This is a genomic window from Nocardioides sp. NPDC051685 (genome assembly GCF_044453405.1).
Lineage (GTDB): Bacteria > Actinomycetota > Actinomycetes > Propionibacteriales > Nocardioidaceae > Nocardioides.
On record NZ_JBITCR010000003.1, the window covers coordinates 339,716 to 449,882 of the forward strand.

Genomic DNA, 110,167 nt, shown 5'->3' on the forward strand with positions numbered 1-110,167 from the left:
CTGTTCAGCAACACCGTCGTGAACGGCAAGTTCGCCGAGCTCGACACCTACGCGATCGACGAGGGCCACGACCTGGCGTACGCGGTCGGGTTCGGCGACCTGACGGTGCACGAGGTGGCGACCCACCCGCAGGCCGCGGAGAAGTCGTACCTGTCCTACTACTCGGGTGGGCTTCGGGCCCTGGAGATTCAGGGCACCGAGCTGGTCGAGGTCGGTGGCTACCTCGACGAGAACGGCAACAACTTCTGGGGCGTCGAGGTGTTCGTGCGTGACGGCCGGACGATCATCCTGGGAAGCGACCGCGACAGCGGCCTGTGGATCTTCGAGGACGTTGGCTAGGGGTGAGGATTCTCGCTCTGGATCCTGACCCCTGAGGGTCGGTGCCGGAGCCGGCAACCACCATCAGTGGCGGGTGGAAGCGGCGATGGGGAGGCGGGAGGCGGCCCACTCGGGGTAGCCGTCTTCGAGCCTGAGGGCCTCGCGGCCCTCGGCCCGGAGGGTGCGGACGGCGTCGTCGGCGTAGACGCAGTAGGGGCCGCGGCAGTAGGCGACGACGGCGGTGCCGTCTGGCAGCTCGGCCAGGCGGCTGCGGAGCTCGGTGGTCGGGATCGAGATCGCGCCACGGATATGGCCGGCGTCGTACTCGGGACGCGGACGTACATCGAGGACGACGACATCGCCCGCGCGAAGGCGCTTTCGCAGGTCGTCGCGGGTGATGGTGCTGAGCTCGTCGCGGTTGCCGAGGTAGGCGCCGGCGACGCGGTCGAGCTCCTCGACGTGCTGGGCGGCGGTCTCGCGCAGCGTCTGCCACAGCGTGAGGACCGTGGGGCCGGCGAGGGCGTAGAAGATCCGGTTCCCGTCGCGGCGAGTGGTCACGAGCCCGGAGCGCAGCAGGCGCTGCAGGTGCTGGGAGGTGTTGGCGACCGACTGGCCGATCTCGGCGGCCAGATCCTCGACCGGGCGCTCGCCTTGCGCCAGGACGTCGACGAGCTCGGCGCGGCGCCCGTTGGCGAGCGCCTTGGCCGCCTCGGCGAGCGTGTCGTAGAGCGCGTCCTTGGCCTTGCGGTCGCCCATGCTCGCCTCCTGGTCGATGTGCGCCAGACAAGTATTCAAGACTTTTCTTGACAAGCCAAGGGTGTCAGGAGTTCTCTGGTATTCAAGGGAATTCTTGAACGGGAGGTGGTCGGCATGACCGTCGACACCCACGAGCTGGAGACCAAGGTCCAGCAGATGTATCGGGAGGTCGCGCTGCACCCCGACGCGGGCTTCCACTTCGAGCTCGGACGAGCGCTGGCCGAGTCGGTCGGCTACGACCCGGCTCGCTTGGATCTCGTGCCCGCCGAGGCGGTCGAGTCCTTCGCCGGCGTCGGCCACTTCTTCGACCTCGCCGCTCCACAACCGGGTGAGACCCTCCTCGACCTCGGCAGCGGGTCCGGCATGGACGTCTTCTACGCCGCCACCCTGGTCGGCGCGACCGGACACGTGATCGGCGTCGACTTCACGCCCGAGCAGCTGGCCAAGGCACGCCGCCTCGGCGGCCCCGCCGGCGCGACCGTCGAGTTCCGGGAGGGACGTCTCGATCGTCTCCCGGTCGAGGACGCCACGGCAGACTGCGTGATCTCCAACGGTGTGATCAACCTCTGCCCCGACAAGGCCGTGGTCTTCGCCGAGGCCGCCCGCGTGCTCCGCCCGGGCGGACGGCTGGCGCTCGCCGACATCGTGACCGACGTACCGCTCGCGGAAGGCATCGTGTGCAACGCCGACCTCTGGGCGGCCTGCATCGGTGGTGCCGCCCAGGTCGACGACTACGTCGCCGCGATCGAGAAAGCCGGCCTCGTCGTCGAGCTGATGCGCCGCAACCGCTACGCCTTCCTGTCGGCAGGCGCCCAGGGTGCGGCGACGACGTACGGCGTCAAGAGCGTCTCCCTGCTGGCTCGCAAACCGGCGTGGTCATGACCCCTGACCTGGTGACCGCCGTGCCCGACCGCGGGCTCGGCAACAACGCCTACCTGGTCGACCTCGGTGACGGCGCCGCCCTCGCCGTCGACGCCAGCCGTGACCTCCGTACGCTGCGAGCCGAGGCCGCGCGGCGCGGGCTGCGGATCACCCACGCCGCCGACACCCACCTGCATGCCGACTTCCTCTCCGGGGCCGTCCAGCTCGCCGCCAACGAGGGCGCCGAGGTGCTCGCATCGCGGGCCGGCGGACGCGCGTTCGCGCACACCGCGCTCGAGGACGAGCAGGAGGTCGCCTTGAACGGCGGGTTGGTCCTGCGGGCGCTCGCCACGCCGGGACACACCGACGAGCACCTGTCCTTCGCCCTCCTCGACGGCGACCGGACGCTCGGGGTGTTCAGCGGCGGCTCGCTCATCGTCGGATCGGCCGCCCGTGTCGACCTGGTCGACCCCGCGCGCACCGAGAGCCTGGCGCGGGCGCAGTTCCGTTCCGTACGTCGTCTCGCCTCCCTCGGCGACGACGTGATGCTCTGGCCCACCCACGGCGGCGGCTCGTTCTGCTCGGCCGCGGCCACGGGCACCTCGACCAGCACCGTCGGGAGGGAACGGGCCAGCAACCCCTTGCTCGACCTCGACGAGGACGGGTTCGTGCACGCGCTGCTCGACTCGCACGGCACCTACCCGACGTACTTCCGGCGCCTCGGCGAGCACAACCGCCGCGGGCCGGACGTCCTCGGTGGACGGCCGGCCCTCGAGGCGCTTCCTCCGCGGGTGGTCGCCGGCCTCCAGGCCGACGGAGCGGTGCTCGTCGACGTACGCCCGATCGCGGCCTTCGCGGCCGCGCATCCCAGGGATGCTCTGTCGATTCCCCTGCGCGGCGCCTTCGCCAGCTGGCTGGGCTGGCTCGCACCGCACGACCGGCCGATCGTCGTGCTGCGGGACGAGGACCAGGACCCCGACGAGATCCTCTGGCAGGCGCTGAAGATCGGCTACGAGAACCTCGCCGGTGAGGTCTCCGGCGGACTCGCGGCGTGGGTGGCTGCCGGGCTTCCCATCGCCACGCTCGCGATGACCGACGGTGCCCGCGCGAGCGAGAAGCGTGTGCTCGACGTCCGTCAGGAACGCGAGTACGCCGCCGGACATGTGGCCGGAGCCCTGCACCTCGAGCTCGGGGCAGTCGAAGCGGCGGCCGCCACGCTCGCGGACGTGCCCACCCTGGTGATGTGCGGTCACGGCGAGCGGGCGATGAGCGCGGCCAGCATCCTGCAGCGGCACGGCTTGACCCGGATCACCGTCCTGGACGGTGGTCCCGACTCGGTCGTGACGGAGACTGCCGAGTGACCAGCGATGTGGGCACGTCACCACGGCTCGGACTGCGCGCCAACCTGGCCCAGTTCTCCCTGCTGGTCGTCGTCAACGCGCTTGTCGGCGGCATGCTCGGCCAGGAACGTACGGTCCTCCCGCTGCTGGCCGAGGACGTCTTCGGGCTCGCCTCCTACACGGCCGCGCTGACCTACATCCTCGCGTTCGGCCTGGCCAAGGCGGCCACCAACTACCTGGCGGGCATCTGGTCGGAGCGGCACGGCCGCAAGCCGGTCCTCGTCGCGGGGTGGCTGGTCGCGTTACCCGTGCCGCTCCTGCTCATCTGGGCGCCGAGCTGGTGGATCGTGGTCGTGGCCAACGTGCTCCTCGGCATCAGCCAAGGGCTCACCTGGTCGACCACCGTGATCATGAAGATCGACCTCGTCGGCCCTCGCCGACGGGGCCTCGCCCTGGGGATCAACGAGTCCGCCGGATACCTCGCGGTCGCGGCGACCGCCCTGCTGACCGGCTGGATCGCCGCCGAGGCGGGGCTTCGCCCCGAGCCGTTCCTGGTCGGCATCGCATACGCCGCCCTCGGGCTCGGACTCTCGACGCTGCTGGTGCGCGAGACCCGTGGGCACGCCGACCACGAGTCCGCTCAGACGGACGGCCCGGTCAGCCGGACGAGCGACCGCGAGGTGTTCGTCCGTACGTCGCTGCGCGACCCCGCCCTGTCCTCGGCCAGCCAGGCGGGACTGGTCAACAACCTCAACGACGGCCTCGCCTGGGGTCTGTTCGCGGTCCTGTTCGCCTCGGCCGGCCTCAGCATCGGTCATGTCGGTCTCCTCGTCGCGGCCTACCCGGCGGTGTGGGGCATCGGCCAGCTCGCCACCGGCGCCCTCTCGGACCGCTGGGGTCGCAAGCCGCTGATCGTCGGAGGAATGCTGCTCCAGGCCGTCGCGCTCGGGCTGGTCGCGGCGGTCGGGTCGGCGGCGTGGTGGCTGCTCGCGGCGGTGCTGCTCGGCCTCGGCACGGCCATGGTCTACCCGACCCTGCTGGCGGTCATCGGCGATGTCGCGCATCCCTCGTGGCGCGCGCGAGCGGTGGGGGTCTACCGGCTCTGGCGGGATCTCGGGTTCGCGGTCGGAGCGCTGATGGCCGGAGCCCTGGCCGACCTGTGGGGTGTACGAGGCGCGATCTGGGCCGTCGCTGCGGTCACGGCCGCGTCGGGGCTGGTGGTTGTGCTGCGGATGCCGGAGACGCACCGGTCCGCCGGCCCCGGCGTCCACGTGGGTGGTCCAGCGGCTCAGGGCTGACGGCTGCGGGACATGCTGCTCGTCGCGATGCTGGCACCGTTGCGGCACAGCGCGCTGATGGCCCACATCGGTGAGCGGATGCCCGTCGGGATGATGGTCATCCTCGCCGTCTACACCCTCCGCGACACCGACCCGGTCGGCCTCGCGTCCGCCGGCCCCGCCGTCCTGGCTCTCGCGCTCACCATCGGCCTGCACCTGTGGCGGGGCAGCATGACGCTGAGCATCTTCGCCGGCACCGCCGCGTACGTCCTGGTCACCTCGGTCGTCGCGGCCTGAGCCGAGGCTCGGAACGTACGCTTCCTGGTGTCCGAGATGTCCGTGGAGGAGTGCACACATGACAGAGCAGACGATCCCTGAGCCGGTCGCGGCGTTCATCGAGGCCGTCAACCGGCACGACGAGCCCGCGGTGCTCGATGCGTTCACCGAGAGCGGGGCGGTCGACGACTGGGGCCGCATCTTCACCGGTCGTGAGCAGATCAAGGGGTGGAGCGACAACGAGTTCATCGGCGCCAAGGGCACCCTCGCCGTCGAGGAGGTCGAGGCCACCGGCCGCACGGTGACCGTCATCGGCGACTGGCGCTCCAACCACGCCAACGGCCGCTCGAAGTTCGTCTTCGACGTCGACGGCGACCATCTCACCAGGATGACCATTCGCGAAGGCTGAGACCGTGGGCCGGGCGGGGGCTACCGTGACGGCATGACGGTAGAGAACAAGGCCCGGAAGTCGCGTCAGCGAGGCGACGGGCGCAACGGGTTCGAGCGCTTCGTCGAGGTGGTCACCTCCGTGGTGAGTCATGCGCCCTTCTTCTACGTGATCGTGGGCGTCCTGCTGGTGTGGGCGGCCAGCTTCCCCTTCTGGTCCTCGGGCACCAAGTGGGAGCTGGCCATCCACACGGGCTCATCTGTGCTCTCGCTGTTGTTGCTGGTGCTGCTCCAGAATGCCGGGCGACGCTCGGAGGAGGCTTCGCACGAGAAGCTCAACGTCATCGCCTCGGCGCTCTCCGACCTGATGGAGTCTCGGGCCCGCGACGACGAGGACCTCGCCGAGTCGGTGCGCATCCTGCGCGAGGCCGTCGGACTGGAGGAGCGGCACTGAACCGAGCTAGTTGATGATCTCGGCGTCGTCGCCCATGGCGGCGAGCCGGTCGCGCCACGTCTGGAGCGCCTCGGGCGTCAGCCGGGTCCAGTCGAGGACCTCGGCAACGACCCGGAGCGGGTCGGTGCTCCGATAGGAGCGCGTCGGGTTGCCGGGGAACTTCTTGTCGGTGACGTTGGGGTCGTTCTCGAACTCCCCGATCGGCTCGACGAGATACACCCGGGGCTCCTGGTCGCCGGCGGCGAGCTCGGCGGCGAGGCCGGCCCCGTCCCGCAGCGCGGTGAAGTAGATGTGGTTCATCACCACCTCGGGCCGGTAGTTCGACCGGAACCCCGCGGTGAGGTGATCTCCGACCCGCAGGTCGGCCTTCGTGCCGTGGTAGAACGGTCCCTCGTCCAACGGCTCAGTCATGCCCGCAGGCTAACAATCGATGCGTCACCTGGAGGCCGGATACGGTTCGAAGGTGCCCTCGTCGATGCGCCGGATGAACTCCTCGACCGAGATGTCGAGGAGGTCGGCCTCGTGCCATCCTGCTGCGGCGATGTCGGTGACCACGACGCCGCGATCGAGGTCGCGGAGGTCGACGCAGAGGATCAGGCGCGATCCGTCGGTGCCCAGCCAGTAGAAGCCGGGATGACGGTCGAGGGCTTCAGCCCAGGACTCCATCAGGGACTGCGCCTCGCGGGGCGGTTCCAGGGTCACGAACGCCCCTGATCGCAGCCAGCCGTGCCGGAGCCACTGATCACGCTGCAGATAGCCCTTCCACGCGGACGGGATCGGCGCGGACAGCCAGGTCTCGACGGTGACGATCTCGCTGTCAGGGATCGGAGAACCCCAGATCGCAGGTTCGATCGTCTCGTCGATGCCGGCTGATGTCACCGCTGTCTCCAGATCCGTCGGGGTCGGGGCGACCGTACACCCCGCCGATCAGGCGCTGTGCAGGATCTCCACGCCGAGAGCCGAGAGCTGCTTGACGACCTCGTCGGTCGGGTCGGCGTCGGTGATGACACCGGCGACCTGGCCCCAGGGGAGCACCCGGTAGGGGGAGGCGGTGCCGATCTTCTCGGAGGAGGCGAGGACGTACGTCTCCGCAGCGCGCCCCGCCAGGGCGCGTTTCATCGCGGCGTCCTCCGCGTCCCCAGTGGTGAGGCCGGCCTCCGGGTGGACGCCGGTGACGCCGATGAGGCAGAGGTCGGCGGAGACGTTCTGGGCGGCCTCGACGGCCGCGGCGCCGCAGGCGACGGCGGAGTGCTTGAAGACCCGGCCGCCGAGGAGGAACAGGTCGGCGCTCGGGTGCTGGAGCAGGGCCGAGGCGACCGTCGGGCTGTTGGTGATGACGGTGCACTCCAGGTCCGCCGGGAGTGCCTGGGCGACGGCGAGCGCGGTGGTGCCGCCGTCGAGGATGAGCGTGCTGCCGGGACGTACGAGGCGGGCGGCGGTGGCGGCGACGGCGCGCTTTCCGTCGGGCTCGACGGCGTGGCGGGCGGTGTACTCGACGACCGCCGGGGAGATGGGAAGCGCGCCGCCGTAGACGCGCTGGCACCGTCCCTCCGCGGCCAGATCGCGCAGATCCCGACGGATGCTGTCCTCGGAGATGCCCAGATCTGCGGCGACGTCCTTTGCCACGATCTTGCCCGTTTCGTCCAGGAGACGGAGAAGATGAGCCCGGCGTTGTCCAACCAGCATGCACGTTCCTTTCTGTTCTTGCACATTGTTGCATGTACGCTGCCGTCATGACGACAGCGAAGGCCGACGCGCGCCCAGGCATCGACGTCCCGGACCATCGCGGCCGCACCGGCCTCGACCTCGCCGGGCGGGAGCTGAGCCGCAACCCCGACGTCGTCGTCCGGGACGTCGAGCTGACCTCGCAGGGGTGGCACGTGCTCAGGCGCACCACCTTCGACTACCGCCGGCGGGACGGCCGCTGGGAGACGCAGCAGCGGGAGACGTACGACCGAGGGAACGGGGCGGTGCTTCTTCCCTACGACGTCGAGCGTGGCACGGTCCTGCTGACGCGGCAGTTCAGATACCCGGTCTACGTCAACGACCATCCCGACGGGCTCATGGTCGAAGCCGCCGCGGGACTTCTGGACGCCGATGACCCGGTCACCGCGATCCGGCGGGAGAGCGCCGAGGAGCTCGGCATCGTCCTCGCCGGCGTCGACCACGTCTTCGACGCGTACATGAGCCCGGGGTCGGTGACCGAACGGCTCCACTTCTTCGCGGCCGCCTACTCGCCGTCGAGCCGCATCGGTGACGGGGGAGGAGTGCCCGAAGAGGGCGAGGACATCGAGGTGCTCGAGCTCGACTTCGCCGAGGCGCTCGCGATGACCAGAGACGGCCGGATCATGGATGGCAAGACCATCATGCTCCTGCAGTGGGCCGCCCTCGAGGGCCCGTTCGCTAGGCCTGCGGGTCGGCCGGCTTGCGGGTGAAGGTGAGGTGGGTGACGCCGCTGGGCGAGGAGACGGCCTCGATGTCGTAGTCGTTCTCGGTGCCCTCGAGACCGTCCCAGATGCGTACGCCGCGACCCAGGACGATCGGAACCTGGACCAGGTGCATCAGGTCGACGAGCCCGGCGGCGACGAAGTCCCGCACCACGGTGGCGCCGCCGCCGATGCGTACGTCCTGGCCATCGGCCGCCTCGACCGCGACCGCCAGCGCCTCGGCCGGGGTCGCGTCGAGGAAGTGGAAGGTGGTCCCACCCTCCATCACCAGCGGCGGCCGCGGCCGATGGGTGAGGACGAAGGTCGGCGAGTGGAAGGGCGGGTCCTCGCCCCACCAGCCCTTCCACCCGGGGTCGTCCTGCCATCCGGGCGGCCCGAACTTGTTCGCGCCCATGATCTCGGCCCCGATGCCCTGGCTGTGGCGCTGGGCGAAGGCGTCGTCCACGCCCGCGGCGCCGGCCGGATCCCAGAAGCGGGTGGCGAACATCCACTCGTGCAGGCGTTCGCCGGCATGGCCGAACGGGGCCTCGGCCGACTGGGGCTCGCCGGTCGCGAAACCGTCGAGCGAGATCGAGAGATTGTGGACTCTGGTGAGTGGCATGGGCTCCTCCGTGGACCATGACGGCGCCGAGGTCAGCTCGTCGCCTCGTCGAGACTACTGCTGACCGGCCGGCCGCGGAGGTGGGCGAGCATGATGTCGACGGCCATCGTCCTGCCGAGGCGGCGCTCGCGCGATTCCATGATCAGGCCCGTCTCACCCGTCCCTTCCGCCGCTTCCTCGGCGTGATGCCGTCGACATCCGCCGCCTGGGCCGCGCCGTACGCTGGGTTGATGGCCGAGCGGTTCGAGCGGGAGAGAGTGGTCGCGTTCCGGCTGGCGTCACCTCGACGTCCGGCTGGGTGAGGGTGACCTCCTCACAGCTGCGGGACGGTGCGGCATCCAGGACTCGCCACCGGGGTCGGCCTTGCTGTCTTTGCATGCGCGGGTGGATGGCATCTCCGCCGGGATGGTCGCCCGAGCGATCGAGGACAGGAGCATGCTGCTGACCTGGAGCATGCGAGGTTCTCCGTACCTCGTCCCCGTCGCCGAGGCCAGCGTCTACACGACGGGGGTCCTTCCTCCCGCGGAGACGGCGTTACGGCACTTCGTGCAGGGTGTCGAGCGAGCCGTCGACCGACTCGGGCTGACCCTCACCGAGACGGCCGACATCGTCGCCGCAGCGACACGTGAGGTCCTGCCCGGGCGGCAGCTGGCGATCAACGAGCTCGGTGCCGAGGTGGCCGAGCTGATCACGCCCCGACTGACGGCACCGCAACGTGAGGTCTGGATCGAGGAGGGCGCCTACGCGGAGGGCCAGCCCATCGGGGAGGCCGTCGTGCACTTCTGTGTCCGTGTGCTCGCGCTGCGACGAATCGTCTGTTTCGCGGCGCGAGCAGAGAACAAGGCGCCGTTCGTCCTGACCGAGGAATGGCTCGGCCACCCGGTCGAGGAGGCGGACCCCGCGGTGGCGCGCGCCGAGCTGCTCCGGCGTTACCTGCGCTGCTACGGACCGTCGACCCGAGGCGACTTCGCGGCTTGGCTCGGGGTGCGGGCGGGCGACGTCGATCCCTGGTGGGGTCGCCTCGGGGAGGAGCTGGTGGAGGTCGATGTCGGCCGGACGTCGTGGATCCTGGCGGCCGACCTCGACTCTCTCCGAACCTCGACCATGCCCTTCGGGGTGCGGCTGCTCCCGCCGCGAGATCCCTACACGCAGCTGCGTGACCGGGAGACGATCGTCGACAAGGTGCATCACCGGGACAACTGGAGGACGACCGGGGACCCCGGAACCGTCCTCGTCGACGGCGAGATCATCGGCACCTGGCGCGCTCGCAAGAACGGGCGGAGGATGCGCGTCGAGATGAAGGCCTTCGAGGCGCTGAGCCGGCGCCATCAGGACGCCCTGGCTGCGGAGGCGGAGAGCATCGCGCTGCTGCGGGATGCGTCTTCCGTCTCGGTCGAGGTCACCACCTACTGACCACGAAGGTGCTGGAATGGGGCGATGCCTTCCTCTCCCCGCGTCGTCGTGTGCGGCCCCGCGTCCTGGAACCACCTGATCGCCCTCGACCATCTGCCCGAACCGGTGCCCCACATGCAGTTCGCGCGGCGGTCGTGGCACACGATCGGCGGCACCTCGGCGGGCAAGGCGCTGCACCTGGCCGGGCTCGGCGTCGACGTACGTCTGTGGGCTCCGGTCGGCGACGACGAGGACGGGGTGCGGCTGCGGGAGCGGCTCGCGCAGGCAGGTGTCGTCGTGGAGGCCACCGCGAGCGAGCAGACCGAGCGGCACGTCAATCTCATGGCCGACGGGGGCCGGGTCTCGCTGTACGTCTCGACCCCGTCGACCCCGTCCGCCGACGCGGTCGCGGCGGCCGCCAGCGCGGTCGCCGCGGCGGATCTCGCGGTCGTCGACCTGAGCGAGCTCGGCCGGCTGGTGCTCGAGAACATGCCGGCGCCGCGGACCCCGCTGTGGATGGACCTGCACGACTACGACGGCGCCAGCGCCTTCCACGAGCCCTTCCTGCGCGCGGCCGAGGGCGTGTTCATGAACGACGACGGCACCGAGGATCCCTGGGGGCTGATGGCCTCGTGTCTCGACCGTGGCCCCCGGCTCGCCGTGTGCACGCTCGGCGCGAAGGGAGCGATCGCGCTCGAGGCCGACGGGACCCGGCACGAGGTCGCCGCGACACCGGCCACCGTCGTCGACACCAACGGCGCCGGCGACGCCTTCATGGCCGGCTTCCTGGCCGCGCGGCTGCGTACGGAGGCGGTGGATGTCGCCCTTCGTGCCGCCGCCGAGCAGGCCCGGGTCGCGATCGAGACCGAGCATCTCCATCCGGCCCTCGCCTGAGGCTGTGAACCGGCTTGTCCGGGCTCAGAACGGGTAGCGCGCCGGCTCACCCCGCATGGTGATCCACCGGGTCTCGGTGAACGCCTCGACGTTCGCCGCGGCGCCGCCGAACCGGGACCCGGTGCCGGACGCGCGTACGCCACCGAACGGCGCGTTGGCCTCGTCGTTGACGGTCTGGTCGTTGATGTGGACGATGCCGGTCGGGATCTGCTCCGCGACCGCGAGGCCACGCATGACGTCCTTGGTGACGATGCCGAGGGACAGGCCGTACTCGCTGGCCCCCGCGAGCTCGATCGCGTCCTCGACGGACTCGATCCTGGTCACGGGTGCGACGGGGCCGAAGACCTCTTCCGCGTACGCCGGCGCGGTGAGCGGGACGTCCGCCAGGACGGTGGGCCGGTAGAAGAGATCCTCGTACGTGCCGCCGGCCGCGATGATGGCGCCGGCATCCGCCGACGCCGTGACCAGGCCATGGATCTTGTCGCGCTGGCCGGCATCGATGACGGGGCCGAGAGCGACCTGGTCGGTGGCGGGATTGCCGACCGGTAGATGGCCGGCCTTCTCGGCGAGGGCCTCGACGAAGTCGTCGTAGATGCCGGCAGCGACCAGGTGCCGGCCGGTCGTCATGCAGATCTGGCCCTGGTGGAAGAACGAGCCCCACGCTGCCAGGTTGACGGCGGCCTCGACGTCGGCGTCGTCGAGGACCAGCAGCGCGGAGTTGCCGCCGAGCTCGAGGTGGGCACGCTTGAGGTGCCTGCCGGCCAGCTCACCGATGCGGCGGCCGACCCCGGTCGAGCCGGTGAACGAGATGACCCGGACGTGGGGATCCGTGACCAGCGCCTCGCCCACGTCGCCGCCGCCGGGCAGCATCTGGAGCACTCCCGCGGGCAGGCCCGCCTCCTCGAAGATGCGCGCCATCAGCGTGCCGCCGGTCACGGCGGTGCGCGGGTCCGGCTTGAGGATGACGGCGTTGCCGAGGGCGAGGGCTGGGGCGACCGAGCGGATGCCGAGGATGATCGGCACGTTGAAGGGGGCGATGACGGTGACGACCCCGGCGGGCATGCGGCGTGCCATCGACAAACGCGGCTGTTCGGACGGGATGACCTCGCCGATCGGACGGCTCGGGAGGCCGGCGGCCTCGTAGCACTCCTCGGCCGCGACGTGGAGCGCGAACCCGGCCATGCCGGGCACGGCGCCGACCTCACGGACGTTCCACCCGGTGATCTCCTCGGCATGCTGGTGCCACAGGTCGCCGGCGCGACGCAGGACGGCGGCGCGTTCCGGGTGCGGAAGTGCGGCCCACTCGAGCTGGGCGTCGGCGGCCGCCTCGGCGGCTTCCGCCACGTCGGCCGCGGTGGCCAGACCCATCCTGCCCAGCTCGGCGCCGGTGGCCGGTTCGACGACGGCGTAGTCGCCTCCTCGCCCGGGTTGCCAGGCGCCGGCCTTGAGGATGTTGCCGGACCAGTCGACGGAGTCGAGAACGGACATGGTGTGCTCCTGAATGTTGGGGGTGGCTAGTTGCTGGGATGCGCAGGCACGGTCAGCAGGGCCAGCAGGGCGATCACAGCCGCGCCGGCGAAGGCGTAGAAGCCCCACGGATAGGCGATGCCGGCGGTGAGGAGTGCGCCGCCGAGGAACGGCCCGACGATGGCGCCGACCCTGCCGACGCCGGCGGACATGCCGAGCGCCGTGCCGCGGATCCGGGCGGGGTAGAGGTGGCTGACGAACGCGTAGACCAGCACCTGCGCGCTGAACACGAAGACTCCGGCGGCCAGCACCGCCCCGTAGACCAGGAGGGTGCTCTCCATCTTGATCGACAACAGGGCCAGCATCACCGCGGCGATCCCGAACCAGGTCACGACCGTCGGCTTGTTGCCCCTGGCATCGGAGATCAGGCCTGCCAGGACGAGTCCGATCACCGCCCCGACGTTCAGGGTGAGGAGCAGACCGAGACCGGCGTCGAGGGAGTAGCCGGCCTCGCCCATGATCGTCGGCAGCCAGGTGTTGAGGCCGTAGACCAGCAGCAGTCCGCAGAACGACGCCGCCCACAGGCCCAGGCTGACCCACAGCAGGCGGCCGCGTACGACCTCGGAGGGACGTACCTTCTCGGTCTCGACGGTCTCCAGGTAGGCCTTCGACTCCGGGAGCTTCGCCCACATGACCGGGACCGTCAGCAGGCCCGCGATGCCGCCGATCACGAACATCGCCTCCCAGCCCAGGTTCGGGATCACCCACAGCGCCAGCAGGGCGGTGAGCACGGCTCCCACGTGGTAGCCGGTCATCATCCGTGTCATGGCGGTGCCCGAGCGGCCCTGACGAGCGTGTTCGCTCATGAACGCCAGCGCCGTCGGCAAGCAGGCCCCGAGGCCCAGGCCCGCCAGGAAGCGCAGCGCGATGAACACCGTGGCGTTCGGCGCGAACGCGACCGCCAGCGTCAGCAGCGAGAACAGCGCGATGCTGCTGATCAACGTCCTGCGCCGGCCGAATCGGTCGGCGAGGGGGCCGATGGCCACGGCGCCGATGCCGACGCCGACGAGACCCACGGTGGCCGCGGTGGTCAGTGAAGCCTTGGTGAATCCGAGGTCGCCGGTCCCGGCCAAGGTGGGGATGACCGCGCCCAGCACGACGAGGTCGTACCCGTCGAGGGCCACTGCGAGCCAGCAGAGCACGACCGGCCAGAGGCTTCGGTTGTCGCGGCCGGCGACGGTGTGGGATGTGGTTGAGGACACATTCGTGGGAGGAACCTAAGGGGCGCCACCCGTGTGAGCATCGACACAGCTTCCGCTCAGTGGAAGCTCGGCGAGGATTTTTCTCAGAGTCGGCGTCCGATCGACTCTGCGGCGACGCGGAGAGCGCCGTACAACCGCTGTTCGCTCCCCTTGAGCGTGGAGACCACGAGGCCCAGGGAGGCGATCACCTCGTCGCGTCGGTGGATCGGGACGGCGATCGAGCAGGCGCCGAGACTCATCTCCTCGCGAGTGGTGGCATAGCCCTTGTCGAGCACCTGACGCAGCTGTCGCCGGAGGACACCGGGCTGGGTGATCGTGTAGGGGGTGATCCGCGGGAGGCTGCTCAGCACGGCGTCCTGGACCTCGTCGGGAGCGTGGGCGAGGAGGACCTTGCCGACCCCGGTGGCGTGCAGCGGCAGGCGTCCGCCGACCTTGCTCACCACCGGGACGGACTGGTTGCCGCGCAGCCGGTCGAGATAGACGACCTCCGTGCCCTCACGGACGGCGAGGTGCACGGTCGCGAGGGTCGCACCGTAGAGGTCGTGGAGGAACGGCTCGGCCACCTGGCGCAACCCGGTCTCGGCAGGAGCCAGGTGGCCGATGTCCCAGATCTTCCGGCCGATGACGTAGTCGCCGGAGGGCAGCCGCTCCAATGCACCCCAGCGGAAGAGCTCACCCAACAGCCGATGAGTCGTGGCGAGCGGAAGGTCCGCGCGGGTGGCGATCTCGCTGAGCGACAACGCCCGGTGCTGCTCGTCGAACGCGCTCAGGATCGCCAGCGCGCGGCTGGTCACGCTCATCCCGGCCTGTCGGCTGTTGCCCGCCATCGTCGTCTGCTCTCACCCCGTCGGATCCGACGCCATCATCCTCCGTCAGCGGATGGGGAAGGGTGCCGCCCCGACAGCGGGTGACGCGGCTCAGCCGCCGAAGGCGGGGTGGAGCGGCTTTCCGGTGCCCTGGGATCGCGTGGCCGCGCGGGCCTCGATCGGGTCGAAGGTCCACAGCGCGTACGCGCCCGGCCCGACGTGCAGCGTCGAGTTGCCGATGGTCTCGGTGCGGGGCTCCACGGCCGGCTCGTTGAGGGCGAAGATGACGTGGCGGAGGCCTGCCTCCTCGGCCGGAACGGGGAGCAGGCGGATCGTGGTCATGCCGTCGAAGGCGAGTACGCCGCCGTCCTTCAGGACCCGGATCGTGATCCCGGCGGCGCGCCACAGCGGCACCATCTTCTCGATGTCCTCCGCGGTCGTCGCGATCTGGATGCCGATCACGTCGCGCATCTGGTGGTCGAGATAGCGATCGCGGTTGTAGCGGTCGCGGCTGACGTCGCCCTCGTAGGCGGCCGGCGGGAAGGAGAGCCGCGGGTCGTCGAGGAACTCGTCGCGGTATTCCATCGCCCAGGAGAAGAAGGTGTCGTAGGTCGCGGTCGTGTAGGTGACGTCGAACCACGGGATCGGGTCGCCGTCGCCGAGGTCGGTCACCTGGGTGAACTCGACCGGGTCGGCGACGAGCTTGCGCAGGTTGTCGGTGGCGATGGCCAGATCGCCGTCCTTATCCGCGGAGACGGCGAGGCCGGTGTCACCGGCGACCGCGTCGGGGGCGTCGCCCGGCCCGAAGAACTCCAGGTAGGTCTCCTTGCCGAGCAGGTAACGACCGGTCCAGGTCGAGGTGCCGTCGTTGCCGGTGTTGATCCGGCGGTCGGCGAACTGCCCCAGGTATTCGGAGTGCTCGATCGCGTCAGCGGTCTCGCGGTCGAGCATCGCCCACGAGTGGTTGAAGGCCAGGAGCGGGTCCGGACGCTCCTCCTCCGCGGCGTGGGCAGGGGCCGCCGAGGTCCCGGTGGTGATGACGAGCGAGGCGATCGCGGCCGCGACGAGGCCCGAGAGTGGAGTCCGCATGGGTCCCAGTCTCGGCGACCGCGGCGTTCCTGTCCTCGGAATTCGGTGTCCGCTCCGTCGATCCGGTTCAGGCGCTGTGGGAGGCGGTGGCCATGGTCGCGCCGAGGCCGATCATGAGCACGCCACCGCCGGCGCCGAGGCTGTCGAGGCGCTTGGGCTTGCGGGCGAACCAGGCCTTGGCGCGGCTGGCGGCCAGGACCCAGCCGGAGTCGCAGACGAAGGCCATCGCCGAGAAGATCGCGCCGAGCAGGAGGATCTGCGGCACCGCCGGGGCGGAGGTGTCGATGAACTGGGGCAGGAAGGCCAGGTGGAAGACGATCGTCTTCGGGTTGGTCGCTCCGACGAACATCCCGGTGCGGATCGCGCCCCACGCGGTCGTCCGTCCCACGTCCTCGCCGTGGAGGGCGGCCCGGGCGTCGGCACGGTGGCGGATCGCCTGGATGCCGAGATAGACGACGTACGCAGCGCCGACCAGCTTCACGACCGTGAACGCGGTTGCCGAGGCTGCCACGAGCGCGCCGAGCCCGACGGCCACCGCCAGGACCTGGCCGAACTGCCCCAGCGCGTTGCCGCCGACGGCGAGCACCGCCTCGCTGCGGCCCGCGGTCAGGGCCCGGCCGAGGGCGAAGAGCACGCTCGGGCCGGGGATCAGGATGAAGACGATGGACGCGAGCGCGAAGGCTGCGAACTGGCTCAGGGTCGGCACGCTCACCATTGTCCGTCATCGGCGGGCCGGAGCGCCAAGGGTTTCAGCCGGCGTAGCGCTCCTAGTCGCTGCGGGCGGCCTGGAGCTGCTCGACGAGGATGTCGCCGTGCCCGGCGTGACGGGCCAGCTCCTGGATCATGTGCACGTAGATGAAGCGCAGCGTCACCTGGTTGCCGTGCCAGTCGAACTCCTCGTCGAGCTCATGGGTGGCGGCGACCTTGCGGGAGTGGTCGCAGGCGGCCTGGTAGGCAGCCCGAATCGACTCGACCGTGTCCTCCGCGTCGAGGACGAAGCTCTCGTCGACGGTGTCGGGCAGCCCGATCTCCTTGCGGGACACACCCGCGACCCGCGCATGGAACCACACCTTCTCCACGAAGGTCGCGTGCTTCACCAGCCCGAGCGGCGTGGTCAGCGACGGGACCAGCTTCCGCCGCGCCTCCTCGTCGTCGAGGTCCTCGAGGATGCCGCTGATCTGGTCACGCTGGATGTCGACCATCCCTTCGAGAAGTGCCCGCTCGTCCGCCTGTCCGATCTTCATGCGGGCAGGCTAGCGGGTGTTCCTCGGGACGATCGGCCGCGGCGGTCCGGAACCGGCTCGCACGGGGAATCTGGCTGCTCGGCGGCTAGAGAACGGCGAGCACGCCGTCCGCGTACTTCTCCAGCTTCGCCTCGCCGATCCCGCTGATCGTGCCGAGCTCGTCCCGGCTGGCCGGGAGCCGGGTGGCGATCTCGCGCAGGGTCGCATCGTGGAAGACGACGTAGGCCGGCACACCCTGCTCCTTGGCGACCTCGCCGCGCCACGCGCGCAGGCGCTCGAAGACCTCGGCGGCCTCGGGCGAGAGATCGGCGGCGGCCAGCTTCGGCTTCCGCTCGCCGGAGCCGCTGCGACGAGGCTGTCGTGGTGGCTCCTTGCGGAGCATCAGCTGCTGGTCGCCGCGGAGCACCGGGCCGGCGGCCTCGGCCACCGAAAAGACCCCGTAGCGGGTGTCGACCGCGAGCATCTCGCGGGCCAGCAGCTGCCGGATGACGGAGTGCCACTCGCTCTCGGCCAGGTCGGTGCCGATCCCGAAGACGGAGAGCTCGTCGTGGCGGAACTGGCGGACCTTCTCGGTCTCCTTGCCACGCAGGATGTCGACGATCTGGCCGGCGCCGAAGCGCTGGCCGTTGCGCTCGCGGTCGAGCCTTATCACCGTGGACAGGACCTTCTGGGCGGGCACGGTGCCGTCCCAGGACTCCGGCGCCGTCAGGCAGGTGTCGCAGTTGCCGCACGGCTCCGAGGCCTGCCCGAAGTAGCGCAGCAGCTGCACCCGCCGGCAGTCGACGGTCTCGCACAGCGCCAGCATCGCGTTGAGGTGCTGGCCGAGCCGGTGCTTGTGGGCCCGGTCGCCCTCGGAGGTCTCGATCATCTGCCGCTGCTGGACGACGTCGGCCAGCCCGTAGGCCAGCCACGCGGTCGAGGGCTGCCCGTCGCGCCCGGCGCGGCCGGTCTCCTGGTAGTAGCCCTCGACCGACTTGGGCAGGTCGAGGTGGGCCACGAAGCGTACGTCCGGCTTGTCGATCCCCATCCCGAACGCGATCGTGGCGACCATGACGATGCCGTCCTCGCGCAGGAAGCGGGACTGGTTCTGCGCGCGGGTCCGGGCGTCGAGGCCGGCGTGGTAGGGGAGGGCGTCGATCCCGGCGCCGACCAGGGAGGCCGCGGTGCGCTCGACCGAGGCGCGGGAGAGGCAGTAGACGATGCCGGCCTCGCCCGGGTGCTCGGTGCGGATCAGGTCGAGCAGCTGCTTGCCGGGCTTGTCCTTGGGGGCGATCCGGTACTGGATGTTGGGCCGGTCGAAGGAGGCCACGAAGTGGCGGGCGTCCTCCAGGTTGAGCCGGGAGGCGATCTCGCGGCGGGTCTCCGCGGTGGCGGTCGCGGTCAGCGCGATCCGCGGCACCTCCGGCCAGCGCTCGTGCAGATGGGAGAGCTGCAGGTAGTCGGGTCGGAAGTCGTGGCCCCACTGCGAGACGCAGTGGGCCTCGTCGATCGCGAACAGCGAAATCTTGGCCTGGTCGAGCAGCCGGCCGGTCTCGGGCACCCGCAGCCGCTCGGGGGCCAGATAGAGCAGGTCGAGCTCGCCCGCGAGCAGCGCCTGCTCAACCTGCTGCCGCTCGTGGGGCATCTGGGTGGAGTTGAGGAAGCCGGCGCGCACACCGAGCGCGGACAGGGCGTCGACCTGGTCCTGCATCAGCGCGATCAGCGGCGAGATGACCACCCCGGTCCCGGCTCTGACGAGGGACGGGATCTGGTAGCACAGCGACTTCCCACCACCGGTCGGCATGAGCACCAGGGCGTCACCGCCGGTCGCCACGTGCGCGACGATCTCGGCCTGGTCGCCGCGGAACTCGTCGTAGCCGAAGACGCGGCGCAGGGTATCCAGCTCCGGGGTCAGTTCGCTCACCCGGATGAGACTATCGGCCGGCACCGACAGCGCTCAGACGCCGACCTTCTCCCGCTTGACCGTGGCCTCGTCGACCTCGCCGGAGCCGTGGGCGCGCTCGAGGGCGGCGCCCTCGACATCCACGTTCGGGAGGATGCGGTCGAGCCACGCCGGCAGCCACCACGCCGAGTGCCCGAGCAGGTGCATCAGCGCCGGCATCAGCAGCATCCGGACGATGAACGCGTCCAGCAGCACCCCGAGCGCGAGCCCGAAGCCCATCGAGCGGATCATCACCGACTCGGCGAAGATGAACCCGCCGAAGACGGAGACCATGATCAGGCCGGCCGCGATCACGACCGAACGCCCGGCACGGAAGCCCTGGGCGACCGCGACGCGGGCCGGGGCGCCGTGGACGTACGCCTCGCGCATGCCGGAGGCGAGGAACAGCTGGTAGTCCATCGCCAGGCCGAAGAGGATTCCGACCAGCAGGATCGGCAGGAAGCTCAGGATGGGGCCGGTGCTGTCGATGCCGATCCACTCGGCGCCGATGCCCTTCTGGAAGACCGCCACCACGACCCCGTACGTCGCCAGCAGCGAGAGCACGAAGCCACCGGTCGCGATGAGCGGGACCAGGATCGAGCGGAAGACCAGGATCAGGATGAGCAGGGAGAGGCCGACGACGACGCCGAGATAGGGGAGGAGTACGTCGTTGAGCCCCTGTGACACGTCGATCGCGACCGCGGTGGCACCGGCGACGCCGAGCGTGATGTCGCCGTTGACCGGCGGCATGTCCCGGATCGCGTTGACCAGCTCGTTGGTCGAGACGCTGTTGGGACCCTCCTCGGGGACGACCTGGAAGGCCGCCGTGCGACCGTCCTCGGAGACCGCGGCGGGAGCCACGGCGCGTACGTCATCGAGGTCTGCCAGCGCCTTGGCGACCGTCAGCTGGGCCTGCTGGATGCCGGACTCGCTGAGTCCCTCGGGCAGGTCGGCGGCGACGAGGAGCGGGCCGTTGGCGCCGGCGCCGAAGCTGTCCTCGGTGATCGTGTAGGCGGTCCTGGCCAGCGAGCCCTCGGGCTCCGAGCCACCGTCGGGCAGACCGAGGCGCATGTCGAGGGCGGGGACCGCGAGGGCGAGCAGGGCCACCACGGACGCGACGACCGTGACCACCGCACGCCAGGTGGGCATCGGCTTGGCGTGGGCCTCGGCGGCGTCCTGCTTCGCCACCTTCTTCCGGGCGCGCTTGGAGACGATGCGGCCGCCGACCAGGCCGAGGATGGCCGGGGTCAGGGTGATCGCGACCAGCACGGCGATCGCGACGCAGGCGGCGCCGACCGAGCCCATCAGGCCGAGGAACGGGATGCCGGTCATGTTCAGGGCGACCAGGGCGACGATCACGGTCGAGCCGGCGAAGACGACGGCGGTGCCGGCGGTGCCGTTGGCGAGCGCGATCGACTCGGTGACGTCGGAGCCGTGGAGCAGCTGCTTGCGGTGCCGGTTGAGGATGAAGAGCGAGTAGTCGATGCCGACGGCGAGGCCGAGCATGAGGCCCAGGATCGGGGTCATCGAGGCCATCTGCACCACGCCGGAGAGGGAGAGCGCGCCGAGGGCGCCGATGCCGACGCCGGTCAGCGCGGTGACCAGGGGCACGCCGGCACCGATGATGGTGCCGAGCATGACCAGCAGGACGACCGCGGCGACGCCGACGCCGACGATCTCACCGGGTCCCATCGGGTTGGGAGCCTCCTGGGAGATGTCGGAGGAGACGCCGACCTCGACCCCGTCCACGGGCGAGTCGGTGAAGTGGTCGACCGTGGCCTTCTTGGTCTCCTCCGAGATCTCCAGCCGGCCGACGGAGTAGGCGACGTTGACCAGCGCGGCCGAGCCGTCGGCGGAGACCATCCGGATGCCGTCTGCGAGCTCGAGAAGCTCGGCGCCGTTCTCGGCCTTGGCGGTGTTGGCCTCGAGGTCGGCGGCGCTGTCGTCGACCTTCGCCTGCTGCTTGTCGAGGGCGGCCTGCTGGGTGTCGATCTGGGTGGTCGGCAACCCAGCAGCCTCCAGCTGGGTGCGGGCCTTGTCGAGGTCGGCCTGTGCCTTGTCGAGCCTGGCCTGGACGGTCTCGAGCCGGGCCTGCGCTGCCTCGAGCCTGGTCTGGCCGTCGGCGACCTTCTCGGCCTGCGCCTCGCGCTGGGCCTCGGTCTGGAAGGGGTCGGTGACCGCGGCGACGTCGGGGAGGTCCTCGGCGCTGGTGATCAGCGCCCGGATCTCCTTCTTCTGGGTCGCGCTCAGTGGGGTGCCGTCCTTCGTCCGGAAGACGATCGTGCCGGAGCCGCCGGCCAGATCGGGCAGCCCCTTCTGGAGCTCGTCGACGACCTCGGACGAGGGCAGCCCCGGGATGTCGAAGCTGGTGGTGAGCTCGCCGGACCACGCGACGTACGCCCCGGCGGCGCCGGACAGCGCCAGTACCCAGGCAAGGATCACAAGCCAGGCGCGGCGCGCGGCCGTCTTGCCCAGTCGATACAACAGCTCCGCCATGGCGGCATCCCTCCGGTAATTCGCAACGGTGCGTCCAGTTAATCACCTGATCGCCGCTGGACAAGGGTCGCTGTGCGAGTGATGGGTCACACCTGTGCCGTGGCCATGAGATGGCGCGGGCTCCTAGGATGCCCTTCATGCCAGCGTCAGCAGGAGTGCGCCGTCGAGGTGCCGTACGCAGCGAAGAGGCTCGCATAGCGGTCCTCGACGCGACCGGCCGGCTCTTCGCCACCCAGGGCTATGACCACCTCACCATCGAGGGCATCGCGGCCGAGGCCGGTGTCTCCAAGCAGACGATCTACCGCTGGTGGTCCTCGAAGAGCGCGGTCGTCGCCGACGCCCTGATCGAGGATCTGCTGCTGCCGGACCACCCGGTCGTGCCCGACACCGGGGACATCCGGGTCGACCTGATCGCCTGGATGCAGAGCCTCATCGACCTCGTCGCCCAGCCCGGCAACGATGGCCTCGTCCGCTCGCTCGTCGCGGCCGCCTGCGAGAACCCCGACATCGGCACCCGCCTCAACGACGCGCTCGGCATCACCGCCACCGTCTCCACCCGCATCGAGGCCGCGGTCGCGGCCGGCCAGCTCCCCGCCGACCTGCCGGTCAAGGAGTTCGTACGCGCCCTGGTCGGCGGGTTCGTGCTCCACTCCCTCGAGCGCACCGAGCCCGCTCCGAACGTCGCCGAGCGCCTGGTCCGCGCGCTGTTGCACTGATCGTCTCTTTACCCAAGAAAGAGGGGGTGCGGACCCTTCGGGGCCGGGTTACGGTGGAAGGCATGCCGAAGGTCCCGCCGCCCGTCTACGTCGCCGTGGGCCTGGCCGCCCAGCATCTGCTCGCTCGGGGGCGCCGACCGACGGTCGCGCGGTCCGTCGCGGCCGGTCTCCTTGCGGCCGGCTCGGTCTATGTCGCGGGCGGTGCCGCCCGGGCGTTCAAGCACAAGGACACCACGTTCAACCCGCTCGAGCCCGAGCGTTCGACCGCGGTCGTCACCGACGGGCCGTTCCGCTATACCCGCAACCCGATGTACGTCGGCATGGCCGGCCTCCTCACCGCCCACGCCGTCCTGCGCGGCGGCTGGCTTCCGCTCGTCCCCGTAGCGGCCTTCGTCGCCGTCATCGACCGCACCCAGATCCCCGCGGAGGAGCACGCCCTGTCGTGGAGCTTCGGCGAGGCGTACGACTCCTACCGGAGCACCACGCCCCGCTGGCTCGGCCCGCCCCGGGGCGCCCTGCGTGGCTGAGCTCCGCCACGCCGTCCTCTCGACAAGCTCGATACATCGCCTCGACACCACCGACGTACGCCGCCTCGCCGAGTTCTACCGCCAGCTCCTCGGCCTCGTCTATCGACCGGGCGGCGAGGAGCCCGGTGATGACGACTGGCCTCACCTGGCCCGACGGGCGTCGCGCTCTCGCGTTCAACCGGGTCGACGAGTCGGAGATGGCGCCGTCTGATTGGCCTGCTCCTGGGGCGGTCAAGCACATGCATCTCGACACTGTCGTACGTTCTGTTGCGGATCTCGACGCTGAGCATGCTCGTGCGCTCGGCTTGGGGCTTCGCTCCGGCTTGATCGGTCTGGCGATCCGGCGGGGCACGTCTTCTGCATCTTCGTAAGGTGAGTCCCGGTCGCGGAGCTTCCGCGGAGTTGATGGGGGCTGCCTCCGCTGCATGCTCCGGGTTCAACGGGGCCATTGACGTGAGAGAGATCACTCTCTATTCTCGCCTGAGGTCGTGTCTCGGGCTCCATCTCGGTCCACCGAACACGGATGAAAGGTTCAGTATCGTGGCTGAAAACGTCGAACTGCCCTCCCCAGCCTGGCGTGACCAGGCGATAGCAACGCCTGCGGACAATCCAGCCAAGGCTCGAAGAATCGCCCTGACCGCGGGTCTGGCGGCCAGCATCGAGTGGTACGACTTCTTCATCTACGGCACGGCCGCGGCCCTCGTCTTCGGCCCGATGTTCTTTCCGAGCGCGAACCCGGTGGCCGGCATCCTCGTCGCCTTCGCGACGTTCGGCGTCGGGTTCGTCGTCCGGCCCATCGGCGGGATCCTGTTCGGGCACTTCGGTGACAAGTTCGGTCGTAAACCGATGCTCGTCGTCGCGATGATAATGATGCCCGCGGCAACGACCCTGATCGGACTGCTGCCGACATATTCGAGCATCGGCATCGCCGCGCCAGTTCTCCTCGTCTTGTTCCGGATCTGCCAGGGCCTCGCCGTCGGTGGTCAGTGGGGCGGTGCGATGTTGATGGCGACCGAGAACGCTCCGGAAGGCAAGCGCGGCCTGTACGGCAGCTTTGTCCAGGTCGGCGTCCCCGTGGGGCTCGTGGCGGGTAACGCGGTGTTCCTCGTCATCGCGCGTGTGGTGTCACCGGAGCAGTTCATGTCGTGGGGTTGGCGGGTGCCGTTCCTGTTGAGCGCGGTCTTCCTTCTGCTTGCGCTCCACATTCATTTCCGTATCGAAGACACTCCGGAGTTCAGGCAGGCAGAGGCCAAGCTCGCTACGCTGTCGCAGCGGCGACGGCGCTCACCGGTCATCGACGTGCTCCGCCGGCACCCCCGACAGGTCCTCACTGCGACCGGTGCGCTGCTCGGCGGGAACGCGGCACTCTACGTTCTCGTCACGGGTACGCTCGACTATGCAACCCGAACGCTGGGAATCCCCAAGGACAAGATGCTGATCGCGGTGTTTGCCACGATGAGCACAGCGATCGTACTGATTCCGCTGTTCGCGTACCTGTCGGATCGCATCGGCAGGCGCCGCGTCTGCGCTGCGGGCTCGATTGTGATGGGAGTCTGGCCCTTCGCCGTCTTCCCGCTTGTCGAGACCACCAATCTTGTGTGGATCGTCCTCGCGCTCGAGGTCGCGATCATCGCGATCTCCGCGGGCTATGGACCCCTGGCCGCGCTGTTCGCCGAGTTGTTCCCGGCACATCTGCGCTACTCCGGTGTCTCGTTCGCGTACCAGTTCGCTTCCGTGTTCGGCGGCGGGGTCGCCCCGTTCATCATGGTGCTCCTGCTCGAATCGACGGGATCATCGGTCGCGGTGTCCGCCTACCTTTCGGTGCTCTCCGTGATCGCCCTGGTCTCACTTGCCCTCATGCGCTTCACGCCTGTCGAGCGATCCGCGCCCCGGTAGGGCAGGAGCGACGGTGACACCCCGCGTACGGCCTCTGCAACCTCGCCACAACTACACGCTCACCCACCAGAGCTACAGAATCGTCCGCCACAATCGCAGCCTCGGCGGGTGGGTGAGAATGGGGGCGTGAGCGAGATCGAGTACTTAGACAACCCGGCCAGGCATCGCTACGAGATCCGTGACGGAGAGACCGGTGCGGGGCTGGCGGCTTACCGGCTGCCCGACGACGAGCATGTGGACTTCGTGCACACGGAGGTCAAGGAGGCCTACAACGGGCAGGGACTCGCGTCGAAGCTGGTGGCGTTCGCGCTGGCCGATGTGAAGGCGAAGGGTAAGCGGATCATCCCGCATTGCCCGTACGTCGCGGGGTGGCTGAAGCGGCACGGCGAGGAGTACGCCGACATCACCGACTGGCCTGCCTGATCACGAGGCCTGATCAGGAGTCGGAAGGCTTCCGCGGTTCCAGGCCCAGCTTGGCCAGGGGCGTACGGGTCATGTGGGCCGAGGGCCAGGCCTGGCCCCGGGTCGAGGAGCCGCGGGAGTAGGGCCTGGCGCCCGACTGGTACGTCACGAAGAACTCGTCCCCGACCTCGGCCACGCCCTCTGCCAGGTTAGGGAGCCACTGCAGGGCGCGGGGCCGGATCGTGACCCGGTCCTGCACGATCAGCTGGCTGCGCCTGGCCGGGCCGCGGGAGACGCTGAAGACGTACTCCTCGTCCCGGACCACGACGCCCTGGGTGCCGACCGGGGTGCGTACGCCGATCGGGGTCTTGATCTGCCAGGAGCCGTCCTTGCGGATGTACTTGTAGAGGCGGTTGTTCGCGTGCGAGCCGACGTAGAGCAGGTCCTTGGACGCGGCGAGGTAGGAGCCGGCGGCGACCGCGACCAGCGGGGCGACCGTGGAGACGGTCGAGAGCGGTTCGGCGTGGACGATCTGGGTCAGCGAGTAGCGGTAGAGGCGGGGCGGGTTGCCCTCACGGCACACGTAGACCTCGTCGCCGATGACCGCGACCCCGCCGGCGTTGACGGGGCCGCTGACGCTGCCCTTCGGCCCGCCCAGGTAGACGGCGTTGATGAGCTCGCCCGAGGGCTTGTCGACCAGGGCGAGCGCCGAGCCGAGCTTGTCGCCGTAGTAGCCCTGCAGGAGGAGCTCGGCCTCGGGGGAGTAGGCCAGGCCCTGCGGGATCCAGCCGTGGTCCTCGTCCCCGGTGAGCACCATCGAGGTGGCGATGTGCGGGATCAGCGGGCCCAGGCTGCTGCCACTACGGCCCAGCCAGGCCTCGGTGCGGTCGATGCCGCGTTGGACCCACTTCTGCTGCCTCTTCGCGGTCACCTTGGGGTCGATCACGAGCAAAAAATCTATCCGCTCGGACAGCAATCGGCGGTCGCTTCGGGGTGCGAGTCCGACAACTGTCCACCAGACGGAACGGTCGGGCGACAGGTTCCATGTACCCGCCGGTATCGAAGGTGGCAGGATCTGCGGACATGACGAAGCACGCCGACGTGATCGTGGTAGGAGCCGGCCTCGCCGGCCTGGTGGCAGCGGCCGAGGCCGCCGATGCGGGAAAGAGCGTTCTCCTGGTCGACCAGGAGCCGGAGCAGTCCCTGGGCGGCCAGGCGTTCTGGAGCCTCGGCGGACTTTTCCTCGTCGACAGCCCCGAGCAGCGCCGGATGGGGATCAAGGACTCACCCGAGCTGGCGCTCCAGGACTGGATGGGATCGGCCCAGTTCGACCGTGACGAGGACCTGTGGCCGCGGCGCTGGGCCGAGGCGTACCTCGACTTCGCGGCGGGGGAGAAGCGGTCCTGGCTGCACCAGATGGGCCACCGGATCTTCCCGGTCGTCGGTTGGGCCGAGCGCGGCGACGGCCGTGCCGACGGCCACGGCAACTCGGTGCCGCGCTTCCACATCACCTGGGGGACCGGTCCGGGCGTGGTCGAGCCGTTCGAGCGGCGGGTGCGCGCCCACGCCGACACCGGCCGGATCACCTTCGCCTTCCGGCACCGCGTCGACCAGGTGCTGATCGAGGACGGCGCAGCCGTCGGCGTCAGCGGCAAGGTGCTCGAGCCCAGCGACATCGAGCGGGGACATGCCTCCTCCCGCGTCGAGGTCGAGGACTTCGAGCTCCGCGGACAGGCCGTGATCGTCACCTCCGGCGGCATCGGCGGTAACCACGACCTGGTCCGCAAGCACTGGCCCTCCCGCCTCGGCACCCCGCCGGCCTCGATGGTCTCCGGAGTGCCCGCGCACGTGGACGGCCGGATGCTCGAGATCACCGCGGCGACCGGCGCCAAGATCATCAACGACGACCGGATGTGGCACTACGTCGAGGGCATCCGCAACTGGGACCCGATCTGGGCCAACCACGGCATCCGGATCCTCCCCGGCCCCTCGAGCCTGTGGCTGGACGCGACCGGCAAGCGGCTCCCGGCGCCCTTCTTCCCCGGTTTCGACACCCTCGGCACGCTCAAGCACCTGCGCCAGACCGGCTACGACTACTCCTGGTTCGTGCTGACCGAGAAGATCATCAAGAAGGAATTCGCGCTCTCCGGCTCGGAGCAGAACCCCGATCTGACCGGCAAGGACATCAAGCTGCTCGCCGAGCGGGCACGCAAGGGACCCGGCCCGGTCAAGAGGTTCATGGAGCACGGCGAGGACTTCGTGGTCGCCGAGAACCTCACCGCGCTCGTCCACGGCATGAACGGCCTCGCCGAGAAGGACCCGACCGGCCCGCAGATCAAGGAGAGCGAGCTGCGCCGGATCATCGAGGCGCGCGACCGCCAGATCGCCAACAACTTCGCCAAGGACGCCCAGATCACCGCGCTGTACGCCGCCCGCCACTACCGCGGCGACAAGCTGCAGCGCACCGCCAAGCCCCACCGGATCCTCGACCCCGAGGCCGGACCGCTGATCGCGGTCAAGCTGCACATCCTCTCCCGCAAGACCCTCGGCGGCCTCGAGACCGACCTGTCGGGTCGCTGCCTGACCTCGGCCGGCACCCCGCTGCCCGGGCTCTACGCGGCCGGTGAGGTCTCCGGCTTCGGCGGCGGCGGGATGATGGGCTACAACGCGCTCGAGGGCACCTTCCTCGGCGGCTGCCTGTTCTCGGGACGTACGGCGGGGCGGGCGGCGACGGCCGCTCTGTGAACACAGTTTCCACGGAGGATGCGCTGTTCCTGGTCGCAATAGCTGCTGTGCCGCTGATCAGCGGAGTCTCGCTCTGGAAGTTCTGGCACGGGCCCGGATGGATCACCAGGCGGGCGGGGCTTCGAGAAGTGCTGACACATCGTGGCGGTGTCTATGTTTGGTACCCGTTCACCGCTGTTTTTGGCTCTTTGGCGATAGGTGGTTTGGTGCTCGTTCTCTTCGCCGAGGAGGGAACTCCGCTCAATGATCCCGTTGGATTCACCATGAGTGCTGCGATCGGCGTTTCGTTCTGTTGGTTCATCAAAGAGCTCTGCTACCCGACGATGCGACTGACCCCGCCGTGGGTCCTGGACGAACTGCGAAAGGACCGCTTCCTGGCCACTCTCGTTTTCGGTGAGCGCCGAGGCGAAGCGCTCGGACACCGGCTCAGTGGGCGCCGGAGAGGTTCAGCCCGACCACGCCGACGACGATCATCGCCAGGAAGCCGGCCTTGGCGGCGGTGAGGTGCTCGCCGAGGAACATCACGCCGATGCCCGCGACCAGGGCGGTGCCGAGGCCTGACCAGATGGCGTACGCCACCGAGACAGACATCCGCTCCACGACCACGGACAGCAGCCAGATCGAGACGCCGTAGCCGGCCACGACCGCGACCGACCAGGGCACGTTGCGGAACCCCTCGGTGCGGGGGAGCAGCGCGGTGCTGGCGACCTCGATCGCGATCGCTACGACGAGCAGGCTGGCGGCGTACATGTGCGGGGTCCTCCTGAGACGCGTGTAGCGACTGCTACATCTCCGAGAAATGTAGCAGTCGCTACAGGTTTGGGCATAATGCTTTCCATGGACCGCAAGGAGGAGCTCCTCGGGCAGGTGGTCGAGCACGTGCTCAAGCATGGGCTGATCGGGCTGACCCTGCGACCGCTGGCCGCTGCCATCGGCACCAGCGACCGGATGCTGATCTACCACTTCGGCGGCCGCGACGAGCTGGTCGCCGCGGTGGTGGCGCGCACCAACGAGCTCTCCGTCGCCGCGGTCGCGGCGCTGGAGCCGGCCGAGGACGTACGTGCCGGGGTGGAGGCGCTGTGGCGGGCCTACCGCTGCGACCCGCTGCACAGCTGCCTGCAGATCTACCTGCAGGCGGCCGCGACCGGGCTGATCGGGATGGAGCCCTACCGCTCGGTCGTCCGGGAGACCAACGAGCTCTGGTACGCCGCGCTGCGCGACTACGTCATCGCCTGTGGTGCGCCGCCCGAACGTGCGGGACGGATCGTCACGCTGGTCGACTCCTCGCTGTTCGGCTTCCACCTGGACCTGGCCACCGACCGTCCCGACGAGCTCGCCGCCGGCGTGGCCGACCTTGCCGCGGCCGCGGGAGCGATCGCCGAGGGGTGAGCCGCCTCCGGCACAATGCGCCGGGTGAGCGCCTCGGCCTGAGGCTCAGCTCGAGACCAGTCGCAGCCTCCGCTCCGCGCGGCGTACGACGACCTGCTGGCCCCACGACAGTGCGAGCGTGTCGGACTCGATGCCGTCGCCGAAGGCGACCAGGCGGTCGGACTCCACCTCGATCGTGAGGCAGTCACCTGGCTGACCGGCATCCGCCAGCGTGCCCTCGGTCTGGGTCGTCCCGGTCGCCGGCGAGGGCCACGCCTCCCGCACGAACCAGGCCAGCTCCGGCGCGGCCGGGGTGGGCAGCGTGAGCGTGCTGTGCCGCTCGACCCAGGCGGACTGCGCCCAGCCGGTGGTGCCCGTTCCGGTCGCGACGATCAGACCGGAGGAGGCCTGCGACTCCGTCCGGCCGGCCACGGTGAGCCGGTAGCGGGCGGTCTGGTGGGTGGCCTGGCCGACGTACACCTCGTTCAGTGCGACCAGCGACTGGCCGTCGTCGGCGACCGCCTCGACCATGGTCCGCTCCTCACGGGTGCCGGTCGAGCGGATCAGGTCGGCGGCGGCTCGAGGCGGGTAGCGGACGAGCACGCCGACGTTGCGGCCCGGCTCGGGGTCGATGCCGATCACCGGCTGCCCGTCGAGGTACTTCGCCACGTTGGCGACCAGGCCGTCCTGGCCGACCACGACCACGATGTCCTCGGGCGCGAAGAGGAACCGGTCGAGGTCGCCCCGCTCGACCGACCCCTGCCGCCAGTCGAGCGGGATCCCGGCGCCGACCTGCGCGATCGCCGCCTTCAGGGCTTCGTGGCGCCCCTGCACCTCGGCCAGGTCGCGGCCTCTGGTGGACAGGAAGAAGCCGACCTGGCCGAGGGTGCCGTGCCGGGCGACGAGCTCCTCCAGCTCGGTCGCCCGGTGGACCAGCACCACACGCGGGGCGACACTCATCCGTCGCTCCGGGCACCGAGCTTGGCGAGGACCGGCGCGAGCAGGTCCGGGGTGAGCGCCAGGTGCTCGATCTGGGGCAGGTTGGCGGCCAGCTCCTTGAGCGCGAGGCCGAGCAGGACCGCCTCCGGCAGGTCTCGGTAGGCGGCCAGGGCGGCGGCCTCGGCATCCGCCTTCGCCAGCCCGGTGGCCCGGGTGGCCTGGGCGTTCGCCTCGGCCAGCACCTGGGTGCGCTCGGCCTCGGCGGCGGTCGCGATCCGGGCCGCGGCGGCCTTCTCCTCCGCACTGCGCCGCGCGTTGGTGCCCTGCTGGCCGACCAGCTGCTCCTCGCGGCGAGCCAGCTCGATCTTGTTCTGCAGCTCGTTCTCCGAGATGGCCCGCTCGCGCTCGACCGCCGTCGCACGCCGTTCGTACGTCGCCTTGTCGGCGTCCGCCTGGACCCGCTCGCGGGTCGGGGTGAGGAGCGCCTTCTCCATCTCGGGCTCGGGTCGCAGCGCGACGACCCGCACGCCCAGGATGGCGAGCCCGGTGGCGGTCAGCCGCTCGTCGCCGCCCAGGCCGGCCGCGATCGCGTCGCGCACCGGCCCCACGCCGCCGGCGAGCACGTCGGCCAGGCTCCGGGCGGCGATGAGGTCGAGGGCGTACTGCTGAGCCGTCTCGGTCAGCAACCCGGCGACTTGGTCGAGCGGGCTGCCACGCCAGCGGCCGTTCTCGGGGTCGATCGAGAAGTCGATGCGGCCGGCGACCGCGGCCGGGTCGACGATCCGGAAGCTGACGGTGGCCTGCGTGGTCAGGTCCTGGAAGTCGGCGGTGCGGGCGTGGAAGAGCAGCGGCAGCTCGCGGTCGTCGACGGGCACCTCGGAGAGGACGGCGGAGAGCGGCCGGTACCAGAACGAGGCGCCGACGCCGCTGTGGCGCACGGTGCCGTTGTGCAGGTGCTGGACGTGGGTGGTGGTGCTCCCGCGCAGGTGGCGGAGGAAGGGGTAGCGGGCGATGTCGGCCATCTCAGACTCCCTGTCTGTTCTGTCGATTATTAGCGTCACAATGACGATAAGGCGTGGCGCGCTTGTCGTCAAGATGACGATTGGTGCAAGGTTGGCCTCATGGAGCACCCCCCAGGCCACGTGAGCAAAGTCGCCGTCACCGTCGACCTCGTCGTGCTCACCGTCCGCGACGAGGCGCTCTGCGCCCTGGTCGTTCGCCGCGGCATCGAGCCCTTTCGAGGCGCGTGGGCGCTTCCGGGCGGATTCGTCCTCGACGACGAGGGTCTCGAGGAGGCGGCGGCGCGCGAGCTCGCCGAGGAGACCGGCCTGCGACCGGGGAGCGTGCACGTCGAGCAGTTGGCGACGTACGGCTCTCCGGGGCGGGACCCGCGGACCCGGGTCGTGACGGTCGCCTATCTCGCGCTGGCGCCCGACCTCCCGGTGCCGGCGGCGGGGTCGGACGCGGCGGACGCCCAGTGGTGCCCCGTCGACACCCTGCTGGCCGGGGACGGGCTGGCCTTCGACCATGCCGCGATCCTCCGCGACGGCGTCGAGCGCGCCCGCGCCAAGCTGGAGTACTCACCGCTGGGCGCCGCGTTCTGCGCCGAGGAGTTCACCGTCGCCGAGCTGCGCCGGGTCTACGAGATCGTCTGGGGCACGCGGCTCGACCCGCGCAACTTCCATCGCAAGGTCACCAAGACCGAGGCGTTCCTGGAGCCGACAGGGGCCACGACGACGAGGGACGGGGGCCGGCCGGCGCAGCTCTTCCGCCGGGGCTCGGCCGAGCATCTGCACCCGCCGCTGCTGCGCCGCACGTCCTCGCTGGACGTCACCTCCGGCCCCTGATCTCCTTCGCCGGGGGAGCCGCATACTCGTTGTGCCGGCTGGTGCTCAGCCCGAGGCGTACCAGCTTCTCCACCTCCGCGGTGGCGGCCGCGACCCCGTCGACGACCGGGACGCCGAGCTCCGTGGAGAGCCGGGCGCACAGGTCGGCCATCCCGGCGCAGCCCAGGACGATCGCCTCGGAGCCGTCCTCGGCCAGCGCGCGCCGGCAGGCGGCCAGGATCGTCGCGTACGCCACCGGGTCGGTCTCCAGATCGACGACCGGGATCTGGCAGGCATGGATCCCGCCGACCAGGTCGGCGACGCCGTAGTCGCGCGCGATCGACCAGGTGTGCGCGATCACCCGCGGGAGCGTGGTGACCACCGAGAACCTCCGGGAGAGGTACGCCGCCGTCCGCATCGCCGCCTCCGCGATCCCGACCACGGGGCCGGCGAGGATCTCCCGGGCCGCGTGCAGCCCGGGGTCTCCGAAGCAGGCGATCACGAACCCGTCGTACGCCGCGCGTTCCCGCTCCAGGACGCCGAGCAGGTGGGGCACCGCGATCGCCTCGTCGTAGTGCGACTCCAGCGAGACCGGCCCGGCGCCCGGGTCGATCGCGTCGACGACCACGCCCGGGCCGACGCTCGCCCGGGCGCACTCGCCGATCAGTGTGGTCATCGACGCCGTGGTGTTCGGGTTGACGACCAGGATTCGCATCAGGCCGGCTCCGCGGCGGTCTCCGCGGTGGCCTCCGTGGTCGCCTCCGTGGTGGCGTCCGCAGCGACCTTCGCGGTGGCCTGGGTGAATGCGTAGTAGGCCACGAAGCCGATGCCGCAGCCGATGAACCAGGAGTAGTCGGGCAGCCAGGTGAGCACCCCGCCGAGCTTCGGGACGAGCACCGACGCGAAGGAGAAGGCCGCGGCCACCAGGAGCGCATAGACGGCGGTGGGGTTGGTGCCCCTGGTGTAGTAGTAGGCGCCCGACTCGGAGAGGGTGTAGAGGTCGTCGACGACGATCTTCTGGTCTCTGACCAGGTAGAAGTCTGCGATCAGGATGCCGAACAGGGGCCCGATCAGGGCGCCGAGGAGGCCGAGGGTCCAGAAGATCGCCTCGTCGTTGGCGTACCAGTTCCACGGGGTCAGCAGGACCGAGCCGCCGGCCGCGATCATGCCGCCCATCCGCCAGGAGATCCTCTGCGGCGAGACGTTGGAGAAGTCGAAAGCCGGCGAGATGAAGTTGGCGACGATGTTGATGCCGACGGTCGCGATCACGAAGGTCAGCCCGCCGAGCAGGACGGCGGTGTAGGTGTCGATCCGCTCGATGGTGGCCACCGGGTCGGTGATCAGCTCACCGAAGACGGGGATGGTCGCCGAGGCGGTGAGCACCGTGAGCAGCGAGAAGAACACGAAGTTGACCGGTAGGCCCCAGAAGTTGCCGGCCTTGACGGCCTCGAACGACTTCCCGTAGCGGGCGAAGTCGCCGAAGTTCAGCATCGGGCCGGAGAAGTAGGAGACCACCAGCGCGATCGCGCCGAGCATCGCCGTCACCTGCTGACCGACGCTCAGCTCCTTGTCGGAGAGGGAGAAGGAGACGTGCCAGTCGGCGCGGTAGAGCATGTAGACGCACAGCGCCAGCATCGCCACGTAGACCGCCGGGCCGCAGAAGTCGATGAACCTGCGGATCGACTCCATGCCGCGCCAGAACACCAGCGCCTGGGCGACCCACAGGATCGCGAAGCTCACGTAGCCGAGGTAGGAGAGGCCGAGGAAGGAGTGGTCGGCGGTGGCGTAGGGGGCCAGCGACGGGAAGAGCTTGAGGATCACGATGGTGAGCGACCCCGCGGCGAGGAAGGTCTGCACGCCGTACCAGGCGATCGCGATCGATCCGCGGATGATCGCGGGGATGTTGGCGCCGAGCACCCCGAAGGAGGCCCGCGAGACCACCGGGTAGGGCGTCCCGGTCTGCTGGCTCGGCTTGGCGACCAGGTTGCAGAAGATCTGCACCAGCACGATCCCGGCGATCAGGCAGACGAAGACCTGCCAGCCGGTCAGGCCGAGCGCGAAGAGGGCTCCGGCGGTGACGTACCCACCGACACTGTGCACGTCCGACATCCAGAAGGCGAAGATGTTGTACCAGCCCCACTTCTGCTCGGGCAGAGGGTCGAGGTCCTCGTTCGACAGTCGGGGATGGTAGGCGGGCGGTGCTGTCACCTCGGTCATCACGGTCTCCTTCGGGTGGGGGTTCACCCCATCGTGGAGACCGGGTGTTTCACCTGATCAGATGCCGTGTCAGAGCGATGTGACGCGAAAGATATACGACGTACGCGGCACCCGGCCGACGGCGCTCAGGGCTGCCGGAACACGTCCGGGTCGCCCCGGAAGACCTCGATGGCGGTCTTGAGATGCTCGTAGTGGACGGCCGACTCGGTGACGAGCCGGTCCGCGTCGCGCGCGCAGAAGGCGGCGACCATGGCGTCGTGGTCGCCGTGGAGGAGCGCCCGGTCGACCTCGGCGACGCGCGACATGGGCCGCGCCGGCTCGGTCATGTTCCAGGCGGAGTCGTACATGTGCAGCAGCCGTTGCATCCCGGCCGGTGCGATCAGTGCCCGGTGGAAACGGCGCGACTCGACGTGATAGCCGCGCTCGTCCCCTCGGGCGACGGCTGCTGCCATGGCGGAGTGGGCGCTGCGTACGAGCTCGTCGTCGGCCTCCGTGGCCGATCGGACGGCGACGCGCAGTGCGGAGCTCTCCAGGGCGGCGCGGACGTCGTAGAGCTCGCGGAACTCGGCGAAGGTCAGCTTCGCCACCGCATAGCCGACATGGGGTCGGTGCTCGACCAGCCCTTCGCCGGTGAGGACCTTGAGAGCCTCGCGCACCGGGATCTGGCTGACGCCGAAGAACGTCGCCACCGAGGCGATCGGGATGAGCGTTCCCGGTGGCTCCTCGCCGGACAGGATCGCCAGGCGGAGGTCCTCGATGACATGTGGCTGCTCACCGTCGCCGGCGGAGCTGACTAGGCGGGAGGCGAACACCGAGCGGCGCCGGGGTCCCTGCATCGGAGGTCCTCCTGCCGTCGTCCGTGCGTCCGGTCGGTCACCGAATGGTCTCGGCATGGTCACGAACCGATAACGGCGAATCCGGTGTGTCGGACGGCACATGAAATGCGGCGTACGCGCGTTGGGTAACTAGACAACAGCCACGGCATTCTTGTCCAGCCGACGCCGTGGCTCGGGATCGACCCTCGTCACCGACGGGCACGTTTGAAAGGGTCGTTACAACGCCGAAACGCTGGTGCCAGCACCTGAAACCTCCGCTCGCTACGGTCCCCGAGACCTGTGCGTGAAACTCCTCGAAGGGAACTCGTTTCGATGTCTACCCCCGCCTCTCGGACCTCGCGACGTACGTCTTTGCATCTCAGGGCCGGCGCGGCCCTCCTGGCCGTCGTGGCCGCCACGACCCTGGCCGCCTGCGGCTCCGACTCCGACAAGGGGAGCAGCGAGGAGGGCTTCGGCTCCATCTCGATGCAGTACTCCTGGATCAAGAACGAGGAGTTCGCCGGCGAGTACTACGCCGAGGACAAGGGCTACTACGAGGACGCCGGCTTCGACGCGGTCAACGGCATCTCCGGCCCCGACACCGGTGTCGCCAAGCTGCTCTCCGGCAAGGTCCAGGTCGCCATCAACGACGCCGCCTCGGTCGGCTCCGCGATCGCCGAGCAGGAGGCGCCGCTGAAGATCATCGGCGCGACCTTCCAGAAGAACCCGTTCACGATCCTGTCGCTGAAGGACGGCGGCAACATCGCAACGCCGGCCGACCTGAAGGGCAAGAAGATCGGCGTCCAGGACTCCAACGTCAACGTCTTCAAGGCGATCCTCGCGGCCAACGGCCTGGAGGAGAAGAAGGACGACATCACCGTCGTCCCGGTCGAGTTCGACCCGACGCCGCTGATGGAGGGCCAGGTCGACGGCTTCATGGCCTACCTGACCAACGAGGCCATCACGGTCGAGATGGCCGGTCACGAGATCACCAATCTTCCCTACGCCGAGAACGGCGTGCCGTACGTGGCCGAGACCTACACCGTCACCGACCAGTACCTCGCCGAGAATCGCGACCTCCTCAAGGCGCTGCTGACCGCCGAGATCAAGGGGTGGAGCGAGACCTTCAAGAACCCCTCCGACGAGGTGGTCAAGGTCATCACCAAGCACTACAACGAGGCCGCCAGCGACTCCGACGGTCTCGAGGCCAGCTTCGGCGAGCTCGACCCGGTCAAGACCAAGCGTGGTCTCGAGGAGTCGCAGAAGCTGATCTCGACGCCGGAGACCGAGAAGAACGGCCTGTTCACCATCTCCGAGGAGCTCCAGCAGCAGACCGTCGACTCGCTCGCCGCCGCCGGCTGGAAGGTCACGGCCGAGGACCTCTTCGACACCTCGATCATCGACGAGATCTACGAGGAGAACCCCGAGCTGAAGGCCTACCAGAAGTAGTCATGGCCGACGACAAGCTCATGGATGCCGGTGCTCCCGCGGCGGAGACCGCCGGCGGCACCGGCATCCACATCTCCGGAATCAGCAAGGTCTTCGGCTCCGGGTCGAAGGCTGTCACCGCGCTCAAGGACACCGAGCTGCACACCGACCAGGGCTCGTTCCTGGCCCTGCTGGGGCCCTCCGGCTGCGGCAAGTCGACGATCCTGAGGATCCTCGCCGGCCTGGAGACCCCGACCAGCGGAGCGGCGTACGTCGACGGCAAGGCCCCCGCGGACCTGCGGCGTGACTCCGAGCTGGGGATCGCGTTCCAGGACCACGCGCTGCTGCCGTGGCGCTCGGTGGTCGGCAACATCAAGCTCGTCTTCGAGGTCGCCAGGCGGCGTCCCGACATGGACTACATCCACGAGCTGATCAAGCTCGTCGGGCTGGACGGCTTCGAGAAGGCCCGCCCCGCGCAGCTCTCCGGCGGGATGCGGCAGCGGGTCTCGATCGCCCGGGCGCTCGCCCTGAAGCCCTCCGTGCTCCTGCTCGACGAGCCGTTCGGCGCGCTCGACGACATGACCCGGCAGAACCTCAACCTGGAGCTGCTGCGGATCTGGACCGAGAAGCCGGCGACCACCCTGCTGGTCACCCACGGCGTGAACGAGGCGATCTTCCTCTCCGACCGGGTGGCGGTGATGTCGCCGCGACCGGGCCGGATCAAGGAGATCATCGAGGTCGACCTTCCCCGGCCGCGTACGCCCGACATGATGCGTACCCCGGAGTTCCACGCGCTCGCCGACCGGGCCTCCGAGCTGCTCTTCGGTGACGACGGGCGTGCCGAGGCGGAGTCTTGAACATGAAGAGCCTGATGCGGATGCCAGGTTGGCTCGCCGGGATCATCGGCGTGGTCACCCTCTTCGTGCTGTGGGCGCTCGTGGCCGTGGTCGGGTTCCCGCCCGACGCCGGCAGCGGGTTCACGCCGGTGCCGCCGCCGTGGACGGTGCTCTCGGAGATGGCTGCGGCGGGTCCGTCGGCGTTCTGGGGCGGCGTGCTCCGGGAGACGCTGATGGAGGCGTCGATCGGGTTCCTGTGGGGCAACCTGATCGCCCTGCTGCTGGCCTCGCTGGTGCTGCTGGTGCCGTGGCTGGAGCCGGTGATCATGCAGATCGCGGTGACGACGTACTGCCTGCCTGTGGTCGCCGTCGGCGGCATCTCGATCGTCGTCCTCGGCGGCGCCGAGCAGCCGGGGGACCCGTCGAAGACGTCGATCTTCCTGGCCGCGCTGATGGTCTTCTTCACGACCGTCGTCGGGGCCGTGCTCGGCTTCAAGTCCGCCGACCGCGCCTCGCTCGACGTGGTGCGCGTCTACGGCGGATCGGTGTGGACGCAGCTGGTGAAGGTGCGCCTGGTCGCGGCCGTGCCGGCGATCCTCAACGCGCTCCAGATCGCGGTGCCGACCGCGATCCTCGGTGCCGTCCTGGGTGAGTATCTCGGCTCCACCGACCGTGGCGTCGGGCGCACGCTGATCGTGCTGCAGGGCAAGCCCGACCCGGAGCGGCTGTGGGCCGTCTTCCTGGTCTGTGCCCTGGTCGCCCTGGCCGGCTATCTGCTGCTGGGGCTGGTGTCGCGGCTGGTGACGCCGTGGGTGGCTGGGAGGTCCGGATGAGGTCGGGTGCTGGTTCCCTGGTGCGGGCGGTCCTCGGACCGGTCCTGCACACCGTCGCCGCGTTGGCGATCGTGGCCGTGCTGTGGCAGGCGTTCGTGTCGTTCTCCAGCGTCTCGGAGTTCGTCGCGAAGGGTCCGCTGGACGTGGTCGATCACCTCTTCACGGGTCCCGACGCGGCCGCTCATCGGGCGGAGCTGCTCCCGCTGACGTGGGTGACCCTGAAGGACTCCGGGCTCGGTTTCCTCGCCGGGATGGCTCTCGCGATCGTGGCGGCGGTGCTGTTCAACCTGTCGCGTACGGTCGAGGCCGGCGTGATGCCGCTGGCCCTGCTGCTCCGCTCGATCCCGCTGGTCGCGATCGCCCCGGTGGTGATGCTGATCACCGGACGCGCCTCGACCGCCTCGGTCGTGGTGCTCGGGATCATCGTGGTGCTGTTCCCGGCGCTGGCCGCGGTCCTGTTCGGGCTCTCGCAGGCCTCGCCGCAGTCGCTGGATCTCGTGGCCGTCTACGGCGGCTCGCGGCTCACCGCCATCCGCAAGGTCTCGCTGCCCGGCGCGCTCCCGTCGATCTTCGCCGCCGCCCGGGTCTCCGTGCCCGGTGCGGTGACCGGGGCGCTGCTCGCCGAGTGGCTCTCGACCGGCAAGGGCATCGGCGGCAACATCCAGAAGTTCCCCGCCGCCGCCCGCTTCGACGACCTGTGGGCCGCCGTCGCGATCATCACCGTGATCACGCTGGTGCTCTACAACCTCGTCCAACTCCTGGAGTCCGTCGCGCTGGAGCGGATGGGGATGACGACCCGGTAGCGCCGAGGCGTCACGTACGTCGCGCGAAGCGTCGCTCCCGTCGGTCGAGTGGGCAATCCGGTGCCAACTCGGCCGACGGGGGTGACGTCTCGTCAGTAGTCGGTGCGGTCCTGTTTCGCCAGCCAGGCGTCGAAGGGGTCGTACGCCTGCGGGATCCGCAGCTCGTCGACCTGGGTCGGCCAGTCGTGGTGCTCGTTGGCGCGGCCGGTGCCGAACAGGTCGTAGAAGGCGCGGTCGTCGAACCCGCCCTTGGCCGCGTCGTCACGGTCGGCCGCGTAGACGACCCGGTCCAGGCGTGCCCACAGCGCGGTCGCCAGGCACATCGGGCAGGGCTCGCACGAGGTGTAGAGGGTGCAGCCGGCCAGCGAGAAGCTGTCGGCCTCCCGGCACGCGGAGCGGATCGCGACGATCTCGGCGTGGGCGCTGGGATCCAGGTCGCGGGTGACCCGGTTCTGGCCGGTGCCGAGCAGGATGCCGTCGCGAAGGATGATGGCGCCGAACGGGCCGCCACCGTTGTTGACGTTGCGGACCGCCAGCGCGACCGCCTGCTCCAACCACATGGTGTCGGTCATGCTGATTCCCCCTTGCACTGGCCCGAGAGTCGATGTCTCTACTGTCATTCTGCTCCCGACATCACTCGACCTCGTGGAGGCGATCGTAGGTGGCGCTGATGGCCGAGACGCGGTCGCGCCCGGGCCGCCCGCGCTCGTGCAGTACGCCGTCGGCGAGCACGCTCGCCAGCGACATCGGCGCCGCCAGGGAGTCGAAGGCGAGGCCGCCCTGGACCGGACACTCCAGCGCGATGTCGGCGCGGCCGAGGTGGACCGTCCCGGTCGGGTCGGCGATCACGATCACCGTGCCCCCGGAGGCCGCCGCCGCGTCGACGAACTCGCCGAAGCCGGGTGGCCGGCGCCGGAGCCCGACCGCGATCACCACCGATCCCTCGCCGAGCTCGGCGAGCTCCTCGCCGATGACCTGGCCGGGCGCCGGAGCGAGGGTGACCCGCTCGCGGGTCTGGGTGAGCTGCTGGCGCAGGTGGAGCGCGACCGGGTAGGAGTTGCGCCAGCCCGCGACCATCACGTCGCTGGCACCGGCGATGGCCTCGACGGCCTCGGTGACGGCTGCCTGGTCCAGGGCGCGCGCGATCGCGGCCGCCTCGCCCTCCGCGTGCGCGCTCAGGTCCGGCGCACCCTCGACGCGTCGCGGCTCGCCTGCCGTACGCAGCGCCCGCAGGTGGTCGCGTACGTCGTCGAACCCGTCGAATCCCAGTGACCGGAAGAGCCGGCTCATCGTCGCCTTGGAGACCTCCGCGAGCGAGGCCAGCTCGGCCGCGCGGTAGGTGGCCAGGTCGTCGAGATGCTCCAGGAGCGTGTCGGCGGCCTTGCGCTCCTGGGGTGAGAGCGTCTGATAGGTCGCGGCGATCCGCCGGTCGATCCGCTGGTCCATGCTCATGCGAAGCCTGGGACCGAGGCCCAGGCGTCCGGCTCGGTCGACCCGTCGCGCTGCAGCGTCGCCTCGATGAGCCCGTAGGGACGGTCGGCGGCGAAGAAGACCTCGTTCGGGTTCTCCAGGTCGAAGGGGGAGAGGTCGACGAGGAAGTGGTGCTTGTTGGGGCAGGAGATCTTGAACTCCGCGATCCCGTCGAAGGCCTCCATCACCGCCTTGCCCATCTCGTAGATGGTCTGCTGCAGCGCGAGCGAGTGCACCTGCGCGAAGGTGTCGAGCATGATCGTGCGGATCCGGTCGTAGGCCGCGTTCCAGTCCTCCGGGTGGGTCTCCCAGCGCCACCACGCGGTGACCTCGGTCGCCAGGATGCGGTCGGTCGTCTCGGCGAGGGTGGTGTAGCGGTCGCGCGGGAAGCCGTGGAACTCCGACCCAGTCGACTTCAGCACCACCAGGTCGCTCAGGCCGGACAGGACGAACGTCCGTCCCTCGAAGCGGTTGACCACCGCCGTCCGCGTCTCCTGCCCGCGCCGGGCGAACGAGAACTCATTCGCCGGGATGCGGTCCCAGGCGTAGGACTCCGCCTTCATCACCGACCCGGTGACCCACGGCTGGGCGGCCCAATGGGCGGTGAGGTCGAGCAGGAACCCCTCCGGCGAGGTGATGCCGAGCTCCTTGGCCTTCGCGTAGACCACGTTCTTCTGGGTGTCGGTGGCGTGCACGTGCACGTTGTCGCCCTCGGTGAAGGCCGTCGCGAAGTCGCCCCTGAGCTGGGTGGACACGTTCAGGTCGTGGATGGTGTGCAGGGTGCCGTCCCGGTCGACCTTGACCAGGCGTACCTCCGCCTTGCCGTGCTGGTTGGGGCCAAGAGTGATCGACATCAGCTTCCTCGATAGGTCGTGTAGGAGAACGGGCTGAGCAGGAGGGCGACATGGTGGTGCTCACCGGCGGTGACGGTGAACCCGATGCTCACCTCGGGAAAGAAGGTCTCGCGCCCCTGATCGGCGAACCAGGGCCCGGTCGTGAAGGTCAGCGTGTGCGGTCCGGGCGGCACCTCGCCCTCGAACCGCACCCGGCCGTCGGCGTCGGTCGTCGCGGTGCGCGCGCTGTCGTCGGGAAGGATGAGCAGCACCGCGAGCCCGGCGGCGGGCCGGCCGAGAGCGGCGTCGAGGACGTGCGTGGAGACGGTGGTCATACGACCAAGCCTCGCAGCCGGAGCAACGCGATCTCGGCGAGCTGGCCCTTGGTCACCGCGATTTCGGTAGCCGGGTCGTTCTCCAGCCGCTCCTCGAGGAGCGCGAGCATCTCCTCGGCGCTCCGCCCCGCGGCCCGGACCAGGTAGATCCGTCCGAACCGCTCCTCGTAGGCGGCGTTGCCCGCCCTCAGTCGGGCCTGCACCTCGACGTCGGCCGGGTCGACCCCGGCCTGCTCGCGGGCGGAGAGCGCCGCGCTCTCGCCGTCGCCGGCGTGCCGCTCCCCGATCCGAGGGTGGTCGGCCAGCGCCCCCTCGACCTCCTCGTCGGTCCAGGCCGCGGCCAGCCGCTCCGCGTTCGCGAGCAGATCGCCGATGTCCGCATAAGGACGCCCCTCGACCAGCCCCGCCGCCCACGAGGGGATCGCGACACACGGCGCGAGCAGCCCCTCCGCCTCGTCAGCGGGCAGGGAGTCGAACTGAGCGAGCGTCATCGTCACCAGCACAGCCTATGAAACAAACGTTTCGGCGCCCGAAACACAGGTTGCCGTTGTGTAACGCCCGCCGAGAAGTCAGTTCTTGACGCCGAGACGTCGATATCTGGGGTCGAATGGTCAGTTTTCTGACGGCGACACGTCAGTTTTTTGCGGTCGTCAGGAAGCGACCTCTCGCCGTCAGAAACTGACTACTCGCCGTCAGGAAGTGACTACTCGGCGAGGTGTTGGGCGAGGGCTAGGAGATCGCGGTCGCGGCCCGGCGCGGCGACCAGGCACAGGCCGGCGGGAAGGTTGGGCGGCGTGCGGACGGGGATCGAGACGGCGGGGAGGCCGGCGATACCGGCGATGCAGGTCAGGCGCAGCGTGTCGTCGCGTACCCCGGCCGCCTCGGCGGCGGTCGGCGCCACCGACGACGCGCTGGGGTAGGCGAGGACGCGGTCGCCGACGACGTCGAGGATCTCCGCCCGGGCCTCGGAGAGCACGGCCCGCGCCTCGGCGGCCTGCGTCCGGGTCACCGAACGTGCCATCTCGAAGCGCCCGCGCACCGCCTCGCCGAGCGTGTCCAACCGGGTCTCGAGCCAGGCTCCGTGGGCCTGCCACGCCTGGTAGGCCTGTCCGACGACGAAGGCCTGGCGCCAGTCGTCCAGCCTGGTCGGCTCCCAGGCCAGCGGTTTCGCCTCGGGCAGGGCCTCGCTCACTGCCTCCGAGGCGAGCCCGACCAGCGACGGCACCAGGTGGATGTCGTCCACGGCTGTGCGCACGTCGGGCGACGACGGGGGAGCCTGCGGCAGGAGTACGTCCCCCACCGCCTGCAGCAGGAACGCCGAACGCGTCATCCACCCGACGGTGTCGAAGGCCTTGGCGAGCGGAAGCATCCCCTCGCGAGAGACCGCGCCGTGGGACGTACGGATGCCGTAGAGGCCCTGGTAGGCGGCCGGCACCCGGATCGAGCCGCCGGTGTCGCTCCCGAGCCCGATCGAGGCGTGGCCGAGCGCGACCGCGGTCGCCGATCCCGACGAGGAGCCGCCGGGGATCCGGCCGGGCGCCTTCGGGTTCGGCGGTGCGCCGTAGTGTGCGTTGAGCCCCGAGAGCGAGTAGGCGAACTCCTCGGTGCGGGCGATCCCGCGGACCGACGCGCCGGCGTCCAGCAGCGCAGCGACCGCGGCGGCATGGGACGAGGAGACCGGCGCCTGCTCCAGCCACGCCGGGCTCCCGGCCCCGACCGCGAACCCGGCGACCGCGAAGAGGTCCTTGACCGCCACGGTCTCGCCGGAGAGCGCGCCGTCGGCGGTGTGCGAGGAGACCAGCGGGTCGCCGACGACCCGCCAGATCCGGGTGTCGAGGGCCGGAGCGGGGACCGAGACGTGGGCCGCGGTGACCTGCCAGCCGCCGTACTCGATCCGCACCGGGTCCCGCGCCCACAGCTGCGTCTGCAGCCCACGCCCGCCGCGGTCGAGCTCGGTGGCCGCCACGATCAGCGCGTGGTCCTCGTCGATGACCTGGACGTGGGTCTGCACGATGCGTCGTCCGGGCGCGCCGCCGCGTGACCCGTGGAAGGCCGCGATCTGCTCGTGCCCCACGCGCAGCCCGGCGGCATCGCCGCGCAGCGTGGTCGGTGAGTCGGCGAAGAGCGTGTCGAGAGCGGCGACGTCGTCGGACAGCAGCGCGCTCTCGTACGCCCGGAAGGCCTGCAGCAGCCCGTGCGGGACAGGCTTGAGCTCAGTCATGGGTGAAGTCTGCCCTGATCCGGTCAGAGCACCAGGGAGAACCCCAGCAACACACCGATCACCAACAGGGCTCCGGCGAGGACGAACCCGGCGGAGAAGGCGGGCAGCGGGCGTCGCTCCCGCATCGCGCGCTCGACCCGTGCCCAACGGATCATCGCGAAGACCGTGCACAGGATCGCGGTGAGCACCAGGAGGAGGATGACGCCGGTGCGTACGCCTTCCGCGGCCGGCACCCGGAACGAGTGCAGTGCGACCGCGCCGGCCAGCAGACCGAGGACGGTGCGCGCCCAGGCCAGGAACGTACGCTCGTTGGCCAGGGTGAACCGGGGATCCGGTTCGGTGCCGTGGTCGTAGACCCAGTGCGGGTGTCGAGGGTCGGTCATGCCCCCATCGTCCACCACATCGGGTGCCGATCTAGATTATTACCCATGGGTAATAGGGAACAGGCAGAGTTCGATCGTGACATCGCGGTCCGCAGGACCGACGAGAAGACGTACGCAGCCGAGCTCGCCCCCGGCTGGGTGGTCGGCGGCGGGATCAACGGGGGCTACCTGCTCGCGGTCATCGCCAACGCGCTGCGCGCGCACCTGCCGAACCACCCGGACCCGATCGTGCTGAGCGCGTTCTACGCCGGCGCCAGCACGCCCGGACCGGCCGAGGTCCGGATCGAGACCAAGCGCGACAAGGGCTCGCTGGCCATCGCGACCGCCGAGCTGTGGCAGGGCGAGGACCTGCGGATCACCACCACGGCGACGTACGCCGACCTCGACGGCCTCCACGCCAAGAGCAGCGGCTACGAGCGGGTCATCGCGACCGAGCCGGAGCTGCCGCCGCTCGATGAGTGCCTCTCCTCGACCACGGCACCCGAGGAGATGAAGAAATTCGTGCCGATGCTGGACCGCTACGAGCTCTGCGTGCCGAAGGAGCAGTTCGTCTGGGGAGGCGCGGCGCCGACCGGCGAGGCCGTCTTCACCGGCTGGTTCCGGCACCACGACCGCGAGCCCGACCCGCTCTCGCTGCTGCAGGTGCTCGACGCGCTCCCGCCGGTGACCTTCGGGCTCGAGCTGCCGGGCTGGGCGCCGACGCTGGAGCTCACCTGCCACATCCGCCACAAGCCGGCGCCGGGCTGGCTCAAGGTCACCCATTACTCGCGCAACCTCTCGGGCGGCATGTTCGAGGAGGACTGCGAGATCTGGGACTCCGCCGGTCGCCTGGTTGCGCAGGCACGGCAGCTCGCCCGGCTGCCGCGCGCCTGAGGGGGTCGGCACGGGGTCAGATTTGAGTGCCGAGTCGGCGCATCCGACCCCTCTGGCTCGCTTCGCTTCGCCAGGCACGGGGTCAGATCCGCCGACTCGGCGCCACGAAGGGTCACTTCGGGGCGCAGCGGTCCTTCCCGCCGTACGCGTCCCAGTGCCACGCCTCGGCGGAGTACTGCTTCAGCCCGACGCTCAGTGCCGTCTTGTCGAGGAACCTCCACACCGCGCTGCTGGGCTCCGAGGCGCGCGTCGCGCAGGTCTTGCCGCCGGTCACGCTGGGCTGCTCGAAGTCGATGGCGATACCGAGCTGGTGCGAGGAGTAGCCGGGCTGCGCGGTCAGCGTGTAGTCACCGGCCGGGCAGCCGCCGGTGACGTCCTTCTGGCACAGCGCCTTCTGCTTCTTCATCGTCCGGAACGAGCTGCTCGCGACCAGGTCGACGCCCTGCTTCTCGGCCTTCTTGACCAGCGCGGCCGCGGCCCCGGAGATGCGCACGTTGACGACGGCCAGGCCGTCGGCGCCGTCGATGTAGTAGGGGTCGCCCTTGGTGCTCTCGGTGCCGGTGTTGGGCAGTCCCTCGACCGCGCACAGCCGCACCGGGATCAGCTTGCCCTCGTCGTACCCCTCGCCCTCGCCGAGGTCCTTCGTCCCCGGAGCGCACACGAGCGCGGTCGAGTCGGCGCGTACGTCACCCACCGGCCTCGTCGGCGCCGCGACCTCGAGCAGCTTGCCGGTGGTGCCGGTCGACGAGCGTCGTTCGGAGGCCTTGACGGTCAGCTCGGCGAGGCTGGCGACGACGGCACCCGCCTCGGTCTCGGTCGAGGCGTCGGGTGCCGTCTTCGGGACGTTGTCAGGGCAGGCCGTGATGGACTCGCTGATCGGCGCCTTGGCCCCCTCGCCGAGGGTGATCTCCGCGCACACGACCGTGGTGTGGTCACGCCTGGCGTAGGTGTCCTGCCAGGTCCGGTAGCCGGCGACCGAGAAGCTGCCGCCCGTCTCGTCGGTCTGCAGCGTGCGAAGGGCGAGCCCGTCGCCGTACGCCCCCGGCTGCGCGAGCCAGGCCCCGACCTCCTTCGTGGTGATCTCCCAGCCGACGCTCCGCATCGAGGAGATCGCCACCGACAGGTCGCTGCCGACGCCGTTCAGGTCGTCGGTCGTGGTCTGCTCCCACTTCTGCATCTGCTCGTAGAAGTCGTATGCCCCGTAGCCGCCCACGCCGACCAGCGCGAGCACCAACAGGCCCACGAGCACCTTCGGCCACTTCCGCTTCTTCGGCGGTTCCGGGCCGAAGCGCCCGGGACCGAGACCCCGCGGGTACGCAGGTGGTTGCTGCCGTGCGTGGTGCAGGTCTGAATAGGGCTGTTCGGGGTAGGGCTGCTCGGGGTAGGGCCATTCCGGGTAGGGCTGCTCGGGCGGGTAGGGCTGCTGCCCGTAAGGCTGCTGCGGTGGGTAGGGACCCTGCTGCGCGGCCGGATAGGGCTGCTGCTGTCCCGGATACGGCCGCTGCTCCGGGTAGCGCTGCCCGCCCGGATAGGGCTGGTACTGCCCGGGACGGGGCTGCTGCTGGCCCGGGTGCGGCTGCTGTGGACCTGGATGCGGCTGTGGGCGCTGGGGCTGCCGCTGGCCTGGGTAGGGCTGCTGTCCCCGGTAAGGCGGACGAGGCTCACCGGGCTGCCGCGGCGGCCACTGCTGATCGCTCATGATCGGGCCCCGGACGGGGGCAGGCAGGCGATGAGCAGACGAGGGCGGGGCACGGCGTTGCAGCGTACCCAAGAGACCCCACTATCGGGGCTTCTAGGGAACAATCTCACACGTGAACAGCCCCAAGACCGTAGTGGCCGCGGCGATCCTGAGCGCCGACGGCAAGCAGGTGCTGGCCGCGAGGCGTACGTCCCCGCCCGAGGCCGCCGGACGCTGGGAGCTCCCCGGCGGCAAGGTCGAGGAGGGCGAGACGCCCGAGGCGGCCCTGATCCGGGAGGTCGGCGAGGAGCTCGGCTGCCTGATCGAGGTGCTCGACTGGATGCAGGGCGAGGCGCCCATCGGCGAAAGCCACCGGTTGATCGCGGCGACCGCCCGGGTGGTCGCGGGGGAGCCGCGGCCGCGTGAGCACGACCAGGTCCTCTGGCTGGCGGCCGAGGATCTCGACTCGGTCGACTGGCTGGAGCCCGACCGCCCGTTCCTCGATGCGCTCCGCCACGTACTCGGCATGCCCGAAGGGTCCACCGTGCGCGGCATCTTCTTCGAGGAGGAGGACGCCCGTTCGGCGGCGGCGACGCTCGAGCGTGAGGGCTGGACGGCCCGGGTCGGCCGGGAGCGCTACCAGGGGGAGGACGACGACGAGGACCACCCGTGGTCGGTGGAGACCGATGCCCCGGAGATGGTCCTGGAGCTGTTGGTGGACGAGTACGACGGCTGGCTCGACATCCCCGAGGAGGCCCCGGACGACTCGATCGCCCCCGAACCCGTCGAGCTCCCCGACAACCCGAAGCGCATTAAGCGTCCCGATCTAGGATCGGGTCGTGACTTCTGAGAAGAGCCTGCTGCTCGTCCACGCCCACCCCGACGACGAGACGATCGGGACGGGGGCGACGATGGCGAAGTATCTCGCCGAGGGTGCCCGCGTCACCCTGGTGACCTGCACGGCGGGGGAGATGGGCGAGATTCTGGTGCCCGGTCTGGCCCACCTCGCCGCCGACCGGGAAGACGCCCTGGGCGATCACCGCCGGGGCGAGATCGAGAACGCGATGGCGGCGCTGAAGGCGCCTGACGGCAGCGAGGTCGACCACCGCTGGCTGGGTGGCTTCGGCACCTACCGTGACTCCGGGATGACCTGGAGCGAGGACCGCACCCACGCGCTGCCCGACCCCGACGCCCGCGAGAACGCCTTCTGGTACGCCGACCTCACCGAGGCCGCCGACCACCTCGTCACGATCATCCGCGAGGTGCGTCCGCAGGTGCTGGTCACCTACGACGAGTTCGGCAACTACGGCCACCCCGACCACATCCAGGCCCACCGGGTCGCGACGTACGCCGCCCATCTCGCCGCCGTGCCGACCTACAAGAAGGAGCTCGGCGAGGCCCACGAGATCGACCGGATCTACTGGACGGCGATCGCGGAGAGCTGGCTCCGCGAGGGGCTGCGGGCGGCCCGGGCGGCCGGCGACGAGAACGCCCTCGGCGGGATGGACCCGGAGGGCCCGCTGCCGCCCATGGCCTCGCCCGACGTCGACATCGCGGCTGCGATCGACGGCACCCCGTACGCCGACCAGAAGGTCGCCGCGATGCGCGCCTATCCCACCCAGATGGACATGGAGCAGGGCATCTTCGCGATGACCAACAGCCTCGGCACGACCGCGTGGTCCCACGAGCACTTCCGGATCGCCAAGGGGCACGTCGAAGGGGCCACCCTGACCGATCTCTTCGCCGGGTTGTGAGACTGCTCGGCGGGGTGGTCGCCGGTCTTCTCCTCGGTCTCCCGGTCGGGGTCGCGGCGGTCGCCGTCCACCCGTGGTGGTGGGGCGTGCTGCTCGCCGTGGCCGCGTCCTCGGCGGTGTTGCTCGCGCTCCCGCGCGGAGCCGCGAGGATCGCGTACGCAGCGGCCTGGGCGATCGTGATCGCGCTGGCCGCGACGCCGAGGCCGACGGGTGGGTATGCCGTCGCCGGAGACGTCGAGGGATACCTGATGATCTCCTGGGCCGTGCTGATGATCGTGGTGGCCACCGCGACGGTGGCGAGGGTCACTTCACAAGCGGATAAGGCCCACCCCGGCGAGTGACGAACGTCCCAAGATGGGCTACGGGTTCGGCCTAGGGGGGTATAGGTCCTAGGCTCTCCCGCATGTCCACTGAGCCCGAGGCCTTCAAGGCCCCCGAGCCCGCGAAGCGAACCCACGCGGCCGGGTCCAACGCCGGCCACGCCGGCGCGGACGATGCTGCCATCGAGACGATCATGATCCCGCAGATCGAGATCGATGCCCGGGTCGCCGAGTCCGCGGGTGCCAAGCCGGTCGCGAACGTGCCCGATGACGAGCCTGCCGGTGAGACCCGGATCGTCGCTCCCGGCCAGAACCTCCTCGACGAGGACCTCGCCGAGGAGACCCTGCTGCGGAGCACGATGCTGCGCTCGGAGCTGCTGCCGAAGCGTGCGGAGCTGCCGAAGGAGGACAACTTCCTGTTCGTCTCGAAGAACCGGAAGTTCGCCCCCGAGCCCGACGCGGCCGACGCCGCCCAGGACGTGGCCCCGGACGTGGCCCCCGCGGCCAACGGCGCCGACACCGAGGTGGCGCTCTACCGCCCGGTCCAGGAGATGCCCGACTTCGATGACGAGCCGCTCGAGGCGACCGTCATGGGCGTCGGGCAGTTCGCCGTCGACGAGCCGGCCCCCGCCGACCACTCCTCCTTCGAGCCCGGTTACGAGCCCGGTTACGAGCCCCGCTACGAGCCCGGCTTCGAGCACCCCGACTACGCCCAGCCGGTCGCCGCTGAGGGCAAGCCGCTCGGCACCGGCACCAAGGTCGCCGTCGCGGTCGCGGGCGGCATCGCCATCCTGGCCTTCGCCGGCTGGGGCGCGGCGTACGCCGTTGCCGGGAACAAGATCGCCGACGGCACCAAGGTCGCCGGTGTGGACATCGGCGGCATGACGGCCGCCGAGGCGACGCCGCTGCTGGAGGAGAAGTTCGCCCCGGCCCACAGCCAGCCGATCAACGTGACCGCCGGCGAGAGCACGACCGAGGTCAACCCGGCCGACGCCGGCCTGAGCTTCGACGCCGAGGCGACGATCGAGAAGATCGACGCCGGACACAGCTGGAGCCCGGTCAAGCTGTGGAAGCACTTCACGGGTGGCGGCGAGGTCGCCCCCGTCATCAAGGCCGACGACAAGCTGATCGCCAAGGTCGCCGCCAAGGTGAACAAGCGCGCCGGCACCCCCTTCAAGGACGGCGACGTCGTCATCAAGAAGGGCAAGATCAAGACCACCCAGCCGGTCGCGGGCGAGGGCGTCAGCGATGACGCGCTCCGCACCGCGCTCGCCGGCCAGCTGCTGGTCGAGGGCGACCGCAAGGCCGACGTACCTCTCGAGGAGCTCACTCCGGACGTCGACGAGGCCGACGTCCGGGAGGCGGTCGAGAAGGTCGCCACCCCGGCGGTCTCCGGGCCGATCACGCTGAAGTTCGAGAAGACCCCGGTCGAGCTGTCCCCGAAGGAGTTCGGCGACGCGATCCGGTTCGACCCCAAGGACGGCGAGCTGCAGGCCGCGGTCGCGTCGAGCAAGCTCAAGAAGGTGCTCAAGAAGGCCCTCGCCGACGACGCCGCGAAGCCGGTCGACGCGACCGTCGAGATGGTCAACGGCGCTCCGAAGGTCATCCCGGCCAAGCCGGGCGTCACCTTCAACCAGAAGGACCTCGAGGCGGTCTTCCTCGACGTCGTGACGGCGCCCGCGGGTGACCGCGTCGTCGAGGTGAAGTCGAAGGTCGCCAAGCCGAAGGTGACCACCGAGGAGGCGAAGGCCTGGGGCATCAAGGAGATGGTCTCCACCTTCACCACCAACTTCCCCTACGCCGAATACCGCAACGTCAACATCGGTCGCGCCGCCGAGCTGGTCAACGGCACCGTGCTCGCACCGGGGGACACCTTCTCCCTCAACGGCATCGTCGGGGAGCGTACGGCCGCCAACGGCTTCACCAAGGGCTGGATGATCCAGAACGGGGTCTTCCGCGAGGACTACGGCGGCGGTGTCTCGCAGATGGCGACGACCACGTTCAACGCGATGTTCTTCGCCGGCCTCCAGGACGTCGAGCACAAGGCGCACTCGCTCTACATCGACCGCTACCCGATCGGCCGCGAGGCGACCGTCGCCTGGCCCTCGCTGGACCTGAAGTTCAAGAACAACACCAAGTACGGAGTCCTCATCCGCTCCTGGGTGAACCCCGCCAGCGCCAGCGGCCAGGGTTCGGTCACCGTCGAGATGTGGTCCACGAAGATCTGGGACATCAAGACCCGCACCGGCGAGCGCTACGACTTCAAGTCGCCGGGCAAGCAGAAGATCACCGACGGCAACTGCGAGAACACCGTCGGCGCCCCGGGCTTCTCGATCAACGTCTGGCGCGACTTCTACAACCCCGGGTCGGGCTCGAAGGTCAACACCCAGACCTTCAAGACCACCTACATTCCGCAGGACGAGGTCGAGTGCACCGACGAGTCCGAGAAGCCGCCGCCCCCCGCTGACCCCAACTGATCGGGGTTGTGAAGCTGAGGGTGACCTATAGGCCACCCTCAGCTTCACAACTGTGACGGTAGCTACGGCGTGAGCCGGTGCAGGTCGCGGGGGAACAGGGTGACCTCGCGGATGTTGTGCGCTTCCACCAGGCGTGCGACCCACCGCTCCAGGCCCAGCGCGAAGCCGCCGTGCGGCGGCATCCCGTGCGCGAAGGCCTGCAGATACGAGGCGTACGCCGCCGGCTCCTCGCCGCGGGCCCGGATCGCCTCCTCGTAGTCAGTGAGCCGGTGCAGACGCTGCCCGCCGGTCACCAGCTCCAGGCCGCGGAAGAGCAGGTCGAAGCTGTTGCTCCACCGCCCGTCACCCGGCTCCGGGTGGGTGTAGAACGGCCGCTTCCGCATCGGGTAGCCCTCCACGGCCAAGAAGTCGGAGCCGTACGCCTCCCGAGCCCACACCCCGAGCGCACGCTCGTGCTCGGGGGCGAGGTCAGGCTCGTCCGCAGGCGCCCCGACCAGCCTCAGCGCCTCGGCGAAGTGGATGACCGGGATCTCCTCGGGAACGACGGGCAGCTCCAAGCCGAGCCGCTCCACCGCCCCGGCGGCGTACGTCTCGATCCCTCTCCGCATCCCGGCGAGCACCTCACGCAGGACCGCCAGCACGTCGCGGTGGTCGCGGATGAAGCCGAGCTCGACGTCGAGGCTGACGTACTCGGCCAGGTGGCGCACCGTGTCGTGCGGCTCGGCCCGGAAGACCGGCCCGGCCTCGTAGACCCGTTCGAAGACGCCGACGAGCTGCTGCTTGTAGAACTGCGGTGACTGGGCGAGGTAGGCGGGCCGCCCGAAGTAGTCGAGCTCGAAGACGTTCGCCCCCGACTCGGTCGCCGACTCCACGATCTTGGGAGAGTGGACCTCGGTGAATCCGGCCGCGTCGAGGGTCGCGCGGAAACCCCGCAGCGACGCGGCGGCGAGCTCCCAGCGGGATCGAACCGCAGGATGGCGCCAGGCCACCGGCGCATGGTCGAGCAGCGTCGGCAGCCCGGCGGCGAGCTCGGGGCGCCACAGCTCGACGGGCGGGGTGAGCACGGGCTCGGAGAGCGCCGTGACGACCGGCGAGGTGATCTCGACACCTCCGGGAGCCTGCGGGTTGGCAGTGGCGACGCCGATCACCTCGACCGGTGTCTCCTCGGAGGGCGTCCGCTGCTCGTCGGCCGGCCTGAGCACCACCTGAGCCAGGCCGCTGCGGTCGCGCAGCACCAGGAAGGTCACGGCGGCGAGCTCGCGACGGCGGTGCACGTGGCCGCACAGTCGGACGGTCGTGCCGGGGGTGGCCGCGGTGAGATGGGCGGCGAGCGTACGGTCTATCGGTTTCATCGAATCCTCCAGGTGGCGAGGCCCTGGAGGTGTGGGCGGGGGCTAGGTCGCGGTGCCACCACACCTTCGCTGATGTGTCATCAGCCTCTCGTCGGTGCGCCGGACGCGCGGGCGCCGCTGTGCCGTGGTGGGCGGAGGGTCGTCACTCCTCGGCGGTGCCGCTGTCGAGCGTAGATGTCGGCGCGGGGTGCCTGCCAACGAGTTTCTGATCATGACGCGGATCACATTGGCTCGTTGACCGGTCATGCGCCCGTTCCTGCTGAGTCTGCTCGCTGCCGTCGCGCTCCTTCTCGTCCCGGTATCTGCCTCGGCTGCGGAGGGGCCGAGGCAGACCGGGATCCCGCTGCCGGGATCGCCCTACGGTGACCCTGCCGGGGCCAACGACTGGGCGTGCGTGCCCTCGGCGGAGCGCCCGACTCCCGTGATCCTGGTGCACGGTACGTTCGGTGACCGCCGGTCGCTGCTGGACCCGATCTCGCTGGCCATGAAGCGGGCCGGGTTCTGCGTCTACTCGCTCGACTACGGCAACCGAGCCACCCTCGACATCCGCGACTCGGCCGCTCAGCTGGGGGAGTTCATCGACCGCGTGCGCGAGGCCACCGACGCCGACAAGGTCTCCCTCGTCGGTCACTCCCAGGGCGGCATGATGCCGCGCTACTACATCAAGAACCTCGGCGGCGCCGCCTACGTCGAGGACCTCGTCGGCCTCGCCCCGTCCAACCACGGCACGGCGATCGTGGCCGACGGGACCGCCTTCGAGGCCACCGGCCTATGCCTGTCCTGCGCCCAGCAGGCTGCCGGCTCGCAGTTCCTCGCCGACCTGAACGCCGGCGACGAGACCCCGGGCGACATCTCCTACACCCAGATCATCACCGCCACCGACGAGGTCGTCGTGCCGTCCACCTCCGGCTTCCTCGCCGAGGGTCCGAACACCACCAACGTACGCATCCAGGACGCGTGCGCCCAAGACCTCTCCGAGCACCTGCTCATCCCCATGAGCTCCGCGGCCATCGCCCTAACCCTCGACGCACTGACCCGCGAAGGCCCCGCCTCCCCGAACCTGAAGACCTGCTGACCTCGAGAGGTCGATTCTTGACGCCGAGGCGTCGATTTCTGAGATCGAAGGGTCGTTTATCGACGTCGAGAGGTCGGTTGCGTATCTGATCCGCACCTCTCGGCGTCAAGAACTGACTTCTCGACGTCAATAGTTGACGCCTCGGCGAGGGGGCTACCAGATGGTGTGGATGGAGTCGTACGCCCGCAGCCTGCTGTCCTTGGTCACGAGAGGAAGGTTCTCGAGCATGCTCTGGGCGGCGAGCATGCGGTCGAACGGGTCGCGGTGGTCCCAGTCGAGCTCTCCGGCGAGGCGTGAATGGTTGAAGTCGATCGGCAGCCGCTCCAGGACGTGGAGGCGGGTGCGGTCCTCGAAGGTCGCCGCCAGGGTGCCTCCGCCGGGGAGCTTGCTGAGTCGAGTCTTGGTCGAGATCTCCCACAGGCTCGCCGCCGAGACGAAGACCTCGGTGTCGATGTCGATGACGGCCTCGTAGGCAGTCGGGCTGAGCCGGGCGGGGTCGCTCACCAGCCAGATGTAGGCATGGGTGTCGAGGAGGACCCGCTCATAGGTCTTCATCGAGCGAGCCCTCCCAGGCGGCGATCTCGTCGTCGGGGAGCGGGTCGAAGAACTCGTCGGGGACGCTCACGCGCAGGCCGCCTAGAACCCGTCTGGTCGGCCGATCGATCGGCACCAGGCGTGCGATGGCATGGTCGCCACGGGCGATGATGACCTGGCCCCCCGCCTCGACCTCGGTCAGCAGGCTCGACAGGTGTGTCTTCGCCTCCTGCACCTTCACCACGTGTGCTGCATCCATACATCCACGGTAGGTTGGTCAACCAGGTTGGTCAACCCGTTCCATGGCCCCGCTGAGGAGGACAGGATGCATCTGGATCTGGTGACGCTCGTCGTTCCGGACTACGACGAGGCGGTGGAGTTCTTCCGTGACGTTCTCGGCTTCGTGGTCGCCGAGGATGCCCCGGCGACCACGAACGACGGCCGCCCGAAGCGCTGGGTGGTCGTTCGCCCGCCTGGCGGCGGCACCGGCTTCCTGCTCGCCCGGGCCGATGGTCCGGCGCAGGTCGCGAGGGTCGGTGACCAGACCGGCGGCCGGGTCACGTTCTTCCTGCGTGTCGACGATTTCGGGGCGGCGTACGAGAGGCTGGTCGCCGCCGGGATCGAGCTCGTCGGGCCGGTGCGCGAGGAGCCCTACGGCACCCTCCAGGTGTTCCGCGATCCGTTCGGGAACCTGTGGGACCTGCTGGGTCCCTACGGGGTGGGCGAGGAGTAGTAGCGGCAGCGGTGGTGCTCGGTGAAGCCGAGGGACTCGTAGAGGGCGAGGCCGGGGTCGTTGGTGGTCTCCACGTGCAGCCAGGCGGCGCGGGCGCCGCGCTCGGCGCCCCACTCCAGCAGGGTGGCGAGGGCCTTGGTGGCGAGCCCCTGACGCCGGTGCGGCTCGGCGACTTCGAGGTCGTGGATGGCCAGCCAGTCACGTTCCATCGTGCCCATGATCCGGGCGGTGTCGCCGAAGGTGATCAGCACCTGCGCACCGTCGGTTCCGCCCATGATCTCGACCTGGGCGCCCTCGGCGGGCGGGGGCAGGATGCGCCGGGTGGCGGCGAGCCCGGCGAGCTGGAACTCGACGGTCACGTCCTCGATCCAGCCACGCGCGACCACGGCCTCCTCGGCCACGGAACCGACCTCGATCTTCACCCGAGGGCGCTTGTGGCGGCTCCGGTAGAAGGCCTCGACCCGGTCGATCGCCTCCTCGAGCCCGACCCCGGGATCGCCGATCGCCAGCGCCGAGTTGGGCCGCCGGCGCATCGAGACCTCGTGGTCGAAGAGCACCCACTCTCCCAAGGCCTCGGAGGAGGTGCCGGGGAAGATCGCGGCACTGAGCAGCTCGGCCTCGCGCACCCCGATCCGCAGACGTACGTTGGGCCGCGGCGGCACCGGTTTGCCGGAGACGATCTCGGCGACGGGCACGCTCACCCGCTCCCCGGACTCGCGCTCGATGACGGCGGTGCCGTCGGCCCAGGACGTACAGACTCCCAGGATGTCGGTGAAGGCGGGGCCGCCGGTGGGGCCGGTCTCGCCCGGGACGAGGCGGCGGATGACGATCCGCTTGCCGACGACATGTGGTCCCAGGAGGTGAGCAGGCACGTGGGGATACTAGGCTGTCCCTTGAAGGGCCAGTCGCGCCCCTCTGACTTTCGTGATACCCCGCTTGGAGGAGCCCCGAATGACGTACGTCATCGCCCAGCCCTGTGTTGACGTGAAGGACAAGGCTTGCGTCGACGAGTGTCCGGTGGACTGCATCTACGAGGGCAAGCGGATGCTCTACATCCACCCCGACGAGTGTGTCGACTGCGGCGCCTGCGAGCCGGTGTGCCCGCCCGAGGCGATCTTCTACGAGGACGACACCCCGGAGGAGTGGAAGGAGTACTACGACGCCAACGTGAAGTTCTTCGACGACCTCGGCTCGCCGGGCGGTGCCGCCCGCATGGGTGAGATCGACAAGGACCACCCGTTCGTCGCCGCTCTGCCCCCGCAGAACCAGGACTGATGCCCGCCTCGATGTCGGCCTCGATCCCGGTCTCGCAGCGTCTGCCTGACTTCCCCTGGGACAAGCTCGCGCCCTTCAAGGAGAAGGCGTCGGCGCACGCCGGTGGGCTGGTCGACCTCTCGATCGGCACGCCGGTCGACCCGACGCCCGCCGTGATCCAGAGGGCCCTTGCCGCGGCTGCCGACTCACCGGGCTACCCGACCACGATCGGCACTCCTGCGGTGCGGCAGGCCGCGATCGACTGGCTCGCGCGCAACCACGGGGTCTCGGGTCTGGGGTTGGACAACGTGCTGCCGGTGATCGGCTCCAAGGAGCTGATCGGCTCGCTGCCGCTGCACCTCGGCGTCGGACAGGGCGACCTGATCGCCTACCCGGAGCTGGCCTACCCGACCTACGAGGTCTCCGCGGCCCTGGTCGGCGCCGACACCGTCGCCACCGACTCGCTGGTCGCGCTGGGCCCGAAGGCGCCTCGCATCCTGTGGATCAACTCGCCGTCCAACCCGAGCGGCCGGGTGCTCCCGGTGGAACACCTGCGCAAGACCGTCGAGTGGGCCCGCGAGCGGGGCACGCTGCTGATCTCCGACGAGTGCTACATCGAGTGCGCCTGGGAGGCTGCGCCGGTTTCGGTGCTGCACCCGGACGTGTGCGGTGGTTCGTTCGACGGTCTTCTTGCCGTCCACTCGCTCTCGAAGCGGTCCAATCTCGCGGGCTACCGCGAGGCCTTCGTCGCCGGTGACGCCTCCGTCCTCGGCGAGCTCCTCGCGGTCCGCAAGAACCTCGGCCTGATGATGCCCGGCCCGCAGCAGGCCGCCATGGTGACGGCGCTCGCCGACGATCAGCACGCCAAGGAGCAGCACGCCCGCTACGCCGCGCGTCGCACCAAGCTCAAGGCGGCCCTGGAGTCCGCCGGGTTCCGCATCGACCACTCCGAGGCATCCCTCTACCTGTGGTCACGGCGCCCAGTTCCTGGGGGTGACGAGGACTGCTGGGCCACCGTCGAATGGCTCGCCGAGCGCGGCATCCTCGCTGCCCCCGGCGCCTTCTACGGCCGGGCCGGCAGCCAGCACGTGCGGATCGCCTTCACCGCCACCGACGAGCGCATCGACGCAGCCGTCGCCCGCCTGGCCGAGTGAGAGATCGCGCCGGGCGGGGTTTGCCCCGTACGTGAAGATTGGTGGCGTGAGCGCACAGCCGGGGACCCCGCCGGGCCCGCCGACCATCCCGCCCCCGGGTCCGCGGCCGCCAGCCTCCAGGATCCCGGAGCCGGCGCGCGAGGCGCTGCGGAAGTCCGCGAGGGAAGCCCGCAAGCAGCTGCGCCCGGTACGCAAGCACCTGGTCGTCCTCGGCATCGTGATCGCCGTCGCCCTGCTCTTCGCCGGCCTGCGGGTCCTCGGCGTCGGCGTCAGCGGCATCCCGGTCCTCTCCCGCGAGGCCTGCACGGTCACCGCCGAGGGCACGACCTACGACCTCTCCATCGAGGAGGCCGAGCGTGCCTCGACGATCGCCGCCCAGGCCGTACGCCGCGGGCTCCCCGCCCGCGCCGCCTCCGTCGTGCTGACGGTCGAGATCGCCGACCACTCGCTCGAACGGAACACGGCGAAGGCGAGCGCCCTCTACGACCGGCTCTCCGGGGTCGCCGACTACCGCCAGCAGTCCGTACCCGGTGTCGCCCAGCAGATCAGCGACGGCTCGCGCGACAGCTACCGCGACACCGAGCCCGAGGCACGGGCCCTCGCCTCGGCACTGACCGGCAACACCCCCGAGGCGTTCTCCTGCGTCGTCAAGGGCGGTGCCGAGGAGGTCTCGGACACGCTCAGTGGCGCCGGGCTCACCTCGCGTGCGGAGGCGCTGCGGGATGACGTACGTCAGGCTTTCGGGAGCCTTCCCGACGGCGGCTTCCAGCCCGGCGGGGTGACCACCGGTCACATGGTCGGCTCGGCCCACTACGAGGGCCGTGCGGTCGACTACTTCTTCCGGCCGATCAACGCCCGCAACAACATCAAGGGCTGGGCCCTGGCCCAGTATCTCGTCGCCAACGCCGACCGCCTCGACATCGCGACCGTCATCTACGACGACCGCATCTGGACCAAGCGCCGCTCCGCCGCCGGCTGGCGCGACTACGACGTCCCACCCCGCGGCGGCGACCAGGCCATCCTCGAGCACCGCGACCACGTCCACGTCGACGTAGCCGACTGACGAGAAGTCGCCCCCGTCGGCCGAGGCGTCACGTACGTCGGTCGAGTGGTCGCCAGGGTCGGCCGAGAAGTCACGTACGTCGGCCGACACCTCAACTGCGTCGGCCGACACGTCACACGGTGCCATCTCGCCCGACGTAGCTGACGCTTCGGCCGACGGGAGCGACGCTTCGGCCGACGGGGTGACGCCTCGGCGGGGAGGGTCAGGCGAGGGTGACGAGGATCCGGTCGCCGGGGACGTCGGGGGTCTTGGCCCACTCCTCGTCCTTGCCGGCGGACCAGGTGCGTCCGTCGTACGCAATGGAGGTGGCGCCGAACTCGCTGGCCCGGGCGAGTACGTAGTGGGCGGCGGCCCAGCCGTTGCGCTGGCCGGTCTCGCCGGAGTCGACGGGGATCACCACGGTGGCGCCGTCGACGCGGGCGCGGCCGACCATCTTGCCGAGCAGCTGGTTGACCTCGGTCTTGGTGGCCTGGGGCTTGCCGGAGCCGGCCTCGGGCTCGTCGATGCGGCAGGTCAGCGCGGCGGGGGAGTAGCCGCTGATCGCGGAGGCGATCGCGCGGCCCTCGCCCTCGTGGTCGGCGTACGCCTCGGGGTAGGCCGAGCGCTGCACCTCCTGTGCAGCCTCGGTGATCACCATGTCCTCGTAGCCGTCGATCTTCACCAGCGCGTCGTAGAACTTGTTGGTGGCGTAGACGGGGTCCTGGACCTGCTCCTCGGTGCCCCAGCCCATCGACGGGCGCTGCTGGAAGAGGCCGAGCGAGTCCCGGTCACCGTGGCTGATGTTGTAGAGCTTCGACTCCTGGATCGCGGTCGCGATCGCGATCGTGGCCGCCCGCGCGGGCAGGCCGCGCTTGAGCCCGAGCGCGGTGATCACGGCCGCGTTGCCCATCTGCTCGGGGTCGAAGCGCGCCTCGTACTCGCCCGCGACCGCCGTGCACTGCTGCAGGTCGGGCAGGAACGAGTCCAGCTTGTCCGTCGCGGCCTGGACCACCCAGTAGATGCCGCCGGTGATCACGCTGAGCACCACCAGCGTGGTGACGAACTTCTTCAACTCAGCACTCTGCTCTTCGGTGGACCTAGTTGGCGTGGAGGGCGGCGTTGAGCTCGATGCCCTCGCCCTTCCACGGAACGGCCTCGATGGCGCCGCTGACCGAGTTGCGACGGAAGAGGATGTTGGAGGCGCCGGAGAGCTCGCCGGCCTTCGTCACGGTGCCGTCGGGCAGCGTCACCTTGGTCCCGAAGGTGATGTAGCACCCGGCCTCGACGACGGCGTCGTCACCGAGGGAGATGCCGATGCCGGAGTTGGCACCGAGCAGGCAGCGCTGGCCGATGGAGATGACGGCCTTGCCGCCACCGGAGAGGGTGCCCATGATCGAGGCGCCGCCACCGACGTCGGAGCCGTCGCCGACGACGACGCCGCCGGAGATCCGGCCCTCGACCATCGAGGCGCCGAGGGTGCCGGCGTTGAAGTTGACGAAGCCCTCGTGCATCACGGTGGTGCCGGAAGCGAGGTGGGCGCCGAGGCGGACGCGGTCGGCGTCGCCGATGCGGATCCCGGACGGCACGACGTAGTCGACCATCCGCGGGAACTTGTCCACGCCGTAGACGGTGACGTGCTGGCCTGCGGCGCGCAGCCGGGCGCGGGTCAGCTCGAAGCCCTCGACCGCGCACGGGCCGGCGCTGGTCCACACCACGTTGGTGAGCAGGCCGAAGATGCCGTCGAGGTTCTGCCCGTGCGGCTGCACGAGGCGGTGGGAGAGGAGGTGGAGTCGCAGCCAGACGTCCTCGGTGTTCTCGGGCGCGGTGTCGAGGTCCTTGACCTCGACGAGGGTGACCCGCTGGGTGACCTGACGCACCTCGTCGGCGCCCTCGAGCGCAGTCAGCTCGGCCGGCGCGGTCGCGTCGGCGGGCTTCTCGCCCAGCTGCGGCGCGGGGAACCACACGTCGAGCACAGAGTTGTCGGAGGCGTACGTCACGAGGCCGAAGCCCCAAGCTGCATTCGTCACGGGGCGCAGTCTAGTGGCCGAGCCTGAGCGGTCCCTTATCGACGGTCTCGACGTGCGAACATGTAGCGGTGAGCGAGCGTCAGCGAGTGAACCATCCAAACAACACGCGACTGCGTCCGTATTCTGGCGCTTGCGCGACGGAGGTGGTCGCGTGAGCAAGAAGAGCGCGCCGCCGACGCCCCGGCTGATCCAGGCCGAGGACGACACCTGGACCCTGGAGATCCCCGGCGTGGCGACCAGCAAGGGTCACCCGGCGCCGGAGTGGGCGATGGCCAAGGGCGTGGAGGTCGTCCGCCGCGCCGCCTCCGACATCGTCCGGAGCTGGATCAATGGCAAGCCGGTCAGCGACGCCGAGAAGCAGGTCGTCCTGCTCGTCACCAAGGGTGACTCGCAGGTCTACGCCTGGCTCGACGCCGCCTTCGCCGACGACAACCCCCGCTAGTCCCCGAGAGCCGCTAGCAGCAGCGGGCCTGCGGGTTGTGCTCCTTCTCGTCGGCCCGGTGACGCTCGAACGCGCGTCGGGTCATCGGCTCGACGCCCTCGCGCTCGCACCGGGCGACGTAGTCGTCCCACTTCGCCTCCCCGGTCGCCTGGCGGAGCAGCCGCCAGGCACCGGAGACGCGCTCGGTCAACGTCACGAGACCGACGCCTTCCGGGAAGCCTCCCACTCGCGTACGGCTTCCTTCTCCTCCTTGGTGGCGAAGAAGTCGGAGGGGGCGACGATCTTCGACTCGACCTTCGGCACCTCGGTGGTCGGCAGCGAGCCGCCGGAGCGCAGGGTCTTGACGACGGTCACCGCCGCACCGGCGACGACGACGATCACGAGCACCGCGAAGGCGGCCTGCAGGATGCCGGACTGGGTCGAGTTGTAGATGATCTGGTCGACGTCGGCAGGGGTCTTGGCGACGCCGTAGAGCTCGCCGGACGCCTTCGCCTCGCGCGCGGCCGACGCCTGCGCGAAGTAGCCGATCGTCGGGTCGTCGCTGAAGACCTTCTGCCACGACGCGGTCATCGTGGTGATCAGGTCCCAGACCAGCGGGACGCCGGGCACCCATGCCCACCTGACCTTGCCGTGCTTGACCAGCAGTGCGGTGGCCAGCGTCAGCGCGATCGCGGCGAGCAGCTGGTTGGCGATGCCGAAGAGCGGGAAAAGCTGGTTGATCCCGCCGAGCGGGTCGCCGACGCCGATCCAGAGCATGTAGGCCCAGGCCAGCACGACCAACGCCGAGGCCGACCAGGTGGCCGGACGCCAGGAGACGTCGGCGTAGCGCGGCCAGATGTTGCCGATGGTGTCCTGCAGCATGAAGCGGCCGACGCGGGTGCCGGCGTCGACGGCGGTCAGGATGAAGAGCGCCTCGAACATGATCGCGAAGTGGTACCAGAACGCGGCCAGCCCGCCGCCGAACGCGTCGGTGAAGATCAGCGAGATCCCGAAGGCCAGCGTCGGCGCGCCGCCGGTGCGGGAGATGATCGTCTCCTCGACGCTGGCCGCGGCAGCCTCGAGATCGGCCGGGGTGATCGAGAAGCCGAGTCCGTTGACGAAGGCGGCGGCGGTCTCCGGGGTGCCACCGGTGGCACCGAGCGAGGCGTTCATCGAGAAGTAGATGCCCTGGTCGATCACCGAGGCGGCGATGAGGGCCGAGATCGCGACGAACGACTCCATCAGCATGCCGCCGTAGCCGATCATGCGTACGTGGGACTCCTTGGCCACCATCTTCGGCGTCGTCCCCGAGGCGATCAGGGCATGGAACCCGGACAGGGCGCCGCAGGCGATCGTGATGAAGACGAACGGGAACAGCTTGCCCGTGAAGGCCGGTCCGTGGCCGTTGGTGGCGAACTCGGAGACCGCCGGGTTGGCCAGCACCGGCGCCGCCAGGATCATGCCGAAGGCCAGCAGCACGATGACGCCGATCTTCATGAAGGTCGAGAGGTAGTCGCGCGGGGTGAGCAGCATCCACACCGGCAGGATCGAGGCGACGAAACCGTAGATCGCCAGCGCGATGACCAGCGTCTCCTTCTCCAGGGTCAGCAGGTTGGCCAACCCCATCTCCTCGACCCAGGTGCCACCGGCGATCGCCATCAGCAGCAGTACGACGCCGATGGCGGTGACCTCGAGAACCCGGCCGGGACGCAGGTAGCGGAGGTAGAAGCCCATGAAGAGGGCGATCGGGATGGTGAGACCGATCGAGAACACACCCCAGGGCGACTCGGCCAGCGAGTTGACGACCACCAGGGCCAGGACGGCCAGGATGATGATCATGATCGCGAAGACGGCGATCAGCGCGGCGATGCCGGCGACGGTGCCGATCTCCTCACGGACCATCTGGCCCAGCGACTTGCCGTCACGGCGCATCGAGAGGAACAGCACGACCATGTCCTGCACCGCACCCGCGAAGATGACGCCGACGATGATCCAGATCGTGCCGGGCAGGTAGCCCATCTGCGCGGCCAGGACCGGACCGACCAGCGGTCCGGCGCCGGCGATCGCGGCGAAGTGGTGGCCGAAGAGCACCCGGCGGTCGGTGACGTCGAAGTCCCGCCCGTTCTCCAGCCGCTCGGCCGGGGTCGCCCGGCTGTCGTCGACCTCCAGCACCGTCTTGGCGATGAACTTGGAGTAGAACCGGTAGGCGATGGCGTACGAGGCCAGCGCGGCGAATAGGATCCACAGCGCCGAGACCTCCTCACCGCGGGACAGGGCGAGTACGGCCCAGCAGACCGCGCCGACCACGGCGACCGCGGTCCAGACGATGATCGACTTCAGGTTGGGTCCGGAGCGTGGCCCGGAGCTGGTGGGATGGGCGGTCGACGTCGACATGTTCTCCCTTTGATTCAGCTGATTCAGCACGGCATCGGTCGTTGTGGCAGCCGTCTCAGCCTAGTCTCAGGAAACCGTCGTCTGACGGCCGGTGGGCTACTGCCCGGTACGCCCGTCGATGACCTCGCGCAGCAGGTCGGCGTGACCTGCGTGGCGGGCGTACTCCTCGATCATGTGGACCAGGATGTCGCGGATGCTGGCCTGCTCGTGGCCCGTGTCGCGCAGCTCGCCGAGCACGCTGTCGTCGATCGAGTCGAGCCACTCGTCGGCGAGGGCGACCTGCTCACGCCAGCTCGTGAATGCCTCGTCGACCGACTCCTGGGTGGGCTCCACCTTGTGGAAGCCGCCGGTGGGGTCGTCGGCGTCGAGGCGGGGGATGTCGAGGTTCTCCTTCAGCACCCGCTGGAACCAGCCGTGCTCGACCCGCGCCATGTGCCGGATCAGCCCGAGCAGGCTCAGGTCGCTCGGCGGCACGCTCTGCTTGGCCAGGTCCTCCGGGCCGAGGTCCTGGCACTTGAGCTCGAGGGTGAGCCGGTAGTGGCGCAGGTAGTCGCGGTAGGTCGCCAGCTCGCCGACCGGCTGCTCCTTGTGCATGCGTGGGTCGTCGTCCTCGGGAAGCCAGATGCCGTCGAACCCCACCTGCCGCTGATCGCTGCTCATGGGGTCACCCTGGTGGACGAGGCGTTTTTCCGCCAACCATTTCAGGCGCCGAAGCTGGGCGGCCGCTTCTCCAGGAACGCGTTGATGCCCTCGCGCCCGGAAGCCGAGCCGCCGAGCGCGGAGATCGACTCCGCCTCGCGACGCAGCGCCGACTCGGGGTTCGGGTCGGCGACGTCGCGGACCAGGTGCTTCGTGCGGGCGAGCGCCTCAGGGGAGCCGGAGAGCAGGGTCGCGACGACCTCGTCGACCGTGGTGGTGAGCTCGTCGGCCGGTACGACGCGGGCGACGAGCCCGGCCTCGAGTGCCTCGGTCGCCGAGAGCATGTCGCCCAGGAGCGTCAGCCGGAGCACCCGGTGCAGACCCAGGGTGTGCACGAGCAGGGAGCCGCCGCCGTCGACCGACAGCCCGACCTTCGCGTACGCGAGGCTGAACTTCGCCCTGTCCGCGGCGATCACGATGTCGGCCGCCGCGGCCAGGGGGAACCCGATCCCGGCGGCGGTGCCCTGGACGGCGCTGACCACGATCGCGTCGCAGCGGACCAGCTCCGTGATCAGCCGGCTGGCGTCTTCGGCGAGCTCCAGGATGAAGGGGCCGAGGTCGTCGGCCGCCGCGAACCCGGCCAGGTCGCCGCCGACGGAGAAGTACTTCCCCTCCGCCGCGAGCACGATCACCCGAGCCGAGTCCGCCTTGGCCCGCAGGATCGCCGCCAGCAGCTCCTCGCCGGCCTTCGGTGAGAACACGTTGCCCCGGTCGGGGTTGGTCATGGTGATGCGTGCGCACCCGTCGGCGTACTCGTAGCGAATCAGGCTCATGCGCGCATCCTGCCAGGTGCGCCGCTATGGTCGCGGCGTGATCACGGTGCGGCGGGTGGAGGTCGAGGAGACGTACGCATTGCGGGCGAAGGTGCTGCGCAACGGCGGGCCGCCGGAGGCGGCGAGGGTGCCGGGGGACGACGACCCCGAGGTCGCGACGTACGCGGCGCTGGATGCCGACGGCGGCGTGATCGGATGCGTGGGGCTCTTCCCGGAACCGTGTCCCGACCTGCCCGATCATCCGGGCAGGGGATGGCGGATCCGGGGCATGGCGACCGAGGACGGGCGGCGCGGGCAGGGGATCGGTGCGAAGGTGCTCGGGGCGGCGCTCGAGCACGTCGTCGAGCACGGTGGCGGGCTGGTCTGGTGCAACGCGCGTACGCCGGCGGCGAGGTTCTACGAGCGGGCCGGCTTCCAGGTGGTCGGTGAGCCGTGGGACGACCCGGAGATCGGTCCGCACGTGCGGATGTGGCGCGCCGTTTGATTCGGGTTCGCGCGGCGGGCTGCGGGCGGCGTACTCTCTTCCTTACAGCGTCTGAGCCGTCATCAGCGGCGAGCTCCGGGAAGAAAGCCTCCAGGCAGGTCGAAGGCAAGTAGAACCCGGCGGGAGTGGCCCGTCACAGCCGAAACGAAGTGGCCCAGGCATGGGTAAGCAGGGTGGTACCGCGGTCGCAAGATCGTCCCTGTGGTGAAGACAACCCACAACCACCCAAGCAGGAGATGCCGCCGATGGCCTATCCGAAGGTCACCTCAGCCGACACGAGCGCAGTCCCGGCCAGCCCACGGTTCCCGGAGATCGAGAAGCAGGTTCTCGACTACTGGCAGAAGGACGGGACGTTCCAGGCGAGCATCGACAACCGCGACCCCGGCACGAACGGCGAGAACGAGTTCGTCTTCTACGACGGCCCCCCGTTCGCCAACGGTCTGCCGCACTACGGCCACCTGCTGACCGGCTACGTGAAGGACATCGTCCCGCGCTACCAGACCATGCGCGGCAAGCGTGTCGAGCGGCGCTTCGGGTGGGACACCCACGGTCTCCCCGCCGAGCTCGAGGCGATGCGTCTCAACGGTCTGAAGACGACCGACGAGATCGTCGAGATGGGCATCGACAAGTTCAACGCGGCCTGCCGCGCCTCGGTGCTCAAGTACACCGGCGAGTGGCGCGACTACGTCACCCGCCAGGCGCGCTGGGTGGACTTCGACCACGACTACAAGACCCTCAACCCCGACTACATGGAGTCGGTGATCTGGGCGTTCAAGACGCTCTACGACAAGGGCCTGGTCTACGAGGGCTTCCGCGTCCTGCCCTACTGCTGGCAGGACGAGACCCCGCTGTCCAACCACGAGCTCCGGATGGACGACGACGTCTACAAGGACCGCCAGGACCCGGCGGTGACCGTGGGCTACGCGCTCGACGCCACCGGTGAGGACGAGGTTCTCGACGGCGCCCACGTCCTGATCTGGACCACCACGCCCTGGACGCTGCCGTCCAACCTCGCCGTGATGGTGGGCTCCGAGATCGACTACGTCGTGGTCGAGGGCCCGGTCCCGGGCACCGACGAGACGGCCAAGTACGTCCTCGCGGAGGCTCGGCTCGCGGCGTACAAGAAGGAGCTGTTCCCGGAGGCCGACGACGAGCCCACCGTCCTGGGCCGCTACAAGGGCACCGATCTGCTCGGTCGCACCTACACCCCGCCGTTCTCCTACTACGCCGGGCACGCCAACGCGTTCCGCGTGGTCGCGGCTGACGACGCCGTCACCACCACCGACGGCACCGGGGTCGTCCACACCGCCGGCGCGTTCGGTGAGGTCGACAAGGAGGTGACCGACCGCGAGGACATCGAGGCGGTCATGCCGGTCGGCAAGGACGGGCGCTTCACCGCGCCGGTGGTCGACTACGCCGGTGTCCAGGTCTTCGACGCCAACCTGCAGATCATCGACCACCTCAAGGCGGTCACCCGCGGCGAGGCAGGGGGATCGGTCACGCCCGGCACGATCCTGCTGCGCCGCGAGTCCTACAACCACTCCTACCCGCACTGCTGGCGCTGCCGTCAGCCGCTGATCTACAAGGGTGTGTCGAGCTGGTTCGTCGAGGTCACCAAGATCAAGGACCGGATGCTCGAGCTCAACCAGCAGATCCGCTGGGTGCCCGAGCACATCCAGGACGGCCAGTTCGGCAAGTGGCTGGAGAACGCCCGCGACTGGTCGATCACCCGCAACCGCTTCTGGGGCTCCCCGGTGCCGGTGTGGAAGTCCGACGACCCGGCCTACCCGCGCCTGGACGTCTACGGCTCGTTCGCAGAGCTCGAGCGCGACTTCGGCACCCTGCCGAAGGACGCCGAGGGCAACCCCGACCTCCACCGTCCCTACATCGACGACCTGGTCCGCCCCAACCCGGACGACCCGACCGGAAAGTCGATGATGCGCCGGGTCGCCGACGTGCTCGACGTCTGGTTCGACTCGGGTTCGATGTCGTTCGCCCAGAACCACGTCCCGTTCGAGAACGAGGAGTGGTTCGCGCACCACTTCCCGGGCGACTTCATCGTGGAGTACATCGGCCAGACCCGCGGCTGGTTCTACACCCTTCACATCCTGGCGACCGCGCTCTTCGACCGCCCGGCGTTCCAGTCGTGCATCAGCCACGGCATCGTGCTGGGCTCGGACGGGCAGAAGATGTCCAAGTCGCTTCGCAACTACCCGGATGTCAACGAGGTCTTCGACCGCGACGGCGCCGACGCGATGCGCTGGTTCCTGATGTCGTCGCCGATCCTGCGCGGCGGCAACCTGGTCGTCACCGAGCAGGGCATCCGGGACTCCGTACGCCAGGTGATGATCCCGCTGTGGAACAGCTGGTACTTCTTCCAGCTCTACGCCAACGCGGCCAACGTCGAGACCACCGGCTCGACGGCGTCCACGGACCCGCTGGACCGCTACGTCCTGGCCAAGCTGCGCGACTACGTCGCCGAGATGACTACCGCGATGGACGACTACTACGTCGCCGAGGCGTGCGAGGCGACCCAGCGCTTCATCGACGTGCTCACGAACTGGTACATCCGGCGTAGCCGCGAGCGGTTCTGGAACGAGGACAAGGCCGCCTTCGACACCCTCTACACGGTGCTGGAGACGGTGACCCGCCTGGTCGCGCCGCTGCTGCCGCTGACCACCGAGGAGATCTGGCGCGGTCTGACCGGTGGCCGCTCGGTGCACCTGGCCGACTACCCGGTCGTCTCCGACCTGCCTGCTGATGACGACCTGGTGGCGCGGATGGACGCCGTGCGCACGGTCTGCTCCTCGACCTCCGCCCTGCGCAAGGCGCGCAAGCTCCGCAACCGCCTGCCGCTCGGTGGCCTGACGGTCGTCGGTGCCGACATCGCCGGCTTCGAGGAGATCGTGGCCGACGAGGTCAACGTCAAGTCCGTCCGGCTGCTCGCGGCCGACTCGGAGGAGGCCCAGACGTTCGGCATCGAGCAGAAGCTCGCAGTCAACGCCCGCGCCGCCGGCCCGCGCCTGGGCAAGGACGTCCAGAAGGCCATCAAGGGCTCCAAGTCGGGTGACTGGTCGGTGTCCGAGTCCGGTGAGGTCGTCGCCGGTGGACTGGCGCTGGTCGAGGGTGAATACACCCTGGAGACCGTCGCCGGTGCCGCCTCCGACGACATCGCCGTCTCGATGCTCCCCGGAGGTTTCATCGTCCTCGACACGGTCGTCACCCCCGAGCTCGCCGCCGAGGGCCTCGCCCGCGACCTCATCCGCGCGGTCCAGCAGGCCCGCAAGGGCTCCGGTCTCAACGTCGAGGACCGCATCACCCTCTCGGTGACCGGCTCCGACGCGGTACGCCAGGCAGCCACCACCCACGCCGACCTGATCTCCCGCGAGACCCTCGCCACGACGTACGAGGTGGTCGAGAGCCTCGAGGGCGACCCGGTCGACCTGGGCGACGGCGAAAAGGCCCAGATCAAGGTCGCCAAGGTCTGATCCTGTTGGACCCTAGGAGGGTGAGTCACGTCTGGCGTGACTCACCCTCCTAGGGTTGCTCTCTTCATTGACGCGCGGGGTCTCGGGCGTTCGGCACTTTCGGAGCTCAGATCGGCGCCGGGCGAGGAGGGTGTCTCCCTTTCTGGGTCGTCGCGTGCGATAACTGCGACGTGGATATCTCGGAACCTGGCGGCGAGCAGAAGGCGGCATGGGATCGAGAGCATGCAGTGCGACTGATGGAGGCGCACCGACGTCAGCAAGATGGCGTGCTCAGCCATGCGCAGCTCGCGGCCGGTGGGCTGACGCGCGCTGACATGGTCAGGATGCAGCGGCGCAAGGAGATCGTGCGCGTGCATCCGCGGGTGTACGTCGATCACACCGGTCCGCTCACCTGGCACCAGCGCGCCTGGGCGGCGGTCCTCTACGCGGCCCCCGCCTACGTGTGCGGCCCGAGTGTCGAGGCACCCCGCACGGAGCGGCCGAGGGTGCCCGGGGTGGTCCCCGACCCGATCCATGTCGCCATCGACCAGACCCGGAGGGTCGCGCCTCAGCCCGGCATCGTGATCCACCGCCTCACCAACCTCGAGACCCATGCCCACGGCGGCGTCCCGCCTCGCCTGAAGCTGGAGGACAACGCGCTGGCGATGGCGCACGACGCCCGCTCGGAGATCGACGCGATCGCCAGTCTCGCCGATGTCGTTGGGCGTGCCTATGTCACCGCCGACTCGCTCCGTGGGGCGCTGGATCGGTTCCCGTCCCTGCGCCGCCGCGCCTGGATCGCCAAGATCATCGACGACCTGGAGTCCGGCACGAACTCCGTGCTCGAGCACGGCTATCTCAGCAAGGTCGAGCGCGCCCACGCGCTGCCACGATCCGAGCGACAGACGGTGCGAGCGACGCCCGAGGGCAATCAGTTCCGAGACGTGGAGTATGCGGCGTACGGGTTGGTCGTCGAACTCGACGGAGCGTTGGGTCATGACACCTGGCGCGACCAGGCCCGCGATGCCGATCGGGCGCTCGACGACCTCGCCACCACCGGCACTGTCACCGCGCGACTGCGCTGGCACCAGGTCTTCGGGACGTCCTGCCGGACGGCGCGGAGCATCGCCCGAGTCCTGGCATCACGTGGCTGGACGGACTCTCCCACGCCGTGCGGCGACGATTGCGTGCTCGCGCGGCAACCCTAGGAGACTCGATCACGTGTGGCGTGCCTGAGTCTCCTAGGCTCATCGAGAATCACGGCGCGAAAGGCCTGGGCGCGCCTATCGTTGAGACGTGGAGAGGCCCACGCTGAGGGAACTTGCCGTCCAGGCGCTGTCGTCGGTCGAGCGCGGCTATGACCTGCTGGCGCCGAAGTTCGACGCGACCCCGTTCCGGACGCCGGACTGGATGCTCGCCGCGACGATCACCGCGCTGCGGGAGCACGGGCCGTTCGAGCGGGGCCTCGACGTGTGTACCGGCACCGGGGCGGGGCTGGAGCTGCTCGAGGAGGCGACCGCGGAGCCGCCGACGGGGGTCGACTTCAGCGCCGGGATGCTGGAGCGGGCCCGGGCCGCTCACCCCGGCGCCGACCTGGTGCGGGCGGATGCCCGCGCGCTGCCGTTCGGTGCTGCGTACGACCTGGTGGTGAGCTTCGGGGCGCTGGGGCACTTCCTGCCGGAGGAGCGGCCGCCGCTGTTCGACGGCATCTACCGGTCGCTGTGCCCCGGCGGGGTGTTCGCGCTGCCGATGAGCCGGGGGCCGAGGCCGACCGAGCCGGCGTACTGGTTGCTCTCCGGCTTCGACCTGGTGATGCGGGTGCGCAACGCGGTGTGGCGGCCGAAGTTCGTGATGTACTACCGCACCCATCCGCGGCCGGCGCTGCTCGCCGACCTGGCCGCCGCCGGGTTCACGGTCGAGACGACGCCGATGCCCGGTGTCGGCGAGCTGATCATCGCCCGCCGCCTACCGGGCTGACGGGGCGCCGGGCGTCAGGCGTCCAGGCGGCGCGCTTCCATCTCGAGCGCGGCGCGTGGGGTAGTCGAAGATCACACTCTTCGGGACTTTCCTCCGAAGGTGAGTTAGGTGAGCCTTAGTTCGCATGACCCGCAAACCTCGGATCGCGAAGCTGCTGAGCCCCCTGATCGGGCTGTTCGGCCTCCTGTTCATCGCCAGTGGCGCTTCCTCCTACTACCTGGCCCACGCCCAGCTGAAGGCGCAGGAGATCACCGTCGCCGACGACGCCTCCTTCCTCGCCGGAGACAAGGTCGACGGCCCGTTCTCGGCCTACTCCCAGGCGGCCACCGTCGAGAAGCACGCCCTGGGGATCACCAAGGGCAAGACGTACGCCGAGCTGGACCAGAAGGACCCGATCCGCGCGGTCGCGGCGGAGTCGTCGTTCGTACGCGCCTCGCTGCTGACAGCGGTCACCGCCTTCGGTCTCTCGGCGCTGGTCGCGGGCCTCGGCGTCGTCCTGCTGTTCGTCGCCTTCGCGCTCGGGTCGCTGACCCGAGCCGTCGCGCCGGCGAAGGTGAAGGCCACGGACGAGACCGACGGCCTCGAACCGGCCGCGGCCTGACCCCCCCATCCGCCAACGGGCCCGGATAGGCATCGCCTTCCCGGGCCCGTTCTCCCGTCCTCAGCCCAGGCGCCGGAACGCCCGGACGGAGAGCGGGACGAAGACCGCCAGCAGGACCGCCGGCCAGGCCAGCGCGAGGAGCACCGCATGGTCGGCGAGCAGGCCGGAGGTGATCCCGGTCGGGTTGCCGAAGAGGTCCCGACACGCGGTGGCGGTCGCCGAGACCGGGTTCCAAGCGGCGAGGAAGCCGAGCCAGCCGGGCATCGTCTCGGGCGAGACGAACAGGCTCGAGCAGAACCCAAGCGGCCAGACCAGCACCTGCACCATCGTCAGGGCGCCCTCCATCCGCAGGGTCAGGCCGAGGAAGATGCCCAGCCACAGCATCGCCAGTCGCAGCCACAGCAGGAGCCCGACCGCCGCGGCCGCCTCGAGGAGCGAGCCCTCGATCCGCCAGCTGATCAGCAGGCCGCCGAGCATCAGCACGCCCAGCTGGACCGCCGAGTTGCCCAGGTCGGCGACCGCCCGTCCCAGCGGCACCGCCAGGCCGCTCATCGGCAGCGACCGGAATCGGTTGGTGACACCGCGCTTGGTGTCCTCGGTGACCACGGCCATGGTGCCGTCGATGCCGAACATCATCGTCAGCGCGAGCACCCCGGGCAGGAGATAGGGCAGGTACGTCCCGCCGCCCGGCATCTCGATCGCGCCGCCGAACAGGTAGCCGAAGATCAGCAGCATCATGATCGCGAACAGGATGCCGAAGACAGGGCCCCACGGCTCGCGCTGCCAGTGCTTGAGGTCGCGGAGCGTGATCACCCAGGTCTGGCGCAGGGTGGCGGTGAGTGCGGTCATCGGGCGGCTCCTTCGTGATGGTGCTCGGGGTCGGTCAGGTGGAGGAACACCTCGTCCAGGGTCGGCCTGCGCAGCAGCACGTCGTCGACCGTGATGCCGGCGGAGTCGAGGCTGCGTACGGCCTCGACGAGCGCGGCCCCACCACCGGCCGTGCCCGCCTCGACGGTGACCTCGAGCCGGTCGGGGTCGACGCCCGCCGCCGAGCCGAGGACGCCGGCCATCCGGGCGAGGTCGTCGGGTCCGGTCGCGGTGATGATCACCCGGTCGCCGCCCAGATCGCTCTTGAGCGCCGACGGGGTGCCTTCGGCGATCACCCGGCCGGCGCGGAGCACGGTGACCAGGTCGGCCAGCTGGTCGGCCTCGTCCAGGTACTGCGTGGTCAGCAGCACCGTCGTCCCGTCGGCGACCACCTGCCGCACCATCTCCCACACCTCGTGGCGGGCCCGTGGGTCCAGCCCGGTGGTCGGCTCGTCGAGGAAGAGGATCTGCGGTCGGGTGACCAGGCCTGCGGCGATGTCGAGCCGGCGCCGCATCCCGCCGGAGTAGCCCGAGACCTTCCGGTCGCCGGCGTCGGCGAGGCCGAAGGCGTCGAGGAGCTCGCCGGCGCGGCGTACGGCATCGGTCTTGGAGAGGCCGTGGAGGCGGCCGAACATCACCAGGTTCTCCCGGCCGTGCAGGGCCTCGTCGAGCGCGGCGCTCTGCCCGACCAGGCCGATCGCGGAGCGGACCCGGGCGGGGTGGCGTACGGCATCGTGACCGCCGACGCGCACCTCGCCGGCGTCGGGCCGGGTGAGCGTCGCGAAGACGTTCACCGCGGTGGACTTCCCGGCTCCGTTGGGTCCCAGGAGGGCGCGCACGGTGCCGGCGATCACCTCGAGGTCGAGGCCATCGAGCGCGTGGGTGTCGCGGTAGCGCTTGCGCACGCCGCGGGCGGAGAGGGGAGTCATCGACCCACCTCGATCCGGAACACGCCGCAGCGCCCGGCGACCGCCTCGAAGGCCTCCGGCGTCACCGCGGTGACCACCCCGGCGTCCAGCATGATCTTCGCCCCGTCGGCCATCCGCTCCGGCCACAGCCGGAGCACGGTCAGGGCCTCGTCCGCCTCGACCTCCACGAGCTGCACCTCCTCGGTGGAGCGGCCGATCCGGAGCGTGGCGCGCCCGGACGCGGCGCGTACGTTGCGGGCCCAGTCGGCGCCCGGAAAGCCCTCGAGCAGGTAGCGCCGTCCGTCCAGGTCCAGCACCGAGAGCGGGGTGCTGCGGGGCTTGCCGCTGGTGCGGCCCGGCACCGTGAGCACGGGCAGCTCCGTCATCCCGAGCCCGGTCCTCGACAGGGCCACGAAGACCTTGTTCATCGGCTTGAGCCAGCGCGGTGGCACCGGTTTCGCGTCGTTCGGCATGCACGTTCCTCCAATTTCGTACGATGTACGAAGATGACAACGGAGCGACTGTAGCATTTGTTCCGTACGTTGTACGAAATTCTTTCCGATGAGGTTACGATGAGCCACGTGCCGGACCAGCCTGACCACTCTGCTCAGCCCGACCCGTCCCTGCGCCTGCTGTGGCGCCATCGGGCCGCGGTGCGCGAGGAGCCGAAGGCGAAGCGGGGTCCGAAGCGAGGAGTCAGTGTCGACGAGATCGTCGACACCGCGATCGACCTCGCCGACGCCGAGGGGCTGGCCGCGGTGACGATGCGTGCGATCGCCCAGCGATTCGGTCTGGGGGCGATGACGCTCTACTCCTACGTGCCCAACCGTGACGCACTGCTGGTGCTCATGGCCGACCAGGTGACCGGCCGGACCGAGCTGCCCGACCTGCCCGAGGATCCGCGCAAGCGCCTCGAGCTGGTCGCCAACCTCCAGCACGACGAGCTCCGGGCTCACCCCTGGCTGCTCGAGGTGCAGGACGTACGTCCCTGGCTGGGGCCCAACATGAGCGACCGCTACGAGTGGCAGCTGCGCGCCGTCGACGGCCTCGGGCTGTCCGACCTGGAGATGGACCAGACGGTCGCCGTCCTGGTGGGGCTCGCGGCCACCATCGCCCGCAGCGAGCTGATGAAGCGCCGCGCCGAGCAGGTGACCGGGATGACCGAGTCGGAGTGGTGGGCTGCCAACTACGACACGCTCACCGAGGTGATGGCGGGTAGCCATTACCCGCTGGCCGGCCGGGTCGGCAACGCGGCGGGCGAGGCCTACCAGGCCGCCAGCGACCCAGCGCGCGAGCTCGACTACGGGCTGGCCCGGATCATCGACGGTGTGCTCGCCCACGTCGACCGCCGGTCGACCGGTGCGGCGGATGACCTCTCATGAAGGGCTGGTTGACTAGCGCCTGTGACAACCAGTCCTGACACTCCCGAGATCGACCTGACGACCGACGTGGTGACGCTGACCCGGCAGCTGATGGACATCAACTCGGTGAGCCTCAACGAGCTGGAGCTGGCCGACGCCGTGGAGCGCGCGCTGGCCGCCTACGACCACCTCGTCGTCGAGCGGCGGGGCAACTCGATCGTGGCGCGCACCGACCTCGGCCTGCCCGAGCGCGTGGTCATCGCCGGCCACCTCGACACCGTGCCGGTCAACGGCAACTTCCCGAGCCGGCTCGACGAGGCCACCGGCATCCTGCACGGCCTCGGCGCGTGCGACATGAAGTCGGGCGACGCGGTCATCCTCAAGCTCGCCGCGACCCTCCGGACGCCCAACCGCGACGTGACGTACGTCTTCTACGACGCCGAGGAGATCGAGGCCGTCCACAACGGGCTCGGCAAGCTCGCGGCCAGCGAGCCCGACCTCCTCGCCGGCGACTTCGCGATCCTGATGGAGCCCTCCAACGCCGGCGTCGAAGCCGGCTGCCAGGGCACGCTGCGGGTCGAGGTCCGCACCACCGGCGAGCGCTCCCACAGCGCCCGCTCCTGGCGCGGGGTCAACGCGATCCACAAGGCCGGCGAGGTGCTGCGCCGTCTGGAGTCGTACGTCCCGCGCAAGCCGGTCATCGACGGGCTGGAGTATCACGAGGGCCTCAACGCGGTCTTCGTCAGCGGGGGAGTGGCCGGCAACGTGATCCCCGACGAGTGCGTGGTCACGGTCAACTACCGCTTCGCCCCGGACCGTTCGGAGGAGGAGGCGTACGCCTTCGTGCAGAGCTTCTTCGAGGGCTACGACGTCACCCTGACCGACTCCGCCCCCGGCGCGCTGCCCGGGCTCGACCGGCCCGCGGCCAAGGACTTCGTCGCCGCGGTCGGCGGCGAGGTCGGACCCAAGTTCGGTTGGACCGATGTGGCGCGGTTCACCGTTCTCGGCATACCGGCGGTCAACTATGGTCCAGGTGACCCGATGTTCGCCCACAAGGCCGACGAGCACGTGCGGATCTCCGAGATCACCGCGTGCGAGCAGGCCCTTCGTGATTGGTTGACCGCATGACCCGACGCAGCGGCTCCGGCCCACGCCCCACCAAGGGGCGCCCCGCCGGCAGCACCACCGACCAGCGACTGCTCGACAGCTCCGGCCACGGCGACTGGGTCCACACCGACCCGTGGCGGGTCATGAAGATCCAGGCCGAGTTCGTCGAGGGGTTCAACGACCTCTCCGAGATCGGCCCGGCGATCAGCGTCTTCGGCTCGGCGCGCACGCCCAAGGACCACCCGACCTACGCCCAGGCCGAGGCGGTCGGCCGCGGCCTGGCCGAGGCGGGCTTCGTGGTGATCACCGGCGGCGGCCCCGGCACGATGGAGGCGGCCAACAAGGGCGCCCTCGAGGCCGGCGGCGAGTCGATCGGCCTCGGCATCGAGCTGCCCTTCGAGGCCCGGCTCAACGACTACGTCAGCTTCGGGCTCAACTTCCGCTACTTCTTCGTGCGGAAGATGATGTTCGTCAAGTACTCCCAGGGTTACGTCGTCATGCCCGGCGGTCTCGGCACGATGGACGAGCTCTTCGAGGCGATGACACTGTCCCAGACCCAGAAGATCACCCAGTTCCCGATCGTCCTGATGGGCGTGCAGCACTGGGAGGGCCTGCTCGACTGGATGCGGGAGACGATGCTGGAAGACGGCCGGATCAAGCAGAGCGACCTGGACATGATCACCCTCACCGACGACGTGGACGAGGCGGTCGAGCTGATGCTGAAGGCGCGTGACTGAAGGATGGGTTGGATCTTCGCGGCACTGATCGTGCTGGCTCTCGGCGGAGTCGCCCTCGTAGCCGCCGGGTCGGGCGCGCCGATGGGGGAGGAGTACGGCGACCAGCCCGACGCTCTGGTGCCCCGTGACCGCGTCCTGGAGTCGGCAGACCTGCGTCGCGTACGTTTCTCGGTGGCCTTTCGCGGCTACCGGATGGACGAGGTGGACGCTCTGATCGCTCGCCTTGCCGAGGAGGCAGAATGGCGTGAGTCGACCTCGACCGGGGATGCCGGTGCCGAGGTCGGAGTCGGGGGACTCACATCACATACGCCCGAGCCCGATTCGGGCTCGCCCGACGTCTAGGACAGAATCGCTGCCGTGAGCTTCGCTGCCGTACTCGTCTACGCCGTGACCGCCCTGGTCGCGGTGATCGTCGCGCTCACCTACCTCAAGCCACATCTCCTGCAGCCGCAGGAGTCGGGGCTGCCGGCCCGGATCCACCTCTACGCCGGTGTCGCCGGCCTGCTGGTCTGGATCCTCTTCCTCGCCTCGCCGTCGTCGTTCTTCCTCGGCGGGGACGTCCCGGGGGTGATCGGGCTCTTCGGGATCTGGCTGGCCGCGATCGCCGGCATCTACCTGCTCGCGCGGCGGCTCAAGGAGCATCGCGCCGGGGCCGCCGGCCACGACGACTACGGCTATGACGACGCTTACGACGACGGGTACGACGAGGAGTACGCCGAGGACGGTTACGGCTACGACCAGCCCGGCTATGCCGAGGCCGGCTACGACGACTACGCCGAGGTCGATGACCGGGCGAGCTATGCCGACCCGCGCCGGGCGGCCCAGCAGCCTGTTCCTCAGCCCGTGGCCCAGCCCGCTGCCCAGCCGGGTCGCCCGGCCGAGCGCCGGCCCGAGCCTCGCCGAGCAGCGTCGGGCGTCGACGAGACGGCCGTGATGGCACCGATCGAGCGTGACCCTTCGCCTGCACCGCCGGCCCCTGCCCCGGCGCCGGTTGCTGCGCCGGCGCGGGACGGGCAGGTCGGTCGCCGTGCGGCAGGGCGACCGACACCGCCGCCGCCCGCGCCGCAGCAGCCTTCCGCGCCGCAGCGGTCAGCTCAGCGGCCCGCCCCCCAGGCGCCGGCGCCTCAGCAGCCCGTACGCCACCAGCCCGTGCCCCCGCCGCCTGCCCCGGAGGCGCCAGCCCGCCCGCGGCAGGAGCGGGCCCGGCCGGAGCAGATCAGGCCGGAGCAGCCTCGCCCGGAGCAGATCCGGCCGGAGCAGCCCCGCCCGGCGCCCGCGCCCGCGCGACCCGCCCAGGAGCGGCGAGCGCCGGAGCAGCCGGCCCCGCAGCGTCCGGCACCCCAGCGTCCGGCACCCCAGCGTCCGGCACCCCAGCGTCCGGCACCTCAGCCGCCGGCGCCCGAGCAGCCTCAGCCGGGCCAGGCCACGCCGGGCCGGAGCCCGAGCGGTCAGGATCCGTGGGGCCGCCGCCAGGAGCCGCCGCAGCGACGGTCCCGTGGCTACGACGGTCGCTATGACGACCGCCGCAACGACAGCCACGACGAGTTCGCCGACCGCCGATACCGGCGCGACAGCAGCTACTCCGACTACCCGCCGGCTCAGCAGCAGCCGAGCCCGCCGCGGGCACCCCGCCCGGCGCCCCGACCGACACCGCAGCCCGCGCCCGCGCCCGCGCCGCCCCCGGCACCCGCGCCCGGCCCGCAGTCCGGCCCGCAGTCCGGCCGGCGGACCGAGCAGCAGCCCGAGACGTACGATCCCTACTCCTTCGACTCCTACGGACCGCGCGACCGGGGCCGGGTCGAGTCCCCTGCGCAGGCCCCGCGAGCGCCCCAGGCGCAGCCGCGTCGCCGGCAGCAGGAGCAGGGTTACGACGAGCAGTCCTACCCGGGATACGAGCAGGGTTACGACCAGCGCTACGACCAGGCGTACGAACAAGGCTACGACTACGACGAGGCCTACGACAGCGGCTATGACGACAGCTACGACGAGCGCTACGACGGGGCCTACGACAGGTCTGTCGGAGGCGCCCGTCGAAGGCGTGACGGAGGGTTCTTCGAGGCCTCCGGTGCCGCGATCGTGGTGCACATCACGCTGGTGATCCTCGCGATCTGGCTGACCTGGGCCTACGGAACCTCGGTCATCTGACAGGTTCGGAGGCAGGTCAACCCGCCGAAACTCCCACCTTGCCGTCAGGTCTGCGGACCTGATGAGGGATAATGGACTCGCAATGCGCGCTCCGAGGCCATCCGGCAGGTGAGCGCCGACACGCGAGACACGGAAGAAGGTGCCGCATGGCGGCGATGAAGCCGCGGACAGGAGACGGTCCGCTGGAGGTCACCAAGGAAGGTCGGGGCATCGTGATGCGCGTCCCGCTCGAGGGTGGTGGCCGGTTGGTCGTCGAACTGAACGCCGAAGAGGCCGCTGCGCTCGGCGAAGAGATCAAAGGTCTTGGGCTGAACGCGTAGATGACCACAACGCTGCCGTCACCGGCGCTGCCGTCCCAGGCTCTGCCGTCTCAGGTCAGGCCGCCCACCTTCACGCTCAGTCCGCTCGGTCCGGAGAGCCTCGATGCCGAGATCATCGCGCTGCCCGTCGTCCCCGGCGACGATGCGCTGGTGATCGGTCCTGGGGCCGCCGAGCTGGGCGACCGTCATGACCTTCTGGGTCACCTCGAGTTCGAAGGTGCCACCGGCAGTGCCGGTGAGGTGACGACGTACGCCGTCACCGGCTCCGGCACCCTGCGTCAGATCCTCCTCATCGGTGTCGGTGGGCAACGTCGCGACGACTTCCGGCGGGCGGGGGCCGCGCTGGCCCGTGCCGTACGGGACCGGACCGATGTGGTCACGACGATCCCGGCAGTCGACCCCGAGGTCGGACTGGAGCCGTTCGTGGCCGGCGCGACGCTGGGCTCCTTCCTCTTCCACTGGCGTTCCGAGGGTGCGCCGTGGACGCCGGTAGAGACGATCACCCTGGCCGACCTCGGCGACGACCAGGCGGCAGCGTTGGACCGGGCTCAGGCGATCGCGCGCGCCGGCTGGCGCGCGCGGTTCTTCTCCTCGGTCCCGAGCAATCTCAAGAACCCCGCCTGGCTCGCCGAGCAGGCCACCTCGCTGGGGGCCGAGACCGGCCTGAAGGTCACCGTCTGGGACGAGGACCAGCTTGCCGCAGAGGGTTTCGGGGGCATCGTCGCCGTCGGCCAGGGGTCGGCGACCCCGCCGCGACTGATCCGCCTCGACTACACGCCCCGCAAGGCCGGCCGGCTGAACTCGTTGCGGACGGCACCGACGGTGGTGCTGGTCGGCAAGGGCATCACGTTCGACACCGGCGGGCTCAACATCAAGCCCGGCGACAGCATGGTCAACATGAAGCGCGACATGACCGGGGGCGCAGCGGTGCTCGCGGTCATGTCGGCGCTCGCCGAGGTCGGCTGTCCGGTCAAGGTGGTCGGCCTCATCGCCTCCGCGGAGAACGCCATCTCCGGCTCGGCGCTACGCCCCGGTGACGTGGTCACCCACTACGGCGGCCGCACCTCCGAGGTCACCAACACCGACGCCGAGGGCCGCCTCGTGCTGGCCGACGCGATGGCGTACGCCGTGGACAAGGTCAAACCGGCCGCCCTGGTCGACATCGCCACCCTGACCGGTGCGATGCGCGTGGCGCTCGGGCAGACGATGGCCGGCTACTTCGCCGACGACGAAGCGCTGGCCACGTCGCTGGCCGAGGCCTCCGACGTCTCCGGCGAGACGCTGTGGCGGATGCCGCTGGTCGCGGACTACGAGGACAAGCTCTCCTCGAAGGTCGCCGACGCCGACAACGCCCCCGGTGGCCCCGGCGCCATCACCGCCGCGCTCTTCCTGCACCACTTCACCGGTGGCGTCCCGTGGGCCCACCTCGACGTGGCCTGCGGCGACGCGTACGCCGACGTCCACGAGCTCACCCCCGGCCCCACCGGCTTCGGTGCCCGGGTCCTCCTCACCTGGCTCGCCGGCGCCGACCCCCTGGCCGGCCTCTGACGAGAAGTCACCCCCGTCGGCCGAGAGGTCACCTACGTCGGCCGAGATGGCACGTACGTGACCACTCGGCCGACGCGAGTGACGCCTCGGCCGACGGGGGTGACGCCTCCGCGCTGCGCGCGGTTACTCCCTCGCTCGGCGCGAGCGGACGAGCAAGCTCGCCGCTCGACCTCGCTCCGGTCGTCTCCGCTAGATCTTTCGGGCGAGCAGGAGGCCGTCGCCGACCGGGAGGAGCAGCGGGATGAGGTCGTCGTTGTCGGCGACCTGTTGGTTGAGCTCGCGGATGGTGGCGGTCTCCTCGTCGCGTACGGACGGGTCGGCCACGCGGTCGTGCCACAGTGCGTTGTCGAAGGCGACGACGCCGCCGGGGCGGAGCAGGCGCAGGGCTTCCTTGAGATAGGCCGCGTATTCGGTCTTGTCGCCGTCGACGAAGACGATGTCGTAGTGGTTGTCGGTGAGCCGGGGGAGCACGTCGAGGGCGGCGCCGGCGATGCACCGCGCCTGCCGCTGGCCGAAGCCGGCCTCGGTGAAGCTCTGGCGGGCCAGCCGCTGGTGCTCGGTCTCGATGTCGACGGTGGTCAGGACCCCGTCGGAGCGCATGCCACGCAGCAGCCACAGCCCGGAGACACCGGTGCCGGTGCCGACCTCGACGACGTTCTTGGCGTCGAGGACCGAGGCGAGGAAGCGCAGCGTGGCGCCGCCGCCCGGCCCGATCGGCGCGACACCGACCTCCTCGGCCCGGGAGCGGGCGGCTGCGAGGAGGTCGTCCTCCGCGACGAACTCGTCGGCGTAGGTCCAACTTGCGGTCGAGACAGGGCTGGTCACACCGTAAAACCTAACCTGTTTCGCGCAACGGTGCGGGAACGCCTGATCCAACTTGTGCGTTGGAAGAGCACAGGAAGGGGAAAAATAGGAGCCTCACAGGCAACTCTCAGCCCCTTCCGGTGCCAGGCGATCTACCGTAGGAGATGTCAGCGATCAGCGAGACGAGCAGGAGCACCATGACCGCGCACCCCATGGACGAGACCCCGACTGCAGAGTCGGGCGTGCCGACATGGGACGAGATCGTGGAGAAACACTCCGACCGGGTCTACCGGCTTGCTTACCGTCTGACCGGCAACCGCCCTGATGCGGAGGACCTCACCCAAGAGGTCTTCGTGCGCGTCTTCCGCTCTCTCGACACCTACAGCCCCGGCACCTTCGAGGGCTGGCTGCACCGGATCACCACCAACCTCTTCCTCGACCAGGCCCGTCGCAAGCAGCGGATCCGCTTCGATGCCCTCTCCGACGAGCGCGCCTCGCGCCTGACGAGCAGCGGGCCGACGCCCGACGTGGCCTACACCGACCAGCGCTTCGACGACGACATCGAGCGCGCGCTGGCCACGCTGCCTCCCGACTTCCGGGCCGCGGTCGTGCTCTGTGACGTGGAGGGGCTCTCCTACGAGGAGATCTCCGAGATCCTCGGTGCCAAGCTCGGCACCGTCCGTTCGCGTATCCACCGCGGCCGGGCGATGCTTCGTGACGCTCTCGCCCACCGTGCCCCTCGCGGCGGACGACTGCGTCACTCCGGGCCCAAGGTGTTGTGGGGCGGGGCTTCATGAGTCTTCTGGGCAACCACCTCGGCGCGCGCACCAGCGCCCTTCTCGACGGACAGCTTCCCGCGGCGGAGGAGGAGCGCGCCTGGGCACACGTGCACGAGTGCTGCGCCTGCCGCCGCCTGGTAGAGCGTGAGGGCTGGCTCAAACGACGCCTCGCCGGCCTCAGCGTCGATCCGGGTGTCTCGGCCCCGGCCGACCTGAAAGGGTCGCTGCGCGGTGGCGTGATGGCGGCGGCCATGTGGCCCTCCGACGATCTCGGCGAGAGCTACTCCGACCCCCGGTCGATGCGGCGTACGTTGGTGATGGTCGCCGCCGGCGGCGGTGCTGTCGGTGCCGCCGTGTTCAGCATGTTCGCCTTCGCCGCCGCGCCCGCCGACGCGCCGGTCCCCAGGAACCTCCCGGTCACCTCGGTCACCCAGGTCCCGGGTGCCCCGATCGTCGCCCACGTACGCCGCTGACCGACCGCCCTGCGACACGACACGAGACCCGGGCTGCCCGATTGTTGGGGCGAGTGGGAAGAATGGGTCTCGTGACGCAGGAACCACAAGACGACCAGTCGCGGCCGATCTCTCGTTGGGCGCCACCCTCCGGTGCGCCCAGCGTGCCCCCGGCCGGGCAGTCGTCCCCTGACGACCTGGACGACAGCGAGCGCGACACGGCCGAGGTGCCGTTGCCGGGCATGCCGGGACCTGCCGTCGCGGCGGTTCCGGCCGCCGGCACCGCGCCGCTGCCGCCGATGGTGCCGCCTCCGCCCGGGGGATCGCTGCCCGGGTTCGACGCTCCGCCGTCGCTGCCACCCACGTCGTACGTCCGCGACGACTCCTCGCAGCGCCGCCGCGTCCCTGGCCCGATCTGGGCGCTGGCGGCGGCGGTCGCGTTCCTGCTGGGCGTGCTCGGCGGATATGCGGGTGGCGTGCTCGAGGACCAGGACGACATGTCCAGCCTGGCCGGTGGCGGGCTCGACCCGGGCTCGATCGAGACCGATGCGCCGTTGGAGGGCGACGACGCCAGCATCGTGAAGGTGGCCGCGACGCTGTTGCCCTCGACCGTCCAGATCTTCGCCGAATACCAGGGCGTCGACGATGCCGCGACGGGTTCCGGCTTCGTCTTCGACCGGAACGGCCACGTGGTCACCAACAACCACGTCGTCGCCGACGCGGCCAAGGCCAAGGGCAGCATCGAGGTGGTCGACCACAAGGGTCGCCGCTACAAGGCCGACGTGGTCGGGCGCAGCGCGGTCTACGACCTCGCCGTCCTCGACGTGCCCGAGGTCAAGGAGCTCGAGCCGGCCTCGCTCGGCAGCACGTCACGGCTGCGGATCGGCGAGGGGGTCGTCGCCATCGGGTCGCCGCTGGGACTCAGCTCCACGGTGACCTCCGGCATCGTCAGCGCGCTGCAGCGCCCGGTGAGCACCGGCCAGTCCAAGGACGACACCTCCTACATCAACGCCATCCAGACCGACGCGGCGATCAACCCCGGCAACTCCGGCGGCCCGCTGGTCAACCTCGTCGGCCAGGTCATCGGGGTCAACTCGGCCATCGCGACCGCCGGCGGCGGCGAGGGCGGAGAAGGCGGCAGCATCGGCGTCGGGTTCGCGATCCCGATCGACCAGGTCAAGGTCACCGCCGCGCAGATCCTGAAGACCGGCAAGGCGACGTACCCGATCGTGGGGGCCTCCGTGGACGTCCAGGCCGTCGACCACAACGGAGCGCTGATCTCGGTGGTCGAGGCAGGTTCGCCGGCGGCCGCCGGTGGCCTCAAGGACGGTGATCGGGTCACCAAGGTCGGAGACGTCATCGTCACCGACGGGATCGGCATGATCGTCGCCATCCGGGCCCACCAGCCGGGGGAGACGATCGAGTTCACCGTGATGCGCAACGGCACCCGTCACCAGCTCAAGATCAAGCTGGAGGCGCAGACCGAGAACCTCGCCTGACCGACGCGGCAAGGATGAGAAAAGACGCGAAGAGCTGCTGGGCGCAATGCCTGGCAGCTCTTCGCGTTGTTGTGGGGAAGGTTTAGGTGTGGGGGTTGAGGTTGCTGTGACTCAAGAAGCGTCCGGCGTGGCGGCGGGCGCAGCGCCCTCGGCCTCGACGAACGGGTGGTCGGCCACGAAGGCCTTGGTCTGCGAGTACATGTCGTCGATGAACTTCTCGAGGACACTGGACTCAACGCGCCACTGGCCGCGACCGCCGATCTTGATAGCGGGAAGCTCACCACGGCGGACAAGGGCATAGACCTGTGCGCTCGAGGTGTTGAGCACCTCTGCCACGTCGGCAAGAGTCAGGAAGCGGGGGGTACCAGACATAAGGATGAGTCTCCCAGACTCTGCAAGCGGCCGTAAACAATGGCGCCAACCTGTTAGCCCGCTTTAGGTAGGGATGCGCCACTTTGTGGATGCGTGGTGGGTGAACCGTGAAGCAGAGCCGCGTTATGCAGCGAACAGCAGGTACAACCCACCGACCGTGAAGCCGACCATGGTGAGCAGAAGCGGCACCTGCCCGCTCACCAGATGCTTCTTCGGAAGCACCTGGAGCGCCCGGATGTGGGCCGACCAGACGCCGAGCACGTGCCCGATGATCACCGCGGCCACCTTGATGACGGCCAGCAGCGTGGCGTGGAAGGCGAAGAAGTAGGAGACCGGCATGTCCGCGGTCCCGAACCAGTCGCTTCCGTTTCCGAACGGATCCGACGCGTTGCGCAGCGTTGCCAGCCCGCTCTCCCAGAAGTAGCTGAGGTAGTGGGCCACGACGTAGCCGACGATGATCGGCACGATCGAGGGCGCCAGTTCGGCGGGCAGGGCCCGGCGTGGCACGTCGCCGACGCCGGTCAGCATCGTCCCGACGCAGTAGAACCCGGCCACGAGCAGTGGGAACGAGATGAGGGCGAGGTTGCTGATCAGGTAGGCGGTGCCGCCGGAGATCTCCGGGCTCTGCACGAGCTGGAGCCACGGCGGCGACTCCCGGTAGGAGTCGTAGACGATGGTGCCGAAGAGGACGGAGACGACCGCGACCATGCCCGGGGCGGGGCGGAGGGTGTCGAGGTTGCCGAGCGGGGTCCGCACGACCAGGTTGCCGGCCTGGGTGCGTCCCCACACCGACAGCTTCGCGACCATCGACGAGTAGACCTCGAACGGATCGCAGCGCTCCAGGAACTCCTCGCCGAAGAGCACGCCGCCGAGGATCATCACGGCCAGGTAGACGGCCAGCCAGAGGCGTACGGGGCCGAGGTAGTTGTTGTCCGGGTAGACCAGCTCGAGCCAGGCGAAGGCGAGCAACGCGAACGCCGCGGGCCAGTAGCCGAGACGCTCGGGCAGGCGGAACGGCGGATCGCCCGGGCCCCGCAGCCAGGTCAGTCCGGCCACGATCGTGCGAGCCGGGCTGATCGCCTTCCAGACCGGTCCGAACAGGAGCGAGAATGGGACGATGCCGACCCACAGCCAGACGTACGTCATCCCGAAGATGGGATTGAGGGCGTTGTCGGTGCCGGCGAAGGCGACCAGCACGAAGTAGGCGAAGATCAGCAGGCCGACGACACGCCACAGCGCGGTCCAGGCGGGGGAGTCGACGACACGCCCGAGACGCGGCAGTGGCCAGCCACGCGGATTCCGTGGGCCCACGACCTGTCCCTCGGCGGCACGCCTCGTGGTCAGCACCAGCAGCCCGAAGGAGACGAGGAGGGCGAGGACAGCGCCCGCGATGACGTACTCGAGCGGCAGTGGGAGGTCCTGGCGACCGCCCACGCCGTGGGTGAGGATCACTTGACTTCGAGGGTGACGATGGTCTTGCCGAGGGTGTGTGACTCCACCTCGTACTGACCGGGGATCTGGAACGCGCCCAGGCTGATCCGCGTCGTGCCCACGCCGTAGGCGGCGGACTGCTCCGGGTCGGAGTGCACGTGGATCTCGCCGGCGGCGTCGGCGGTCACGTCGAGCTCGACGCGGTGGCCGACCGGGACGTCGACCTGGGTCCCGTGGGGATCGACCGAGTCACCGGAGAAGTTGATCTCGACGACCACCGGGTCGCTGTCCTTGCTGGGATCGGTGGCGACGTCGTTTCCGCAGGCGGTCGCGATGGACGCGATCCCGCAGATTGCTGCCACGACCGCGATGATCCGGGCCGTGAGGCGCATTGCTCCCCCGTTTCGTGGGCTAAGTTCAAGCTGGCGTCTGCCACAATCGCACATGAACCAAAGAGGTGGCTGAGAGGGCATGAGGTGGCAGCGTGAGTGACCGACTTCGGCCACGTGAGGTGGCTTTCCTGGACGGGGAGACGCTGGCGGTGCCGCACCAGGTGGCGAGCATCGAGCTGATCGAGCCCAAGTCCGAGGGCTTCGACTACGGCGCGTTCCTCGAGCACGTCGAGGACCGGCTGGCCTTCGTGCCCCGCTACCGCCAGCGGGTGCGCGTCGTGCCCGGTCGGATCGCCTACCCCGTGTGGGCGGACGACGACCGCTTCGACCTCACCTACCACGTACGCCGCTCCGCGCTGCCCCGCCCGGGCTCGATGGACCAGCTCCTCGACCTGGCCGGCCGGATCGTCTCGCGACCCCTGGACCGCTCCCGGCCGTTGTGGGAGCTCTACGTCATCGAGGGGCTGGCCGGCGACCGGGTCGCGCTGGTCACCAAGACCCACCAGGCGCTGGTGGACGGCGCCGAGACCGTCGACCTGGTCCAGCTGCTGCTCGATGACAAGCCCGAGGTCGGGCCGGTCGTGCCCGACCTGTGGGAGCCGCCGGAGCCGCAGTCGAGCGCGCGCCTGGTCGCGGGCGCGGTCTTCGAGGCGGTCACCTCGGTCAGCGGCCTGACCGACACCGCGCGCAGCCTGGGCGGCTTCGCGCTCGGGCGGGTCACCGGCGTCGCCAGGGACTTCCAGAACGCGGGTACGGGCATCGCCCGTGCGCTCACCCGCCGGGCTCCGGAGCGGCCGACCCCGCTCAACGGAGTGCTCTCCCAGCAGCGGCTCGTGGTCACGCTGCAGGCTGACCTGGCCGACTTCCGCCGGATCCGGGACACCCACGGCGGCACCGTCAACGACGTCATTCTCGCGGCGGTCACCGGCGGTCTGCGTGCCTGGCTGATGACCCGCCAGCAGTCGCTGGCCGGCGTACGCCAGGTGCCGGCGATGGTGCCGGTCTCGGTGATCGACGAGGAGCTCGACCCGACCCAGCTCGGGTCCGCGGTCGCGCCCCACTTCGTGGTGCTCCCGGTCGCGGAGCCGTCGCCGGTCGTGCGTCTCCACCAGGTGTCCTACTCGTTCGAGCAGCACAAGGCCAACGCCCGTACGGTCAGTGCGCAGCGGCTCGCCGGGATCAGCGGCTTCGCCCCGGCCACGTTCCACATGGTCGGCTCCCGCGTGGCTGCCGAGAGCGAGCACGACTACCTGCTCTCGGTGTGCAACGTCCCCGGCCCCCAGGAGCCCCGCTATGCGGCCGGGTCCCGGCTGGTGGCCTCCTATCCGATCCACCCGCTGACCGAGGGGCACACCCTCGCGATCGGGGTGACCTCCTACGACGGCCAGGTCTTCTTCGCGATCACCGCCGACCGTGACCTGGTGCCCGACGCGTCGCTCGTCGGACAGTGCATCGGCGAGGCGCTCGACGAGCTGCTCGACACCGTCTCCGGGCGCCGGTTCCGGGCGCCCCGGGGCCTGCGCGTGGTCAAGAACTCCGGCGAGTGAGGCAGAATCCGACCCGTGACCCGCATCTACGTACCCGCCACGCTCGAGCTGCTCGCTGACTGGTACGCCAAGGGCGAGCTGCCCGGCACCGCCGACGGCTACGCAGCCCCGGACGACAGCGAAGAGGCCGAGTACGCAGCCCTGATGAGCGCCGCCGACGACTCGGCGGCGCTCCTGGCCGGTCCCGGGCGCCGGGTCGTGGTCGTCGTCGACGCTCCGGCCGCCCTCGGTGATCAGGTGGTCCCGCTCAAGCTCGTCGCCGCGGTCCACGCCGACCTGGCAGATCGCCCGGTCGACGCGGACCCCGACGAGGATCTGGGCTGGTTCGCGACCCAGGAGATCCCAGACCTTATCTAGGTCACTCCTCCTCGCCCCACCACGTCTCGGTGTCGACGCCCTGGTAGGGCGGAACCTTGACGGTGCGGGCGCCGGCCTTGCCGCCGATGGTGATGGTGCGGTAGCTGACGTTGTTCGACCGGGTCCGCTCGTAGAGGTTGCCGTCAGGGTTGACGGTCACCTTGATCCGGTAGGTCCCGTTCTTGACCTTGCTCAGGTCGAAGGCCTGGGTCTGGGCCTGGTTGTAGGTGTCGCCCCAGCCCGTCGGCATGCTCTCCCGGAGCCAGAGCGCGGACTTCTCGCCACAGGCCGACTCCAGGCCGGTCTGGCCGGGACGCAGCGTCGCGCCGGGCACGGTCAGGTCCACCGGGTCGGTGGGCGCGAGGCACCACGACTGCTTGCCGCTGGTCGAGACGACCTTGTCCTTGGCGTCGACCAGCTCGTACTTGGCGAAGTCGAGGAAGTGCCAGTGGTTGTGCTCGGGCGCCTCGTGGAACTCCATCGTGCCGGTCTTCTTGACCCCGACCTGCTTGCCGTCGCGGTAGAACATCTGGTAGGCGTCCATCACCGGTGAGGTGCCGCGGCGGAAGCCCTCCACGACCATCGGCGCGGGGCCCGCGTTCCACTCGTTGGCGGCGAAGTTGAGGCGGTCGGTGCCGCCCTCGTCGACCTCGGTCGAGATCTGCCACGCCGGCAGCGAGACCAGGTCGGGCAGGGTGTCCTTCCTGGGCTTACCGGGCTTGATGCTGCCGAGCGCGCCACCCAGCGGGAGCCGGCCGCGGCCGTTCTCGCCGCCCTCCAGCGTCTCTCGCGGCACCACGGTGCGAGCGCCCTGGTCGTCATCGGCGCCATGGGCCGCCATGATGCCCATCTCGCCCTCGCCTTCACCCTCGCAGCCACCCTCGGGGCAGCCGTCGACGATGATCAGCTTCTGCTTGGCGGTGCGGTTGGCGTTCGACAGACCGAGGAAGTCGGCGACCGGCTTGCTGATGCTCATCGTCATGGTCAGCTTGGTCTCGCCCTTGGTCTCGAACTCGAGGTCGGAGACGGCCGGGACCGCCATGCCCCGCTCGATCCCGTACAGGACGCCCTTGGTGAACCAGTTGCCGCCGCAGAACTCCGGGTAGACCGGACCGGTGGCGCCGTCGGTCTGCACCCGCTGCCGGTCGTAGCCACCGGGGCACAGCGGCCGCCTCTCGTCGAGGATCACCTTGCCGGCCTTGTTCTTCAAGGTGACCCGGAGGCCGTCCTTGAAGCCTTTCATGCTGTCCACGATCGAGGCCGGCGCGGTCGTGGTGGTGCGTTTCTTGCCCCGGATGACGGTCTTGGTCAGCTTCACCGGCTCGTCATAGGCGGTGTGGCTGGCACGGAACTCGAAGGCCGCGTCGTACGCCGCCAGCCAGACCGACGGCTGGACGTACGCCTTCCCTTCCCATGCCTCCACCTGGACGGTGTCGGCTGCGGCGACGAGCTTCAGTGTTCCCTTGCCGGTGGTGCCGCTCGCGGGACCGGAGTTCGCCGACACCGTCGTGGTGACGACAAGTGCGGCTGCCACCAGCCCGATGCCGGCCGAGACCAGCTGCCGCGTGCGAGTACGAGGTTTGACCATCGAGATGCTCCCCTGGTGAGTGGCTCGAATCCCTCCTGATCCGAGGCCCGAGTCCGGCAATTTATTGCCGGTCGCATATGGGGACGGTTAACTTTTCGATCCGGTTGCATCGGATCGCCAAGAATTATCGAGACAGGTACGCCGCGCCGACCGCCTGCTCGAGGTCGAAGGCCTTGAGCATCAGCTGCTCGACGTACTCCTCGAGCTTGGCCCCGACCAGGGGCACGGGCACCTTGATGTTGAGCCGCACGCTCTCGGTGGTGCGCCCGTCGGACTCGGACAGCGAGATGTTGCCGCGCAAGGTGGCCAGGCCGCCGGGGACGGTGATGTCGACGACCGCGACGGTGTCGGAGGACCAGACCTCGTTCTGGTGGACGGTGAGGTCGCCGGTGACGACGCGCTTCGCGAAGGAGGGTACGCCGACGGTCGACTGCACCCGGTCGATGCGGACCTCGCGCGGCGCGCCGCCGATGGTCACCCGGCGCCGGAGCGCGCCCTGGGCGTCGGCGACCCGCTCCCGGAAACCCGGATCGGCGAGCATCGCGGACACCTCGCCCATGCGGGCGTCGTAGACGAGCTCGTGCTGAAGGGTCGTCGTCATTGCCGAATCCTTTGGGGCTCTTCTGGGCGGTTGGGACGGGGACGGCTCAGCCGGCGAGCCAGCGGGTGCCCACCTCGTGCTCCTTCTCGAGCGCCTTCTTGAAGATCGAGAGGATCAGATCCTCCAGCTTTCCGCTGACCAGGGGCACATTCACGGTAGCGGTCAGGGTGACGGTCTCGACGGTCCCCGTGCCGTTCTCCGCCAGGCGCGCGGAGCCGGCGAGCGAGCCGGGCTTGCCAGGCAGGGTGAGCTTGAGGTCGCCGGAGGTGAAGTCGGCCGACCAGATCTCGTCCTGGTGCACCTCGATGGTGTCGCCGACGAACTTCTTCGCGAACCCCGGTACGCCGCTGACGGCCTGGGCGTAGCGGATGCTCACCGTCGACCCGGTGATCGCGACGCTCTTGGACAGCGCGTGCTGGGCGTCGCAGACCTGCTCGCGGAACGCCGCGTCGGCGAGCATCCCCGAGACGGCTGCGATCGGGGCGTCGTAGGCGAGGTCGACCGACAGCTTTTTGCTCATGCGACCACCTCCGTAGCGCAAGCGCCAGAATACGGACGTGGTCGCATGATGATTTCACCGTTCACTCGCTTGCGCTCGCTCATAGCCCCACATCATGACGCCTAGGTCGGCCAGAGTCACCAGTGATGCCGCCGAGAGAACCGACACATTCTTTGAGTATGCTCTTTACCGTGGGGTCGTCGGCCCGCCGCCGGCCTATGACTCACATCGGCGATTCCTTTGGACGCGGCCGCCTATCCGGAGCCCTCCCGGGATACCGTGAGAGGTGTGTCAACGGAGACGCATATCAAACCTGTCCAAGCTCCGCAGAACGACCAGAAGTTCCGTCTGCCGAGCACCACCTACTTCCGCCACGTAGCCCCTGAGGAGCTCACCGGCCGCAGCGAGGCTGACCTCGCCGGTGCGGTGGGATCGCATCTGGCGTTGGCAGCGAGCCGCCCGCAGGGCACCGCCGCCGTGCGCATCCTCACCCCGACCACAGCCAACGACGGCTGGTCGGCCGGAGGCCGCAGCGTCGTCGAGATCGTCGTCGACGACATGCCCTACCTCGTGGACTCGGTCAAGACCGAGCTCTACCGCCGTGGCCTCGACGTCCATCTCGTCGTCCACCCCGTCATCGAGGTCACCCGTGACGTGACCGGTGCGCTCGAGGGGGTGAACGAAGGCGACATCAGCGAGTCGTGGATGCACATCGAGATCGACCGTCTCGCACCCGACGCCGCCAAGGAGATCGTCTCGGGCCTCGAGGGAGTCCTCGAGGACGTACGCGAGGTCGTCGAGGACGAGCCGCGGCTGCACCGCCGGCTGGCCGAGATCGCGGCCGGCCTGCGCTACACCCCGCCGAACAGCGTGCCGCGTGAGGAGGCCGCCGAGGCCGCCGAGCTGCTGGCCTGGCTGGCCGAGGACCACTTCCTGCTGACCGGCTATCGCGAATACCGCCTCGACGGCGACTACCTGCGCGGCCGCTCCGGCACCGGCCTCGGCATCCTGCGCGCCGACCCGCCGCAGTCCCCCGACCACGGCAAGATGCCGCCGAAGGTCGCCGCCCACGCCCGCGACAAGGTCATGCTCGTCCTGGCCAAGGCCAACTCCCGCTCGACCGTCGGGGAGCCCGCCTACCTCGACCACGTCGGCATCAAGATCTTCAACGGCGCCGGCGAGGTGATCGGCGAGCACCGCTTCCTCGGGCTCTTCACCACGAAGGCGGCCCGCGAGTCGGTGACCCGGATCCCGGTCGTCCGCGGCAAGGTCGCCGCGGTCCTCGACCACACCGGCTACGACCGCCGCAGCCACACCGGCAAGGCCATGCTCGACGCGATGGAGTCCTACCCGCGCGAGGAGCTCTTCCACGCCTCCACCGAGGAGCTGATGGACCTCGCCGAGGCCGCGCTCGGAGCGATCGAGCGGCGCATCCTGCGGGTGGCCGTCCGGCCCGACACGTACGGCCGCTACGTCTCGGTGCTCGTCTCGCTGCCGCGTGACCGCTACAACACGACGGTCCGCGAACGGTTCTCGAAGGTGCTCCTCGATGTCCTCGGCGGCACCGACCTGGAGTTCACCGTACGCATCAGCGAGTCGACCACCGCCCGGGTGCACTTCGTGGTGCATGGCACCACCGAGTCGCTGGGGAAGGCCCTGGACACCCCGGGGCTGGTCGACAGCCTCGAGTCGCGGCTGCGCAAGGCCGCCCGGAGCTGGCGCGACGACCTGGTCAGCGCGGTCATCGCCCACGCCGGCGAGGACGGCGCGGCCCGGCTCTCGCACGTGCTCGACGCGTTCCCGGAGGCCTACAAGGAGGACTTCGACGCCGACACCGGCGCCGCCGACCTGACCCGCCTGGAACTGCTCTCGCACCAGGGCGAGGCGGTCGACTTCTCGTTCTACAAGGACCCGGAGAGCCCCGGCGGATTCCGGATCAAGATCTACCGCACCGGCGGCCCGCTCTCGCTGTCCCTGATGCTCCCGATCCTGTCCTCGTTCGGCTTCGAGGTCACCGACGAGCGGCCCTACGACCTCGAGGGCGTCGGCACCTCCGGGTCGGAGGAGTGGTTCATCTACGACTTCGGCCTCGCCTACTCCGGCACGCCGGTCGGCACGCCCACCCAGCTGGTCGCCGCGCTCCACCAGGCCTGGTCCGGGCGCAGCGAGATCGACACCCTGAACGCGCTCGTCCTGGCGGGACTCGACCACGGTCAGGTCACCATGCTGCGTGCCTACGGCCGCTACCTGCGCCAGGCCGGCACCCCGAGCTCGTTCTTCTCGATCAGCAACGCGCTGTGCACCAACCCGGGCATCGCCCGGCAGATCGTGGAGCTGTTCGAGACCCGGTTCGACCCCTCGCTCACCACGCGTGACGAGACGAAGCGGGCCGAGGCGATCATCGAGGCTCTCGATGACGTGGCGAGCCTGGACCAGGACCGGATCCTGCGCAGCTACGTCACCACGATCCTGGCGACGACGCGGACGAACTACTACCGGAGGCGCAACTACCTCTCGTTCAAGTTCGACCCGCAGCAGATGCCCGACCTGCCGCTGCCGCGGCCGGCGTACGAGATCTTCGTCTACTCGCCCGACGTCGAGGGCGTGCACCTGCGTTTCGACGCGGTGGCCCGTGGCGGTCTGCGCTGGAGCGACCGGCGCGACGACTTCCGCACCGAGGTGCTCGGCCTGGCGAAGGCGCAGCAGGTCAAGAACACCGTGATCGTGCCGGGTGGCGCGAAGGGTGGCTTCGTCCCCAAGGGCGTGGCCGGTCCGGACGCCTACGTCACATTCCTGCGTGGCCTCCTCGACGTCACCGACAACCGGGTGGACGGCCGTGTCGTGCCGCCGGCCGACGTGGTGCGCCACGACGCCGACGACTCCTACCTGGTCGTCGCCGCCGACAAGGGCACCGCGACCTTCTCCGACCTGGCCAACTCGGTCGCGGCGGAGTACGACTTCTGGCTCGGCGACGCGTTCGCCTCCGGCGGCTCGGCGGGCTACGACCACAAGGCGATGGGCATCACCTCGCGTGGCGCCTGGGTCTCGGTGCAGCACCACTTCAAGCGGCTCGGCATCGACCCGCAGACCGATGAGATCACCGCGGTCGGCGTCGGGGACATGTCCGGCGACGTCTTCGGCAACGGCATGCTGCGGTCGGACCGCATCCGGCTCGTGGCCGCCTTCGACCACCGGCACATCTTCATCGACCCCACGCCCGACGCGGCGGTGGGTTTCCAGGAGCGGAAGCGGCTCTTCGAGATGCCCAGGTCGACCTGGGAGTCCTACGACACCTCACTGATCTCGGCGGGCGGCGGCGTGTGGTCGCGGCAGCTGAAGTGGGTGCCGATCAGCCCCGAGGTGCGCGCGGCGCTCGGTCTGGCGACCGACGTCAAGCGACTGACGCCGCAGGAGCTGATCAGTGCGATCCTGCGGGCGCCCGTCGACCTGCTGTGGAACGGCGGGATCGGGACGTACGTCAAGGCGTCGGGCGAGACCGACGCCGACGCCGGCGACCACGCCAACGACGGGGTCCGGGTGGACGCCGCCGAGCTGCGGGTGCGGGTCGTCGGTGAGGGCGGCAACCTGGGCATCACCCAGGCCGGCCGCGTCGAGTTCGCCCGCAAGGGTGGGCTGATCAACACCGACGCGATCGACAACTCCGCCGGCGTCGACACCTCCGACCACGAGGTCAACCTCAAGATCCTGCTGGACCGAGAGGTACGCGCGGGCTCGCTGACGCTGGCTGCCCGTGACGAGCTCCTCGAGGAGATGACCGACGAGGTCGCCGCGCTGGTCCTCGCCGACAACGAGGCCCACAACGTGACCCTGACCCGGGCGGTGGCCTCCGCGCCGCAGCTCCTGGAGGCTCACGAGCGCCAGATCGCGGAGTGGGTCACCGACGGCGTGCTCGACCGTGATGTGGAGGGCCTGCCGTCCTCGACCGAGGTCGCTCGCCGGCTGGAGGCGGGGGAGGGGCTGACCGCCCCCGAGCTGGCCGTCGTGCTCGCCTGGACCAAGATCGAGCGTGGGCGCGAGATGGTCGCGGAGGGCCTGCCCGACCCGGCCGAGGACCCGGAGATGACGCAGCGCCTGGTGGCCTACTTCCCGACCGCGATCCGCGAGCGGTTCCCCGAGGCCATCGTCGATCACCCGCTGCGGCGGGAGATCTGGGCGACCTCGGTGATCAACGAGGAGGTCAACCTCGCCTTCGGGCGGCTCGACGCGCCGTCACGGTGAGCACGGTGCCGGCGAGCATGAGCGAGACACCGAGCGCGGCGAAGACCCACGACGGGCCGCCAGTCTCGGGCAGCGAGCTCTGAGGTGAGATTTCCGTCGGCGGTCCTGGGTTCGGGGCCGCCGGCGGATTCTCATTTCCGCCCGGGGCCGGAGCGACGGTGGGATCGGGTGTCGGGTCCGGTGTCGGTGTCGGGTCCGGGGTGGGGGTCGGCGTGGTGACCTTCTCCACCTGGAAGTCCTGTCCGCCCCGGATCTCGCCGGCCGAGGTGATCGTGACCGTACGCGACCTCTCACCCACCACGCGCATCCCGTCGGGCGCGGTGACGGTGATGGTGTAGTCGCCCGGCGGGAGGTCCTCGACGAAGTAGTTGCCCGCGTCGTCGGTGGTGGCGGTGACAGGCCCGTCGGGCCCGTCGACGGTGATGGTGACGCCGGCGACGGGGTCTCCGGTGGAGGCGTCGGTGACCCGGCCACCGATCGCCCCGGGACGGGTGAGGTCGAAGTCGACGCCGGTCACGTCGCTCGAGCCGACGGTCACCGGCTGCGTGGTGGCACCCGAGTAGCCCTCGGGCGCGGTGATCTCGGCGGTGTAGTCGCCGGGCGGCACGTCGTCGAGCACGTAGTTGCCGTCACCGTCGGTGACGGTCGTGATCGGGTCGCCGCCTCCGGCGGGCACCAGCCGCACCTGGACGCCGCCGAGGCCTTCGCCGCCTCCGGTGACCCGCCCGGAGACGGCGGCCAGCTGGTTCACCACGAAGTCCTGGTCGGTGACCGGGCCGTCGACGATGGTGATGCCGGAGCGGGTGGTGCCGTCCGGGCCGGCCGTGTAGCCCTCCGGGACCGTCAGCGTCACGGAGTAGCCCGTGCCGACCTGGTTGTCGTCGAAGAGATAGCTGCCGTCGGCGCCGGTGGTCGTGGTCGCGATGGTTCCGTCGGGACGGGTGAGCGTCACGGTCGCGCCGGGCACGGGGGCACCGGCGTCGTCACGTACGGTCCCGGTGATCTCGTAGGGGATCACCTGCCGCACCTCGAAGTCGGCCCGCGAGGCGGGATCGCCGTCGTTGCCGCGGTTGCTGACCGTCGCCTCGGTCTGGCCGACGGTGGCGCAGCCCTCGGGGTGGGTGAGCTGGACGGTGTAGCCGTCCTGGGTGGCGAACTCGCCGAAGGAGTAGGAGCCGTCGGGGGCCGGGCTCGTGGTCGCCAGCTCCTCGCCCAACGGCGAGACGAGGGTGAGCACCGAGTCCTCGACCGGGCACGACCCGGAGGTGGACACGTCGGCGACCGTGCCGCCGATCGGACGTGCCCGGCTGACGAACCAGGTCTGGTAGACCGGGAAGCCGGCGCGACGGGTGAAGACGAAGGTCAGGCTGGTCAGCCGGATGTCGGGCTCGTACCAGCCGCTGGCGCCGTTGGTGTCGGTCGCGGTCGGGTTGCCGGTCAGGGTCGAGGTGGCCGGGTTCCAGGTGGGCTGGTCGGCACTGCCGGCGTAGTTGAAGGACCCCTGGAACCACGAGGAGATCTCCGCGGCCGAGACCGCGTCACCGTTCTCGTCGGTCGCCCGGACCTGGACCTGGTCGGAGTCGACGTCACCGAGCACGAACGCCCAACCCGTGTCGGGGGTGGGGTTGTCGAAGGTGTAGGTCGTGGTCGACGGGTCGTTAGGGGTGTCGGCCTTGGGCCGCAGGTTGATGTAGGCCGAGCCACGGCTCGAGCCGTATTTCGCTCCGGGAGGGGTGCCCGCGTCGAGGAAGGTGGAGGCGCCGCTGGGGAGGGCGACGTTGGCGCGGGAGTCGCTGGCCATCTGCGCCTTCGGGAAGCCGGCCGACCGCTGGGTCATCGTCGTGGAGTAGTCGTTCGACGTCCCGGAGATGGGCGCCCACTGGGCCCAGGAGTCGGTCATCGCGTGAGCCGGTGCCGGCGACAGCACCGTGACGAACACTCCGGCCAGAAGTACCAACGCCAGGCAGGCCCGGTTGAACATGGGAGGGGATCCTTTGCTTCCGAGGAGCAAAACGTTGTGTTGGGGGACTTAGGAAGGCTATCCGAGCGGGAGCCGACTTTTGCGCTCTGAATCTTGCGTGTGGCGGAGGTTGGCGTCGTTCGACGTCGCGGGCTGCCACTCCGTGGGGCGCGGGATCGAGCGGACCGACCGGGCCAGCGTGGGGATCAGGGCTGCCGCGGCGGTCATCGCCGTCACCGCCAGGACCGCGGTGGTGCCGTCGACGATGGCGAGCAGTGCCCCGGCGAGTGCGGGCGCGAGCGGGATCGTGAGCATCGCGACGAACTGCGCGGCCGCCTGGACCCTTCCGATCAGCTCCTGCGGCGTCGTCGCCATCCGGTACGCGGCGATGCCGGCGTTGCCTGCCGGGTTGAGGAAGAGCCCCGCCGACGCGGCCAGAGCCATCACCGCCGGGTGCGTCCAGAAGGCCAGAGGGATCGAGAGCGGCACGAAGCTCCAGGCGACGAGGATGGTGAGCCGTCCGGTGGGCAGCCGGTCGATCAGCCAGGGCGCGGCCACCGCTCCGAGGATCCCGCAGGCGCCGATGGCGGCCTCGGCCAGCCCGATCTGCCAGGCCGGGAAACCGGCCTCGACCAGCCGCAACAGGGCGAGGAAGAAGAGCGCGTTGATGGCGAGGTTGGCGGCGGGGCCGAAGAAGAGCAGCGTACGCAGGAACGGCTCTCGCCAGCTGTAGCCCAACCCCGCGAGCAGGTCGGCCAGCGGCTTCCGCGCGGTGTCCGGCGCGGGGGCCGGGGGCGCCGACAGGTCGGCACGGACCCGGGCGAGGAGCAGCCACCCGGCGGCGTACGCGAAAGCGTTGCCGGCGAACGGTGCCCACCGGGACAGGCCGAGCAGGACGCCGCCCAGGGGGCCGCCGAGCAGGCCGGCGATGTGTTGGCGGGCCTGCTGCTGGGAGAGCGCCGTGGGCAGGTCCTCGGCCGGGACCACCGATCTGATCGCCGAGTTCTCGGCGGGCACGAACAGGCCGTTGAGGACTCCGGTGAGCAGCGCGACCAGAAGCAGGTGGGGGAGGGTGAGCGATCCGAGAAGCCCGGCGACGGCCAGCGAGGCGTACAGCGCCGCTCCGGACCCGTGCGCGAACCGCATGATCCGCAGCCGGTGCCGTCGGTCGGCGATCACCCCGGCGGGCAGCAGCATGCCGACCATGCCGACGAGATGGGCGGCCTCGGCCGTGGCCGCCCAGAAGGCCGATCCGGTCATCACGTACGCCACCAGCGGCATCGCGAAGATGCTCACCCTGGTGCCGAGCTCGGCGACGGTGGCACCGACCCATAGGGCGGTGAAGTCATGGTTGCGGGCGAGCGCGCGGTAGGAGGTCATGGCAGCACCGTAGGATGCGCAACATATATTGCGCAATAGTTCTTGCGCACTAAAGGGTGCGCAATTCGGGTAGGGTGGTGCCATGGCCACCTACGACGACCCGCGGATCCTGCGCGCGATCGCCCACCCGACCCGCAACCGCGTGCTGAACGAGCTGTCCGCGGCCGGCTCCCTCCGTGCCGCGGACATCGCCAAGCGCACCGGCATCCCGGCCAACCAGGCCAGCTTCCACCTCCGACAGCTGGCGAAGTACGGCCTGGTCGAGGTCGCTCCCGACGCCGGCCGCGACAAGCGCGACCGCGTCTGGCGGCTCGTCGACGACGACATGACCTTCAGCCCCAGGAAGATCGTCGAGCAGCCCGGAGGAGAGGCCGCCTACAAGGTGTTCCAGCGCAGCTCGGTCGCCTGGGGCCATCACCTGGTCGACCAGGCCTTCCAGATCAGGGAGGAGGCCGATCCGGCCAAGCGGATCGTCGCCGAGTCGTCCCTGCGGCTCACCAAGGACGATGCCGAGCAGCTGCAGCGAGACCTGAACGAGGTCGTCGCCCGCTACCGGGACGCCGGTAGGCAGGCCTCCGAGGAGGAGATGGAGCTCTACTCCGTCTACCAGCTCATCCAGCCCATGCCGGAGCTCGCCGGCGAGGACGACCCGGCCTAGGACGAGGGCGGATGTGGGTTTCGTCTCAACTCCCTCCGCCCGCAGGCCTGCTACTCGCGAGTCACCAGCGCGTTGGTTTACCGTCCAAATCGCGCCCAGCCCAGGACGCCAGTAGGGAGATAGACGAACGATGAGCACGAGCCAGATCGCCGAGAAGCGCGAGGTGCGCGAAGCCAACCGAGTCGAAGGTCATAACGCCAGGTCCTGGCTGCTGGTCTCCGCGATGCGTACCGAGATCTTCGACGACGCACAGCTGAGCCGCGCGGACCAGATCATCCTCGACATGGAGGACGCGATCGACACCTCGCTCAAGGAGCAGGCCCGCGAGAACGTGACCGGCTGGCTGAAGGGCGGCGGCCGGGCATGGGTACGCATCAACGACTGGACCACCGAGGACTGGAGCGAGGACCTCGCGGCGCTGGCCGGGATCGAGACGCTCGCCGGGGTGATGCTCGCGAAGACCGAGTCGCCGGACCAGGTGACCGACACGTTCCAGCGGCTCGGCGGGTCGACCCCGGTGATCCCGCTGCTCGAGTCGGCGCTGGGCATCGAGGACGCCGCCACGATCGCCCGCGCCCGCGGTGCATACCGGCTCGCGTTCGGCTCCGGCGACTACCGCCGCGACACGGGTGCGGAGAACGACCCCCTCGCCATGGCCTACCCGCGCACCAAGCTCGTCCTCGCCTCGCGGATCGGCAACCTCCCCGGCCCGATCGACGGCCCCACGGTCGGCAGCAGCCACCCGCTGCTCCGCGAGCAGGGCGCCGACGGCGTCGCGATGGGTATGACCGGCAAGCTCTGCCTCGACCTCGAGCAGCCCGCCGTGATCAACGAGTCGTTCAGCCCGTCCCCGTCGGACGTGACCTGGGCCTACGAGTTCCTGCACAAGTTCGAGGAGGGCGGCCGAGTCATCCGCGACGGCAGCGACAAGCCGCGCCTGGCTCGTGCCGAGACGATCAAGCGCCGTGCGGAGCTGTTCAAGATCAAGCCGGACACCTACGGCGACCCCGTCTCGGGCCCGAGCGTCTACTGACATCTGGCCGAGTCGGCTCGTCATGACGAGCCGACTCGGTGCGGAATCTGGTCACGATGGGCCGACTCGGCACACCTCGGCTAGCGTTGAGACCGTGGATCTGCAGCAGCGCATCAGTGACCGTGCCGGCGAGATTCTGCTTTTCGCCGTCACCCCGCCGAGGGTGACGACGGATCCCGAGCGGGTGCAGCAGATCGCGGAGATCACGCTCGAGCGCATCCGGCCGCTCGAGGTCGACGGGCTGATCCTCTACGACATCGACGACGAGTCCGACCGCAATCCGGAGGAGCGGCCGTTCCCGTTCGTACGCACCCTCGACCCCGCCGAGTTCCTCGAGCGCAACCTCGCCGGCCTCGATGTGCCGGCCGTCGTCTACCGCGCCACCGGGAAGTACGACGAGGCGGCGCTGCGCGACTGGGTCAAGACCCAGGACCCGGCCCAGGCGCTGTCGGTCTTCGTCGGCGCCTCCTCGGGTGAGAAGCGCGTCGCCACCAGCCTGCGCCGCGCCCAGGAGATCCGGAGGGAGATCAACCCCGACCTGCTCCTCGGCGCCGTCGCGATCCCCGAGCGACACACGGCCAAGGGCGACGAGCACCTTCGGCTGATCGCCAAGCAGGAGGCGGGCTGCTCCTACTTCGTGAGCCAGGTCGTCTACGACGTCAACGCCGCCAAGAACCTCGTCTCCGACTACCGCTACGAGTGCGAGAACCGCGGCCTGCAGCCCGTCCCGATCGTGTTCACCTTCTCCGTGTGCGGGTCGATGAAGACCCTGGAGTTCCTCCGCTGGCTCGGTGTCGACGTCCCGCGCTGGATCGAGAACGAGCTGCGCCACGCCACCGACACCCTCGACGCCTCGCTCGAGCAGGCCGAGGCGACCGCGATCGAGCTGATGTCCTTCTGCCGCCAGCTGGGCGTGCCGTTCGGCATCAACATCGAGTCCGTCTCGATCCGCAAGGTCGAGATCGAGGCCTCCGTACGTCTCGCCGAACGGCTCCGGGGGAAGCTGGCGCGCTGACCTGGTGGGATGTTCGTCTAGGTATGCAGCCGAACCGTCGCTTCCCGTGCGGAGCTCCGCGCGGGAAGCGACGGTTGCTCTGCGTACCTAGACGAACAGACTCACAGCCCCGTACGCATCGCCCACAGCTCGGGGAACAGGATGATGTCGAGCTGCTTGCGCAGGTAGGAGACGCCTGAGGTCCCACCGGTGCCGGGCTTGAAGCCGATGATCCGCTCGACGGTGGTCACGTGCCGGAAGCGCCAGACCCGGAAGGTGGTCTCCAGGTCGGTGAGCTCCTCGCCGAGCTCGTAGAGGTCCCAGTGCTTCTCGGGATCGCGGTAGACCTCGCCCCAGGCGGCCTCGACGGCCTCGGAGGCGGCGTACTCCTGCTTCCAGTCCCGGTCGAGATGGTCGGCCGGGATGTCGAAGCCGCGCCGGGCCAGCAGCCGCAGGGACTCGTCGTAGAGCGAAGGACGGCCGTACGCAGCGAGCACGTCCTGCTCGTGCGGCCGTCCCTCGTGCACCCGGAGCGTGTAGGCCGCCTTGTTGCCGAGCGCGAACTCGATGCAGCGGTACTGCCACGACTGGAAGCCCGAGCCGGTCGCGAGGTAGGGACGGAACTTGTCGTACTCGGTCGGGGTCAGTGTCGAGAGGACGTCCCAGGCGTGCACGAGCTGCTCCATGATCCGCGAGACCCGGGCCAGGCCCTTGAACGCCGGGCGCACCGCATCCTCGGCGAGGAGCCGCTGCGCCTCGGTCAGCTCGTGCAGCGCGAGCTTCATCCACAGCTCCATCGCCTGGTGCTGCACGATGAAGAGCATCTCGTTGTGGTCGCCCGAGAGCGGGTGCTGCGCGCCGAGCACCTCCGGGAGGTGGAGGTAGTCGGAGTAGTCCATCGGAAGGTCCTGCGTGGTGCTCATGTCACTGCTCCTCGGGTCCAGAAGCGCTCGTCGCGCCATTCGTCGTCGTCCATCACCGAGACCAGGTGGTCGACGGCATCCCAGACGTCGACGTAGCGGGTGTAGAGCGGGGTGACGCCGAAGCGCAGGATGTCGGGCTGTGTTGAATTCTCAGGCCCGGCTCGGAAGTCACCGATCACACCCCGCGCGATGAGCGCCTGCACGATCGCGTACGCCCCGTCGTCGCCGATGCTCAGCGACAGCTGGCTGCCGCGCTGCGCGTCATCGAGGGGCGACTCGATCGTGAACGCGGGAAGCCGGGACGCGACGAGGTCGGCGAAGAGCCGGGTCAGCGCGAGCGACTTCTCCCGGAGAGCCGGCAGGCCGCCGTAGGGCTCGGCCGCGAGCAGCGTGTCGACGCCGCACTCCAAGGCGGAGATGCCGATGACGGCCGGGGTGCCCGACAGGTAGCGGGAGACCCCCTCGGCCGGCCGGTAGGTCGGCGACATCTCGAACGGGGCCGCGTGGCCCATCCAGCCCGACAGCGGCTGCTCGAAGCGGTCGACGTGACGCGGGTTGACCCACAGGAACGCCGGCGATCCGGGGCCGCCGTTGAGGAACTTGTAGCCGCAGCCGATCGCGAAGTCGGCGTCGGCACCACGGAGGTCGACCGGCACCGCGCCGGCGGAGTGGCACAGGTCCCAGACCGCGAGCACGCCGTGCTCGTGGGCGGCGGCCGTCACCGCGGCCATCGAGTGCAGGTAGCCGGTGCGGTAGTTGACCTCGGTCAGCATCAGCACCGCGGTCTGCTCCAGCAGCCCCTCGATCTCGTCGGGGGAGTCGACCAGCACCAGCTCGTAGCCGCGGTCGCGACACAGCGAGGAGGCGATGTAGAGGTCGGTCGGGAAGTTGCTGCGCTCGCTGACCACGATCCTGCGATCGGGGGAGTCGGCAGCGGCGATCGAGAGTGCCGAGGCGAGCACCTTGTAGACGTTGAGCGAGGTCGAGTCGGCGACCACGACCTCGCCCTGATCTGCGCCGATGATCTGTGCGACCTTGTCACCGACACGCTGCGGCAGGGTGATCCAAGAGGCGGTGTTCCACGACTCGATCAGCCCCTGCCCCCACTCCTGGGTGACCACCTCGGCCACCCGGCCGGCGGTGGCGCGGGGGAGCGCGCCGAGCGAGTTGCCGTCGAGGTAGATCGTCTTCTCGGGCAGCTCGAAGAGGTCCCGCAGCGGAGCCAGCGGGTCGGCCCGGTCGAGAGCGACGGCGTCGTCGCGGTTCATTCGGCAGTCTCCTTGATCGGCCTGAGCACGGCCCGCACAGGTGCGGCGTCAGCGGTGGTGAGCTTGAGGGGGAGGGCGATCAGCTCGTAGTCGCCCGCAGGCACCTCGTCGAGCAGCAGGTTCTCCAGGATGCGTACGTCATGACGGTGGGTCGCGAAGTGCGCCGGCAGGTCCTTGGAGGTGGACGGGTCCAGGCTGGCCGCGTCGGTGCCGACCAGCCGGACCCCGTGCCCGGCCAGGAGCTCGATCAGCGCAGGGTCGATCGCGCAGAAGTCGTCGTCCCAGGTCGTCGGCTGGGTGACGTACGTCCGGAACAGCACGCGCGGCGGCAGGTCGGTGACGTCGACGTCGTCGACGGTGACCAGCGGGCGCACCCCGGAGACGTCGATCACCCGGCACGGACCGAGGAACGGCTCCAGCGGCATCTCGCCGGCGGGCGTGCCGTCGTCGGTGAAGTGCAGCGGAGCGTCCGCGTGCGCGCCGACGTGGGCCGACAGGGTCAGCTCGGCGACGTTGACCGGGCAGCCGGGGCCGATCCGGAACGTCCAGCCGACCTCGGTCGCGTGGTCACCAGGGAAGACCGGCGAGTCGACGTGAACGGGTGGTGAGATGTCCCACAGTTGCGCCATGTTCCGCAGCCTAGACGACCCGATTTTCCGTCGACTCGGCGCGTCGTGACAGGTCATCCCGTCGAGTCGGCACATCGTGACCGATCATCCCGCCGAGTCGGCGCGTCATGACGAGCCGACTCGGCGCGGGAGTTGGTGAGGACGAGCCGACTCGGCGCTTCAGGCGGAGAAGAACTCCGTCGCCACCGGAGCCAACGCCGACGCCTTGACCATGTGGTCCTGCCCGTCGAGGACGACGTAGCGGCCCTCGGGAACGGCCTTGGAGATGGCCTGCTGGGCGTTGGTCATGTAGGTCGGGCTCTTGCTGCCCGCCACCGACAGCACGGGCACTGACACGTTCTTGAAGTAGCCGCCCGGCAGGGGCAGACCCTGCTGGAACGGCACGCACATGCCCAGGTCGTAGACGAGCGTGTGGGCGACCGGGGTGAGCTTCTTGAAGGCCGGGGTGAGACGCATGATCTTGACCGCGACCAGCGGCATGCCGACCACGCGCATGAACAGCTCGATCGCGGCGGCCCGCTTGCCCTTCTCCACCAGTGCCTCGACCTGCTGCGCCAGGTCGGCGTCGTTGGGGCGGTGGGTGTCGTCGAGGATGAGCGGCGCCTCGTAGGCGACGATCTTGTCGATCGGCAGCCCGGCCCGCGCGGCCTCCAGGGCGAGGAACGCGCCCGAGCTCAGGCCCAGCAGATGGGCGTGCCCACCGGCCGCCTCGATCACCGCGCCCAGGTCGGCGACCTCCTGCTCGACCGCCTCCATGGTGCCGGCGGTAGCCGGCTTGGCGATGTTGCTGTCGCCGCGGCCGCGACGGTCGTAGCGGTAGACGGTGAACCGGTCCGAGAACGCGTCGGCCAGCTCCTTCGACGGCCCGAATCCGCGGTAGCACATGGCCCCGTCGACCAGGACGAGCGCCGGGCCGGTGCCGACGACGTCGTAGGCGATCGTGGTGCCGTCGGCGGAGGTGGTGGTTGTGGTCATCGTTCTGCTCACTTCTGTCGCGGTGGTCGAGCCCCATGAGACCCGGTTGATACTGACGCGTCGGACGAGACTCCGTCGTTTCGACACGCGGCCGCACGTTTCTCGAGAAGCTCCTGTTCGCCGGCGTTGGTGGTCAACGAGGCCGCCTCGTCGAACGCCGCCGCGGCCTCGCGGTGCCGCCCGGCGCGGTGCAGCAGGTCACCACGTACGCCGGCGGGCAGATGCGACCCCGGAAGCGCTCCCTCGGGGAGTGCCGCCAAGATGGCCAGCCCGGCATCGGGACCGAAGGCGCGCCCGTGCGCCACCGCGCGATTGACCTCGATGATCGCGCCCGGGACACCGGTCGCGAGCATGTCGTAGAGGCGCGCGATCTCGGTCCAGTCGGTGTCCTCGGCCCGCCGGGCGCGGCCGTGGCACGCGGCGATCATCGCCTGCACCAGGTAGCTCCCGCCGGGGGTGCCGGAGGAGGCCAGCGCCGTGGCGCGGTCGACCGCGGCCAGACCACGCCGCAGCAGCAGCTGGTCCCACCGGGTCCGGTCCTGGTCCTCGAGCAGCACCGGGTGACCGTCCGCGTCGGCCCGGGCCGCCAGCCGCGAGCCCTGGATCTCCAGCAGCCCCTGCAGCGCCTGCGCCTCGGGGTCGCCCGGGGCGAGCGCGGCCAGCATCCGGGCCAGCCGCATCGCCTCCAGGCACAGCTCGGGCCGGGTCCACGACGGTCCCGACGTCGCTGCGTAGCCCTCGTTGAAGACCAGGTAGATCGTCTGCATCACCTCGCGCATCCGAGCCGCCCGTTCCTCACCCACAGGAAGCTCGAACGAGGCCCCGACCTCGGCCAGGGTGCGCTTGGCCCGCGAGATCCGCTGGCCGACGGCCGACTCCTTGGCGAAGTAGGCCCGCGCGATCTCGGCGGTCGTCAGACCGCCCACCAGCCGCAGCGTCAGCACCGTACGGGAGTCGGGAGCCAGCACCGGATGGCAGGAGAGGAACATCAGCCGCAGCACATCGTCTTCGATGTGGTCCACCGCGGCAGCCAGGTCAGGCATCTCACCCTCCTCCAGCTCGTGGCCCAGCAGGGCGACCTTGCGGCGCAGCACCTCATCACGGCGGAACCCGTCGATCGCTCGCCGCTTCGCGATCGACATCAACCAGGCGCCGGGGTTGCGCGGGATGCCCTCGCGCGGCCACTGCTCCAGCGCCGCGACGAGGGCATCCTGAGCGAGGTCCTCGGCCAGGTCGAGGTCGTGCGTCATCCGCGCCAGGCCGGCGAGGAGACGTACGGACTCGTTGCGCCAGACCGCGACGATCGCGTCCTCGGTGGTAGAGGTCATTCAGCCGGGGTCGGCGGACCGAACAGCGGCCGCATCTCCACGGCCACGTCCTGCCCGGGCCAGAGCTCCTCGTGGAGCTGGATCATCCGGCGCCCGAGCTCGATCGCCTCGTCCTGCGAGCGGACCTCGAAGAGCGAGAACCCGCCCGCGACCTCCTTCGCCTCGGCGAAGGGCCCGTCGATGTGGGTCACCTCGCCGGCGGTCAGCCGGATCTCCACCGCGGGACCGAGCCCGTCGGCGTCGAGCAGGATGCCGTCGGCGTACTGCTGCTTGATCTCGGCCTCCACCGCCTGCATCAGCGCGGCCGGGGGCGGGCCGGCGTCGGGAGCCATCTTCACGAACATCATGTAGCGCATCTGCTTCTCCTTGCGATCGGCGGCGCGTCCGTTGCGCGTCGTCGCCTACGCGTCGAGAAGAGCCTCCCGCTTTCGACACGTCCGCACCAGAATATTTCTGTACGTGTCCTAAGACGCCTTCGACTTCTTCGTCTTCTTCTCCCCGGCCTCCTCGGGGACCTCCTCGCCACGCGACTTCTTCGCGGCCGCGACGGAGCGCTGCAGCGCCGCGAGCAGGTCGACGACCTCGCCGGAGGTCTTGGTGGAGGTGGGGGTCCGCTCGACCTCGCCCCCCTCGATCTTGGCCTTGACCAGTTCCTCGACGGCGTCGGCGTAGTCGTCGGAGAACTCCTCGGGATGGAAGTCGCCGGCGAGCGTCTCGACGAGCATGTTGGCCATCTTGATCTCGGAGTCCTTGATCTCGCCGGCCTCGACCTTGAAGTCGGGCACCCGGATCTCGTCGGGCCACATCATCGTCTGCAGCACGATCACGTCGCCGTTGTCGGTCGGGCGCACCCGCAGGGCCGCGACCGTGGTGCGCTGGCGCAGCGCGACCGTCACCAGGGCGACCCGGTCGGCGTCGAGCAGCGCCTGCCGCAGCAGCGCATAGGGCTTGACCCCGGTGTTCTCCGGCTCCAGGTAGTAGCTCTTCTCGAAGAGCATCGGGTCGATCTGGTCGCTCGGCACGAACTTCTCCACCGCGATCTCGCGCGAGGAGGTCGTCGGCAGGTTGGCGAAGTCGTCGTCGGTGAGCACGACCATCTCGCCGTCCTCGGTCTCATAGCCCTTCGCGATCTCGGAGTAGGGCACCTCCTCGCCGTCGGTCGAGCAGATCCGCTGGTAGCGGATCCGGCCCCCGTCGGACTGGTGCACCTGACGGAACGAGACGTCGTGGGACTCCGTCGCCGAGTAGAGCTTCACGGGCACGCTGACCAGCCCGAACGAGACCGCACCCTTCCAGATCGCACGCATCGTGAATCCCCTCGTCAAATGGCATCTGATAAGCCAGTATCTGCCGGTATCCGAATTTGGGGAAGATCATTCCTCCAGCACGACGTCCATGCGCCGCGACAGGCACGATCCGGGCGAAGCTCGCGAGAACGGTGCACATGTGCGGATCTGACGTCCTCGGCCAGGACATGCGGTGGCATTTCCACGCACATGCGTGGAAATGCCAGACGGAGTCGTCTCCGTGACTGTCCGGAGCGTTGTCGCCGTCGTCGTGGTGGTCGGGGTCGCCTACTGCGCATTGATGGTCGGAGCAGCTGCTGCGATCTCGTGGGTGATCGCGCCGAGGGTCTACTCGGTCGATCCGACCGTGGAGCAGCAGGTGATGAAGGACCTGGAGCCCTGGTCGGACGAGGTGATGGCGATCGAGGGGCCACCGGGCACGACACTGAACCTCGATGCCGGGGTCGTCGGTTGCCTGTATGACGACTCGACCCAGACGGCCTATCAACCGAACGCGGGCATCTACTGGCAGGGGCCCTACGACCCCTTAGCCGCCGAGAACGGGCCCGGAAGGGTCGCGCGTTCGGAGTTCGGTCTCCTGGTCGACCGCCTCGAGGCGCTGGGCTGGAGAGTCGGGGCCGAGGGCCTCGTCGAAGGCGCTGATGCCCTCGGGCCGAGCCGTATGGAGGCCGTCCTGACCAGGGGGTCCGGCGACGACCTGGTCCGCCTGGAGCTGACCACCTATGGCTGGGAGTACGGTGCGGTGCTGACGCTTCCGCACGCCCCGCAGGCATGCCGTGTGGACGTGGAATGGCCGTGATGATCCGTTCGGATCTGCCCGGCTCGAGCTCGCCGTAGGGGCAGGATGGGGGTATGCCCTCGACGCTCCGGCCCATGCTGGCCACCGCCGGCGCCCACGTCCCACCGGGCGAGGAGTGGGTGCACGAGGTCAAGTGGGACGGGATCCGGCTCATCGGAGAATCCGAGCAAGGACGTACGCAGACCCGGCTGACCACGCGCAACGACAACGACGCCACCCCCGCCTGGCCCGAGATCGCGACGGGCCCGGAGCGGGACATCGTCGTGGACGGCGAGGTGATCGCGCTCAACGATGCCGGGCTTCCCGACTTCCGGGTGCTCATGGACCGGATGCACAACCGCGACGCCCGCCGGGCGGCGCGGTTCGCGGAGCGGATCCCGGCGACGTACATGATCTTCGATCTCCTCCGGCTCGACGGCCGGCTGCTCATCGAGGAGCCGTGGACCGCACGACGCCGGCTCCTCGAGGACCTCTTCGAGAGCGGTGGGCTCTCGAGCTGGCAGGTGCCCCCGACGTACGACGACGGACGCATGCTCCACGAGGTGACCCGGGCCCAAGGCCTGGAGGGGATCGTCTGCAAACGTCGCAACAGCCGCTACCGGCCGGGTGAGCGGAGCAAGGACTGGGTGAAGCTGGCCCACCGATACCGGGCCTCGCTCGTCGTCGGGGGTTGGCGACCGGAGGTCGGCACCGAGGGCGGCACCGAGCGTCTCGGCGCCCTGCTCGTCGGGCAGCCGACGCCGGACGGGTTGATCTACCGCGGGCGGGTCGGCAGCGGCATCACCGGCAAGCGGGCACAGCGGCTCGGGGAGCTGCTCCGCGAGACCGACCGGAACCCGTTCGCCGGGCCCGACATCGACCCCGACGGGGGAGTGCCGTCCGTGGACGCGCGCGGGACGCACTGGGTCGAGCCGCTCCTCGTCGTCGAGGTGGAGACCCACGGCACCGCGGTCGCCGCCGCCAGCTACAAGGGCCGTCTGCGGCAGCCGAGCTTCGTCGGCATCCGCGAGGACATCGAGCCGGAGGATCTGTGATGGTCGAACGAGAAGAGGTACGCGTCGAGGTGGACGGCCGGGTCCTGACCCTGACCAGCCTCAGCAAGGTCCTCTATCCGCGCACCGGCATGACGAAGGGGGAGGTGCTCAACTACTACGCCCAGGTCGCGCCGGTGCTCCTCCCGCAGCTTCAGGACCGTGCCGTGACGAGGATCCGCTGGCCCCACGGCGTCGGCGACATGTCGTTCTTCGAGAAGAACGCACCAGCCGGCACCCCCAGCTGGGTCCGCACCGTTGTCGTTCCGACAACGGGATCCCGAACCGCCGACCACAAAGAAGGAACACTCACCTTTCCGATCCTCGACAGCCTCGCCGCTCTCACCTGGGCCGCCAACCTCTCCGCGCTGGAGCTGCACGTCCACCAATGGACCGTCGACGCCGACGGCACCCCGGCCGGCGCGAACCGGATCGTGATCGACCTCGACCCCGGCGAGCCGGCCGGCCTCCAGGAGTGCTGCCAGGTGGCACTGCTGGTGCGGGACGCGCTCGGCGCCCGTGACCTCGCCGCGACGCCGGTGCTCAGCGGGAGCAAGGGCCTGCACCTGTACGCCGCTCTGCCCGAGCCCGTCGAACCGGACGTGGCCACGGGGCTGGCCAAGGAGATCGCCGAGAGCCTGCAGAAGGCCAACCCGAGCAAGGTGACCGCGACGATGACCAAAAGCCGCAGGTCAGGCAAGGTTTTCCTGGACTGGTCGCAGAACTCGGGCTCGAAGACGACGATCTGTCCCTACTCGCTGCGGGGCAAGGAGATCCCCACGGTCGCAGCCCCGGTCACCTGGGACGAGGTCGCGGAAGGGGCCGAGGATCCGCTCGGTATAGATCAGCTCGGACCTAACGATGTGATCACGCGCTTATCTGAAAGGGGGGATCTCTTCACAAGCCCTACGGGGCTGTAACTATTGTTCTCTTCATGTCGAACTCCGTGCTTGTCGTAGAAGACCAAGAGGACATCGCCGCCCCGCTGGTGCGCACGCTCCAGCGTGAGGGCTATGACGTCACCTGGGTCGACTCCGGCAAGAAGGCGCTGGAGCTGCTCGCGCCCCCTTACGAGGCCGAGCTCGTGCTGCTCGACCTGGGCCTTCCCGACATGGACGGGCTCGAGGTCTGCAAGGCCGCGCGCGACAACGGCTACGAGGGCGGGATCATGATCCTCACCGCCCGCGACGCCGAGATCGACCTGGTGGTCGGGCTCGACGCGGGTGCCGACGACTACCTGGCCAAGCCGTTCGCGCTGGCCGTCCTCCAGGCACGGGTCCGTGCCCTGCTGCGCCGCTCGGGTCCGGTCGAGCCCGGCGCCGACGACGACGCGCTGCGCATCGACGTCGCGGCCCACCG

The 110,167-nt window shown here is 69.9% G+C and carries 115 protein-coding genes (2 of these 115 cut by a window edge); 58 read left to right on the forward strand and 57 right to left on the reverse strand.

The genetic code is table 11. The features are described from left to right. Window positions 1-339: the 3' portion of an LVIVD repeat-containing protein gene (locus tag ACIA03_RS11685; RefSeq protein ID WP_396982455.1), read on the forward strand. It extends 1,560 nt beyond the left edge of the window; the window shows 339 of its 1,899 coding nt (coding positions 1,561-1,899); its start codon lies off the left edge, out of view; it ends in the stop codon at window positions 337-339. 63 nt (window positions 340-402) lie between these two features. Here the strand turns inward: ACIA03_RS11685 and ACIA03_RS11690 are convergent, their stop codons facing one another. Then, window positions 403-1,074: an ArsR/SmtB family transcription factor gene (locus ACIA03_RS11690; RefSeq protein WP_396982457.1), complete on the reverse strand. Its 672-nt coding sequence runs from the start codon at window positions 1,072-1,074 to the stop codon at window positions 403-405. 114 nt (window positions 1,075-1,188) lie between these two features. Between ACIA03_RS11690 and ACIA03_RS11695 the strand changes: the two genes are divergently transcribed. Genes ACIA03_RS11695 through ACIA03_RS11720 form a run of 6 tightly spaced genes read left to right on the forward strand, consistent with a single transcriptional unit; the run spans window position 1,189 to window position 5,669 of the window. Then, window positions 1,189-1,956 carry a methyltransferase domain-containing protein gene (locus ACIA03_RS11695; protein WP_396982459.1) on the forward strand — a complete coding sequence of 256 codons (768 nt, stop codon included), beginning with the start codon at window positions 1,189-1,191 and terminating at the stop codon, window positions 1,954-1,956. Further along, window positions 1,953-3,296, forward strand: a complete 1,344-nt coding sequence (locus ACIA03_RS11700) for a rhodanese-like domain-containing protein (RefSeq protein ID WP_396982461.1) — start codon at window positions 1,953-1,955, stop codon at window positions 3,294-3,296. Before ACIA03_RS11695 ends, ACIA03_RS11700 begins: the two co-directional genes overlap by 4 nt. Further along, complete coding sequence (locus tag ACIA03_RS11705) at window positions 3,293-4,573, forward strand: MFS transporter (protein ID WP_396982463.1); 1,281 nt, start codon at window positions 3,293-3,295, stop codon at window positions 4,571-4,573. The genes ACIA03_RS11700 and ACIA03_RS11705 overlap by 4 nt, the downstream gene beginning before the upstream one ends. A 12-nt stretch (window positions 4,574-4,585) precedes the next feature. Continuing rightward, window positions 4,586-4,849: a branched-chain amino acid transporter permease gene (locus ACIA03_RS11710; RefSeq protein WP_396982465.1), complete on the forward strand. Its 264-nt coding sequence runs from the start codon at window positions 4,586-4,588 to the stop codon at window positions 4,847-4,849. A 58-nt stretch (window positions 4,850-4,907) separates the two neighbouring features. Next, window positions 4,908-5,237, forward strand: a complete 330-nt coding sequence (locus ACIA03_RS11715; protein WP_396982467.1) for a nuclear transport factor 2 family protein — start codon at window positions 4,908-4,910, stop codon at window positions 5,235-5,237. A gap of 33 nt (window positions 5,238-5,270) precedes the next feature. Next, a complete protein-coding gene (locus ACIA03_RS11720) occupies window positions 5,271-5,669 on the forward strand; it encodes a low affinity iron permease family protein (protein WP_396982469.1) in 399 nt (132 codons plus the stop codon). A 6-nt stretch (window positions 5,670-5,675) separates the two neighbouring features. On the opposite strand, the gene arr is transcribed toward ACIA03_RS11720, so the two are convergent. The 3 genes from arr to ACIA03_RS11735 are packed head-to-tail and all read right to left on the reverse strand — an operon-like array spanning window position 5,676 to window position 7,355. After that, on the reverse strand, window positions 5,676-6,080 hold the full coding sequence (arr, locus tag ACIA03_RS11725) for an NAD(+)--rifampin ADP-ribosyltransferase (protein WP_396982471.1): 405 nt from the start codon (window positions 6,078-6,080) through the stop codon (window positions 5,676-5,678). 24 nt (window positions 6,081-6,104) lie between these two features. After that, window positions 6,105-6,548 carry a hypothetical protein gene (locus ACIA03_RS11730; protein WP_396982473.1) on the reverse strand — a complete coding sequence of 148 codons (444 nt, stop codon included), beginning with the start codon at window positions 6,546-6,548 and terminating at the stop codon, window positions 6,105-6,107. A 48-nt stretch (window positions 6,549-6,596) separates the two neighbouring features. Further along, window positions 6,597-7,355: a DeoR/GlpR family DNA-binding transcription regulator gene (locus ACIA03_RS11735; RefSeq protein ID WP_396982475.1), complete on the reverse strand. Its 759-nt coding sequence runs from the start codon at window positions 7,353-7,355 to the stop codon at window positions 6,597-6,599. Between the two features lie 47 nt (window positions 7,356-7,402). Here ACIA03_RS11735 and ACIA03_RS11740 point away from each other — a divergent pair, with 47 nt between their 5' ends. After that, a complete protein-coding gene (locus ACIA03_RS11740) occupies window positions 7,403-8,104 on the forward strand; it encodes an NUDIX domain-containing protein (protein WP_396982477.1) in 702 nt (233 codons plus the stop codon). Here ACIA03_RS11740 and ACIA03_RS11745 read toward each other — a convergent pair. After that, on the reverse strand, window positions 8,073-8,717 hold the full coding sequence (locus tag ACIA03_RS11745; RefSeq protein ID WP_396982479.1) for a dihydrofolate reductase family protein: 645 nt from the start codon (window positions 8,715-8,717) through the stop codon (window positions 8,073-8,075). The two genes, ACIA03_RS11740 and ACIA03_RS11745, sit on opposite strands and share 32 nt — an antisense overlap. A 336-nt stretch (window positions 8,718-9,053) precedes the next feature. Here ACIA03_RS11745 and ACIA03_RS11750 point away from each other — a divergent pair, with 336 nt between their 5' ends. Further along, window positions 9,054-10,130, forward strand: a complete 1,077-nt coding sequence (locus ACIA03_RS11750) for a winged helix DNA-binding domain-containing protein (RefSeq protein WP_396982899.1) — start codon at window positions 9,054-9,056, stop codon at window positions 10,128-10,130. A gap of 24 nt (window positions 10,131-10,154) precedes the next feature. Continuing rightward, the gene (locus ACIA03_RS11755; protein WP_396982481.1) at window positions 10,155-11,003 is read left to right on the forward strand and encodes a carbohydrate kinase family protein; all 849 of its coding nucleotides are present in this window, start codon (window positions 10,155-10,157) and stop codon (window positions 11,001-11,003) included. Between the two features lie 24 nt (window positions 11,004-11,027). On the opposite strand, the gene ACIA03_RS11760 is transcribed toward ACIA03_RS11755, so the two are convergent. The 8 genes from ACIA03_RS11760 to ACIA03_RS11795 form a co-directional block, all read right to left on the reverse strand. Beyond that, window positions 11,028-12,491 carry a benzaldehyde dehydrogenase gene (locus tag ACIA03_RS11760; RefSeq protein WP_396982483.1) on the reverse strand — a complete coding sequence of 488 codons (1,464 nt, stop codon included), beginning with the start codon at window positions 12,489-12,491 and terminating at the stop codon, window positions 11,028-11,030. A gap of 26 nt (window positions 12,492-12,517) precedes the next feature. Then, on the reverse strand, window positions 12,518-13,732 hold the full coding sequence (locus ACIA03_RS11765) for an MFS transporter (RefSeq protein ID WP_396982485.1): 1,215 nt from the start codon (window positions 13,730-13,732) through the stop codon (window positions 12,518-12,520). A gap of 83 nt (window positions 13,733-13,815) precedes the next feature. Then, on the reverse strand, window positions 13,816-14,559 hold the full coding sequence (locus ACIA03_RS11770) for an IclR family transcriptional regulator (protein ID WP_396982487.1): 744 nt from the start codon (window positions 14,557-14,559) through the stop codon (window positions 13,816-13,818). Window positions 14,560-14,649: 90 nt separating this feature from the next. After that, on the reverse strand, window positions 14,650-15,627 hold the full coding sequence (locus ACIA03_RS11775; protein ID WP_396982489.1) for a DUF5829 family protein: 978 nt from the start codon (window positions 15,625-15,627) through the stop codon (window positions 14,650-14,652). Window positions 15,628-15,694: 67 nt separating this feature from the next. Next, window positions 15,695-16,333 (reverse strand): LysE family translocator, encoded by a 639-nt coding sequence (locus ACIA03_RS11780; protein WP_396982491.1) that lies wholly within the window; start codon window positions 16,331-16,333, stop codon window positions 15,695-15,697. A 61-nt stretch (window positions 16,334-16,394) separates the two neighbouring features. Next, window positions 16,395-16,871, reverse strand: a complete 477-nt coding sequence (locus tag ACIA03_RS11785) for a DinB family protein (protein WP_396982493.1) — start codon at window positions 16,869-16,871, stop codon at window positions 16,395-16,397. 85 nt (window positions 16,872-16,956) lie between these two features. Continuing rightward, on the reverse strand, window positions 16,957-18,774 hold the full coding sequence (recQ, locus tag ACIA03_RS11790) for a DNA helicase RecQ (RefSeq protein WP_396982495.1): 1,818 nt from the start codon (window positions 18,772-18,774) through the stop codon (window positions 16,957-16,959). A gap of 33 nt (window positions 18,775-18,807) precedes the next feature. Beyond that, on the reverse strand, window positions 18,808-21,288 hold the full coding sequence (locus ACIA03_RS11795; RefSeq protein WP_396982497.1) for an MMPL family transporter: 2,481 nt from the start codon (window positions 21,286-21,288) through the stop codon (window positions 18,808-18,810). A gap of 137 nt (window positions 21,289-21,425) precedes the next feature. Here ACIA03_RS11795 and ACIA03_RS11800 point away from each other — a divergent pair, with 137 nt between their 5' ends. From ACIA03_RS11800 to ACIA03_RS11820, 5 genes are all read left to right on the forward strand, one after another. Continuing rightward, window positions 21,426-22,004 carry a TetR/AcrR family transcriptional regulator gene (locus ACIA03_RS11800; RefSeq protein ID WP_396982499.1) on the forward strand — a complete coding sequence of 193 codons (579 nt, stop codon included), beginning with the start codon at window positions 21,426-21,428 and terminating at the stop codon, window positions 22,002-22,004. A 62-nt stretch (window positions 22,005-22,066) separates the two neighbouring features. Then, entirely contained in the window at window positions 22,067-22,531 is a 465-nt protein-coding gene (locus tag ACIA03_RS11805; RefSeq protein WP_396982501.1) for a methyltransferase family protein, read from the forward strand. Continuing rightward, window positions 22,524-22,742, forward strand: a complete 219-nt coding sequence (locus tag ACIA03_RS11810; protein ID WP_396982503.1) for a VOC family protein — start codon at window positions 22,524-22,526, stop codon at window positions 22,740-22,742. Before ACIA03_RS11805 ends, ACIA03_RS11810 begins: the two co-directional genes overlap by 8 nt. 329 nt (window positions 22,743-23,071) lie before the next feature. After that, a complete protein-coding gene (locus ACIA03_RS11815; RefSeq protein WP_396982505.1) occupies window positions 23,072-24,427 on the forward strand; it encodes an MFS transporter in 1,356 nt (451 codons plus the stop codon). A gap of 126 nt (window positions 24,428-24,553) precedes the next feature. Next, the gene (locus ACIA03_RS11820) at window positions 24,554-24,850 is read left to right on the forward strand and encodes a GNAT family N-acetyltransferase (RefSeq protein ID WP_396982507.1); all 297 of its coding nucleotides are present in this window, start codon (window positions 24,554-24,556) and stop codon (window positions 24,848-24,850) included. A gap of 13 nt (window positions 24,851-24,863) precedes the next feature. Here ACIA03_RS11820 and ACIA03_RS11825 read toward each other — a convergent pair whose 3' ends face one another. Next, window positions 24,864-25,775: a hypothetical protein gene (locus ACIA03_RS11825; RefSeq protein WP_396982509.1), complete on the reverse strand. Its 912-nt coding sequence runs from the start codon at window positions 25,773-25,775 to the stop codon at window positions 24,864-24,866. A gap of 137 nt (window positions 25,776-25,912) precedes the next feature. On the opposite strand from ACIA03_RS11825, the gene ACIA03_RS11830 reads away from it, so the two are divergent. Beyond that, the gene (locus tag ACIA03_RS11830) at window positions 25,913-27,574 is read left to right on the forward strand and encodes an FAD-binding dehydrogenase (RefSeq protein WP_396982511.1); all 1,662 of its coding nucleotides are present in this window, start codon (window positions 25,913-25,915) and stop codon (window positions 27,572-27,574) included. 426 nt (window positions 27,575-28,000) lie between these two features. Here the strand turns inward: ACIA03_RS11830 and ACIA03_RS11835 are convergent, their stop codons facing one another. Beyond that, the gene (locus tag ACIA03_RS11835) at window positions 28,001-28,324 is read right to left on the reverse strand and encodes a multidrug efflux SMR transporter (RefSeq protein ID WP_045550316.1); all 324 of its coding nucleotides are present in this window, start codon (window positions 28,322-28,324) and stop codon (window positions 28,001-28,003) included. 87 nt (window positions 28,325-28,411) lie between these two features. On the opposite strand from ACIA03_RS11835, the gene ACIA03_RS11840 reads away from it, so the two are divergent. Further along, window positions 28,412-28,963, forward strand: a complete 552-nt coding sequence (locus ACIA03_RS11840) for a TetR/AcrR family transcriptional regulator (protein ID WP_396982514.1) — start codon at window positions 28,412-28,414, stop codon at window positions 28,961-28,963. A gap of 45 nt (window positions 28,964-29,008) precedes the next feature. Here ACIA03_RS11840 and ACIA03_RS11845 read toward each other — a convergent pair whose 3' ends face one another. Beyond that, window positions 29,009-29,902: a hypothetical protein gene (locus ACIA03_RS11845; protein WP_396982516.1), complete on the reverse strand. Its 894-nt coding sequence runs from the start codon at window positions 29,900-29,902 to the stop codon at window positions 29,009-29,011. Continuing rightward, on the reverse strand, window positions 29,899-30,903 hold the full coding sequence (locus ACIA03_RS11850; protein ID WP_396982518.1) for an SPFH domain-containing protein: 1,005 nt from the start codon (window positions 30,901-30,903) through the stop codon (window positions 29,899-29,901). The genes ACIA03_RS11845 and ACIA03_RS11850 overlap by 4 nt, the downstream gene beginning before the upstream one ends. 99 nt (window positions 30,904-31,002) lie before the next feature. Here ACIA03_RS11850 and ACIA03_RS11855 point away from each other — a divergent pair, with 99 nt between their 5' ends. After that, window positions 31,003-31,728, forward strand: a complete 726-nt coding sequence (locus ACIA03_RS11855; protein ID WP_396982520.1) for an NUDIX hydrolase — start codon at window positions 31,003-31,005, stop codon at window positions 31,726-31,728. Here ACIA03_RS11855 and ACIA03_RS11860 read toward each other — a convergent pair. The 3 genes from ACIA03_RS11860 to ACIA03_RS11870 all read right to left on the reverse strand — a co-directional run bounded on the left by ACIA03_RS11860 (window position 31,712) and on the right by ACIA03_RS11870 (window position 34,760). Next, a complete protein-coding gene (locus tag ACIA03_RS11860) occupies window positions 31,712-32,422 on the reverse strand; it encodes an aspartate/glutamate racemase family protein (RefSeq protein WP_396982522.1) in 711 nt (236 codons plus the stop codon). The two genes, ACIA03_RS11855 and ACIA03_RS11860, sit on opposite strands and share 17 nt — an antisense overlap. Continuing rightward, window positions 32,422-33,924: an NCS1 family nucleobase:cation symporter-1 gene (locus ACIA03_RS11865; RefSeq protein ID WP_396982524.1), complete on the reverse strand. Its 1,503-nt coding sequence runs from the start codon at window positions 33,922-33,924 to the stop codon at window positions 32,422-32,424. The genes ACIA03_RS11860 and ACIA03_RS11865 overlap by 1 nt, the downstream gene beginning before the upstream one ends. Before the next feature lie 125 nt (window positions 33,925-34,049). Continuing rightward, window positions 34,050-34,760 (reverse strand): GntR family transcriptional regulator, encoded by a 711-nt coding sequence (locus tag ACIA03_RS11870; RefSeq protein WP_396982526.1) that lies wholly within the window; start codon window positions 34,758-34,760, stop codon window positions 34,050-34,052. Window positions 34,761-35,072: 312 nt separating this feature from the next. On the opposite strand from ACIA03_RS11870, the gene ACIA03_RS11875 reads away from it, so the two are divergent. From ACIA03_RS11875 to ACIA03_RS11890, 4 genes are read left to right on the forward strand one after another with little or no spacing between them, the layout of a single operon-like run. Beyond that, the gene (locus tag ACIA03_RS11875; RefSeq protein WP_396982528.1) at window positions 35,073-36,188 is read left to right on the forward strand and encodes an ABC transporter substrate-binding protein; all 1,116 of its coding nucleotides are present in this window, start codon (window positions 35,073-35,075) and stop codon (window positions 36,186-36,188) included. Window positions 36,189-36,190: 2 nt separating this feature from the next. Next, on the forward strand, window positions 36,191-37,024 hold the full coding sequence (locus tag ACIA03_RS11880; RefSeq protein WP_396982530.1) for an ABC transporter ATP-binding protein: 834 nt from the start codon (window positions 36,191-36,193) through the stop codon (window positions 37,022-37,024). A 2-nt stretch (window positions 37,025-37,026) separates the two neighbouring features. Further along, window positions 37,027-37,836 (forward strand): ABC transporter permease, encoded by an 810-nt coding sequence (locus tag ACIA03_RS11885; protein ID WP_396982901.1) that lies wholly within the window; start codon window positions 37,027-37,029, stop codon window positions 37,834-37,836. Continuing rightward, window positions 37,833-38,639: an ABC transporter permease gene (locus ACIA03_RS11890; RefSeq protein WP_396982532.1), complete on the forward strand. Its 807-nt coding sequence runs from the start codon at window positions 37,833-37,835 to the stop codon at window positions 38,637-38,639. The genes ACIA03_RS11885 and ACIA03_RS11890 overlap by 4 nt, the downstream gene beginning before the upstream one ends. A 92-nt stretch (window positions 38,640-38,731) precedes the next feature. Here ACIA03_RS11890 and ACIA03_RS11895 read toward each other — a convergent pair whose 3' ends face one another. From ACIA03_RS11895 to ACIA03_RS11925, 7 genes are all read right to left on the reverse strand, one after another. Next, entirely contained in the window at window positions 38,732-39,211 is a 480-nt protein-coding gene (locus ACIA03_RS11895; protein ID WP_396982534.1) for a nucleoside deaminase, read from the reverse strand. 61 nt (window positions 39,212-39,272) lie between these two features. Next, window positions 39,273-40,091, reverse strand: a complete 819-nt coding sequence (locus tag ACIA03_RS11900) for a MurR/RpiR family transcriptional regulator (RefSeq protein WP_396982536.1) — start codon at window positions 40,089-40,091, stop codon at window positions 39,273-39,275. Further along, the gene (gene pucL, locus ACIA03_RS11905; RefSeq protein ID WP_396982538.1) at window positions 40,088-40,963 is read right to left on the reverse strand and encodes a factor-independent urate hydroxylase; all 876 of its coding nucleotides are present in this window, start codon (window positions 40,961-40,963) and stop codon (window positions 40,088-40,090) included. The genes ACIA03_RS11900 and pucL overlap by 4 nt, the downstream gene beginning before the upstream one ends. Continuing rightward, the gene (gene uraH / locus ACIA03_RS11910; protein ID WP_396982540.1) at window positions 40,963-41,277 is read right to left on the reverse strand and encodes a hydroxyisourate hydrolase; all 315 of its coding nucleotides are present in this window, start codon (window positions 41,275-41,277) and stop codon (window positions 40,963-40,965) included. The genes pucL and uraH overlap by 1 nt, the downstream gene beginning before the upstream one ends. Beyond that, a complete protein-coding gene (gene uraD / locus ACIA03_RS11915; RefSeq protein ID WP_396982903.1) occupies window positions 41,274-41,768 on the reverse strand; it encodes a 2-oxo-4-hydroxy-4-carboxy-5-ureidoimidazoline decarboxylase in 495 nt (164 codons plus the stop codon). The genes uraH and uraD overlap by 4 nt, the downstream gene beginning before the upstream one ends. 212 nt (window positions 41,769-41,980) lie before the next feature. After that, a complete protein-coding gene (locus ACIA03_RS11920) occupies window positions 41,981-43,498 on the reverse strand; it encodes an AtzH-like domain-containing protein (protein ID WP_396982542.1) in 1,518 nt (505 codons plus the stop codon). 23 nt (window positions 43,499-43,521) lie between these two features. Then, window positions 43,522-43,881, reverse strand: coding sequence for a YidH family protein (locus tag ACIA03_RS11925; protein WP_396982544.1), 360 nt, complete (start codon window positions 43,879-43,881; stop codon window positions 43,522-43,524). 45 nt (window positions 43,882-43,926) lie between these two features. On the opposite strand from ACIA03_RS11925, the gene ACIA03_RS11930 reads away from it, so the two are divergent. Then, a complete protein-coding gene (locus ACIA03_RS11930) occupies window positions 43,927-44,754 on the forward strand; it encodes a thioesterase family protein (RefSeq protein WP_396982546.1) in 828 nt (275 codons plus the stop codon). 112 nt (window positions 44,755-44,866) lie between these two features. Here ACIA03_RS11930 and ACIA03_RS11935 read toward each other — a convergent pair whose 3' ends face one another. Next, window positions 44,867-46,453 (reverse strand): D-alanyl-D-alanine carboxypeptidase family protein, encoded by a 1,587-nt coding sequence (locus tag ACIA03_RS11935; RefSeq protein WP_396982548.1) that lies wholly within the window; start codon window positions 46,451-46,453, stop codon window positions 44,867-44,869. Between the two features lie 112 nt (window positions 46,454-46,565). On the opposite strand from ACIA03_RS11935, the gene ACIA03_RS11940 reads away from it, so the two are divergent. From ACIA03_RS11940 to ACIA03_RS11955, 4 genes are all read left to right on the forward strand, one after another. After that, entirely contained in the window at window positions 46,566-47,282 is a 717-nt protein-coding gene (locus ACIA03_RS11940) for a (deoxy)nucleoside triphosphate pyrophosphohydrolase (RefSeq protein ID WP_396982551.1), read from the forward strand. Beyond that, on the forward strand, window positions 47,272-48,186 hold the full coding sequence (gene mshB / locus ACIA03_RS11945; RefSeq protein ID WP_396982553.1) for an N-acetyl-1-D-myo-inositol-2-amino-2-deoxy-alpha-D-glucopyranoside deacetylase: 915 nt from the start codon (window positions 47,272-47,274) through the stop codon (window positions 48,184-48,186). Before ACIA03_RS11940 ends, mshB begins: the two co-directional genes overlap by 11 nt. Then, the gene (locus ACIA03_RS11950; protein WP_396982555.1) at window positions 48,183-48,527 is read left to right on the forward strand and encodes a hypothetical protein; all 345 of its coding nucleotides are present in this window, start codon (window positions 48,183-48,185) and stop codon (window positions 48,525-48,527) included. Before mshB ends, ACIA03_RS11950 begins: the two co-directional genes overlap by 4 nt. A 62-nt stretch (window positions 48,528-48,589) precedes the next feature. Further along, window positions 48,590-50,983: a VanW family protein gene (locus tag ACIA03_RS11955; RefSeq protein WP_396982557.1), complete on the forward strand. Its 2,394-nt coding sequence runs from the start codon at window positions 48,590-48,592 to the stop codon at window positions 50,981-50,983. 62 nt (window positions 50,984-51,045) lie between these two features. On the opposite strand, the gene aspS is transcribed toward ACIA03_RS11955, so the two are convergent. Further along, complete coding sequence (aspS, locus tag ACIA03_RS11960; protein ID WP_396982559.1) at window positions 51,046-52,335, reverse strand: aspartate--tRNA(Asn) ligase; 1,290 nt, start codon at window positions 52,333-52,335, stop codon at window positions 51,046-51,048. A 244-nt stretch (window positions 52,336-52,579) separates the two neighbouring features. On the opposite strand from aspS, the gene ACIA03_RS11965 reads away from it, so the two are divergent. Beyond that, window positions 52,580-53,410, forward strand: coding sequence for an esterase/lipase family protein (locus ACIA03_RS11965; RefSeq protein WP_396982561.1), 831 nt, complete (start codon window positions 52,580-52,582; stop codon window positions 53,408-53,410). Between the two features lie 153 nt (window positions 53,411-53,563). On the opposite strand, the gene ACIA03_RS11970 is transcribed toward ACIA03_RS11965, so the two are convergent. Continuing rightward, a complete protein-coding gene (locus tag ACIA03_RS11970; RefSeq protein WP_396982563.1) occupies window positions 53,564-53,965 on the reverse strand; it encodes a type II toxin-antitoxin system VapC family toxin in 402 nt (133 codons plus the stop codon). Further along, a complete protein-coding gene (locus tag ACIA03_RS11975) occupies window positions 53,952-54,203 on the reverse strand; it encodes a type II toxin-antitoxin system Phd/YefM family antitoxin (RefSeq protein ID WP_350830477.1) in 252 nt (83 codons plus the stop codon). The genes ACIA03_RS11970 and ACIA03_RS11975 overlap by 14 nt, the downstream gene beginning before the upstream one ends. Before the next feature lie 66 nt (window positions 54,204-54,269). On the opposite strand from ACIA03_RS11975, the gene ACIA03_RS11980 reads away from it, so the two are divergent. Next, window positions 54,270-54,677 (forward strand): VOC family protein, encoded by a 408-nt coding sequence (locus ACIA03_RS11980; protein ID WP_396982566.1) that lies wholly within the window; start codon window positions 54,270-54,272, stop codon window positions 54,675-54,677. Here ACIA03_RS11980 and ACIA03_RS11985 read toward each other — a convergent pair. Further along, complete coding sequence (locus ACIA03_RS11985) at window positions 54,656-55,549, reverse strand: GNAT family N-acetyltransferase (RefSeq protein ID WP_396982568.1); 894 nt, start codon at window positions 55,547-55,549, stop codon at window positions 54,656-54,658. The genes ACIA03_RS11980 and ACIA03_RS11985 overlap by 22 nt on opposite strands. A 79-nt stretch (window positions 55,550-55,628) precedes the next feature. Between ACIA03_RS11985 and fdxA the strand changes: the two genes are divergently transcribed. The 3 genes from fdxA to ACIA03_RS12000 are packed head-to-tail and all read left to right on the forward strand — an operon-like array spanning window position 55,629 to window position 58,148. Then, window positions 55,629-55,952: a ferredoxin gene (gene fdxA, locus ACIA03_RS11990; protein WP_008358813.1), complete on the forward strand. Its 324-nt coding sequence runs from the start codon at window positions 55,629-55,631 to the stop codon at window positions 55,950-55,952. Then, window positions 55,952-57,085 carry a succinyldiaminopimelate transaminase gene (gene dapC, locus ACIA03_RS11995; protein WP_396982572.1) on the forward strand — a complete coding sequence of 378 codons (1,134 nt, stop codon included), beginning with the start codon at window positions 55,952-55,954 and terminating at the stop codon, window positions 57,083-57,085. Before fdxA ends, dapC begins: the two co-directional genes overlap by 1 nt. A gap of 46 nt (window positions 57,086-57,131) precedes the next feature. Beyond that, window positions 57,132-58,148 carry a hypothetical protein gene (locus ACIA03_RS12000; RefSeq protein WP_396982574.1) on the forward strand — a complete coding sequence of 339 codons (1,017 nt, stop codon included), beginning with the start codon at window positions 57,132-57,134 and terminating at the stop codon, window positions 58,146-58,148. 202 nt (window positions 58,149-58,350) lie between these two features. Here ACIA03_RS12000 and ACIA03_RS12005 read toward each other — a convergent pair whose 3' ends face one another. Together ACIA03_RS12005 and dapD are read right to left on the reverse strand one after the other, a co-directional pair. Continuing rightward, window positions 58,351-59,199, reverse strand: a complete 849-nt coding sequence (locus ACIA03_RS12005; RefSeq protein WP_396982576.1) for a hypothetical protein — start codon at window positions 59,197-59,199, stop codon at window positions 58,351-58,353. A gap of 25 nt (window positions 59,200-59,224) precedes the next feature. Then, entirely contained in the window at window positions 59,225-60,154 is a 930-nt protein-coding gene (gene dapD, locus ACIA03_RS12010) for a 2,3,4,5-tetrahydropyridine-2,6-dicarboxylate N-succinyltransferase (RefSeq protein ID WP_396982578.1), read from the reverse strand. A 151-nt stretch (window positions 60,155-60,305) separates the two neighbouring features. Here dapD and ACIA03_RS12015 point away from each other — a divergent pair, with 151 nt between their 5' ends. Then, the gene (locus ACIA03_RS12015) at window positions 60,306-60,596 is read left to right on the forward strand and encodes a hypothetical protein (RefSeq protein ID WP_396982580.1); all 291 of its coding nucleotides are present in this window, start codon (window positions 60,306-60,308) and stop codon (window positions 60,594-60,596) included. Window positions 60,597-60,609: 13 nt separating this feature from the next. Here ACIA03_RS12015 and ACIA03_RS12020 read toward each other — a convergent pair whose 3' ends face one another. From ACIA03_RS12020 to ACIA03_RS12035, 4 genes are all read right to left on the reverse strand, one after another. Further along, on the reverse strand, window positions 60,610-60,792 hold the full coding sequence (locus tag ACIA03_RS12020; protein WP_396982582.1) for a YbdD/YjiX family protein: 183 nt from the start codon (window positions 60,790-60,792) through the stop codon (window positions 60,610-60,612). Continuing rightward, window positions 60,789-62,969, reverse strand: coding sequence for a carbon starvation CstA family protein (locus ACIA03_RS12025; protein ID WP_396982584.1), 2,181 nt, complete (start codon window positions 62,967-62,969; stop codon window positions 60,789-60,791). Before ACIA03_RS12025 ends, ACIA03_RS12020 begins: the two co-directional genes overlap by 4 nt. A 96-nt stretch (window positions 62,970-63,065) precedes the next feature. After that, complete coding sequence (locus tag ACIA03_RS12030; protein ID WP_396982586.1) at window positions 63,066-63,629, reverse strand: DinB family protein; 564 nt, start codon at window positions 63,627-63,629, stop codon at window positions 63,066-63,068. A 41-nt stretch (window positions 63,630-63,670) separates the two neighbouring features. After that, a complete protein-coding gene (locus tag ACIA03_RS12035) occupies window positions 63,671-64,441 on the reverse strand; it encodes an enoyl-CoA hydratase/isomerase family protein (protein ID WP_396982588.1) in 771 nt (256 codons plus the stop codon). Between the two features lie 37 nt (window positions 64,442-64,478). Between ACIA03_RS12035 and ACIA03_RS12040 the strand changes: the two genes are divergently transcribed. From ACIA03_RS12040 to ACIA03_RS12060, 5 genes are all read left to right on the forward strand, one after another. Continuing rightward, on the forward strand, window positions 64,479-64,925 hold the full coding sequence (locus tag ACIA03_RS12040; RefSeq protein ID WP_396982590.1) for a GNAT family N-acetyltransferase: 447 nt from the start codon (window positions 64,479-64,481) through the stop codon (window positions 64,923-64,925). 245 nt (window positions 64,926-65,170) lie between these two features. Then, window positions 65,171-68,413, forward strand: coding sequence for an isoleucine--tRNA ligase (ileS, locus tag ACIA03_RS12045; protein WP_396982592.1), 3,243 nt, complete (start codon window positions 65,171-65,173; stop codon window positions 68,411-68,413). Window positions 68,414-68,649: 236 nt separating this feature from the next. After that, window positions 68,650-69,600 carry a hypothetical protein gene (locus ACIA03_RS12050; protein ID WP_396982594.1) on the forward strand — a complete coding sequence of 317 codons (951 nt, stop codon included), beginning with the start codon at window positions 68,650-68,652 and terminating at the stop codon, window positions 69,598-69,600. 88 nt (window positions 69,601-69,688) lie between these two features. Beyond that, the gene (locus tag ACIA03_RS12055; RefSeq protein WP_396982596.1) at window positions 69,689-70,369 is read left to right on the forward strand and encodes a class I SAM-dependent DNA methyltransferase; all 681 of its coding nucleotides are present in this window, start codon (window positions 69,689-69,691) and stop codon (window positions 70,367-70,369) included. A 124-nt stretch (window positions 70,370-70,493) separates the two neighbouring features. Beyond that, on the forward strand, window positions 70,494-70,970 hold the full coding sequence (locus tag ACIA03_RS12060) for an aromatic ring-opening dioxygenase LigA (protein ID WP_396982599.1): 477 nt from the start codon (window positions 70,494-70,496) through the stop codon (window positions 70,968-70,970). Between the two features lie 60 nt (window positions 70,971-71,030). Here the strand turns inward: ACIA03_RS12060 and ACIA03_RS12065 are convergent, their stop codons facing one another. From ACIA03_RS12065 to ACIA03_RS12075, 3 genes are read right to left on the reverse strand one after another with little or no spacing between them, the layout of a single operon-like run. Beyond that, window positions 71,031-71,819 carry an ABC transporter permease gene (locus ACIA03_RS12065; protein WP_396982601.1) on the reverse strand — a complete coding sequence of 263 codons (789 nt, stop codon included), beginning with the start codon at window positions 71,817-71,819 and terminating at the stop codon, window positions 71,031-71,033. Continuing rightward, on the reverse strand, window positions 71,816-72,766 hold the full coding sequence (locus ACIA03_RS12070; RefSeq protein WP_396982603.1) for an ATP-binding cassette domain-containing protein: 951 nt from the start codon (window positions 72,764-72,766) through the stop codon (window positions 71,816-71,818). Before ACIA03_RS12070 ends, ACIA03_RS12065 begins: the two co-directional genes overlap by 4 nt. After that, window positions 72,763-73,218, reverse strand: a complete 456-nt coding sequence (locus ACIA03_RS12075) for a nitroreductase/quinone reductase family protein (protein ID WP_396982605.1) — start codon at window positions 73,216-73,218, stop codon at window positions 72,763-72,765. Before ACIA03_RS12075 ends, ACIA03_RS12070 begins: the two co-directional genes overlap by 4 nt. Before the next feature lie 99 nt (window positions 73,219-73,317). Here ACIA03_RS12075 and ACIA03_RS12080 point away from each other — a divergent pair, with 99 nt between their 5' ends. From ACIA03_RS12080 to ACIA03_RS12110, 7 genes are all read left to right on the forward strand, one after another. After that, window positions 73,318-74,127 (forward strand): TetR/AcrR family transcriptional regulator, encoded by an 810-nt coding sequence (locus ACIA03_RS12080; RefSeq protein ID WP_396982607.1) that lies wholly within the window; start codon window positions 73,318-73,320, stop codon window positions 74,125-74,127. A gap of 21 nt (window positions 74,128-74,148) precedes the next feature. Then, on the forward strand, window positions 74,149-75,234 hold the full coding sequence (gene dapE / locus ACIA03_RS12085; RefSeq protein ID WP_396982609.1) for a succinyl-diaminopimelate desuccinylase: 1,086 nt from the start codon (window positions 74,149-74,151) through the stop codon (window positions 75,232-75,234). Continuing rightward, the gene (locus ACIA03_RS12090) at window positions 75,231-75,950 is read left to right on the forward strand and encodes a TIGR00730 family Rossman fold protein (protein WP_396982611.1); all 720 of its coding nucleotides are present in this window, start codon (window positions 75,231-75,233) and stop codon (window positions 75,948-75,950) included. Before dapE ends, ACIA03_RS12090 begins: the two co-directional genes overlap by 4 nt. 3 nt (window positions 75,951-75,953) lie before the next feature. Continuing rightward, window positions 75,954-76,292, forward strand: coding sequence for a DivIVA domain-containing protein (locus tag ACIA03_RS12095; protein ID WP_396982613.1), 339 nt, complete (start codon window positions 75,954-75,956; stop codon window positions 76,290-76,292). 15 nt (window positions 76,293-76,307) lie between these two features. Continuing rightward, on the forward strand, window positions 76,308-78,095 hold the full coding sequence (locus ACIA03_RS12100) for a hypothetical protein (protein ID WP_396982615.1): 1,788 nt from the start codon (window positions 76,308-76,310) through the stop codon (window positions 78,093-78,095). A gap of 146 nt (window positions 78,096-78,241) precedes the next feature. After that, the gene (locus ACIA03_RS12105; protein WP_008358749.1) at window positions 78,242-78,415 is read left to right on the forward strand and encodes a DUF3117 domain-containing protein; all 174 of its coding nucleotides are present in this window, start codon (window positions 78,242-78,244) and stop codon (window positions 78,413-78,415) included. Further along, entirely contained in the window at window positions 78,416-79,963 is a 1,548-nt protein-coding gene (locus ACIA03_RS12110) for a leucyl aminopeptidase family protein (protein WP_396982618.1), read from the forward strand. Window positions 79,964-80,152: 189 nt separating this feature from the next. Here the strand turns inward: ACIA03_RS12110 and ACIA03_RS12115 are convergent, their stop codons facing one another. Continuing rightward, window positions 80,153-80,788: an O-methyltransferase gene (locus ACIA03_RS12115; RefSeq protein WP_396982620.1), complete on the reverse strand. Its 636-nt coding sequence runs from the start codon at window positions 80,786-80,788 to the stop codon at window positions 80,153-80,155. A gap of 176 nt (window positions 80,789-80,964) precedes the next feature. Here ACIA03_RS12115 and sigE point away from each other — a divergent pair, with 176 nt between their 5' ends. The 3 genes from sigE (at window position 80,965) to ACIA03_RS12130 (ending at window position 83,497) form a co-directional block, all read left to right on the forward strand. Next, on the forward strand, window positions 80,965-81,564 hold the full coding sequence (sigE, locus tag ACIA03_RS12120) for an RNA polymerase sigma factor SigE (RefSeq protein WP_396982622.1): 600 nt from the start codon (window positions 80,965-80,967) through the stop codon (window positions 81,562-81,564). Beyond that, complete coding sequence (locus ACIA03_RS12125) at window positions 81,561-82,019, forward strand: hypothetical protein (RefSeq protein WP_396982624.1); 459 nt, start codon at window positions 81,561-81,563, stop codon at window positions 82,017-82,019. Before sigE ends, ACIA03_RS12125 begins: the two co-directional genes overlap by 4 nt. Window positions 82,020-82,090: 71 nt before the next feature. Then, entirely contained in the window at window positions 82,091-83,497 is a 1,407-nt protein-coding gene (locus ACIA03_RS12130; RefSeq protein ID WP_396982626.1) for a S1C family serine protease, read from the forward strand. Window positions 83,498-83,608: 111 nt separating this feature from the next. Here the strand turns inward: ACIA03_RS12130 and ACIA03_RS12135 are convergent, their stop codons facing one another. The 3 genes from ACIA03_RS12135 to ACIA03_RS12145 form a co-directional block, all read right to left on the reverse strand. Continuing rightward, complete coding sequence (locus ACIA03_RS12135; RefSeq protein ID WP_045548309.1) at window positions 83,609-83,869, reverse strand: helix-turn-helix domain-containing protein; 261 nt, start codon at window positions 83,867-83,869, stop codon at window positions 83,609-83,611. A 123-nt stretch (window positions 83,870-83,992) separates the two neighbouring features. Next, window positions 83,993-85,321: a hypothetical protein gene (locus tag ACIA03_RS12140; protein WP_396982629.1), complete on the reverse strand. Its 1,329-nt coding sequence runs from the start codon at window positions 85,319-85,321 to the stop codon at window positions 83,993-83,995. Continuing rightward, the gene (locus ACIA03_RS12145) at window positions 85,318-85,692 is read right to left on the reverse strand and encodes a hypothetical protein (protein ID WP_396982631.1); all 375 of its coding nucleotides are present in this window, start codon (window positions 85,690-85,692) and stop codon (window positions 85,318-85,320) included. The genes ACIA03_RS12140 and ACIA03_RS12145 overlap by 4 nt, the downstream gene beginning before the upstream one ends. A gap of 92 nt (window positions 85,693-85,784) precedes the next feature. On the opposite strand from ACIA03_RS12145, the gene ACIA03_RS12150 reads away from it, so the two are divergent. Both ACIA03_RS12150 and ACIA03_RS12155 read left to right on the forward strand, forming a co-directional pair. Next, the gene (locus tag ACIA03_RS12150; protein ID WP_396982633.1) at window positions 85,785-87,239 is read left to right on the forward strand and encodes a wax ester/triacylglycerol synthase family O-acyltransferase; all 1,455 of its coding nucleotides are present in this window, start codon (window positions 85,785-85,787) and stop codon (window positions 87,237-87,239) included. 15 nt (window positions 87,240-87,254) lie between these two features. Beyond that, entirely contained in the window at window positions 87,255-87,596 is a 342-nt protein-coding gene (locus tag ACIA03_RS12155) for a DUF6912 family protein (protein WP_396982635.1), read from the forward strand. Window position 87,597: 1 nt separating this feature from the next. Here ACIA03_RS12155 and ACIA03_RS12160 read toward each other — a convergent pair whose 3' ends face one another. The 3 genes from ACIA03_RS12160 to ACIA03_RS12170 all read right to left on the reverse strand — a co-directional run bounded on the left by ACIA03_RS12160 (window position 87,598) and on the right by ACIA03_RS12170 (window position 90,305). After that, complete coding sequence (locus ACIA03_RS12160; RefSeq protein WP_396982637.1) at window positions 87,598-89,184, reverse strand: lysyl oxidase family protein; 1,587 nt, start codon at window positions 89,182-89,184, stop codon at window positions 87,598-87,600. 124 nt (window positions 89,185-89,308) lie between these two features. Beyond that, entirely contained in the window at window positions 89,309-89,785 is a 477-nt protein-coding gene (locus ACIA03_RS12165) for a DUF2505 domain-containing protein (protein ID WP_396982639.1), read from the reverse strand. Window positions 89,786-89,831: 46 nt separating this feature from the next. Then, entirely contained in the window at window positions 89,832-90,305 is a 474-nt protein-coding gene (locus ACIA03_RS12170) for a DUF2505 domain-containing protein (RefSeq protein ID WP_396982641.1), read from the reverse strand. A gap of 267 nt (window positions 90,306-90,572) precedes the next feature. Between ACIA03_RS12170 and ACIA03_RS12175 the strand changes: the two genes are divergently transcribed. Next, on the forward strand, window positions 90,573-94,523 hold the full coding sequence (locus ACIA03_RS12175; protein WP_396982643.1) for an NAD-glutamate dehydrogenase: 3,951 nt from the start codon (window positions 90,573-90,575) through the stop codon (window positions 94,521-94,523). Here the strand turns inward: ACIA03_RS12175 and ACIA03_RS12180 are convergent. Further along, on the reverse strand, window positions 94,483-96,504 hold the full coding sequence (locus ACIA03_RS12180) for a collagen binding domain-containing protein (protein WP_396982645.1): 2,022 nt from the start codon (window positions 96,502-96,504) through the stop codon (window positions 94,483-94,485). The genes ACIA03_RS12175 and ACIA03_RS12180 overlap by 41 nt on opposite strands. Before the next feature lie 57 nt (window positions 96,505-96,561). Further along, window positions 96,562-97,863, reverse strand: coding sequence for an MFS transporter (locus tag ACIA03_RS12185; protein ID WP_396982647.1), 1,302 nt, complete (start codon window positions 97,861-97,863; stop codon window positions 96,562-96,564). Window positions 97,864-97,945: 82 nt separating this feature from the next. Between ACIA03_RS12185 and ACIA03_RS12190 the strand changes: the two genes are divergently transcribed. From ACIA03_RS12190 to ACIA03_RS12200, 3 genes are all read left to right on the forward strand, one after another. Beyond that, complete coding sequence (locus ACIA03_RS12190) at window positions 97,946-98,521, forward strand: ArsR/SmtB family transcription factor (RefSeq protein ID WP_396982649.1); 576 nt, start codon at window positions 97,946-97,948, stop codon at window positions 98,519-98,521. 130 nt (window positions 98,522-98,651) lie between these two features. Then, window positions 98,652-99,554 carry a CoA ester lyase gene (locus tag ACIA03_RS12195; protein ID WP_222118433.1) on the forward strand — a complete coding sequence of 301 codons (903 nt, stop codon included), beginning with the start codon at window positions 98,652-98,654 and terminating at the stop codon, window positions 99,552-99,554. A gap of 94 nt (window positions 99,555-99,648) precedes the next feature. Further along, window positions 99,649-100,569, forward strand: coding sequence for a methylenetetrahydrofolate reductase (locus ACIA03_RS12200; RefSeq protein ID WP_396982652.1), 921 nt, complete (start codon window positions 99,649-99,651; stop codon window positions 100,567-100,569). A 101-nt stretch (window positions 100,570-100,670) separates the two neighbouring features. Here the strand turns inward: ACIA03_RS12200 and kynA are convergent, their stop codons facing one another. The 7 genes from kynA to ACIA03_RS12235 form a co-directional block, all read right to left on the reverse strand. After that, window positions 100,671-101,471 carry a tryptophan 2,3-dioxygenase gene (kynA, locus tag ACIA03_RS12205; protein ID WP_396982654.1) on the reverse strand — a complete coding sequence of 267 codons (801 nt, stop codon included), beginning with the start codon at window positions 101,469-101,471 and terminating at the stop codon, window positions 100,671-100,673. Beyond that, window positions 101,468-102,739 (reverse strand): kynureninase, encoded by a 1,272-nt coding sequence (gene kynU / locus ACIA03_RS12210; RefSeq protein ID WP_396982656.1) that lies wholly within the window; start codon window positions 102,737-102,739, stop codon window positions 101,468-101,470. The genes kynA and kynU overlap by 4 nt, the downstream gene beginning before the upstream one ends. Then, entirely contained in the window at window positions 102,736-103,368 is a 633-nt protein-coding gene (gene kynB, locus ACIA03_RS12215; protein ID WP_396982658.1) for an arylformamidase, read from the reverse strand. The genes kynU and kynB overlap by 4 nt, the downstream gene beginning before the upstream one ends. Before the next feature lie 159 nt (window positions 103,369-103,527). Continuing rightward, window positions 103,528-104,343: an alpha/beta fold hydrolase gene (locus tag ACIA03_RS12220; protein ID WP_396982660.1), complete on the reverse strand. Its 816-nt coding sequence runs from the start codon at window positions 104,341-104,343 to the stop codon at window positions 103,528-103,530. Window positions 104,344-104,351: 8 nt separating this feature from the next. After that, window positions 104,352-105,671, reverse strand: a complete 1,320-nt coding sequence (locus tag ACIA03_RS12225; protein ID WP_396982662.1) for an RNA polymerase sigma factor — start codon at window positions 105,669-105,671, stop codon at window positions 104,352-104,354. Continuing rightward, window positions 105,668-106,027, reverse strand: coding sequence for a YciI family protein (locus ACIA03_RS12230; protein WP_396982664.1), 360 nt, complete (start codon window positions 106,025-106,027; stop codon window positions 105,668-105,670). Before ACIA03_RS12230 ends, ACIA03_RS12225 begins: the two co-directional genes overlap by 4 nt. 108 nt (window positions 106,028-106,135) lie before the next feature. Beyond that, entirely contained in the window at window positions 106,136-106,978 is an 843-nt protein-coding gene (locus ACIA03_RS12235) for a Ku protein (RefSeq protein WP_396982666.1), read from the reverse strand. A 220-nt stretch (window positions 106,979-107,198) separates the two neighbouring features. Between ACIA03_RS12235 and ACIA03_RS12240 the strand changes: the two genes are divergently transcribed. The 4 genes in view from ACIA03_RS12240 to ACIA03_RS12255 are tightly spaced (at most 53 nt apart) and all read left to right on the forward strand, a layout consistent with a single transcriptional unit that may run on beyond the window. Next, window positions 107,199-107,777, forward strand: coding sequence for a hypothetical protein (locus ACIA03_RS12240; protein WP_396982668.1), 579 nt, complete (start codon window positions 107,199-107,201; stop codon window positions 107,775-107,777). A gap of 53 nt (window positions 107,778-107,830) precedes the next feature. Then, a complete protein-coding gene (locus ACIA03_RS12245; protein WP_396982670.1) occupies window positions 107,831-108,811 on the forward strand; it encodes a DNA ligase in 981 nt (326 codons plus the stop codon). Further along, window positions 108,811-109,728: a non-homologous end-joining DNA ligase gene (ligD, locus tag ACIA03_RS12250; protein ID WP_396982672.1), complete on the forward strand. Its 918-nt coding sequence runs from the start codon at window positions 108,811-108,813 to the stop codon at window positions 109,726-109,728. Before ACIA03_RS12245 ends, ligD begins: the two co-directional genes overlap by 1 nt. A gap of 14 nt (window positions 109,729-109,742) precedes the next feature. Then, window positions 109,743-110,167, forward strand: partial view of a response regulator transcription factor gene (locus tag ACIA03_RS12255; protein ID WP_350834014.1) — the 5' portion only. The gene runs 256 nt beyond the window's last position; 425 of the gene's 681 nt are visible here — the first part of the coding sequence; its start codon is at window positions 109,743-109,745; the stop codon falls past the right edge of the window.

Coding starts and splice junctions, on each gene's coding strand:
- ACIA03_RS11855 (WP_396982520.1), top strand. CDS start 31,003: ATGGAGCACCCCCCAGGCCACGTGAGCAAAGTCGCCGTCACCGTCGAC.
- ACIA03_RS11710 (WP_396982465.1), top strand. CDS start 4,586: ATGCTGCTCGTCGCGATGCTGGCACCGTTGCGGCACAGCGCGCTGATG.
- ACIA03_RS12135 (WP_045548309.1), bottom strand. CDS start 83,869: ATGTCTGGTACCCCCCGCTTCCTGACTCTTGCCGACGTGGCAGAGGTG.
- ACIA03_RS12245 (WP_396982670.1), top strand. CDS start 107,831: ATGCCCTCGACGCTCCGGCCCATGCTGGCCACCGCCGGCGCCCACGTC.
- ACIA03_RS12090 (WP_396982611.1), top strand. CDS start 75,231: ATGACCCGACGCAGCGGCTCCGGCCCACGCCCCACCAAGGGGCGCCCC.
- ACIA03_RS11775 (WP_396982489.1), bottom strand. CDS start 15,627: ATGCGGACTCCACTCTCGGGCCTCGTCGCGGCCGCGATCGCCTCGCTC.
- ACIA03_RS12145 (WP_396982631.1), bottom strand. CDS start 85,692: ATGCGCCTCACGGCCCGGATCATCGCGGTCGTGGCAGCAATCTGCGGG.
- ACIA03_RS11830 (WP_396982511.1), top strand. CDS start 25,913: ATGACGAAGCACGCCGACGTGATCGTGGTAGGAGCCGGCCTCGCCGGC.
- uraD (WP_396982903.1), bottom strand. CDS start 41,768: ATGACGCTCGCTCAGTTCGACTCCCTGCCCGCTGACGAGGCGGAGGGG.
- ACIA03_RS11700 (WP_396982461.1), top strand. CDS start 1,953: ATGACCCCTGACCTGGTGACCGCCGTGCCCGACCGCGGGCTCGGCAAC.
- ACIA03_RS12050 (WP_396982594.1), top strand. CDS start 68,650: ATGGAGGCGCACCGACGTCAGCAAGATGGCGTGCTCAGCCATGCGCAG.
- ACIA03_RS11770 (WP_396982487.1), bottom strand. CDS start 14,559: ATGGCGGGCAACAGCCGACAGGCCGGGATGAGCGTGACCAGCCGCGCG.
- arr (WP_396982471.1), bottom strand. CDS start 6,080: ATGACTGAGCCGTTGGACGAGGGACCGTTCTACCACGGCACGAAGGCC.
- ACIA03_RS12170 (WP_396982641.1), bottom strand. CDS start 90,305: ATGAGCAAAAAGCTGTCGGTCGACCTCGCCTACGACGCCCCGATCGCA.
- ACIA03_RS11965 (WP_396982561.1), top strand. CDS start 52,580: ATGCGCCCGTTCCTGCTGAGTCTGCTCGCTGCCGTCGCGCTCCTTCTC.
- ACIA03_RS11980 (WP_396982566.1), top strand. CDS start 54,270: ATGCATCTGGATCTGGTGACGCTCGTCGTTCCGGACTACGACGAGGCG.
- ACIA03_RS12185 (WP_396982647.1), bottom strand. CDS start 97,863: ATGACCTCCTACCGCGCGCTCGCCCGCAACCATGACTTCACCGCCCTA.
- kynU (WP_396982656.1), bottom strand. CDS start 102,739: ATGAACCGCGACGACGCCGTCGCTCTCGACCGGGCCGACCCGCTGGCT.
- ACIA03_RS11720 (WP_396982469.1), top strand. CDS start 5,271: ATGACGGTAGAGAACAAGGCCCGGAAGTCGCGTCAGCGAGGCGACGGG.
- ACIA03_RS12060 (WP_396982599.1), top strand. CDS start 70,494: ATGACCCGCAAACCTCGGATCGCGAAGCTGCTGAGCCCCCTGATCGGG.
- ACIA03_RS11955 (WP_396982557.1), top strand. CDS start 48,590: ATGTCCACTGAGCCCGAGGCCTTCAAGGCCCCCGAGCCCGCGAAGCGA.
- ACIA03_RS11880 (WP_396982530.1), top strand. CDS start 36,191: ATGGCCGACGACAAGCTCATGGATGCCGGTGCTCCCGCGGCGGAGACC.
- ACIA03_RS12220 (WP_396982660.1), bottom strand. CDS start 104,343: ATGACCACAACCACCACCTCCGCCGACGGCACCACGATCGCCTACGAC.
- ACIA03_RS11920 (WP_396982542.1), bottom strand. CDS start 43,498: ATGACTGAGCTCAAGCCTGTCCCGCACGGGCTGCTGCAGGCCTTCCGG.
- ACIA03_RS11835 (WP_045550316.1), bottom strand. CDS start 28,324: ATGTACGCCGCCAGCCTGCTCGTCGTAGCGATCGCGATCGAGGTCGCC.
- ACIA03_RS12160 (WP_396982637.1), bottom strand. CDS start 89,184: ATGGTCAAACCTCGTACTCGCACGCGGCAGCTGGTCTCGGCCGGCATC.
- ACIA03_RS11975 (WP_350830477.1), bottom strand. CDS start 54,203: ATGGATGCAGCACACGTGGTGAAGGTGCAGGAGGCGAAGACACACCTG.
- ACIA03_RS11890 (WP_396982532.1), top strand. CDS start 37,833: ATGAGGTCGGGTGCTGGTTCCCTGGTGCGGGCGGTCCTCGGACCGGTC.
- ACIA03_RS11875 (WP_396982528.1), top strand. CDS start 35,073: ATGTCTACCCCCGCCTCTCGGACCTCGCGACGTACGTCTTTGCATCTC.
- ligD (WP_396982672.1), top strand. CDS start 108,811: ATGGTCGAACGAGAAGAGGTACGCGTCGAGGTGGACGGCCGGGTCCTG.
- kynA (WP_396982654.1), bottom strand. CDS start 101,471: ATGAGCACCACGCAGGACCTTCCGATGGACTACTCCGACTACCTCCAC.
- ACIA03_RS11740 (WP_396982477.1), top strand. CDS start 7,403: ATGACGACAGCGAAGGCCGACGCGCGCCCAGGCATCGACGTCCCGGAC.
- ACIA03_RS11760 (WP_396982483.1), bottom strand. CDS start 12,491: ATGTCCGTTCTCGACTCCGTCGACTGGTCCGGCAACATCCTCAAGGCC.
- ACIA03_RS12080 (WP_396982607.1), top strand. CDS start 73,318: ATGAGCCACGTGCCGGACCAGCCTGACCACTCTGCTCAGCCCGACCCG.
- pucL (WP_396982538.1), bottom strand. CDS start 40,963: ATGTCGATCACTCTTGGCCCCAACCAGCACGGCAAGGCGGAGGTACGC.
- sigE (WP_396982622.1), top strand. CDS start 80,965: ATGACCGCGCACCCCATGGACGAGACCCCGACTGCAGAGTCGGGCGTG.
- ACIA03_RS11885 (WP_396982901.1), top strand. CDS start 37,027: ATGAAGAGCCTGATGCGGATGCCAGGTTGGCTCGCCGGGATCATCGGC.
- uraH (WP_396982540.1), bottom strand. CDS start 41,277: ATGACCACCGTCTCCACGCACGTCCTCGACGCCGCTCTCGGCCGGCCC.
- kynB (WP_396982658.1), bottom strand. CDS start 103,368: ATGGCGCAACTGTGGGACATCTCACCACCCGTTCACGTCGACTCGCCG.
- dapC (WP_396982572.1), top strand. CDS start 55,952: ATGCCCGCCTCGATGTCGGCCTCGATCCCGGTCTCGCAGCGTCTGCCT.
- ACIA03_RS12195 (WP_222118433.1), top strand. CDS start 98,652: ATGAGCACGAGCCAGATCGCCGAGAAGCGCGAGGTGCGCGAAGCCAAC.
- ACIA03_RS11935 (WP_396982548.1), bottom strand. CDS start 46,453: ATGAGCGATCAGCAGTGGCCGCCGCGGCAGCCCGGTGAGCCTCGTCCG.
- ACIA03_RS11930 (WP_396982546.1), top strand. CDS start 43,927: ATGGGTAATAGGGAACAGGCAGAGTTCGATCGTGACATCGCGGTCCGC.
- ACIA03_RS12095 (WP_396982613.1), top strand. CDS start 75,954: ATGGGTTGGATCTTCGCGGCACTGATCGTGCTGGCTCTCGGCGGAGTC.
- aspS (WP_396982559.1), bottom strand. CDS start 52,335: ATGAAACCGATAGACCGTACGCTCGCCGCCCATCTCACCGCGGCCACC.
- ACIA03_RS11745 (WP_396982479.1), bottom strand. CDS start 8,717: ATGCCACTCACCAGAGTCCACAATCTCTCGATCTCGCTCGACGGTTTC.
- ACIA03_RS12180 (WP_396982645.1), bottom strand. CDS start 96,504: ATGTTCAACCGGGCCTGCCTGGCGTTGGTACTTCTGGCCGGAGTGTTC.
- ACIA03_RS12125 (WP_396982624.1), top strand. CDS start 81,561: ATGAGTCTTCTGGGCAACCACCTCGGCGCGCGCACCAGCGCCCTTCTC.
- ACIA03_RS12110 (WP_396982618.1), top strand. CDS start 78,416: ATGACCACAACGCTGCCGTCACCGGCGCTGCCGTCCCAGGCTCTGCCG.
- ileS (WP_396982592.1), top strand. CDS start 65,171: ATGGCCTATCCGAAGGTCACCTCAGCCGACACGAGCGCAGTCCCGGCC.
- fdxA (WP_008358813.1), top strand. CDS start 55,629: ATGACGTACGTCATCGCCCAGCCCTGTGTTGACGTGAAGGACAAGGCT.
- ACIA03_RS12105 (WP_008358749.1), top strand. CDS start 78,242: ATGGCGGCGATGAAGCCGCGGACAGGAGACGGTCCGCTGGAGGTCACC.
- ACIA03_RS11715 (WP_396982467.1), top strand. CDS start 4,908: ATGACAGAGCAGACGATCCCTGAGCCGGTCGCGGCGTTCATCGAGGCC.
- ACIA03_RS11870 (WP_396982526.1), bottom strand. CDS start 34,760: ATGCAGGGACCCCGGCGCCGCTCGGTGTTCGCCTCCCGCCTAGTCAGC.
- ACIA03_RS11865 (WP_396982524.1), bottom strand. CDS start 33,924: ATGACCGAGGTGACAGCACCGCCCGCCTACCATCCCCGACTGTCGAAC.
- ACIA03_RS12030 (WP_396982586.1), bottom strand. CDS start 63,629: ATGAGCAGCGATCAGCGGCAGGTGGGGTTCGACGGCATCTGGCTTCCC.
- ACIA03_RS12035 (WP_396982588.1), bottom strand. CDS start 64,441: ATGAGCCTGATTCGCTACGAGTACGCCGACGGGTGCGCACGCATCACC.
- ACIA03_RS11845 (WP_396982516.1), bottom strand. CDS start 29,902: ATGAGTGTCGCCCCGCGTGTGGTGCTGGTCCACCGGGCGACCGAGCTG.
- ACIA03_RS12225 (WP_396982662.1), bottom strand. CDS start 105,671: ATGACCTCTACCACCGAGGACGCGATCGTCGCGGTCTGGCGCAACGAG.
- ACIA03_RS11860 (WP_396982522.1), bottom strand. CDS start 32,422: ATGCGAATCCTGGTCGTCAACCCGAACACCACGGCGTCGATGACCACA.
- ACIA03_RS11840 (WP_396982514.1), top strand. CDS start 28,412: ATGGACCGCAAGGAGGAGCTCCTCGGGCAGGTGGTCGAGCACGTGCTC.
- ACIA03_RS12025 (WP_396982584.1), bottom strand. CDS start 62,969: ATGTCGACGTCGACCGCCCATCCCACCAGCTCCGGGCCACGCTCCGGA.
- ACIA03_RS11805 (WP_396982501.1), top strand. CDS start 22,067: ATGCCGAAGGTCCCGCCGCCCGTCTACGTCGCCGTGGGCCTGGCCGCC.
- ACIA03_RS12165 (WP_396982639.1), bottom strand. CDS start 89,785: ATGACGACGACCCTTCAGCACGAGCTCGTCTACGACGCCCGCATGGGC.
- ACIA03_RS11795 (WP_396982497.1), bottom strand. CDS start 21,288: ATGGCGGAGCTGTTGTATCGACTGGGCAAGACGGCCGCGCGCCGCGCC.
- ACIA03_RS11695 (WP_396982459.1), top strand. CDS start 1,189: ATGACCGTCGACACCCACGAGCTGGAGACCAAGGTCCAGCAGATGTAT.
- ACIA03_RS12230 (WP_396982664.1), bottom strand. CDS start 106,027: ATGCGCTACATGATGTTCGTGAAGATGGCTCCCGACGCCGGCCCGCCC.
- ACIA03_RS11690 (WP_396982457.1), bottom strand. CDS start 1,074: ATGGGCGACCGCAAGGCCAAGGACGCGCTCTACGACACGCTCGCCGAG.
- ACIA03_RS11800 (WP_396982499.1), top strand. CDS start 21,426: ATGCCAGCGTCAGCAGGAGTGCGCCGTCGAGGTGCCGTACGCAGCGAA.
- ACIA03_RS11755 (WP_396982481.1), top strand. CDS start 10,155: ATGCCTTCCTCTCCCCGCGTCGTCGTGTGCGGCCCCGCGTCCTGGAAC.
- ACIA03_RS11735 (WP_396982475.1), bottom strand. CDS start 7,355: ATGCTGGTTGGACAACGCCGGGCTCATCTTCTCCGTCTCCTGGACGAA.
- ACIA03_RS12190 (WP_396982649.1), top strand. CDS start 97,946: ATGGCCACCTACGACGACCCGCGGATCCTGCGCGCGATCGCCCACCCG.
- ACIA03_RS11895 (WP_396982534.1), bottom strand. CDS start 39,211: ATGACCGACACCATGTGGTTGGAGCAGGCGGTCGCGCTGGCGGTCCGC.
- ACIA03_RS11785 (WP_396982493.1), bottom strand. CDS start 16,871: ATGAAGATCGGACAGGCGGACGAGCGGGCACTTCTCGAAGGGATGGTC.
- ACIA03_RS12065 (WP_396982601.1), bottom strand. CDS start 71,819: ATGACCGCACTCACCGCCACCCTGCGCCAGACCTGGGTGATCACGCTC.
- ACIA03_RS11900 (WP_396982536.1), bottom strand. CDS start 40,091: ATGAGCATGGACCAGCGGATCGACCGGCGGATCGCCGCGACCTATCAG.
- ACIA03_RS12235 (WP_396982666.1), bottom strand. CDS start 106,978: ATGCGTGCGATCTGGAAGGGTGCGGTCTCGTTCGGGCTGGTCAGCGTG.
- ACIA03_RS12070 (WP_396982603.1), bottom strand. CDS start 72,766: ATGACTCCCCTCTCCGCCCGCGGCGTGCGCAAGCGCTACCGCGACACC.
- ACIA03_RS11970 (WP_396982563.1), bottom strand. CDS start 53,965: ATGAAGACCTATGAGCGGGTCCTCCTCGACACCCATGCCTACATCTGG.
- ACIA03_RS11925 (WP_396982544.1), bottom strand. CDS start 43,881: ATGACCGACCCTCGACACCCGCACTGGGTCTACGACCACGGCACCGAA.
- ACIA03_RS11850 (WP_396982518.1), bottom strand. CDS start 30,903: ATGGCCGACATCGCCCGCTACCCCTTCCTCCGCCACCTGCGCGGGAGC.
- ACIA03_RS12075 (WP_396982605.1), bottom strand. CDS start 73,218: ATGCCGAACGACGCGAAACCGGTGCCACCGCGCTGGCTCAAGCCGATG.